This is a genomic window from Shimia abyssi (assembly GCF_003014475.1).
In the GTDB taxonomy this organism is placed as follows: domain Bacteria; phylum Pseudomonadota; class Alphaproteobacteria; order Rhodobacterales; family Rhodobacteraceae; genus Shimia; species Shimia abyssi.
Map to the genome: position 1 here is coordinate 168,316 of NZ_PYGJ01000003.1, position 114,283 is coordinate 282,598.

General features: G+C 55.2%; 106 protein-coding genes and 5 pseudogenes (2 of these 111 running past the window's edge). 65 read left to right on the forward strand and 46 right to left on the reverse strand.

The window, feature by feature from the left end; all coding sequences use genetic code 11:
• Positions 1-442, reverse strand: partial view of an NAD-dependent epimerase/dehydratase family protein gene (locus tag CLV88_RS07410; RefSeq protein ID WP_106607752.1) — the beginning only. Its footprint begins 551 nt before the window's first position; 442 of the gene's 993 nt are visible here — the first part of the coding sequence; it begins with the start codon at positions 440-442; its stop codon lies beyond the left edge, outside the window.
• 78 nt (positions 443-520) lie between these two features.
• Here CLV88_RS07410 and CLV88_RS07415 point away from each other — a divergent pair, with 78 nt between their 5' ends.
• From CLV88_RS07415 to CLV88_RS07425, 3 genes are read left to right on the forward strand one after another with little or no spacing between them, the layout of a single operon-like run.
• Complete coding sequence (locus tag CLV88_RS07415; protein WP_106607947.1) at positions 521-1,807, forward strand: aminotransferase class I/II-fold pyridoxal phosphate-dependent enzyme; 1,287 nt, start codon at positions 521-523, stop codon at positions 1,805-1,807.
• Positions 1,807-2,949, forward strand: a complete 1,143-nt coding sequence (locus tag CLV88_RS07420) for a GNAT family N-acetyltransferase (protein WP_106607753.1) — start codon at positions 1,807-1,809, stop codon at positions 2,947-2,949. Before CLV88_RS07415 ends, CLV88_RS07420 begins: the two co-directional genes overlap by 1 nt.
• A 23-nt stretch (positions 2,950-2,972) precedes the next feature.
• Positions 2,973-3,986, forward strand: a complete 1,014-nt coding sequence (locus tag CLV88_RS07425; RefSeq protein WP_133169924.1) for an HlyD family efflux transporter periplasmic adaptor subunit — start codon at positions 2,973-2,975, stop codon at positions 3,984-3,986.
• Here the strand turns inward: CLV88_RS07425 and CLV88_RS07430 are convergent.
• Genes CLV88_RS07430 through CLV88_RS23750 form a run of 3 tightly spaced genes read right to left on the reverse strand, consistent with a single transcriptional unit; the run spans position 3,973 to position 7,458 of the window.
• Positions 3,973-5,112, reverse strand: a complete 1,140-nt coding sequence (locus CLV88_RS07430; protein ID WP_106607755.1) for an ATP-binding cassette domain-containing protein — start codon at positions 5,110-5,112, stop codon at positions 3,973-3,975. The two genes, CLV88_RS07425 and CLV88_RS07430, sit on opposite strands and share 14 nt — an antisense overlap.
• An 8-nt stretch (positions 5,113-5,120) precedes the next feature.
• Positions 5,121-6,293, reverse strand: coding sequence for an FtsX-like permease family protein (locus CLV88_RS07435; protein WP_106607756.1), 1,173 nt, complete (start codon positions 6,291-6,293; stop codon positions 5,121-5,123).
• Positions 6,294-6,339: 46 nt separating this feature from the next.
• Complete coding sequence (locus CLV88_RS23750) at positions 6,340-7,458, reverse strand: sulfotransferase family protein (RefSeq protein ID WP_106607948.1); 1,119 nt, start codon at positions 7,456-7,458, stop codon at positions 6,340-6,342.
• Between CLV88_RS23750 and CLV88_RS07445 the strand changes: the two genes are divergently transcribed.
• The 4 genes and pseudogenes from CLV88_RS07445 to CLV88_RS23305 all read left to right on the forward strand — a co-directional run.
• Positions 7,385-8,179 carry an aspartyl/asparaginyl beta-hydroxylase domain-containing protein gene (locus tag CLV88_RS07445; protein WP_106607757.1) on the forward strand — a complete coding sequence of 265 codons (795 nt, stop codon included), beginning with the start codon at positions 7,385-7,387 and terminating at the stop codon, positions 8,177-8,179. The two genes, CLV88_RS23750 and CLV88_RS07445, sit on opposite strands and share 74 nt — an antisense overlap.
• 25 nt (positions 8,180-8,204) lie before the next feature.
• A complete protein-coding gene (locus tag CLV88_RS07450) occupies positions 8,205-9,275 on the forward strand; it encodes an AbrB family transcriptional regulator (RefSeq protein ID WP_133169925.1) in 1,071 nt (356 codons plus the stop codon).
• A gap of 70 nt (positions 9,276-9,345) precedes the next feature.
• Positions 9,346-11,037: a GH3 auxin-responsive promoter family protein gene (locus CLV88_RS07455; RefSeq protein ID WP_106607759.1), complete on the forward strand. Its 1,692-nt coding sequence runs from the start codon at positions 9,346-9,348 to the stop codon at positions 11,035-11,037.
• 96 nt (positions 11,038-11,133) lie between these two features.
• A pseudogene (locus CLV88_RS23305) lies at positions 11,134-11,479 on the forward strand (integrase core domain-containing protein); the annotation flags it as partial.
• A gap of 96 nt (positions 11,480-11,575) precedes the next feature.
• Here CLV88_RS23305 and CLV88_RS07465 read toward each other — a convergent pair.
• Together CLV88_RS07465 and CLV88_RS07470 are read right to left on the reverse strand one after the other, a co-directional pair.
• Positions 11,576-14,005 (reverse strand): GcvT family protein, encoded by a 2,430-nt coding sequence (locus CLV88_RS07465; protein ID WP_106607761.1) that lies wholly within the window; start codon positions 14,003-14,005, stop codon positions 11,576-11,578.
• A gap of 120 nt (positions 14,006-14,125) precedes the next feature.
• On the reverse strand, positions 14,126-15,100 hold the full coding sequence (locus CLV88_RS07470; protein ID WP_106607762.1) for a LysR family transcriptional regulator: 975 nt from the start codon (positions 15,098-15,100) through the stop codon (positions 14,126-14,128).
• Positions 15,101-15,295: 195 nt separating this feature from the next.
• On the opposite strand from CLV88_RS07470, the gene CLV88_RS07475 reads away from it, so the two are divergent.
• The 11 genes from CLV88_RS07475 (at position 15,296) to CLV88_RS07525 (ending at position 28,105) form a co-directional block, all read left to right on the forward strand.
• On the forward strand, positions 15,296-16,300 hold the full coding sequence (locus CLV88_RS07475) for a taurine ABC transporter substrate-binding protein (RefSeq protein ID WP_106607763.1): 1,005 nt from the start codon (positions 15,296-15,298) through the stop codon (positions 16,298-16,300).
• Positions 16,301-16,404: 104 nt separating this feature from the next.
• Positions 16,405-17,211, forward strand: coding sequence for an ABC transporter ATP-binding protein (locus CLV88_RS07480; protein WP_106607764.1), 807 nt, complete (start codon positions 16,405-16,407; stop codon positions 17,209-17,211).
• A 5-nt stretch (positions 17,212-17,216) separates the two neighbouring features.
• The gene (locus CLV88_RS07485; RefSeq protein ID WP_106607949.1) at positions 17,217-18,482 is read left to right on the forward strand and encodes an ABC transporter permease; all 1,266 of its coding nucleotides are present in this window, start codon (positions 17,217-17,219) and stop codon (positions 18,480-18,482) included.
• Between the two features lie 157 nt (positions 18,483-18,639).
• The gene (locus CLV88_RS07490; protein WP_106607950.1) at positions 18,640-20,205 is read left to right on the forward strand and encodes an ABC transporter substrate-binding protein; all 1,566 of its coding nucleotides are present in this window, start codon (positions 18,640-18,642) and stop codon (positions 20,203-20,205) included.
• 50 nt (positions 20,206-20,255) lie between these two features.
• Positions 20,256-21,218, forward strand: coding sequence for an ABC transporter permease (locus tag CLV88_RS07495; RefSeq protein WP_106607765.1), 963 nt, complete (start codon positions 20,256-20,258; stop codon positions 21,216-21,218).
• On the forward strand, positions 21,215-22,153 hold the full coding sequence (locus CLV88_RS07500) for an ABC transporter permease (RefSeq protein ID WP_106607766.1): 939 nt from the start codon (positions 21,215-21,217) through the stop codon (positions 22,151-22,153). Before CLV88_RS07495 ends, CLV88_RS07500 begins: the two co-directional genes overlap by 4 nt.
• A 9-nt stretch (positions 22,154-22,162) precedes the next feature.
• Positions 22,163-23,869 carry a dipeptide ABC transporter ATP-binding protein gene (locus tag CLV88_RS07505; RefSeq protein ID WP_106607767.1) on the forward strand — a complete coding sequence of 569 codons (1,707 nt, stop codon included), beginning with the start codon at positions 22,163-22,165 and terminating at the stop codon, positions 23,867-23,869.
• 258 nt (positions 23,870-24,127) lie between these two features.
• A complete protein-coding gene (locus CLV88_RS07510; protein ID WP_106607768.1) occupies positions 24,128-25,225 on the forward strand; it encodes a porin family protein in 1,098 nt (365 codons plus the stop codon).
• A 139-nt stretch (positions 25,226-25,364) separates the two neighbouring features.
• On the forward strand, positions 25,365-26,699 hold the full coding sequence (gene tig, locus CLV88_RS07515; protein WP_106607769.1) for a trigger factor: 1,335 nt from the start codon (positions 25,365-25,367) through the stop codon (positions 26,697-26,699).
• 213 nt (positions 26,700-26,912) lie between these two features.
• Positions 26,913-27,599, forward strand: coding sequence for an aquaporin Z (gene aqpZ, locus CLV88_RS07520; RefSeq protein WP_106607770.1), 687 nt, complete (start codon positions 26,913-26,915; stop codon positions 27,597-27,599).
• Positions 27,600-27,691: 92 nt separating this feature from the next.
• Positions 27,692-28,105, forward strand: coding sequence for a DUF1330 domain-containing protein (locus CLV88_RS07525; protein ID WP_106607771.1), 414 nt, complete (start codon positions 27,692-27,694; stop codon positions 28,103-28,105).
• 3 nt (positions 28,106-28,108) lie between these two features.
• Here the strand turns inward: CLV88_RS07525 and CLV88_RS07530 are convergent, their stop codons facing one another.
• From CLV88_RS07530 to rpsF, 4 genes are all read right to left on the reverse strand, one after another.
• Complete coding sequence (locus CLV88_RS07530) at positions 28,109-28,624, reverse strand: lytic transglycosylase domain-containing protein (protein WP_106607772.1); 516 nt, start codon at positions 28,622-28,624, stop codon at positions 28,109-28,111.
• 111 nt (positions 28,625-28,735) lie between these two features.
• Entirely contained in the window at positions 28,736-29,359 is a 624-nt protein-coding gene (gene rplI, locus CLV88_RS07535; RefSeq protein ID WP_106607773.1) for a 50S ribosomal protein L9, read from the reverse strand.
• An 11-nt stretch (positions 29,360-29,370) separates the two neighbouring features.
• Entirely contained in the window at positions 29,371-29,598 is a 228-nt protein-coding gene (gene rpsR, locus CLV88_RS07540; RefSeq protein ID WP_005982441.1) for a 30S ribosomal protein S18, read from the reverse strand.
• Between the two features lie 25 nt (positions 29,599-29,623).
• Positions 29,624-29,980 (reverse strand): 30S ribosomal protein S6, encoded by a 357-nt coding sequence (rpsF, locus tag CLV88_RS07545; protein ID WP_106607774.1) that lies wholly within the window; start codon positions 29,978-29,980, stop codon positions 29,624-29,626.
• 288 nt (positions 29,981-30,268) lie between these two features.
• On the opposite strand from rpsF, the gene CLV88_RS07550 reads away from it, so the two are divergent.
• From CLV88_RS07550 to cysE, 25 genes and pseudogenes are all read left to right on the forward strand, one after another.
• A complete protein-coding gene (locus tag CLV88_RS07550; protein ID WP_106607775.1) occupies positions 30,269-30,763 on the forward strand; it encodes a hypothetical protein in 495 nt (164 codons plus the stop codon).
• Between the two features lie 141 nt (positions 30,764-30,904).
• Entirely contained in the window at positions 30,905-31,846 is a 942-nt protein-coding gene (gene fabD / locus CLV88_RS07555) for an ACP S-malonyltransferase (protein ID WP_106607776.1), read from the forward strand.
• Between the two features lie 85 nt (positions 31,847-31,931).
• Entirely contained in the window at positions 31,932-32,669 is a 738-nt protein-coding gene (gene fabG / locus CLV88_RS07560) for a 3-oxoacyl-[acyl-carrier-protein] reductase (protein ID WP_106607777.1), read from the forward strand.
• 234 nt (positions 32,670-32,903) lie between these two features.
• Positions 32,904-33,137, forward strand: coding sequence for an acyl carrier protein (locus CLV88_RS07565; protein WP_093094441.1), 234 nt, complete (start codon positions 32,904-32,906; stop codon positions 33,135-33,137).
• A 238-nt stretch (positions 33,138-33,375) separates the two neighbouring features.
• Positions 33,376-34,122, forward strand: coding sequence for a 1-(5-phosphoribosyl)-5-[(5-phosphoribosylamino)methylideneamino]imidazole-4-carboxamide isomerase (locus CLV88_RS07570; protein ID WP_106607778.1), 747 nt, complete (start codon positions 33,376-33,378; stop codon positions 34,120-34,122).
• Positions 34,123-34,290: 168 nt separating this feature from the next.
• On the forward strand, positions 34,291-35,550 hold the full coding sequence (gene fabF, locus CLV88_RS07575) for a beta-ketoacyl-ACP synthase II (protein WP_106607779.1): 1,260 nt from the start codon (positions 34,291-34,293) through the stop codon (positions 35,548-35,550).
• Positions 35,550-36,701: an endolytic transglycosylase MltG gene (gene mltG / locus CLV88_RS07580; protein WP_106607780.1), complete on the forward strand. Its 1,152-nt coding sequence runs from the start codon at positions 35,550-35,552 to the stop codon at positions 36,699-36,701. Before fabF ends, mltG begins: the two co-directional genes overlap by 1 nt.
• Positions 36,702-37,427: 726 nt before the next feature.
• The gene (locus CLV88_RS07590) at positions 37,428-38,783 is read left to right on the forward strand and encodes a DNA-packaging protein (RefSeq protein WP_106607782.1); all 1,356 of its coding nucleotides are present in this window, start codon (positions 37,428-37,430) and stop codon (positions 38,781-38,783) included.
• Positions 38,784-38,924: 141 nt separating this feature from the next.
• Positions 38,925-40,106 (forward strand): annotated as a pseudogene (locus tag CLV88_RS07595) (phage portal protein).
• Entirely contained in the window at positions 40,099-40,326 is a 228-nt protein-coding gene (locus tag CLV88_RS07600) for a GTA head formation protein, RCAP_rcc01685 family (RefSeq protein WP_106607783.1), read from the forward strand. The pseudogene CLV88_RS07595 and the gene CLV88_RS07600 overlap by 8 nt, the downstream one beginning before the upstream one ends.
• Positions 40,327-40,348: 22 nt before the next feature.
• Positions 40,349-40,906, forward strand: coding sequence for an HK97 family phage prohead protease (locus tag CLV88_RS07605; protein WP_106607951.1), 558 nt, complete (start codon positions 40,349-40,351; stop codon positions 40,904-40,906).
• A 31-nt stretch (positions 40,907-40,937) separates the two neighbouring features.
• Entirely contained in the window at positions 40,938-42,119 is a 1,182-nt protein-coding gene (locus tag CLV88_RS07610) for a phage major capsid protein (protein WP_106607784.1), read from the forward strand.
• A gap of 142 nt (positions 42,120-42,261) precedes the next feature.
• Positions 42,262-42,861 carry a head-tail connector protein gene (locus CLV88_RS07615; RefSeq protein ID WP_106607952.1) on the forward strand — a complete coding sequence of 200 codons (600 nt, stop codon included), beginning with the start codon at positions 42,262-42,264 and terminating at the stop codon, positions 42,859-42,861.
• On the forward strand, positions 42,861-43,196 hold the full coding sequence (locus tag CLV88_RS07620) for a head-tail adaptor protein (RefSeq protein WP_106607785.1): 336 nt from the start codon (positions 42,861-42,863) through the stop codon (positions 43,194-43,196). Before CLV88_RS07615 ends, CLV88_RS07620 begins: the two co-directional genes overlap by 1 nt.
• Positions 43,193-43,609: a DUF3168 domain-containing protein gene (locus CLV88_RS07625; RefSeq protein WP_106607786.1), complete on the forward strand. Its 417-nt coding sequence runs from the start codon at positions 43,193-43,195 to the stop codon at positions 43,607-43,609. Before CLV88_RS07620 ends, CLV88_RS07625 begins: the two co-directional genes overlap by 4 nt.
• Before the next feature lie 16 nt (positions 43,610-43,625).
• The gene (locus CLV88_RS07630) at positions 43,626-44,039 is read left to right on the forward strand and encodes a phage major tail protein, TP901-1 family (protein ID WP_106607787.1); all 414 of its coding nucleotides are present in this window, start codon (positions 43,626-43,628) and stop codon (positions 44,037-44,039) included.
• A 1-nt stretch (position 44,040) separates the two neighbouring features.
• Positions 44,041-44,367: a gene transfer agent family protein gene (locus CLV88_RS07635; protein ID WP_106607788.1), complete on the forward strand. Its 327-nt coding sequence runs from the start codon at positions 44,041-44,043 to the stop codon at positions 44,365-44,367.
• Complete coding sequence (locus CLV88_RS07640) at positions 44,364-44,573, forward strand: rcc01693 family protein (protein WP_106607789.1); 210 nt, start codon at positions 44,364-44,366, stop codon at positions 44,571-44,573. The genes CLV88_RS07635 and CLV88_RS07640 overlap by 4 nt, the downstream gene beginning before the upstream one ends.
• Positions 44,560-45,219: a phage tail tape measure protein gene (locus tag CLV88_RS07645; RefSeq protein WP_106607790.1), complete on the forward strand. Its 660-nt coding sequence runs from the start codon at positions 44,560-44,562 to the stop codon at positions 45,217-45,219. Before CLV88_RS07640 ends, CLV88_RS07645 begins: the two co-directional genes overlap by 14 nt.
• 15 nt (positions 45,220-45,234) lie before the next feature.
• Entirely contained in the window at positions 45,235-45,867 is a 633-nt protein-coding gene (locus tag CLV88_RS07650) for a DUF2460 domain-containing protein (RefSeq protein ID WP_106607791.1), read from the forward strand.
• Complete coding sequence (locus tag CLV88_RS07655) at positions 45,867-46,754, forward strand: DUF2163 domain-containing protein (RefSeq protein WP_106607792.1); 888 nt, start codon at positions 45,867-45,869, stop codon at positions 46,752-46,754. The genes CLV88_RS07650 and CLV88_RS07655 overlap by 1 nt, the downstream gene beginning before the upstream one ends.
• Positions 46,754-47,194: pseudogene (locus CLV88_RS07660) on the forward strand (NlpC/P60 family protein). Before CLV88_RS07655 ends, CLV88_RS07660 begins: the two are co-directional and overlap by 1 nt.
• Positions 47,195-47,196: 2 nt before the next feature.
• Positions 47,197-51,114: pseudogene (locus CLV88_RS23755) on the forward strand (baseplate multidomain protein megatron); the annotation flags it as partial.
• Between the two features lie 3 nt (positions 51,115-51,117).
• Complete coding sequence (locus tag CLV88_RS23830; RefSeq protein WP_480935824.1) at positions 51,118-51,414, forward strand: DUF7742 family protein; 297 nt, start codon at positions 51,118-51,120, stop codon at positions 51,412-51,414.
• Positions 51,415-51,583: 169 nt separating this feature from the next.
• Positions 51,584-52,387 carry a serine O-acetyltransferase gene (cysE, locus tag CLV88_RS07670; RefSeq protein ID WP_106607793.1) on the forward strand — a complete coding sequence of 268 codons (804 nt, stop codon included), beginning with the start codon at positions 51,584-51,586 and terminating at the stop codon, positions 52,385-52,387.
• Between the two features lie 52 nt (positions 52,388-52,439).
• Here cysE and CLV88_RS07675 read toward each other — a convergent pair whose 3' ends face one another.
• The 6 genes from CLV88_RS07675 to CLV88_RS07700 all read right to left on the reverse strand — a co-directional run bounded on the left by CLV88_RS07675 (position 52,440) and on the right by CLV88_RS07700 (position 59,210).
• Positions 52,440-53,744, reverse strand: coding sequence for a pyruvate dehydrogenase complex dihydrolipoamide acetyltransferase (locus CLV88_RS07675; RefSeq protein ID WP_106607794.1), 1,305 nt, complete (start codon positions 53,742-53,744; stop codon positions 52,440-52,442).
• 14 nt (positions 53,745-53,758) lie between these two features.
• The gene (locus CLV88_RS07680; protein ID WP_106607795.1) at positions 53,759-55,138 is read right to left on the reverse strand and encodes a pyruvate dehydrogenase complex E1 component subunit beta; all 1,380 of its coding nucleotides are present in this window, start codon (positions 55,136-55,138) and stop codon (positions 53,759-53,761) included.
• A 21-nt stretch (positions 55,139-55,159) separates the two neighbouring features.
• Positions 55,160-56,149, reverse strand: coding sequence for a pyruvate dehydrogenase (acetyl-transferring) E1 component subunit alpha (gene pdhA / locus CLV88_RS07685; RefSeq protein WP_106607796.1), 990 nt, complete (start codon positions 56,147-56,149; stop codon positions 55,160-55,162).
• Positions 56,150-56,268: 119 nt separating this feature from the next.
• Positions 56,269-56,571 carry an FtsB family cell division protein gene (locus CLV88_RS07690; protein WP_106607797.1) on the reverse strand — a complete coding sequence of 101 codons (303 nt, stop codon included), beginning with the start codon at positions 56,569-56,571 and terminating at the stop codon, positions 56,269-56,271.
• Positions 56,572-56,924: 353 nt separating this feature from the next.
• Positions 56,925-57,818, reverse strand: a complete 894-nt coding sequence (locus CLV88_RS07695; RefSeq protein ID WP_106607798.1) for a fructose bisphosphate aldolase — start codon at positions 57,816-57,818, stop codon at positions 56,925-56,927.
• Positions 57,819-58,019: 201 nt separating this feature from the next.
• Positions 58,020-59,210: a phosphoglycerate kinase gene (locus CLV88_RS07700; RefSeq protein ID WP_106607799.1), complete on the reverse strand. Its 1,191-nt coding sequence runs from the start codon at positions 59,208-59,210 to the stop codon at positions 58,020-58,022.
• Positions 59,211-59,360: 150 nt separating this feature from the next.
• Here CLV88_RS07700 and CLV88_RS07705 point away from each other — a divergent pair, with 150 nt between their 5' ends.
• From CLV88_RS07705 to CLV88_RS07720, 4 genes are all read left to right on the forward strand, one after another.
• Positions 59,361-59,873 carry a peptidylprolyl isomerase gene (locus CLV88_RS07705; RefSeq protein WP_106607800.1) on the forward strand — a complete coding sequence of 171 codons (513 nt, stop codon included), beginning with the start codon at positions 59,361-59,363 and terminating at the stop codon, positions 59,871-59,873.
• On the forward strand, positions 59,866-60,414 hold the full coding sequence (locus CLV88_RS07710; RefSeq protein ID WP_106607953.1) for a peptidylprolyl isomerase: 549 nt from the start codon (positions 59,866-59,868) through the stop codon (positions 60,412-60,414). Before CLV88_RS07705 ends, CLV88_RS07710 begins: the two co-directional genes overlap by 8 nt.
• Positions 60,415-60,527: 113 nt before the next feature.
• The gene (locus CLV88_RS07715) at positions 60,528-60,893 is read left to right on the forward strand and encodes a hypothetical protein (RefSeq protein WP_106607801.1); all 366 of its coding nucleotides are present in this window, start codon (positions 60,528-60,530) and stop codon (positions 60,891-60,893) included.
• The gene (locus tag CLV88_RS07720) at positions 60,886-62,112 is read left to right on the forward strand and encodes an HlyD family secretion protein (RefSeq protein WP_106607802.1); all 1,227 of its coding nucleotides are present in this window, start codon (positions 60,886-60,888) and stop codon (positions 62,110-62,112) included. The genes CLV88_RS07715 and CLV88_RS07720 overlap by 8 nt, the downstream gene beginning before the upstream one ends.
• Before the next feature lie 57 nt (positions 62,113-62,169).
• On the opposite strand, the gene CLV88_RS07725 is transcribed toward CLV88_RS07720, so the two are convergent.
• Together CLV88_RS07725 and CLV88_RS07730 are read right to left on the reverse strand one after the other, a co-directional pair.
• The gene (locus tag CLV88_RS07725) at positions 62,170-64,098 is read right to left on the reverse strand and encodes a DUF3604 domain-containing protein (RefSeq protein WP_243403596.1); all 1,929 of its coding nucleotides are present in this window, start codon (positions 64,096-64,098) and stop codon (positions 62,170-62,172) included.
• Positions 64,099-64,292: 194 nt separating this feature from the next.
• A pseudogene (locus tag CLV88_RS07730) lies at positions 64,293-65,379 on the reverse strand (IS3 family transposase).
• Positions 65,380-65,795: 416 nt separating this feature from the next.
• On the opposite strand from CLV88_RS07730, the gene CLV88_RS07735 reads away from it, so the two are divergent.
• A complete protein-coding gene (locus tag CLV88_RS07735; protein ID WP_165798834.1) occupies positions 65,796-66,776 on the forward strand; it encodes a Hint domain-containing protein in 981 nt (326 codons plus the stop codon).
• A 144-nt stretch (positions 66,777-66,920) separates the two neighbouring features.
• Here CLV88_RS07735 and CLV88_RS07740 read toward each other — a convergent pair whose 3' ends face one another.
• From CLV88_RS07740 to CLV88_RS07765, 7 genes are all read right to left on the reverse strand, one after another.
• Positions 66,921-67,127, reverse strand: a complete 207-nt coding sequence (locus CLV88_RS07740) for a cold-shock protein (protein WP_054002685.1) — start codon at positions 67,125-67,127, stop codon at positions 66,921-66,923.
• A 304-nt stretch (positions 67,128-67,431) separates the two neighbouring features.
• Positions 67,432-67,599, reverse strand: coding sequence for a hypothetical protein (locus CLV88_RS23310; RefSeq protein ID WP_243403597.1), 168 nt, complete (start codon positions 67,597-67,599; stop codon positions 67,432-67,434).
• Between the two features lie 6 nt (positions 67,600-67,605).
• The gene (locus CLV88_RS23315) at positions 67,606-67,755 is read right to left on the reverse strand and encodes a hypothetical protein (protein ID WP_243403598.1); all 150 of its coding nucleotides are present in this window, start codon (positions 67,753-67,755) and stop codon (positions 67,606-67,608) included.
• 150 nt (positions 67,756-67,905) lie between these two features.
• Complete coding sequence (locus CLV88_RS07750) at positions 67,906-68,403, reverse strand: bactofilin family protein (protein WP_106607805.1); 498 nt, start codon at positions 68,401-68,403, stop codon at positions 67,906-67,908.
• Positions 68,393-69,706: a M23 family metallopeptidase gene (locus tag CLV88_RS07755; protein ID WP_106607806.1), complete on the reverse strand. Its 1,314-nt coding sequence runs from the start codon at positions 69,704-69,706 to the stop codon at positions 68,393-68,395. Before CLV88_RS07755 ends, CLV88_RS07750 begins: the two co-directional genes overlap by 11 nt.
• A 182-nt stretch (positions 69,707-69,888) precedes the next feature.
• The gene (locus CLV88_RS07760; RefSeq protein ID WP_106607807.1) at positions 69,889-70,731 is read right to left on the reverse strand and encodes a ferritin-like domain-containing protein; all 843 of its coding nucleotides are present in this window, start codon (positions 70,729-70,731) and stop codon (positions 69,889-69,891) included.
• Positions 70,732-70,874: 143 nt separating this feature from the next.
• Complete coding sequence (locus CLV88_RS07765; RefSeq protein WP_106607954.1) at positions 70,875-71,336, reverse strand: peroxiredoxin; 462 nt, start codon at positions 71,334-71,336, stop codon at positions 70,875-70,877.
• Positions 71,337-71,346: 10 nt separating this feature from the next.
• On the opposite strand from CLV88_RS07765, the gene CLV88_RS07770 reads away from it, so the two are divergent.
• Positions 71,347-74,712 (forward strand): DUF3971 domain-containing protein, encoded by a 3,366-nt coding sequence (locus CLV88_RS07770; RefSeq protein WP_165798835.1) that lies wholly within the window; start codon positions 71,347-71,349, stop codon positions 74,710-74,712.
• Between the two features lie 9 nt (positions 74,713-74,721).
• On the forward strand, positions 74,722-75,768 hold the full coding sequence (gene queA / locus CLV88_RS07775; protein WP_106607809.1) for a tRNA preQ1(34) S-adenosylmethionine ribosyltransferase-isomerase QueA: 1,047 nt from the start codon (positions 74,722-74,724) through the stop codon (positions 75,766-75,768).
• 7 nt (positions 75,769-75,775) lie between these two features.
• Here the strand turns inward: queA and CLV88_RS07780 are convergent, their stop codons facing one another.
• Positions 75,776-76,489, reverse strand: a complete 714-nt coding sequence (locus CLV88_RS07780; protein ID WP_243403599.1) for a hypothetical protein — start codon at positions 76,487-76,489, stop codon at positions 75,776-75,778.
• A gap of 223 nt (positions 76,490-76,712) precedes the next feature.
• On the opposite strand from CLV88_RS07780, the gene CLV88_RS07785 reads away from it, so the two are divergent.
• Together CLV88_RS07785 and CLV88_RS07790 are read left to right on the forward strand one after the other, a co-directional pair.
• Complete coding sequence (locus tag CLV88_RS07785; RefSeq protein WP_106607810.1) at positions 76,713-77,969, forward strand: MFS transporter; 1,257 nt, start codon at positions 76,713-76,715, stop codon at positions 77,967-77,969.
• 134 nt (positions 77,970-78,103) lie between these two features.
• Positions 78,104-78,682 (forward strand): DUF924 family protein, encoded by a 579-nt coding sequence (locus CLV88_RS07790; RefSeq protein ID WP_106607811.1) that lies wholly within the window; start codon positions 78,104-78,106, stop codon positions 78,680-78,682.
• Positions 78,683-78,686: 4 nt separating this feature from the next.
• Here CLV88_RS07790 and CLV88_RS07795 read toward each other — a convergent pair whose 3' ends face one another.
• Positions 78,687-79,145 (reverse strand): hypothetical protein, encoded by a 459-nt coding sequence (locus CLV88_RS07795; protein ID WP_106607812.1) that lies wholly within the window; start codon positions 79,143-79,145, stop codon positions 78,687-78,689.
• A gap of 142 nt (positions 79,146-79,287) precedes the next feature.
• On the opposite strand from CLV88_RS07795, the gene lpdA reads away from it, so the two are divergent.
• Positions 79,288-80,682, forward strand: coding sequence for a dihydrolipoyl dehydrogenase (gene lpdA / locus CLV88_RS07800; protein ID WP_106607813.1), 1,395 nt, complete (start codon positions 79,288-79,290; stop codon positions 80,680-80,682).
• Positions 80,683-80,715: 33 nt separating this feature from the next.
• Positions 80,716-81,252: a methyltransferase domain-containing protein gene (locus CLV88_RS07805; RefSeq protein WP_243403600.1), complete on the forward strand. Its 537-nt coding sequence runs from the start codon at positions 80,716-80,718 to the stop codon at positions 81,250-81,252.
• A 60-nt stretch (positions 81,253-81,312) separates the two neighbouring features.
• Here CLV88_RS07805 and CLV88_RS07810 read toward each other — a convergent pair whose 3' ends face one another.
• Genes CLV88_RS07810 through CLV88_RS07820 form a run of 3 tightly spaced genes read right to left on the reverse strand, consistent with a single transcriptional unit; the run spans position 81,313 to position 82,452 of the window.
• The gene (locus CLV88_RS07810; protein ID WP_106607815.1) at positions 81,313-81,690 is read right to left on the reverse strand and encodes a DUF1761 family protein; all 378 of its coding nucleotides are present in this window, start codon (positions 81,688-81,690) and stop codon (positions 81,313-81,315) included.
• The gene (locus CLV88_RS07815) at positions 81,687-82,115 is read right to left on the reverse strand and encodes an SRPBCC family protein (RefSeq protein ID WP_106607816.1); all 429 of its coding nucleotides are present in this window, start codon (positions 82,113-82,115) and stop codon (positions 81,687-81,689) included. Before CLV88_RS07815 ends, CLV88_RS07810 begins: the two co-directional genes overlap by 4 nt.
• A complete protein-coding gene (locus CLV88_RS07820; protein ID WP_106607817.1) occupies positions 82,105-82,452 on the reverse strand; it encodes an ArsR/SmtB family transcription factor in 348 nt (115 codons plus the stop codon). Before CLV88_RS07820 ends, CLV88_RS07815 begins: the two co-directional genes overlap by 11 nt.
• Positions 82,453-82,899: 447 nt before the next feature.
• On the opposite strand from CLV88_RS07820, the gene uvrA reads away from it, so the two are divergent.
• Positions 82,900-85,758: an excinuclease ABC subunit UvrA gene (gene uvrA, locus CLV88_RS07825; RefSeq protein ID WP_106607818.1), complete on the forward strand. Its 2,859-nt coding sequence runs from the start codon at positions 82,900-82,902 to the stop codon at positions 85,756-85,758.
• Between the two features lie 34 nt (positions 85,759-85,792).
• Here uvrA and CLV88_RS07830 read toward each other — a convergent pair whose 3' ends face one another.
• Positions 85,793-86,230 (reverse strand): excinuclease ABC subunit A, encoded by a 438-nt coding sequence (locus CLV88_RS07830; protein WP_106607819.1) that lies wholly within the window; start codon positions 86,228-86,230, stop codon positions 85,793-85,795.
• 127 nt (positions 86,231-86,357) lie between these two features.
• Here CLV88_RS07830 and CLV88_RS07835 point away from each other — a divergent pair, with 127 nt between their 5' ends.
• The gene (locus tag CLV88_RS07835) at positions 86,358-87,122 is read left to right on the forward strand and encodes a helix-turn-helix domain-containing protein (RefSeq protein ID WP_106607820.1); all 765 of its coding nucleotides are present in this window, start codon (positions 86,358-86,360) and stop codon (positions 87,120-87,122) included.
• 153 nt (positions 87,123-87,275) lie between these two features.
• Here CLV88_RS07835 and CLV88_RS07840 read toward each other — a convergent pair whose 3' ends face one another.
• The 7 genes from CLV88_RS07840 to CLV88_RS07870 all read right to left on the reverse strand — a co-directional run bounded on the left by CLV88_RS07840 (position 87,276) and on the right by CLV88_RS07870 (position 95,469).
• Complete coding sequence (locus CLV88_RS07840) at positions 87,276-88,748, reverse strand: peptidoglycan-binding protein (RefSeq protein WP_106607821.1); 1,473 nt, start codon at positions 88,746-88,748, stop codon at positions 87,276-87,278.
• A gap of 70 nt (positions 88,749-88,818) precedes the next feature.
• The gene (gene mmsB / locus CLV88_RS07845; RefSeq protein WP_106607822.1) at positions 88,819-89,691 is read right to left on the reverse strand and encodes a 3-hydroxyisobutyrate dehydrogenase; all 873 of its coding nucleotides are present in this window, start codon (positions 89,689-89,691) and stop codon (positions 88,819-88,821) included.
• Between the two features lie 4 nt (positions 89,692-89,695).
• The gene (locus CLV88_RS07850; RefSeq protein ID WP_106607823.1) at positions 89,696-90,736 is read right to left on the reverse strand and encodes an enoyl-CoA hydratase/isomerase family protein; all 1,041 of its coding nucleotides are present in this window, start codon (positions 90,734-90,736) and stop codon (positions 89,696-89,698) included.
• 49 nt (positions 90,737-90,785) lie between these two features.
• A complete protein-coding gene (locus CLV88_RS07855; RefSeq protein WP_106607824.1) occupies positions 90,786-91,931 on the reverse strand; it encodes an acyl-CoA dehydrogenase family protein in 1,146 nt (381 codons plus the stop codon).
• Between the two features lie 188 nt (positions 91,932-92,119).
• Positions 92,120-93,253, reverse strand: a complete 1,134-nt coding sequence (locus CLV88_RS07860; protein ID WP_106607825.1) for a carboxylate-amine ligase — start codon at positions 93,251-93,253, stop codon at positions 92,120-92,122.
• 75 nt (positions 93,254-93,328) lie between these two features.
• Positions 93,329-93,646 carry a hypothetical protein gene (locus tag CLV88_RS07865; protein WP_133169926.1) on the reverse strand — a complete coding sequence of 106 codons (318 nt, stop codon included), beginning with the start codon at positions 93,644-93,646 and terminating at the stop codon, positions 93,329-93,331.
• Positions 93,647-93,969: 323 nt separating this feature from the next.
• Positions 93,970-95,469, reverse strand: coding sequence for a CoA-acylating methylmalonate-semialdehyde dehydrogenase (locus CLV88_RS07870; protein ID WP_106607827.1), 1,500 nt, complete (start codon positions 95,467-95,469; stop codon positions 93,970-93,972).
• A gap of 103 nt (positions 95,470-95,572) precedes the next feature.
• Here CLV88_RS07870 and CLV88_RS07875 point away from each other — a divergent pair, with 103 nt between their 5' ends.
• From CLV88_RS07875 to CLV88_RS07895, 5 genes are all read left to right on the forward strand, one after another.
• Complete coding sequence (locus tag CLV88_RS07875) at positions 95,573-96,469, forward strand: LysR family transcriptional regulator (RefSeq protein ID WP_106607956.1); 897 nt, start codon at positions 95,573-95,575, stop codon at positions 96,467-96,469.
• A gap of 60 nt (positions 96,470-96,529) precedes the next feature.
• Positions 96,530-96,964: a CBS domain-containing protein gene (locus CLV88_RS07880; protein ID WP_106607828.1), complete on the forward strand. Its 435-nt coding sequence runs from the start codon at positions 96,530-96,532 to the stop codon at positions 96,962-96,964.
• Between the two features lie 108 nt (positions 96,965-97,072).
• Entirely contained in the window at positions 97,073-97,570 is a 498-nt protein-coding gene (gene coaD, locus CLV88_RS07885; RefSeq protein WP_106607829.1) for a pantetheine-phosphate adenylyltransferase, read from the forward strand.
• 153 nt (positions 97,571-97,723) lie between these two features.
• Positions 97,724-98,695, forward strand: a complete 972-nt coding sequence (locus CLV88_RS07890; RefSeq protein WP_106607830.1) for a DUF808 domain-containing protein — start codon at positions 97,724-97,726, stop codon at positions 98,693-98,695.
• 96 nt (positions 98,696-98,791) lie between these two features.
• On the forward strand, positions 98,792-99,166 hold the full coding sequence (locus CLV88_RS07895) for a DUF1428 domain-containing protein (RefSeq protein WP_106607831.1): 375 nt from the start codon (positions 98,792-98,794) through the stop codon (positions 99,164-99,166).
• 60 nt (positions 99,167-99,226) lie between these two features.
• Here CLV88_RS07895 and tkt read toward each other — a convergent pair whose 3' ends face one another.
• Positions 99,227-101,245, reverse strand: coding sequence for a transketolase (gene tkt / locus CLV88_RS07900; RefSeq protein WP_106607957.1), 2,019 nt, complete (start codon positions 101,243-101,245; stop codon positions 99,227-99,229).
• 231 nt (positions 101,246-101,476) lie between these two features.
• Here tkt and CLV88_RS07905 point away from each other — a divergent pair, with 231 nt between their 5' ends.
• Entirely contained in the window at positions 101,477-102,184 is a 708-nt protein-coding gene (locus CLV88_RS07905; protein ID WP_133169927.1) for a hypothetical protein, read from the forward strand.
• Positions 102,184-102,579, forward strand: coding sequence for a cell division protein ZapA (locus CLV88_RS07910; RefSeq protein WP_106607833.1), 396 nt, complete (start codon positions 102,184-102,186; stop codon positions 102,577-102,579). The genes CLV88_RS07905 and CLV88_RS07910 overlap by 1 nt, the downstream gene beginning before the upstream one ends.
• A gap of 74 nt (positions 102,580-102,653) precedes the next feature.
• On the opposite strand, the gene CLV88_RS07915 is transcribed toward CLV88_RS07910, so the two are convergent.
• The 7 genes from CLV88_RS07915 to CLV88_RS07950 all read right to left on the reverse strand — a co-directional run bounded on the left by CLV88_RS07915 (position 102,654) and on the right by CLV88_RS07950 (position 110,362).
• Positions 102,654-103,076 (reverse strand): GNAT family N-acetyltransferase, encoded by a 423-nt coding sequence (locus CLV88_RS07915; protein ID WP_243403601.1) that lies wholly within the window; start codon positions 103,074-103,076, stop codon positions 102,654-102,656.
• Positions 103,077-103,467: 391 nt separating this feature from the next.
• Positions 103,468-103,842, reverse strand: coding sequence for a Grx4 family monothiol glutaredoxin (grxD, locus tag CLV88_RS07925; RefSeq protein ID WP_106607836.1), 375 nt, complete (start codon positions 103,840-103,842; stop codon positions 103,468-103,470).
• Between the two features lie 4 nt (positions 103,843-103,846).
• The gene (locus CLV88_RS07930) at positions 103,847-104,062 is read right to left on the reverse strand and encodes a hypothetical protein (RefSeq protein ID WP_243403602.1); all 216 of its coding nucleotides are present in this window, start codon (positions 104,060-104,062) and stop codon (positions 103,847-103,849) included.
• A 127-nt stretch (positions 104,063-104,189) separates the two neighbouring features.
• Complete coding sequence (locus tag CLV88_RS07935; RefSeq protein ID WP_106607838.1) at positions 104,190-104,426, reverse strand: BolA/IbaG family iron-sulfur metabolism protein; 237 nt, start codon at positions 104,424-104,426, stop codon at positions 104,190-104,192.
• A 153-nt stretch (positions 104,427-104,579) separates the two neighbouring features.
• Entirely contained in the window at positions 104,580-106,739 is a 2,160-nt protein-coding gene (gene purL / locus CLV88_RS07940; protein WP_106607839.1) for a phosphoribosylformylglycinamidine synthase subunit PurL, read from the reverse strand.
• 137 nt (positions 106,740-106,876) lie between these two features.
• Entirely contained in the window at positions 106,877-109,162 is a 2,286-nt protein-coding gene (locus CLV88_RS07945) for a mechanosensitive ion channel family protein (protein WP_165798836.1), read from the reverse strand.
• Between the two features lie 294 nt (positions 109,163-109,456).
• Positions 109,457-110,362 carry a LysR family transcriptional regulator gene (locus CLV88_RS07950; RefSeq protein WP_106607840.1) on the reverse strand — a complete coding sequence of 302 codons (906 nt, stop codon included), beginning with the start codon at positions 110,360-110,362 and terminating at the stop codon, positions 109,457-109,459.
• A gap of 174 nt (positions 110,363-110,536) precedes the next feature.
• Here CLV88_RS07950 and CLV88_RS07955 point away from each other — a divergent pair, with 174 nt between their 5' ends.
• Positions 110,537-113,956, forward strand: coding sequence for an indolepyruvate ferredoxin oxidoreductase family protein (locus CLV88_RS07955; protein ID WP_106607841.1), 3,420 nt, complete (start codon positions 110,537-110,539; stop codon positions 113,954-113,956).
• A 109-nt stretch (positions 113,957-114,065) separates the two neighbouring features.
• Positions 114,066-114,283 carry the beginning of a lysophospholipid acyltransferase family protein gene (locus CLV88_RS07960; protein WP_106607842.1) on the forward strand. The gene runs 661 nt beyond the window's last position, so the window shows 218 of its 879 coding nt (coding positions 1-218); the start codon lies at positions 114,066-114,068; its stop codon lies beyond the right edge, outside the window.

The following is a 114,283-nucleotide window of genomic DNA, read 5'->3' on the forward strand; positions in this document are numbered from 1 at the left end:
CGTAGCACGAGGCGAAGTCGGGATCTGTGCGCACATAGTCACCCTGAGCATAGGTTCCTTGGGTATCGCCGAGCGTGCGAACTGTTGAGCAATGTACAAAACTGGCCACGTTTGCAGATTGGGCCGCATTTAGCAGAAGTTTAGTCCCGTCGAGATTGACCTTGCGCATTAAAGGACGATCGACAGTACCAAGGTCAACATAGGCTGCTGTATGCACCACCAGATCGATACCGGTCATGGCATGGATCAGGACGTCAATTGAACGCGGGGCGGCAAGATCATATTCAACCTTCTGAAAGTCCAACCCATCAAGCCGCGCAAGAGACGAGCTGGCGCGGACCATGGCGCGCACGTTGTAGCCGCGCTCGTTCAAAAGTCTGACAGTATGAGAGCCGACAAACCCGTTAGCGCCGGTCACAAATGCGGTTTTGCCCGACGACATTCTTTGATCCTTGTTCTAAATTAGGTTCAACTGTAGGCTCGCGAAAACGCGTTGTCTCTGATTATTCTGAGTTTTTTCATGCAAGTTGTTGATGACTACTACAATAGTGTTATGTCCGCGGATGTGGACCCTGATGAATTTGTGGTTCGGGCCAAGTCTGGTAATCGCGCGACAATTGAGTGCGCAAGAACTGGGAATACGCATGACGTTTTGAACTTTTGCCACAACGATATTTTCGGATTTTCGCAGAATCGCGCGGTCAAGGACGCCGCGATCCAGGCCATTGAGGATTTTGGAACTTCGAACAGCGGATGCATGGCGCTGTGTGGGCGCAGCTCTCCGCATGAGGCGTTAGAGCAGGAGATTGCCCGTTTCAAAGGGGTGGAGCATACCCATCTGTTTTTGAATGCATGGATGGCCCTACAGGCGTTTATGGACGGCTTTTGTCATTTGGCCAAACCTGTGCCGGGGTTTCGCAATGATCGTCCTGTTTTGGTGATGACGGATGTGCTCAATCACGGCTGTATAACATCGGCGGCGGTCAATGCCAGTTCGCGATCAGGTAAAGTGTTTACCAAGAGCCCGCCAGTGCACGTGCATAGCTATAAGCATTGTGACATGTCGCACCTGCGAAAAAAGCTGAAGGCACTTGCGCAGCCAGATGATCGCATTCTGTTGTTAACGGATTCAGTTTTTTCTATGGATGGCACCATTGTGCCGCTTCCTGAGATGGTGGACATCCTGTCAAACTATCCAGGGTCGACTTTGGTATTGGATGAGGCGCACGCGTCTGGGGCAATTGGTGCTCATGGAGGAGGTATTTGCGAGTATCATGGGATGAGCCCAGCCGATATTTTGGCCAGGGGTGTGAATCCTGTGATCCTGACGACGTTTTCCAAGTTTGCGGGTTCGGCAGGGGCAGCAATCAGCGGCTTTTCCAAGGGTTTGGAGCGGTTGATGAATGCGTGCCCCACTTCGATCGGTACAATTTCTTTGCCACCGTCGGCTGCGGCATCGGCCGCTGAGGCGATCCGTCAGTTGCATGCCAACCCGGAGTTGGTGACCCAGTTGCAGAGCAACGCAAGGTTCGCCAGACACCGGCTAGGAGAGGTGGGTTTTGAGGTTTTGGGTGAAACGAATGTTTTGCCAATTGTCTTGCCTGGTCATGTTCCGCCGAAACACGCCGCACGTCATCTTATCGAAGATTTTGGGATTTGGGTGTCACCAATATGGTATATCGCCCGTCCCAGAATGCGGGCGGTGATCAATGCTCAGCATTCAGAGCAGGACATCCTGCAGTTGACCCGGGCGATGACTGAAATGCGCAGTAATTTTGAACCGCGCCAGATGACAGCAGGAGCGTAATGGCGTTTCAGATCAGAACCGTCACGCGTGACCAGGAACTCAAAGTTTTTGAGCGGGTTGCTTTTGAGGTCTACCGGAACGATCCCAATTGGGTGCCGCCTCTACCTGGCACGGTGAGGGGACAGTTGGGCCCCGAGTCCAAATTTATCAAATACGGACGATTTCAGGCATTTTGGGCAGAAGATGTTAAAGGGCGGTTGCTAGGGCGAATTGTGGCTTCGGTGAATGACAGGCTTAATGAAAAAGAGGGGCAAGTCATTGGGAGTTTTGGGTATTTCGAATGCATCAACGATTCTGGCGTGTCGGATAGTCTGTTTGATGCAGCGACAGCATGGTTGATTGAGCAAGGGTGCGAGGTGGCAAGGGGGCCGATTGATCTGGTGACGCATGTCGGCGGGCTAACATTGGTCGAGGGATTTGACACGCCGCCAATGTTTCGCATGCCTTACAATCCGGACTATTACCCAGCTCTGATCGAACGGGCGGGATGGCGCCGTGCGCGCGACGCATTTGCGTTTGACTATCCTATGGAGCCGTTGCGGCGGGTTTTTGAGCGGTCCTACGAAGCAGCAAAGAAGGCGGGAATTACTTTTCGGAGCGTCCACACCAAGGGTGAAGCGATGCGCAGAGACTTGCGTTCGATTCATAGAATTTTTTCAGAGAGCTTTGAAGAGAACTGGAGTGCAACCGAACGCGATGCCGCAGAGTTTGTCGATGAGGCTGCACAGATGCGGCACATTATTGATCGCCGGATTTTCCCGGTCGCGGAATTGAATGGTGAAATGGTGGGATTCTGGATGGGCCTGCCGAACATTAATGCGGCGTTGATCAGATCCAAGGGGTGGCCGGCGCCGCTGGTGTATGCGCATTTGTTGTGGCAACGCAGAAAACTGGATACGGCGCGGGTTCTGGTCGTCGCTGTATTGCCAGAATTCCAAAAGCAACACTACGGTGTGGCCTTGTCCCTGATCTATCTGGGCATGACTGGGGGCGCTTCGGGACGTCTTCCTTATCGACGGGCTGAGCTGTCTTGGGTTTGGGAGAATAATAAATCCTCACTGGGCTTGATTCGTGCGTCCGGGGGACAGCAGTATAAGACCTATCGAATGTACGAGCGTGCCCTGACGCCGAAGAAACCCTAACAATAATGAATGGAGCGTGACCTGTGCATCACTTTGTAAGATCCTCGGTGCTGGTTTTTGCGTTGTCTGGCGCTGTTTTTGCGCAAGAGTCTGACACAGTGGTTGCCCCGCAACCAATGGCGCCAGATCGGGTCGCTGGCCTTGGATATGTCGAACCGGATGGCGGTGTTACAACCGTGGCTGGAGGCCCAACCATAGGAAGTGGTGTGGTCTTTGAATTGCGCGTTGGAGAAGGTGATACGGTATCACGGGGCGACACGTTAGCGGTTCTTGGAGACAATCCTTTGCTCCAGGCGGCATTACTACAAGCGGAGTCGCGGGTTGCTGTTCAACAGGCCCAGCTGGCACGGGTCATGGCTGGTGTCTCTCAGAATGAGCTTGCTGCGCAGAACGCGGTTGTTGATCGGTTGGAAAAACAGCTGAACAATGTGATCAAGGATTGTTTGCGGCAGCAATCGCTGTTCGAGCGCAAGATTATCTCTGAGGCAGTGTATCTTAAGGAATGCAATCGTGTTGACGCGATTGAAGGTCAGCTAAACGAAGCCATCGCGACCCGGGCGGCAGTTTCGACCATTCGTCCCGAAGACGTTCTGATTGCAGAAGCGGAACTTGCTGCGGCTAAGGCAAACGTGGCGCATGCAAAGGTTGCTTTGGAAGGTACCCTTGTTCGGGCGCCTACCGATGGCACTGTTCTGGAGATATATGCCAAGCCTGGTGAGTTGATTGGACCGCGTGGGCTTCTGGACATGGGAGATGTGCGGCGCATGTGGGTCGCAGCGGAAGTCTATGAAAGCGACATTCTCAAAGTAAAGCCAGGCCAGAGGGCATCGGTAATTGCAGATGGCATCGATCGGCAAATCGAAGGTGAAGTTGCAAGAATTGGTCTGACAGTGGCGCGCAACGAATTGCAGTCAAACAATCCGACGGCTGATGTGGATGCACGCGTGGTGGAAGTCATGGTTCTTCTGGACGAAGGGGCGGGGCAGCAGGTGGCGGCGCTGATCAACCTGCAAGTCTCTGTTATCATTCATCCCTAACAGGATGATGTGACGGCCTTTTAAGTGGGGTTGTGCCGTCGGTATTGAAGCGCGACCACATTTCATCGGTGATCACAGCACGTGTTGCACGGGATCTGCCGATCATTTCCGCGAAATCGGATCCTTTGATTGCCAGAAGGCGTGTTGGTTGAGAACCGTGCACTTCTACGCATGCGGTTCGGGTGCCATGCTCGGTCAAAAGGCCCATTTCGCCAAAATAGGTGCCCCGTTTGGAGAACGTCGCGAGTTCGGTACGATTGCCGTTGTCGTCTAGCCGGAACACATGCGCCTCACCTCCGGTGAGGATGTAAAACTCATCCGCGGGGTCACCTTGTTTGATGATAAGGTCGCCCGGTTTGTATTCACGTGCGATTGCCTTGGACGCGATTTCTGCCAGATGGCGGTCGTCCAAGTTCGGCAGTACGAGTGATATCTGTTCGGTGATCGCAGTACCGATCCGTCCGTCGATCATGTGCAAGATTTCGTCAGCGCTGTCGAGGATCCGCATGTTGTGGGTCACAATAATGGCCGCACTGTTTTGAGCGCGGGAAAGACGCTGAACGAGGTCGATGATATCGCGCCCTGTCGACGTATCCAATGCTGCCGTCGGTTCGTCTGCGATGAGCAGTTTTGGCCGATGCACCAGCGCACGGGCGATGGCAACGCGCTGTTTTTGTCCTCCCGAAAGATCTGACGGATGATCATTCACCCGATCGCCCAGACCGACTGCATCAAGCATTTCTTCGGAGAGTTTGCGCGCCTCTCGCGGGTTGTAATCCGGCTGAATTTCGAGGCTTTGCTGTACGTTTTGTCGAATGGATAAAAAATCGAGCAAATTGAAGTGTTGGAATACATATCCAACCCGTTTACGCATCGCCAGTAGTTTGCGCGCGCTGGCCTTGTTCAATTCCTCATCAAATAATTTCAGGCTACCATCCTGAACTGACCGCAGACATCCGACCAGTGAGATCAGGGTTGTCTTTCCTGATCCGGAATAACCGGTGAGAAACACGTTTTGCCCAGGATGAACGTCGACGTCGATGCCATGAAGCACCTGCTTCATTGTAGAGGCTTCTTTGTAGCTGTGCTTGAGTCCGCGAATTTTGACGATGTGATCATTGGCCATGTTGATGTCTACCCGAACAGATCTGCCGGGTCGGCGTCATTGAGTTTTCGGATAGCCAAAAGCGCAGAAACCACACAAATGAAGGCGATCGCCCCGAAAACGATCAAGGAAACTTCCCAGGTCATTTCGAATTTGAGTGCCGTTGCATTGGCGATAACATCATACATCACAAAACTGAGGCCCAAACCGGGCAAGAAACCCAAGACTGCAAGCATCAGCGCAGAGCCAAGCACGATGCGCCGGAGTTGACCGTTGGAAAACCCGATGGCTTTGAGAGTGGCGAAGTCACGTATGTATTTTGAAATCAATTGAAACAGGATCTGATAAAGGATCACGATGCCGACAGCTACTGCCCCACCAAGACCAAAACGGAAGATAATGCCTATCGGTGTTTGAAACTCGTAAAATGCCCGTTCCTGTTTCAGAAGGTCGGGCAAGGCAACAACTTTGACATCGCTGGGAAGGTAGGTGTTCATGCGTTCGGCCATTGTGGCAGGATCGGCGCCGTCCCGTAGCTGGATCAATCCGACGTTGATCTGATTGCGGCTTCGGTTGAAAGCTTCGATGAAGGTTGCGTCACTGGTGATGATATGTGAGTTGGCCGACTGGCTGACGCCAACTTCAAACAGACCGGTAACGCGAATACTGGATTGGTCACGTCCGCTACGCACTTCGATACTGTAGTCTTCGCCAGCTTGCACTGTATTGATTATTTGCGAAAATGAGTCTTTGGACTTGGCGTCAATCAGCACATTCCGGCGGATTTTGAGTTTGTCGTACTGGTCATGCACGGCATCAAGAAGCATGACATCCCACGTGAGCGGCAATCCGATCGCCTGAACCTTGCGCAAGTACTTTTCACCTCCTTCAGGATCACGCATCAGAATGCTGGACCAATATACAGGGGCAACACGTTCTACCTCCTCAAATGCGAGTGTTTGGTTCAGTCGCAGTTGTGAGAAAGTGGGGGTACGTAGCACAGTCACTGCGGACGAATTTACCATGACAACATCAGCGTTAAAGCTGGCGGGCAAGTCGAGCAGCGTGTTCAGAAAAGAGGATCTAAAACCGATTTGCATAAATAGCAGCACGGTAATGAAGGTGATCCCAAGAGCAGCAGAAAGCGTTTGCGCTTTTTGATGCTTGAGCTGCAGCCATGAAATCCAAGTCTTTCTGAACATTAAGTGCGACTATTCTCATATGCTGATGTTGCTGCGTCCAGTTGGATCACAAATGGGCCTGCGGTCCAATGTCTGTAGCGTAGCCCAACTTTTTCGCCAGTGCGAGCGTTGAGGGGCGCAATTGTATTCTCTGTTGCAATTGGTTCGCTGATTGCGGACGAAACGCAGGGTTTTTTAGGAACTTCGCGTCATTTCCGTACGGGGCAGACGCGGGGCCAACAAATGCAAACGGTCCGTTTTCTGGCCGCATCATGTCATTGAGGATGGCGGGATTCAATTTCAGGTCGAATTTCTTGGTTACTGAGGCAAAAGCCTCTTGGGAATGGTTTAAGAGAAATTCGCCGTGCACTGTTGTCTTTCGATCTTCTGGTATGGTCGCCAGAAAGTTCAGGATGTTACGGTTGCACCTGTTCCAGACACTCTCGCCGGTCACGAACCACCGGGCACGTATTCCGAACCTGTTTTTGATCATGCCAAATTCGGCCTCGATCGAGGCACTTACTGAACGAGGGTCGCGGACGAGATGGATGTACCGAGCATCGGGGCACGTGCGGTTAAGACGCGCAAGGAAACTCGAATGTGCTGCGTAAATTGGCTCTTTGGCCAGTGGAGTACGAGGCGCTACTTTTTCGCAAAGATGAGTCCAAAGGCGTTCTGTGGACCATGATTGCCTTTTGGTCAGCCAATTTTTGGCCAATTCGATATGAGCTTCGGTTTGGCCATCGAATTCGAGCTGAGCGACCGCGCGATAGAGGCCATCGAGTGTAAAAACACGAAACAGTCTGGCGCGTCGTTCAAGCTGTCCCACAGTTGCTGCTGCAAAAAGGCGCATTTCGGGGAACCCAAAAACGTCCGGATGTTCCCCTAGCATTATGCCGAAGAGAGAGGAGCAAGAGCGGGGGGCAGACAGAGTAAAGATTGGCGGCAATGGACTGAGATCCTCGGGTTTTGGACAGTCTAGCATATGCTCGGGCAAGTGTACCAGAATGTGTCCGGTGTGAATTGCGCAGCCTAAAAACTTGTCGCGAACCGGTACGCGTGCTAGCACGAAAGCATTGATAATGCGTATTCTTTGAAGAGGTCGGTATCCTATGATGAAAGCTACGGAGCCAGACAGACACGCGCCCGAAACCAAAGCCGATACTCGGATAGGCTCCAGCATCATGCAGGGGCTTATTCCAATTCAGGGACGCATGTCATTGATACCTAATGATCCATTTCTTGAGCGCGAGTTGTTTCCGTTTCTGGATCCGCTTGAAGAAAACTACAAAGTAATTCTGGAAGAATTGCAGGAGTTGCTCAAGTACCGAGACGAGATACCCGGCTTTGAAGAGGTGTCGCCTGATCAGGGGCGCATTGCCAAGAACAAGCAATGGAAAACGTTGTTTCTTTATGGGTTTGGTCAGCGGGTCGAGCGGAACTGCGAACTCGCGCCAAAAACGGCAGCTTTGCTGGAGCAAGTGCCTAAACTCAGATTGGCCATGTTCTCGATCATCGAGCCGCGTTACCACATTCCTGCGCATGTTGGGATTGGTAAAGGCTTTCTGCGGTGCCAGCTTGGGCTTGTGGTCCCCAAGGATACCAACGGATGCCGTATGCGGGTCGCGGACCAAATACAGACATGGAAACCGGGAGAGCTGTTTGTTTTCGACGACACTTACGATCACGAGGTCTGGAATGATACGGACGAAGAACGGATTGTTCTGTTGTTCGATTTTGATCGCCCGATGCGATGGCCAGGGCGCTTTATCAATTGGCTGATGTTAACGCTGGTTAGACTGACATCTTTCTACAAAGTCCCCAAGAAGAACATGGACACGTTTGGAAGTCGGTTTGAGGAGCGTATCAAGGCGGCCGAAAAAGCTCTGGAAGGCGGACGCTCATGAGGTGGCAGAGCGATTTGCCCGTTTGATGACAGGTTACAGCAGCGCCGCAGCTTGTTTTGTTGCGGGAGTTGTGGGGGCTTTGGGTTTTTGGTCGATTGGTGGCCCGCTGCCTTTTTTGATAGGCAGCTTACTAGGTGTTGCCATTTTTTCAATTTGGCTTTCAAGCAGTTGGGGTGTGACGCCTGAGTTTCCTGCGTTACTGCGGAAAGGAGGCGTTGCGCTTGTTGGGGCGATGATTGGCAGCAGTCTTTCAGATGCAGGGCTCTCTGATGTCTCGGGTTTGACGGTATCCTTTCTTGCCGTGCTGCCGTTGATGCTTGTTATGCATGGCGTTGGTTACGGTCTGTTGCGAAAACTAAATCGCTTTGACCGTACGACCGCGTTCTTTGCCAGTTTGCCAGGAGGTATCGTGGACGCAGCGGTCTTGGGTGAACAGGCTGGCGGCGATGTGGCTCGGATCAGCTTGCAGCACTTGGTACGCATTCTTCTGGTCGTCTTGACGATCCCACTGTTGCTGTCTGTTTGGTCCGGCGTGCCGGTCGTAGCAATTCCTGAAGCAAGCACAACAGCGCCTCCTTCTGCCGGTTTGATTGATGGTGCGATTTTGGCAGTTTTGGCTGCCGCGGGAGTGTTCTTAGGACAGCTTTTGCGATTGCCTGCGGCGCATCTGATTGGGCCTGTATTAATCGCTGTGCTGGTAAGCCTGTCAGGCATTATGCCCCTAACGCAACCGTCCGGTTTGATGGCGGCTGCGCAGCTGGTCGTGGGTGCGAGTTTGGGGGTGCGCTATGCGGGGATTAGGGTTGCCGAGTTTCTTCGAAGCGCGATGATCGGCGCGTTGATTTTGGTTCTGACGCTTACGATAGCGGCACTCGCGGCGTGGTTTTTGCACTCTTATAGTCCGATGGGCTTTGAAACACTCCTGCTCAGCTTTGCACCGGGTGGGTTGGCGGAACTCAGCCTTGTTGCTTGGAGTTTTGGTTTCAGTCCTATCTTGGTTTCGGCCCATCATATTTTACGGATTGGAGGGGCGTTGGCTTGGGCGACCCTTGTTGGTTGGTCTGGCGTCCTGTCACAAAAAGAGGTTAAGCATTAGCGCGGCGTTGCTGAAAACAGAGTAACTAGCGCATCAGTTGCATGGCATGTTCTGTGCATGAGGTAAGAAAATGGTTCCAAATCTATCCGCTTTGTTGGCGCGCGCCGCGGTGTTTCATTCCACTCGGTTCGACAAAGTCACGCACCACGTCAGGCAGACGCAAACTGCTTGTTTGCAAGATATTCTGCGCTACAGCGGCAATGGCGCTATCGCACGCGATCTGCGTGTGAGCGAGAGAACGCCTGAGGATGTATTTCGTCGTGAGGTGCCTGTGCAGTCTTACGCTGCGTTTGCCCCATATGCAGAACGGATCGCCAATGGTGAAAAAAACGTCGTGTCAAAGGAGGATGTTTTGTTCATGGCAACCAGCAGCGGAACCACAGGTACGCGCAAGTTGTTGCCAATTACCAAGACTGTGCACCGCGTTCGACAACGGGCCCGCATGGCGTCGGCAGGATATCTGGTGCGAGGCTTGACCAAGCGGCATTTGCCTCATGGTCGGATCATGATCACCAGTAGTGCGGCCATGATGGGAGAGACGTCTGGGGGTATCCCTTTTGGGTTTACGTCGGCATGCGTGCATAACATGAATCGTAGCAAGTATTCCGCCCGGATTGTGACACCGTATCCATTTGATGTGATGGCGATTCCGGGGGTTCGGGAGCGTCACATAATGAGTTTCCTGTTTGCCCTGCGCGATCCAAAGTTGCGGTTCATCGCTGGAAATTTCCCTCCATTTCTCCTGCACATCGCCGCGCAACTTAATGAAGAAGCGCCTATGTTAATCGAGGCACTGCGTACAGGTGGTGTTCCAGACGGTGTTGTTCTGAATGAGCGGACACATCGGAAGCTGGCGAAGTCACTGCGGGCTGATCCTCAACGAGCGGAGGTTCTGGCGCGGATTTTCGAAAGGGACGGGCGGTTGGACCCGGGCAGCGTCTGGCCAGGATTGACGGCGTTGTTTACTTCTCTAGGTGATGCCTCAACGCCATATCTGCCCTCAATCAAGAAGGTATTCGGCGACAAGCCACTGTTTGGCGGCCTGTATTCAGCGACGGAATCCGTTTTTGGAGTGAACACTGAGATTGACGATGGGTCGTCGACCCTTGCGATTGGTAGCGCATATTTCGAATTCGTACCACGCGACCAATGGGACCAGGAGTGTCCTGAGTCTGTGTTGCCACATGAAGTTGAAGTCGGGCAGGAGTACAGAATTATCGTAACCAATTACCATGGTTTGATGAGATACGATATTGGCGACATCGTGCGAATTACCGGTTGGCATAATACGACGCCAAAATTAACGTTCTTGCGTCGCCGAGGTGGTGCATTGAATGCAACACATGAAATGACAACCGAAGCAGACATTGATCTTGCGTTGCGAGATGTTGAAGTGCGACTGGGATGTGCATTTCATCAAGTTGGGGTGACACTCCGCACAAACCTTAACGGAATGTCACGATATTTTTGGTTGGTTGAGTTTGCTGGATCAGCACCGGATTTGAACATTTTGGCAGCCAGTCTGGATGCTGCTTTGAGCCGTTCCAATCTCGCGTATGCCGAACGTCGTAAGGATTATATTCCTGAACCCGTTGTAGCATTACTCCCTACGGGGACGCTTCGCAGTCTTAAGCGTGGCGATCCGGGAAAACTCACAGATGCGGCCCTTAAGGGGCACCGCATTCTATACGGAAACCCCGCGGTCGAGGGGCTTAGTAGTAAGGCAATCGCCACCTCCACAGGGTATTTCCCTGCGCAATAACGCAGCTGTTGGGGTGTGCTTCCGTACTATCGGGTCACGAATGCCGATTGCGTGGCATGCATCAAAAGTTGAGTTTTACCTGCGACATTTTGGGGATCAGACAACGGCCCAAAGTTCATTTTTTAGGCTGTCAGGGATTGCATTGCGGCTGTCGGCGCCAAAAAACGTTCCATATCGAAACGGGATCACCTAGGGAGAAAGGAAACTGCGAAAGCTTCGATGCCCGGATCGGAGACGGGCTGCTGAACGGGGAAGTCTTCTACAAGCTACGCGAAGACCAAATCATCATCGAAGAATGGGGGGCCTCTGCGTAATGCAATATCTTCGCCTGCCGAGCAGCGAGAAACGCCACAACACTAAATGTCCTCAAAGCGCTTTCGGCTTTTGCCCATCGGTTCCGGTAAAAATTGTTCCGACAGAACCCAAACCAATCATGTACTAGTAATCAAGACGGGCAACTTAGGTGGGGCAGATCCTTGGATCGCACGATATCGCGTGAGGCCCAAAATGCGCTGTTGATTGTTCAGGAAATCGACGGTTAGCCGCGTATGTGGTTATGTTGTGGGTCGTATGGGCAGGGTTCGATCACCGTGGCCGCCGTCAGCTTTCCACACAGGTCAATTTCGCACTTTGTTGTAGGGGGCGAAATTTTCGGATCGACAAAGGCGTAGGCAAGGTTGAGCTGTGTTCGGTGGCCCCATTCGCCGGACGTGACAGTTCCGACGACTTGGTCGTCCAGCATCACGGACGCGCCCGGTTGTGCTGGAGCATGTGTGCCTTTTACGTGAAGGCTGACCAATTTGCGGCGGGGCAGCGACCTTTCAAGAAGCGCCGATTGGCCAATGAACTCTGGTTTGGTCGGTTTGACAAACCGGGTCAGGCCGGTTTCGAACGGGTCAAACTCTGTGATCAGGTCTGACTTCCAATGCAGAAAGCCTTTTTCAAGGCGCATTGAGTCGACCGCGCGGGCGCCAAAGGGTTTGAGACCGTAGGGTTCCCCGGCTTCGGTAAGGGCAATATACGCGGCGTAGAGCGAGGCGTTGGGGATGTGAATTTCATAGGCGAGTTCGCCGGAGAAGCTTACCCCCATGACCGTGGCCGGAGCAAAGCCGATGGTGCACTCTCGGACGGACAACCAAGGGAAGGCTGATTTGGACCAGTTTCCGCGGGCGCAATGTGCAAGGACAGTGCGTGCATTTGGGCCTGCGAGCACGAGAATGGTTTGGTCATTGGTTAAGGAATGCAGTTGCACGTCTTCTTCCGGGCGAAGATTCGCGCGGAGCCAGTCCATGTCGTGAAATTCACTGGCAGCAGCTGAACCGTACCAGACTCGTTCGGGTCCACGATCACTGGCGGGCAAGTTGGCGATGGTGGCCTCTGCCTTGATGCACCCATGATGATTTAGCAGGTAGGTCAGGCCGACACGGCCTAATCGGCGGGGCAGAGTGCCGCACACCATACGATCGAGGAATGTGTGACGGTCGCGACCGGTGATTTCAATCCGGTTGAAGCCATTTACCTCGCAAAGGCCGACATTGGTTTGGACGTTTTGGACTTCGGCGGCGACGAGATCAAAAGTTTCGTCAAATGAGTAACCGAGTGTTGGGTGAAAGTCTCGCGCAGGCTTGATGTAGTCGACGCGCTCCCAGCCGTTCACCACGGTGAATTCGGCGTTTTGCGCGGCCCAGATTGGCGTGAGAGGGGTGGTTTTGGCCGGCCGTCCGGCGGGGCGATGTTCGTGGGGGAAGTGAAAACGGAATTCGTTTTGGTAATCCTCTATGGCTTTCAGCGCGGTCAATTCGACATTAGCGTGGCCGGTAAAACGGCGGGGGTCGACACACCATGTGTCATAAACCGCTTCGCCATGCACGATCTGCTGGGCGAGTAACCAGCCGTGCCCGCCGCCTTCGCCAAGCCCAGCTCGCAGGCCGATGATACAGAATGCGTTGCGTTTGCCCGGGATTGGACCGACCAGCGGCGCGCCGTCAATTGTGTAGGTGATTGGACCGTTGACGATAGAGCGTATGCCGGTTTCGCGTAACGCGGGCATTCGCTCCATAGCACCTTCTAATACGTCCATAACACGGTCCAGATCGTCCGGGCAAAGGGCGTTTACAAAGTTAGGGTCAATCCCGTCCATCCCCCAAGTTTTGCAGTCTTGTTCGTAAAACCCAACCAGAAGTCCGTTTTTTTCCTGACGGCAATAATAGTCGCTGATCGGGCAGCGCAGGAGTGGCATGCGGTGGTCAGAGGAAGCGATGGCGGGGATATCTTCGGTCAGGAAGTATTGGTGTTCCATCGAGGCAATGGGGTGTTGAACACCCATCATCGCACCCACCTCGTTCACGCGATAACCGCCGGCATTGACCACAATGTCACAATCGATATCACCCTTGTTGGTATGAACGATCCAAGTGTCATCAGCGCGCTGGGTCAATCCGGTGACCGGCGTGTGACGATAGATTTGTGCACCGGCGTTGCGGGCGCGGCGCGCCAACGCCTGACAAAGCTGAGCCGGGTCAATATCGCCGTCCAATGGATCCCAAAGCCCACCAAGAAGGTTGTCGGTCGACACAAGGGGGTGGCGTCGCGCGCATTCTTCGGCGTCGATGACCTCGAAATGCACGTCCATACCGCGCGCCATCGAGGTGAAATGCCGATAGCCCTGCATTTGAGCTTCGTTATTTGCGAGGCGAATGCCGCCGTCGCCGTGGTGGTAGTTGATCGGGTAGTCAGGGTCTTCTGACAACTCCTTGTAAAGCTGGATCGAATGCGTTTTTAGGCCCACCATGGTTTGGTTCATGCCGAAATTGGTCACCTGGGCCGCAGAATGCCATGTCGTGCCGCTGGTGAGTTCGTCCCGCTCGAGCAGAACAACATCGCTCCAACCCTCTTGGGTGAGGTGATACAAGGTTGAACACCCGGCGATGCCACCGCCGATCACGACCACTTTGGTTCTGGTTTTCATATGCTTCCCCGTCTTTCTTGAAATGTGCGCGGGGTCAGTGATTGGCGTCTATGACGACATGTTGTTTTGGAAAAACTCGCAAACAATCTTCGCAAAAATGCGATGTAGCTGGATGTGAACTTAGGTTGAACTCGGGTCCAACACATAGAAATCCGGCGAGAGCCAAGGCAGTGAGTCCAGAATAGGAATGACAAAATGGCTGGACAGGAGGCTTCGCACGATATCAGCGATCAACTCCGCGGTGGCGCGTGGATAAAGGTCGCTGCAATAGACCGCAAGAACCCGAGAAAACGCTTTGTTTTGAAAGGCGTGCAGAGCGATCCTATTCTGATACCTCTTCGCGCGATTATAACTGGCGGGTGTGGTGATCGCCCAACCTCGACCCTCAGCAACCATGCCCAAAAGAGAGTGGTTGCTCTCAAACTCGAACCGGTTGGGCAAGGACACGCGAGTGCGGCGAAGGTGTAATTCGATCAGATTGCCAATGATCAAGTTCTGAGAATAGCGCAGGAAGGGCATTTTGGAACGCCCTGCGAGGCAATCTTCTGGAGTTTCCGTGGCGTTTATCGGCAAGGCGATAACAAATGGGTCGCGTAGCAGCGGGAACTCAATCAGGTCAGAGACATCTGCAATTGGGCGGGTTGCGACGCCGACGTCGAGTTTCTTTTCATGCAACATGTGAAGGATGGCGTGGCTGGGCCTGTTGAGGTGTTTGAAAGTACAGTTTGGCATGGCCAGAGACAATTGCTGGGCAAGCTCGGGGGCGACCTCGCTGTCCAACTCGTCGACGATACCTAGCCTGAGGTCGCGCACTTGAGAGAGGTTGCCAGACATCAATTCGGTTTCGCCGCGCCGGATTACACGAAGTCCTTCTTCGACGTGACGGGCAAAAATCACCCCCGCCGGTGTCAGGATCATCGGGCGTTTGGAATGGTCGACGAGGTCCATGCCGAGACTTTCCTCTACGCCACGCAAATGATGTGATATGGTGCTAATGGACAAGCCGGTTTCTTTGGAGACTTTGCTGGCAGAGCCCGATTTCGCGATCAGCTGAAAGATTTCTAGCCCGCGAAGGCTTAGATTTGAGCGCTGCATATGAATGCTTTTCCTGCTTGGTGAAACATGTACTGCAAATAGTTTCGAATATTTCGAAACTAAAATCCATCTTTTTTGTAGTTGCCAAAATTGATGCGCACGGCGTCGTAAAACGGTGTGAGATACGCGTGGCTCAAATAAGGAAGCCGGTCAGCGGGACTCCGTTGGCATGCGAACGACAACTGGGAGAAAAAGATGAAATCCAACAAGTTTAAGCAGGGTGTTGCGGCACTGGCGCTGGGGACTGCTGCATTTGGGGCTGCGCCTGCAATGGCTGAGAGCATTACAGTGGCGTATTTCCTGGAATGGCCAATGCCGTTTGAATACGCCAAGCAGATGGGCACCTACGAAGAAGCGTTGGGCATGGATATCAACTGGGTCAGCTTTGAGAGCGGCGTGAAAATGTCGGCTGCGATGGCTTCGGGTGATGTGCAGCTGTCAGTCAGCCAGGGTGTGCCACCGTTTGTAGTTGCGACCAGCGCGGGGCAGGACCTGCAAATTCTGGACGTTGCGGTCAGCTATGCGGACAACGACAACTGCGTTGCGCGGGCTGATCTGGAAATCGACAAAAGCAATGCGGCAGAGCTTGCTGGTAAAAAGGTCGCTGTTCCGCTGGGAACCGCCGCGCATTATGGCTTTTTGAAGCAGATGTCGCATTTCGGTGTTGATGTCGCGTCGATGGATGTTGTCGACATGGATCCGCCTGATGGTGCCGCAGCAATTGCGCAGGGCGCGATCGACATGTTTTGCGGCTGGGGCGGTTCGCTGCGCCGCGCGCTTGAGCACGGCAACGTACTGCTTTCAGGAGCGGAAAAAACCGAGCTGGGTATTCTGGTGTTTGACGTGACGTCTGGACCGGCGGATTGGGTTGCTGAGAATGGTGACACTGTTGCGAAATTCCTGAAAGTGACAGCAGATGCAAACGCGATGTGGGCGGATGAGGCAAACCATGCCAAAATGCTTCCGCTGATCGCAAAGGATGCGGGCATGGACGAAGCCGCAACAGCCCAAACCATGGCGACGTTCTCTTTCCCGACGGTTGAAGATCAGCTGTCTGATAAGTGGCTGGGTGGCAATGCTCAGACATTCATGAAGGGTGTCGCGGATGTGTTCGTAGAAGCCGGTAGCATCGATGGTGCGCTGGACACATACGAAAACAACGTCAACACAGGTCCGCTGGAAGCCGCAGGCGACATGTAAGACTGGATGAGGAACGGCGGCCATCCCCCGCCGTTCCCGCGACACGTGGTTTGACAAAGGGCCACGTGTTTTTTGTGAATTGAGCCCAACGGAAAGCGCAAGCAATGTCCGGACTATCCATAGAAAATATCTCAATGCGGTTCGATCTGCCCAATGGCAGTTCGGTACAGGCATTGAAGAATGTATCGCTCCACTTAAAACCGGGGGAGTTGATGAGTGTGCTGGGCCCGTCGGGCTGTGGCAAAACCACGTTATTGAATATCGTGGCAGGTTTTTTGGCGCCGACAGAAGGCGAAATCAGAATGAACGGTCACACAGTGACCGGCCCGGATGCCGAGCGCGGCATGGTATTTCAGCAAGGCGCGCTGTTTGAGTGGATGGATGTGCGCGGCAATGTGAGTTTTGGACCTCGCATGAAAGGCGAAAATGAAGCTCATTGGGGTGCAAATGTAGATCATTTGCTAGATGTCACCGGGCTGGGAGACTTCAAGGACAAGGCGATTTACGAATTGTCCGGTGGGATGCAGCAGCGCGTCGCTCTGGCGCGCTGTCTGGCGAATGACCCAGATGTGATCCTGATGGACGAACCTTTGGGCGCGTTGGACGCGTTGACGCGGGAAAAGATGCAAGGGTTGGTCCTGAAGCTTTGGAAGGAAACTGGCAAGACCATCATTTTGATCACGCACTCAGTTGAAGAAGCATTGTTGCTGGGTGAACGGTTGCTGGTGATGGCACCGCGCCCCGGACGTATCCACAAGGAGTATCAGCTGCCATTTGCGGATATGGGCGTAAATGCCGATTTACGTGAAGTGAAACAGGCGCAGGGGTATAATGATACACGCGAAGAGATCCTTGAGATGATCTGGGACATGGAAGAAGAAATCATGGGCCGTACGGAGGATCAGAAATGATTGGTTTGATTATCCTGCTGGTTTACGTGGCGATTTTTATCGTCTCATTCCTGATTGTGCGGTTCTTAGTGCAAAAGACGACCACAGATTATACCGCTCTGAAAACCGTTACTTTTGGTGACGAAAGTGCGGTGACGTCGAACAGGGTGGCGTCGGTGGTGTCCGTATTGACGATTTTTCTAATCTGGGGATCGTTCACCGGTTCGGTTCTCATACCGCGTTTTCTGCACGCGCCAGGGCCGTTTGTTGGAGAAACGTCGTTCACCTATACAATTGAAACACCCGAGGGCGCACGCGATGACGCGACGATCTTTGTCCGGGTTATGGGTTTTGGTGAAGAAACGGTAAAGTTCGAAGTGCCTCCGGGTGACGGCATTGCCAAGGACGACGCGGTGGCGATGCCTGCATCACGTTCAACAACGATCATTTATGACAAGAACGACGAGGTGACACGCAAGGATGGCGCGCGTCTGGTCGCGATTGATGGCGAAACGATTGGGCCAGATATCGCGTTGAACACGGATGTGGGGCGTTTTGCGTTAACGGAGAAGGGGGCAATTACCTTTGCGCCACCCAAGGGTTTGCAAATGGAACCCATCTGGCTTCCTCCGCCTGAGGCAGTTGTTGGACGTGTGATTGAAATTGCCAATGATGGGTATCGCGACAGCACGCTGTGGAAACACTTGGGGTATTCATTGTTCCGAGTGATTGCCGGGTTCTTCTTTGGTGCACTGCTGGGTATTCCGCTGGGATATGCAATGGGTCTAAGCAACTGGTTCCGTGGTTGGTTTGAACCGATTGTTGAATTCATGAGGCCTGTTCCGCCGCTGGCGCTAATTCCGCTGGTCATTATCTGGTTTGGGATTGGCGAGACGGGCAAGATTATCCTGTTGTTCCTCGCCTCGCTCTGGATCATGGCGATTTCGGCAAGGGCAGGTGTGTCTGGTGTGAATATCACCAAGGTGCACGCAGCCTATTCGCTGGGTGCGAGCAAGATCCAGATCCTGCGTAACGTTATCATTCCAAACTCTCTGCCTGAGATCTTCACCGGCGCGCGGGTTGCCATGGGAGTATGTTGGGGAACGGTTGTGGCCGCCGAATTGGTTGCAGCGTCCGAAGGAGCGGGCATGATGATCATGGTCGCGTCCAAGTTCCAGCTGACTGATATCGTGCTCATGGGGATCATCCTGATTGGTGTGATCGGGTTTGGCATCGACATTTTGATGCGCCGACTTGAGAACCTGTTGGTGCCGTGGAAAGGGCGCAGCTAAAGAGTAATTTTTGCTGAAAAGCCAAGGAAAAAATAGTTGGTGCGCGTGTCCGATGACACGCGCACTTTTGTTTTTTGCAGAATGGGTCATACTCTTGGGTGGAAACAGTGTTCCGCGCTTGGAATAAGACGTGGAACAAAGGAACAGGGAGATGCTTATGTTCAGATATGCTGCCATTTCAGCGTTGGCTTTGGCCTGCGCTTCGGCTGCCACTGCCGAGACGATTCGTTGGGCGGGGACCACAGATCCACAGACGATGGACCCTCATGCGGTAAATTCGGCACCGGTGCTGGGGTTTCTGAATAACGTATTTGAAGGGCTTGTCCGGCGCGGCAAGGATATGTCTGTCGAGCCAGCACTAGCAACATCATGGGAGCCAATTGGTGACGGCGAAGGCTGGCGGTTTACGCTGCGCGAGGGTGTGAAATTCCACGATGGTGCGGAATTCACGGCTGAGGACGTTCTGTTCAGCTATCAGCGGGCCTCAGACGAGGCATCTGACACACGCAGCTGGTTTGCGCCTGTGTCGGGGGTGAATGTGATAGACGATTTCACGGTCGACATCATGACATCCGCCCCGAACCCGATTTTCCCGGACTCGATCGCTAACTGGATGATCATGGACAGTGGCTGGGCCGAGACGAACAGCGCGACGTTGCCGGATAAAGAGAATGGTAACTATGCGACGTTGAATGCGAATGGCACCGGTGCATTCATGGTGACGGATCGCCAGCCCGGATTGTCGACAACGTTGACCCCGTTTGGCGGCTGGTGGGATGAGGCTGAGCACAACATTACCGAGGCCACCTTTACGCCAATCGATAACCCTGCGACAGCTGTGGCGGCGTTGCTGTCTGGCGATGTGGACATGATAAACCCGGTTCCTATTCAGGACGCCGCGCGGGTCGATCAACGAGACGGCACCAAGGTGATCCGTGGCATTGAGGCACGAGTAATAATGCTGGGATTTGGCCATGAGGCTGACCAGCTCAAATACACCGCGATGGCAGGGGAGAAAAACCCGTTCCAGGACGTGCGTGTCCGCGAGGCGGTGGCGAAGGCAATCAATGTGGATGCAATCCGGCAGACCATCATGCGGGGCAGCGCCGAGGAGGCGAGCCAGCTGGTGAGCCCGGCAATGCGCGGTTATTCCGATGCAAATGCGGCGCGGACAGCATATGATCCTGAAGGGGCTAAGGCTTTGCTGGCAGAAGCTGGGTATGCGGATGGGTTCAGCTTTGGTCTGAAGTGCCCCAACAACCGCTATCTGAACGATGAGGCCGTTTGTCAGGCTGTTACGGGGATGCTGGCGCAAGTAGGAATCAGTGCCGAGTTGGATGCGATGCCGGTTCAGAATTATTGGCCCGAGTTGCGGGCGGATAATTTTGACATGTATTTGCTGGGCTGGTCGCCGGGCACGTTTGATCACGAGCATCCGGTTCGCTTTCTAGTGACAACACCAAACGCTGAGAAAAAGCTGGGTTCGTGGAACTTTGGCGGGTTCTCGAATGCGCGTGTTGATGAGCTGTTGCCGATGGTTCAGTCCGAGATTGATGACACAAAGCGGCAGGCGATGATTGATGAGACTGTTGCGATATATCAGTCTGAACATGCCTATGTGCCGCTTTACGTTCAGCCGCTAGTTTGGGGTGTGCGTGACAATGTTGAACTGACACAGCGTCCGGATAACTTCTTTATCCTGCGTTGGGTTACAATGAACTAAAAGCATGGCCGGCGCATCCAACGGGCTGCGCTGGCCAAAGTGAATTTCCCATGTTTTCCTTTGTGATACGCCGCATTCTTCAGGCGCTGCTTGTTCTGCTTGTTGTGGGGTTGGTGGCGTTTGCCATGTTTAATTTCATCGGTGATCCCATCGATAATATGCTGGGCCAGGAGCGCACGCAGGAGGATGTGGACCGCCTGAAAGAGCGCTTGGGATTGGATCAGCCGTTTGTGGTGCAATACGCCAAGTTCCTGCTGGCCGCTGCGCAAGGAAATTTTGGCGTGTCCTATGAACAGGGTCGGCCTGTGGCGGATATTCTGGCCGAACGCGCGCCCGCGACGCTGGAGTTGGCCGCAGTGTCAGGGGTGTTTGCCTTGACCCTTGGGATTGTGCTGGGCGTATTCACGGCCATTCGGCGCGATGGATTCTGGGCCAATGTGATCATGACGCTGAGTTTGGTCGGGGTGTCGTTGCCGACATTTCTGATTGGTATTTTGCTGATCTACCTGTTTTCGGTCGAGCTTGACTGGTTGCCGAGTTTCGGGCGCGGCGACACGGTGCAGATTGGCGGCTGGAGTACTGGGTTGTTGACAACTAGCGGGCTGACAGCGCTGATTTTGCCGTCCATTACGCTGGGGCTCTATCAGATGACGCTGATCATGCGGTTGGTGCGGTCCGAGATGCTGGAAGTGATGCGACAGGATTACATCCGGTTCGCACGCGCACGCGGTCTGAGTGAGCGAACTGTGACGTTTCGCCATGCGCTTAAGAACACCATGGTGCCGGTGATTACAGTGACCGGTTTGCAGCTGGGGTCATTGATCGCATTCGCGATTATCACTGAGTCAGTGTTTCAGTGGCCCGGAATGGGGCTGTTGTTTATCAACGCGATCCAGTTTGTCGATATCCCGGTTATGGCGGCGTATCTGATGATGATCTCAGTGATGTTTGTCGCGATCAATTTGATCGTGGATATCCTTTATGTGGCGGTAGATCCGAGGTTGCGAACATGATTGAAGCAATAAAACACGCGCCGGGGCGGATTAAGCGGGCGTTGGATAGCGACTTTTTCTGGAAATTTCGCCGCTCGCCCGTCGCGGTGATATCTTTTGCGGCAACGTTTCTATTGGTGATGTCAGCATTGTTCGCGCCACTTTTGGCGACGATGAACCCGTTTGATCCGGCCAGTTTGAACTTGATGAATGGGTTCACACCGCCCGTGACGCCAAGTGCATTTACCGGCGAAACCTTTTTGATGGGGGCTGACGATCAGGGGCGGGATGTGTTTTCGACGATCCTTTATGGGATGCGCATATCGCTGTTTGTCGGTTTTGCGGCCGTAACGCTGGGGCTGTTGATTGGTGTGACATTGGGGCTGATCTCGGGGTATTTTGGTGGCTGGACGGACACGATCATCATGCGGATTGCCGATGTGCAATTGACCTTTCCGTCGATCTTGGTCGCGATGTTGATTTTTGGTGTGGCCAAAGGGTTTACGCCGCCTGAATACCGCGACCAGCTGGCAATATGGGTTCTGATCCTGTCGATTGGATTGTCGGATTGGGTGCAGTTTGCGCGCGTGGTGCGTGGCGCGACGATGGTGGAGAAGAACAAGGAATACGTTCAGGCGGCGAGATTGATCGGGCGCGGCGCGATGCCGATTATCTTCCGCCATATCCTGCCGAATGTGTTGTCGCCGGTCTTAGTGATTGCGACAATTTCGCTGGCGCTTGCAATCATCGCTGAAGCGACGCTGTCGTTTCTAGGCGTGGGTGCACCGCCGACGCAGCCGTCGCTGGGGACATTAATTCGAATTGGGCAGGGGTATCTTTTCTCGGGTGAGTGGTGGATTTTGTTTTTCCCGTCAGTGACATTGCTGGCGCTGGCCCTGTCGGTGAACCTTTTGGGGGATTGGCTGCGTGATGCGCTGAATCCCAAGTTGCGGTGAGGGGCGATTATGGCGTTGCTGAATATTCGTGATCTGACCGTGGAATTCCCAACCCGTCGCAAGGTTTTCAAAGCTGTAAACGCGGCCTGTCTGACGGTTGAGCCGGGCGAGATACACGGTCTGGTCGGGGAAAGCGGCGCGGGTAAGTCGACGATTGGCGCTGCGGTCATGGGTCTTTTGGAACGGCCCGGACATATCACCGGTGGTACAATAGCCTACCGCGAAGACGAAATAAGCGGACTGGATGACGAGGCGATGCGCAAGTTGCGTGGGCGCAAGATTTCGATGATCTTTCAAGATCCTCTGACGTCTTTGAACCCTTTGTTTACGATCCGCCAGCAGTTGACCGAAACGATTATTGCCAATCTGAAAGTTGGTAAGGTGGATGCGGATGCGCGCGCATTAGCGTTGTTGCAGCGCGTGGATATTCCTGATCCTGAAACGCGGCTGGATCAGTATCCGCATCAGTTTTCCGGTGGTATGCGACAGCGTGTGGTTATTGCGCTGGCGCTGTGCTCAGAACCCGAAGTCATTATTGCGGACGAGCCGACAACCGCGCTGGATGTGGCGGTGCAGGCGCAGATTTTGGAGTTGATCCGGGATCTGGCCGTCGAACGGCAAGTCGGTGTCATTCTGATTACACACGACATGGGCGTCATAGCTGACACGACGGACCGCGTTACCGTGATGTATGACGGTTCAGTTGTCGAAAGCGGACCAACGGCGCAAGTGCTGGGGCAGCCTGAACACGACTATACTAAGTCGTTGATTGCCGCCGTGCCACGCCCGAACCGCAAGGTGCACCGGTTTCCACAGGTAAGCTATGGCGGGCGGATGACGAGCTTCGCCATTGAAGAGATTGCAAAGGGTTGGCCAGTGCGGGAGGCGCCTGAGGGGGCTTTGGTTTCGGTCGCTGGCGTCACCAAGCGTTTTGCTGAGAAGGGCGGGCTACTGCCATGGCAACGTCGCCATTTTAAGGCTGTAGATGACGTCAGTTTTGACATTGTTCCGGGCGAAGTTTTTGGAGTTGTGGGTGAAAGCGGGTCTGGTAAATCGACGATTGCACGGGTGATCTCAGGCCTTTACCGCGCGGATGGTGGGAATATTTATTTCGACGGTCGACTGGTGAGCGAACCGTCGGACAAAGAAGCCATTCGGGCGTTCCGCCAAGACATTCAGATGATTTTTCAGGATCCTTACAGCTCTTTGAACCCAAGAATGCGGGTTGATGATATCGTGGCTGAACCGATAAAACATCATGGTCTATTATCAGGGCACGCGGCAAAGCTGCGCGTGGGTGAATTGCTGGAGCAAGTTGGTCTGGGCGCGGATGCGGCGGCCAAGTATCCGCACGAGTTTTCAGGTGGTCAGCGGCAGAGAATTTCGATTGCTCGTGCGTTGGCGACGCAGCCGAAGTTTCTGATTTGTGACGAGCCGACAAGCGCATTGGATGTGTCGATCCAAGCGCAGATATTGAATATTCTCAAGGACCTGCAGGAGCATCTTGGGTTGACTATGCTGTTCATCAGTCATGATTTGCCGGTGGTTCGGCAAATGTGTGACCGCGTTGCGGTGATGAAACAGGGCAGGATCGTGGAGTTACAGGAAACAGAGGCGCTGTTTTCCGATGCGAAGGAGAATTATACGCGCGAGTTGCTAAGCCTGATGCCGCGTATGTCTGACGTGTCGGACGAGGTACAACTACCTGATTATTGACGGTTTAGTAGAAATTCCATGTTCAAAGAAGCCCACGCCATTTTAATTGGATGATAGCATCCGACAAAGCTGCCTAAGATCTCGTCGCAGTGCCGTGCGTCGCCACCATTTTTTGCCTTTGTTTATCCGATTGTGTCCTCTTACGGGGGTAGGACGAAAAGGTTTGTTTGTTTGATACGACGTTCTAAGGCATAATGAGGAGAGTCGGAGTACTAATTTTACAATAAGTTCCGGTATTTATCGCTTTGGAGAGGCACCATGGCTTTTGAAAGAATTGATACACATTTGCTGACGGGTGCCGTTCTGGCCATTGGATGGGTTGGGACGGTGAGTGCACAGGAGAGCACGCCTGTTGAGTTTTATGGGCAGTTGAACCCGACATTCTTGTCCTTTGACGATGGTGTTTCGAGCACAGATATTCTGACCGACAACGATCACTCTAATACTCGTTTTGGATTTTGGTCGCGCGATATGTTCAACGTCGAAGGGCTTGAATTTAACTTTGAGACGGCCATCGGGCTTCCCTCATCTAGCGCCACGTCGCAAACCAATACGCCGGATTGGGATTGGGATGCCACCAAGCTGCGTAAAGTCGATGTTTCATACGCAGGCGATTGGGGTAAAGTGTATTTTGGTCAAGGCAGTATGGCTACCGATGGAACCGGGCAAGTGGATTTCTCTGGTACGGACCTTGTTGCATATGCCGGGTTGGCTGATTCTGCTGGTTCATTCCTGTTCCGAAACAGCGCGGGTGCGTTGACGACGCGCAGCGTAGGGCAGGTATTCCGTGATTTGGACGGCGGACGCAGAGCGCGACTGCGCTATGACACGCCGAGCTTTTCTGGTTTTCAGGTGTCTGGCGCCGTGGGGCGAGAGATACTGGCTGCTGGCAATGATGATACGTTTTACGATCTTTCGGCGTCTTATACCGGAGGCAATGACAACGTTCAGTTTAAAGCGGCGATCGGGTCCGCCTGGACGGACTTGGACGGCGGTGGCACATCGCAGCAAACCGTGGGGTCGATGGCTGTAATGCACAAGCCAACGGGCCTGAACGGAACACTGGCTGCGGGCTCGGTCGACGGGGGAGGAGATTATCTCTACCTTAAGGCGGGCGTATTGAGGGATTGGTTTGATGTGGGCTCGACAGCGGTAGCTTTGGATTTCTATCAAAGCGATGGACTTGTTGCGGGTGAAGATGGAGAGGCCATTGGTTTTGGTTTGGTTCAACGTTTCGACAACCAGCGTATCGAAGCCTATTTCGGTTATCGAAATTACGAACTGACCGACACGACAGGCGCAACAAACTATCGCGATGCAAGCCATTATATGCTAGGCGCGCGGTTTAAATTCTGATCCTACACAATGCGGGCTGAGAGTGGCAGTTAATAGTGCCTTGCCCCTTGCACCGGGGCAGATTGACAACTAGAAGAACTCAGATTTTTCTTATTGCGCGCGGGGGTGTCCTCGCGCGCCGCCACTTATGGGGACTCTGATGCAGGTTACCGAAACACTGAATGAAGGTTTGAAGCGCGGATACAACATCGTTGTGACCGCTTCTGAGCTGGACGACAAAGTGAACGAGAAGCTGGCCGAAGCGCAGCCAGAAATCGAGATGAAAGGTTTCCGCAAGGGCAAGGTGCCTATGCCGCTGTTGCGCAAGCAGTTTGGCGAGCGTCTGATGGGCGAAGCCATGCAGGAAGCCATTGACGGCGCGATGAACAACCACTTTGAAGAAAGCGGTGATCGTCCGGCATTGCAGCCAAAAGTCGAAATGAAAAACGGCGAAGAGTGGACACCGGGCAACGACGTCGAAGTTGAGATGTCTTATGAGGCACTTCCAGAAATCCCCGAAGTTGAGCTGAAAGGCATCACTTTGGAGAAGATGGTTGTCAAAGCCGACGACGCGGCGGTTGAAGAGGCTCTGGGTAACCTGGCCGAAACCGCACAAGATTTTAAGGCGCGCCGCAAAGGCTCGAAAGCGAAAGACGGCGATCAGGTTGTCATGGACTTCTTGGGCAAAGTTGATGGTGAAGCATTTGATGGCGGCGCCGCAGAAGATTTTCCGCTGGTTTTGGGATCGGGTCAGTTTATCCCCGGTTTTGAAGAGCAACTGGTTGGCGTGAAAGCCGAGGAAGAAAAGGACGTTACTGTTTCTTTCCCAGACGATTATCAGGCCGAGAACCTTGCCGGTAAGGAAGCAGTCTTCTCTTGCACCATCAAGGAAGTCAAAGAGCCGGTTGCCGCTGAGTTGAATGATGAGTTGGCACAGAAGTTTGGTGCTGAAGACCTGGACGGCCTGAAGGGCCAGATTAGCGAACGTCTGGAATCTGAATACTCGGGTGCGGCGCGCTCCGTAATGAAGCGCGCCCTGTTGGACCAACTGGACGGTTTGGTGTCTTTCGATCTGCCTCCTTCGCTGGTTGAGGCCGAAGCGGGCCAGATTGCGCATCAGCTGTGGCACGAGGAAAATCCCGAGGTCGAAGGGCATGATCACCCTGAAATCGAGGCAACCGATGAGCACAACAAGCTGGCCGAGCGCCGCGTGCGTCTGGGGCTGTTGCTGGCAGAGTTGGGGCAGAAGGCAGAAGTCGAAGTGACGGACGCTGAGATGACACAAGCGATCATGAACCAAGCGCGTCAGTACCCAGGTCAAGAGCGTCAGTTCTTTGAGTTTGTGCAGCAGAATGCTCAGATGCAGCAACAGCTGCGCGCGCCGCTGTTCGAAGACAAAGTTGTTGATTATGTTTTTGAACTGGCAACGGTGTCTGACAAGGAAGTGTCTAAGGACGAGCTTCAGAAAGCGATCGAAGAGCTGGACGAAGAATAAATCCTACGCGATCAGAATGAGATTTGATTGCCCGAAGCCAAGGCTGGCTTCGGGCTTTTTGTTTTTTGAGGTGGAATAGTTACTTTTTGGTTTTGCGAGCCGATCGCGTGTTTTGTCCGTGTCTGAAAGTGGCGCATCAGGCGTTGAAATATTGTATCTGCAACATCTTACTGTGTGCTACGCTAGCCTTGTGCAAGTTCAAGGGAGACGCGCATGAGTAAGAAATTGATTGCAGAATTTTTTGGTACATTCTGGTTGGTATTCGGCGGTTGCGGCAGTGCGATTTATGCGGCTGGGGTCGCAGATGTCGGGATCGGATGGCTCGGGGTCAGCCTTGCTTTTGGTTTGACTGTCATGACGATGGCCTATGCTGTGGGGCACATCTCGGGCGGGCATTTCAACCCGGCTGTGTCGCTGGGATTAATGATCGCCGGACGGTTTGAAAGCAAAGAGCTGATACCTTATTGGGTGGCGCAAGTGATTGGCGCGATTGCCGCTGGGGTCGTGCTGTATGTGATTGCGTCTAACGCGGCAGGATTTTCCGGAGCAGGTGGGTTCGCGTCGAACGGTTATGGCGCGGCGTCACCACAGGGGTATTCGCTTGTGGCTGGATTGATCGCCGAGATCGTTCTGACGGCGTTTTTCCTGGTCATCATTCTGGGTGCGACATCAAGCGGTGCACCGGCGGGATTTGGACCAATTGCCATCGGTCTGGGGCTGACGCTGATCCACCTGATCTCTATCCCGATTACTAACACTTCAGTTAATCCTGCGCGTTCAACTGGCGTGGCGCTTTTTGCGGATGCGCCAGCGCTTGGGCAGCTTTGGTTGTTCTGGGTTGCGCCGTTGATCGGCGCGGCGCTAGGTGCGGTTATTTGGAAAGCCATGTCTGACGAATAGACACATAGCTGAAAGTTGAGGCGGACCGCATTTTAAGGCGGTCCGTTTTCGTTTTAAACTGCGCGTCAGATTCTGGAAGAAAGGGCGTTGTGATGGATTACACCAGCTTTGATCGCGCGGCGTACGACGCGTTTCGCCAAAATGATCGCGATGGTCCGATCCATATGCTAAATCTTATCAAGTTACGTATTCGGGCTAATTATAGCGATGGACGGACGGCAACAGGGCGCGAGGCCTTCGCCGCTTATGGGCGCGAAAGTGAGCCGGTTTTCAAGCGCTTGGGAGGGCGGATCGTTTGGCGCGGACGTATGGAACAGATGCTGATTGGCCCCGAAAAAGAGTGGGATATCTGCTTTATCGCTGAGTATCCAAGCGTGGCAGCCTTTGCAAATATGCACAAAGAACCAGATTATCGTGCGGCTGTACAACATCGCCAAGCAGGCGTTGAAGACAGCCGCTTGATCCGGATGAACCCTTTGGATTCCGGCGGGAATTTTGGTGAGTGACTGCTAGGGCCTTAGGCCGGTTTCCTGAAGGAGACCTTTGCGTTTTGCCTCGTAGTAGTAGCCGCGCGCGTACCATTTGACTGAGTCGTCGTAGTCGCCATCGGCAACAATATAGGCCCCTCGTAAGTATTTTACCGCGTATTTTAGATTGGTTTCGGCATCTAGCAACCCGGCGCGATCACCGCGATATCCCATGCCGCGAGCCGTCGGCAGCTGAATCTGCATGAGGCCAATGTTTGGGCCATTGGTGGCCCATGGGCGATGTGTGCTTTCACGTACGATGACACGTTGCACCAATGGGCGGGGGACATCGTAAAAGTCTGCATATTTGTTGATGAGCTTTCGCAACTCAGGCGTCTCGTTGGGATAAAGTGGAGGCTCGCCAGACTTGGTGAGTTTTCGGATTTGCTTGGCTTCTTTGCGGTCTTGCCGTCGATCGCGACGCCCACCGCAGGCAGCCAGAAGCGGCGCAGCCGCGAGCAGCATCACGAAATGACGGCGAGTTGGGGGCGTTTTCATATTGGTATTCTTTGCTCTGCCATTTTCGGACATTATGGCGGAGCGACCGCAAACAAAAAAGGCCGCGTCCGGTTTTTTGGACGCGGCCAGATATTTTGGGCGAAAAGGAGCTTACGCTTCTTTGTTAGCCTCTTCTTCTGCTTCCTCAGAAGCAGGGGCCAGTTCGTCATCATCAGATGCCGCTGCACCGATGTCTTCGAACAGTTCCGCGATCTCGAATTCAGCTTCCGCTTCTGCTTCTGCGGCGAGTTCCTGAATGGACTTGCCAGAGGCTTGCAGCTCAGCTTCTTCCTGAGAACGGGCAACGTTCATTTCGATGTCGACCTGAACTTCGGGGTGCAGGATGACGTGAACGATGTGCAGGCCAAGATCCTTGATCGGCTTGGACAGAGCAATCTGTTTCTTGTCGAGCGAGAAACCGTTTTCAGTTGCTGCATCTGCGGCGTCACGAGGTGTGACAGAACCGTAGAGCGCGCCAGCGTCCGAAGCCGAGCGAATCACGATGAACTGCTGTCCATCGAGTTTTTCGGCCAGTGCTTCTGCTTCTTGCTTGGTTTCCAGGTTGCGCGCTTCGAGCTGCGCTTTCTGGGCCTCAAAAGAAGCAACATTGGACTCTGATGCGGTCAGAGCTTTGCCCTGTGGCAGTAGGAAGTTGCGCGCGTAGCCAGGTTTAACGTCAACGACGTCGCCCATTTGGCCAAGCTTGGCAACACGTTCAAGAAGGATAACTTGCATTTGGGTTCTCCTTACTTAACGGCGTAGGGCAGCAGGGCGAGGAAGCGGGCGCGTTTGATGGCACGGGCCAGTTCACGCTGCTTCTTTGCCGAGACGGCGGTGATGCGCGATGGGACGATCTTGCCACGCTCAGAGATATAGCGTTGCAGCAGACGAGTGTCTTTGTAATCGATCTTTGGCGCGTTGTCGCCCGAGAAGGGGCAGACTTTCCGGCGGCGGAAAAATGGTTTTGCAGCCATGGTTTAGTGTCCTTTCTTCAAGCGATCAGTTGCGGCGTTCGCGGCGGTCGCCACGTTCGTCACGTTTCTGCATCTGGACCGAGGGACCTTCGGCGTGATCGTCGACCTTGATGGTCAGAACGCGCATCACGTCATCATGCAGGCGCATCAGGCGTTCCATTTCCTGTACCGCTGCGGCAGGCGCGTTGGTTTTCAGAAAGGCGTAGTGGCCCTTGCGGTTTTTGTTGATCTTGTAGGCCATCGTTTTGACGCCCCAATACTCGCTCTCAACAACGTTGCCGCCGTTGTCCGCGAGGACGGTGCCAAAATGTTCGATGAGGCTTTCTGCTTGCGCGTTGGACAGGTCCTGGCGCGAGATGAAAACATGCTCATAAAGCGGCATGTGCACTCCATTCAATTATCAGGCGCATTTCAAAGTGCGGGGCTGTTCCCTTTCGCGCCCCACCCACGAGAGACTGCGCGGTTCATATCTTTGCGAAAGGATGGCGCTGTATAGCCGAATTCAGGCGCGGTGCAAGGGGATTCATTTGGCCGCTTGGCTGGCACGAATTACCACGAAATGGGGCAGAGGCGATCGCGTAATTCCCTATCAGTGCCCCATTCTCGCCGGATTCTGACGGGATCATGAACTCAAGCTTAAATTGCAGATGCCATCAAGGAGAACCGGGGCATGGTTGCGCTGACACATTTCATGGAAGAAACCCGCTCTAAGGTAGCGACCGTTGAGGGCAAAGGGCATTCGATGCCCATACGCGCCGCATCGGTCGTGTTCGGATTTGCGTTCATCTGGGCAGGGACGGGAATTTGGTTGGTTCCAGGGTTGGACCTGACACCCAATATCCTGCTCGCAAAGATGGGGCTGTCGATCTTGTTGGTGACGGCTGGCGTAGGCATGACGCAAATTGCGACAGAGAAGCCTGTGATGGAGCTGCATTTTGATGCGCGCAATCGTCAGCTGTTGGTTTATGAATCGCTTCCAAGAGGACGCCAGCATGTAACGGCCTCGATTAACTACGAAGACATTGCACGTGTAAATGTGACAGACACACAACTAAATGTGCTGGATGATAATGAGGTTGAACTCGTCTCATTGCCTTTGGATGGCCCGCATGCCCGTTTGGACGCCATTGCGCAGCTGCGCAGCCAATCGATATTTGCGGACTAAAGAAGCTTCTGAACTGACCGCTTTTCTAAACGTCGCTGAAAACATCAGCGGCGTTTTTGTTTTCCTATGGTCGAGTAAGGGCGTTGCGCCATGGTTGATGTCGCGGTATCCCCTGCACACCATGACGAAGGAGTATCATCCATGAGCCGCGCATTTGTATTTCCGGGGCAGGGCGCCCAGACAATTGGAATGGGAAAGGCGCTGGCGGATGCGTATCCTGCCGCGAAGGTCGTGTTTGACGAGGTTGATGAGGCGCTTGGAGAAAGCCTGAGCGGGTTAATCTGGGACGGGGCGCAGGACGAACTGACGCTGACCCACAATGCACAGCCTGCGTTGATGGCTACGTCGCTGGCGGCGATGAAAGCGCTTGAAGCTGAGGGTGTCACGATTGAGGTTGCGTCTTATGTCGCGGGTCACTCGTTAGGTGAATATTCTTCACTGGCTGCCGCTGGTGCTTTGAGCATTTCGGACGCTGCGCGCCTTTTGCGTAAGCGGGGCGAAGCGATGCAGGCGGCTGTGCCGGTTGGACAGGGCGCAATGGCAGCGCTGCTTGGTCTCAACTTTGAGACCGCGCGCGAAGTGGCAGAAGCAGCGGCGGACGGCGAAGTTTGCCAAGCGGCAAACGACAATGACCCAGGACAGGTTGTTGTGTCCGGGCATCGGGGAGCTGTAGAACGCGCTGTGGGCTTGGCCAAGGAAAAGGGCGCCAAACGCGCGGTAATGTTGCCGGTGAGCGCTCCGTTTCATTGCGCATTGATGCAACCAGCCGCAGAGGCGATGGCGGTTGCGCTGGGAGAGGTGGATATTAGACGACCTGCGGTGCCGCTGGTGGCAAATGTGCTGGCGGAGCCGGTTTCTGATCCCGCAACTATTCGGTCGTTGCTGGTAGATCAGGTGACTGGATCGGTTCGCTGGCGCGAATCGGTGTTGTGGATGGCGGAAAACGGCGTTGATGAAGTTTGGGAAATTGGCGCGGGCAAAGCTCTGGCAGGAATGATCCGCCGTATCGACCGATCTGTGGGATGTAAGCCTGTGGGGTCACCCGATGACATAAAGGCCGCTGTAAGCAGCCTGAATGGGTGATATCGAGCGGGTTTGATGCCTGGACATAGAAAACTCTTGGCTGGTCCTATTGGGACATTGGTCGAGATGGTAGAAGGATAGCAAAATGTTTGATTTGACTGGGAAGTGCGCACTAGTGACGGGTGCATCCGGTGGTATTGGCGGCGAGATCGCCAAAGTATTGCACGCGGCTGGCGCGACAGTTGGTTTGTCAGGCACGCGGGTTGAACCGCTGGAAGCCTTGGCGGAAGAGCTTGGCGAGCGTGCGCATGTGCTGCCTTGCAATCTAAGCGATGGCGAGGCGGTGGATGCCCTGCCAAAGCAGGCCATCGCGGCAATGGGTTCGGTTGATATTCTGGTCAACAACGCCGGAATTACCCGTGATCAGATATTTATGCGGATGTCGGACGACGATTGGCAAAGTGTGATTGACGTTAACTTGACGTCGACAATGCGATTGTGCCGTGGCGTAATGCGTCCAATGATGAAATCACGCTGGGGGCGGATCATCAATATTAGTTCCATTGTAGGTGCGACGGGCAACCCCGGGCAGGCGAATTATGCTGCATCAAAAGCGGGTATGGTCGGGATGACAAAATCTATCGCGTATGAAACCGCGAGCCGTGGCATTACCGCAAACGCTGTGGCCCCAGGATTTATTGCGACTGCAATGACGGAAAAGCTGAACGACGATCAGAAAGCAAAGATCAATGCTCAGATTCCAGCATCGCGCATGGGGTCACCAGAAGAGATCGCGGCGGCCGTTTTGTATTTGGCTAGCCCAGAAGCAGGATATGTGACAGGTACGACCTTGCATGTGAATGGTGGTATGGCCATGTTGTAGGCCTTGGAGCCGCTCTGGACGAGATTTGGAGCGGAGCCGTGTGCAGTTCGAAAGCGTTTGCCTTGTTAGGTGGATGTGCTATAGGCGGCACAGATTTTCCCGGGGTGTCCTTTGTGGCAGGCTTGGGGCAAACCGGGCAGCCGGAAAAAGAACCGCCCTCATGGGGCAAAACCAGAGCCTGTCAAACGTACAGGCGTTGAACGGCCCCAAGGCCATGAAGAATGAGGAATAGCTATGAGCGACGTCGCAGACCGCGTGAAAAAGATCGTTGTGGAACACCTGGGTGTAGAAGAAGACAAAGTTGTAGAAAACGCGTCTTTCATTGACGATCTGGGCGCAGACAGCCTGGACACCGTGGAGCTGGTAATGGCTTTCGAAGAAGAGTTCGGTATTGAAATCCCGGATGACGCTGCAGAAACCATTCAGACATTTGGTGACGCGGTCAAGTTCATCTCGGAAGCAGCATAAGCCTGCTTCTGGTTCGTTTTGCGGGCCGATCTAGTTAATAAAACGCCTGCTTGGAGTGATCCGGGCAGGCGTTTCTGATTCTGTTGACCGAATTCGGGCCCGCATATGTTACACTCGGAAGGTTGGAATTTGCCGGAAACCGGACAGAACGTGCCGAATTGAGACCATACATAGGTCGCCTTTGAGGTGAGTATTACGGTATGTCGCAACCTTTTCGCGGCCGTTTGGAGGAAGTGTAATGATCATCTATCCCACGATTGAATTGATGGGTGGCAAATGTGTGTCTCTGACACGAGGCCGCTTGGACGAGCCGTCTGTGTGGCATGTAGATCCCGTGGATATGGCGCGGGGATTTGCGCAGGCAGGTGCGAGCTGGATGCATGTGACAGATCTTGACCGAATTTCTGGCTCAGAGAGCGATAATACAGAGCTCGTGGAGGAAATTATCCGGGCGGCGGGTATTCCGGTACAACTTGGTGGAGGCATTCGAACACGTGAGCATGCCGAACAATGGATCGACAAGGGCGCGGGGCGGGTTGTGATCGGGACAGCCGCAATTCACGATCCGGCTTTGGTGCGCGAGCTGGCAAAGTATCACCCTGACCAGATTGTTCTGGCGATAGATGTCTATCAGGGGCAGTTGATGTCGCATGGCTGGCAAGAGGCCAGCGCGCTTGTGCCGGCAGATGTTTTGCGGGCGTTTGATGATGCGCCATTGGCGGGCGTGATTGTAACAGACATCGACAGCGACATTGAAGACGGTGACGGATCGTTGGGCGTTATCACTGGTTTGGCAAGTGTGACACGCCATCCGGTTATCGCACGCGGCACAGTCCGCGCTGGTGATGACATATCGCGTCTGAAATTTGTGCCGAACATTGCTGGTACTTTGGTCGGACGCGCGCTTTTCTCTAAGGATGTCGACCTTGCCGAAGCGCTTGATTTGGCGCAGCCTGAAGTTACGGAGAAGGCGGAATTTATCTGAGCCTGAACACCAAACCGTCCAATTGGCTAGAAAGGCGCGTCGAAAAAATTCGGCGCGCCTGACTGTTTTTTGCGCCATAGATACGCGGTTTCCCGCGTCCCGCTCTTGCCCCTGAGGGGTGTTGCGGGGTAAGAGCGGAAAAAGACTTCTGGGGAAGGGCATACCATCATGCGTCGTGTAGTTGTCACTGGGCTTGGGCTTGTTACTCCGCTTGCGTGCGGTGTTGAGGAAAGTTGGACCCGTATTCTGGATGGACAGTCCGGTGCCGGGCCTATTACGCGTTTCAATACGGAACGGGTGACGACAAAATATGCTTGTGAAGTTCCGTACGGCGATGGCGCTGACGGTACATTTAATCCTGATGATTGGATGCTGCCGAAGGAACGTCGCAAGGTCGACGACTTTATCCTCTATGGCATTGCCGCTGCGACGCAGGCGGTTGAAGATTCCGGATGGAAACCAGAGGATAATGAAAGCCGTGAGCGTACTGGTGTCATGATCGGATCTGGTATCGGCGGACTGCAGTCGATTGAACAGACCACGCTGTTGATGGCGGAACGTGGCCCGCGGCGTGTTTCGCCGTTCTTTATTCCCGGTGCGCTGATCAACCTGATTTCAGGCCAGGTAGGCATTCAATATGGCTTTAAGGGCCCTAACCATGCGGTTGTCACGGCGTGTTCGACTGGTGCCCATGCGATAGGTGATGCGGCGCGGCTGATCATGTTTGGCGATGCCGATGTGATGGTGGCCGGTGGCGCTGAAGCGGCGATTTGTGAAATTGGCATCGCAGGCTTTAATGCGTGCAAAGCATTGTCGACCAGCCGCAGTGAAGATCCCAAATCTGCGAGCCGCCCATATGATGCAGATCGCGATGGATTTGTGATGGGTGAGGGCGCAGGCGTTGTTGTGCTGGAAGAATACGAGCACGCAAAGGCGCGTGGCGCGAAAATCTACGCTGAAGTACTCGGGTATGGGCTGTCTGGTGATGCCTATCACATTACCGCACCGTCCGAGGACGGCGAGGGCGGCGAACGCTCTATGCGTGCGGCGTTAAAGAATGCGGGCCTTGAGCCAAAAGATGTTGATTATATCAACGCTCATGGAACGTCTACCATGGCGGATGTGATCGAGCTGGGCGCGGTCGAGCGCATGATGGGTGACGCCGCAGGTAATGTTACGATGTCGTCAACTAAGTCCATGACTGGGCACCTGTTGGGCGCTGCTGGCGCGATTGAGGCGATCTTCTCGATCCTTGCGATACGAGATCAAGTTGCACCGCCAACGATCAATTTGGATAACCAAGCGGTTGAGACCGCTGTGGACCTTGTCCCGAATGTAAAGCGTGAACGCGCGATCAATGTCGCGCTGTCCAACTCGTTTGGCTTTGGCGGAACCAATGCTTCGGTGCTCTTTGGAAAGGTCGACTAATGTGGCGCCATATCGCCTCGAACGCGATCACGATGATGATCGTGGTGGTGTTTCTTTTAGGCGGCGTAATTTTGTTTGGCCAGTCGCAATACACTGCTGAGGGGCCGCTGGGCGCGCCAATTTGCCTTAGGGTGGAACCCGGCTCAAATATGAGCCGTGTTTCGAAAGACCTTGAGTCACAAGGGGCGATTTCAAGCGGGACACTGTTTCGTTTAGGTGCAGAGTATTCGGATAAGTCGTCTTCGTTGAAGGCCGGAAGTTTTCTGGTGCCTGCGGGTGCGTCAATGGAAGACATCACCGAGATTGTAACACGTGGTGGCGCCAATACGTGTGGTACTGAAATTGTCTATCGCGTTGGTGTGACACGCCAAAGCGTTCAGGTGAGAGAGCTGGATCCGGCGACGGGTCGTTTTGTGGAAGTTGCTGTGTTTGATCCATCCAAAGGTGAAACACCGGACGTCTATGCACAAACGAAAGCACAATCGGATACGCGGTATCGCATTGCCATGGCAGAAGGTGTGACCAGCTGGCAGGTTATGGATGCGCTGAACAATGTTGACGTTCTAAGTGGCGAGATTGAACGGCCCGAAGAAGGTGCGTTGGCACCGGACAGTTACGAAGTGCGCGCAGGAGATACACGTGCCAGTGTGATCGCGCGTATGGAAGAGGCACAGCGTGTTTTGCTTGCCGCGGCGTGGGAAAGTCGCGCCGACGATGTCCCACTTTTGTCGCCGCAGGATATGCTTATTCTGGCGTCGATCATTGAAAAGGAAACCGGGGTACCGGAAGAACGCGGGCAGGTGGCCAGCGTGTTTGCAAATCGCTTGAAGCGCGGGATGCGCCTGCAAACTGACCCGACAGTCATTTACGGCATAACACAGGGCGAAGGTGTGCTCGGACGTGGCTTGCGGCAGAGTGAGCTTCGTCGAGAAACGCCATGGAATACATACGTTATTTCAGGCTTGCCTCCCACTCCGATTGCGAATCCGGGGCGAGCAAGCTTGGAAGCGGCTGCAAGTCCAGACACGACCGAATATGTGTTTTTTGTTGCGGATGGAACCGGCGGGCATGCTTTCGCCACGACATTGGCAGAGCACAATCAAAACGTTGCGCAGTGGCGGAAAATTGAGGCTGAGCGCGCCAATCAATAACGGCGGTATGCGCTATGAGCACGTCACTCGTGGTCTGAAAGTACACCTGCATCAAAGTCGTGTGGTACCGAAAATGTCACTGATGCATCAACCGTTGCCGGAGCGATTTGCGCAGTCATCACAAGACACATAGTGGCTGCACTGAGGATCAGCGTGCTTGTGCGGGTGAGAGATTTTTGCGTTTTCATCTTCTCTTTCTCGTCCAACGTGTGGACAAATTGCGCGAGAAATCTGACAAAATTATGGCGATGCATTCTAAACCACATTTTTGGGCATTTCTGAATGTCCGATCTATGCATTAATCGTTTGATAATATTAAAAAAATTGACATTTGGGGCGTTGCTGTGTATAATCCATGGCACGCTGGTAGACGTGTGAAACGGTCCCCGGGATTTGTCCCGTGGGCCGGTTTTTATGTTGCTCGTGCGGAGGGGTGAACCGCGCATGAGAGGCAATGAGCATATATGACCTTACAATCCCCGCCAGAGGGCGCTTCGGATTTATATCGGCATGTTGGCGAGCTTCGCCAATCTTTGAAAGATATGACGCGAACGTTGGGACGGCTGAAAGGCGGCTGTCCGGCGCGCACATCATTTGAGATTGGAGATATTCGCCGTTTGCTGGAGGAAACCCGGACGTGCATTCGATTGGCGATAGAGATGGAGAAGCGCTTTGAAATTCGTAAGCAAGAGGAAGGTGGTGGAATTGGCCCTGCCATCAACCTTAATGAGGCACGGGCTTCGATCGGGTGCCGATTGGATCGCCTCAGAGCCTGCCGAGGTACAAACGGAATTTCTTGAGGCATTGTCGGAGGGAGAGCTTGTTGCTCTCCCTTTTTTATTCGACTTCTGGGCGTTGCCACATCAGGTGCCGCCCGAAGGGAACTGGAAGACGTGGGTGATCCTGGGTGGACGCGGCGCGGGCAAAACGCGCGCTGGGTCGGAATGGGTGCGCACGAAAGTGGAAGGGTCTGGACCCTTGGATGTGGGGAGCGCCAGCCGTGTCGCGCTGGTTGGGGAAACCATCGACCAAGTGCGCGAAGTAATGGTGTTTGGTGACAGCGGGATTATTGCGTGTTCGCCGCCTGACCGAGTGCCGGTTTGGGAGGCCGGGCGCAAGCGGCTGGTTTGGCCAAATGGGGCCATCGCGCAAGCGTTTTCGGCGCACGACCCTGAGGGGCTGCGTGGCCCACAGTTTGATGCGGCCTGGGTGGACGAGCTGGCAAAGTGGCGAAATGCGCAAGAGACGTGGGACATGTTGCAGTTTGGTTTACGGCTTGGTGAGCATCCGCAGCAATGCGTGACAACAACACCGCGAAATGTTGCGGTGCTGAAGGATCTATTGAAACGAGAGAGCACGGTGCAGACAAGTGCGCCAACAGAAGCAAACCGGGCTTATCTGGCGGACAGCTTTCTGGAGGAAGTACGTGTCCGATATGAAGGGACTCAGCTGGGGCGACAAGAACTGGATGGTGTTCTTTTGGACGAACCCGAAGGCGCGCTGTGGTCGCGCAAGGCGATTGATGCGGGGCGGTTGAAGAAAGCACCTGAATTGGATCGGATCGTCGTGGCGGTTGATCCGCCTGTCACAGGGCATTCAGGCTCCGATGAATGCGGCATCGTGGTGGTTGGCGCGAATACGTCGGGTGCGGTCAAGGACTGGCGGGCGGTGGTGCTTGACGATGCCTCGGTTCGGGCAGTGAGCCCTGACGGATGGGCCCGCGTGGCCATTGCCGCTATGGAAAGCTGGGGCGCAGATAAATTGGTTGCTGAAGTCAACCAAGGTGGCGATTTGGTTCAGTCTGTAATCAGGCAAGTCGACCCTTTGGTTCCCTACAAGGCTGTGCGCGCATCGCGAGGTAAAATCGCGCGGGCGGAACCTGTGGCTGCATTGTACGAGCAGGGGCGTGTGCAGCATTTGACGGGTCTTGATACCTTAGAAGATCAGATGTGCGCCATGTCACAGCAGGGGTTTCAGGGATCGGGCAGCCCGGACCGGGTGGATGCGCTGGTTTGGGCGCTGACTGAACTGATCGAGGAACCGTCTGCTAAATGGCGCCGACCTCAGTTTCGTTCACTCTGATTGCTGCGCAACGGGCACAGAGCGGTGCCGTCGGCGCGTTTTAAGACCTATCTGCGATAACTTTTCTTGTCCAAAGCGGACAGAGGATTTGGGTGCGGTACCAAAAGGCGGCGCATCGAAAAAGCTTAGGAGCGTCAGACGATGGTATTTGATTTCTTTCGGCGGGGGGCCGCAGACGTGCCCGAGTAAAAAGCAAGCGCAACCGGGCCGGTTGTCGCATGGCAGGGCGCAGGGCGTGTGGCATGGAGCCCACGCGATACTGTGTCTCTTACGCGGACAGGTTTTTCGGGCAATCCCGTAGGCTATCGTTCGGTGAAACTTATTGCAGAAGCTGCGGCGGCGCTGCCGCTGGTGCTTCAAGATAAAATGCAGCGCTTTGAGAGCCATCCGATTTTGGGCCTGGTGAATGCACCTAACGCAGCGCAAGGGCGGGCCGAGCTGTATGAAGCGCTTTTTGGTCAGTTGTTGTTATCAGGAGATGCATACGTCGAGGCGGTCGGGGCGGAAAACGGTGTGCCACTGGAATTGCATGTGCTGCGGTCAGACCGGATGAGTGTTGTTCCGGGTGCGGATGGGTGGCCGGTTGCCTATGAATATGCAGTAGGCGGGCGAAAACACCGGTTTGACGCGAGCGGGTTGTCACCGGTTTGCCATATCAAGAATTTCCACCCCCAAGATGATCATTATGGGTTTTCGCCAATGCAAGCGGCGGCGATGGCATTGGATGTGCATAACAGTGCATCGCGCTGGTCCAAGGCGCTGTTGGACAACGCGGCGCGTCCATCAGGAGCAATTGTTTACAAGGGGGCTGAAGGGCAGGGCAGTCTGAGCAGCGACCAGTATGATCGGTTGGTCAATGAGATGGAGAGCCATCATCAAGGCGCGCGCAATGCAGGGAGACCTATGCTGCTTGAAGGCGGATTGGATTGGAAGCCAATGGGGTTTAGCCCCAGCGACATGGAATTTCAGAAAACCAAAGAGTCCGCAGCACGTGAAATTGCGTTGGCGTTTGGAGTGCCTCCGATGCTTTTGGGCATCCAGGGTGATGCGACCTATGCCAATTACCAAGAGGCGAACCGCGCATTCTACCGATTGACGGTCTTGCCGCTGGCGACGCGGGTTTCAGCCACTGTTGGGCACTGGCTTTCGACACTGACAGGTGAAGAAGTGTCGCTGAAACCCGATCTGGATCAGGTGCCTGCCTTGTCGGCTGAACGTGACGCGCAATGGGCGCGTGTCGCGCGGGCGGATTTTCTGACTGTCGAAGAGAAGCGTGCGCTATTGGGACTTCCGGCGCAAGCAGATGGGGACCTTGATGAGTGAGCAACGCTATGGGTTTGAACAATTCGACTGCGCGCCTGCGCTGAGGTTGGAGGCACATGAGCGCGTGGCGAAATTGCAGTTTGATGGCCTTAACCGAAGGCTCGACAAGATAGAAGAGCTGATTGAGCGACTGGAGAAGCGATTGTGGCTGACGGTGTATGGAGTGGTTGGAGTGATCCTTGCGCAAGCGTTTCAATCGTTGCTGAGTGCTGCGCCGTAAGTGAGATGTGAAAGGGATGCTGATGGAAAGTGAATATGAGCTTGAGCGCAAGTTCGCGCGGTTTGGCGACGGGTTGAGTGTTGCGGATGGTGCGGTGATCGAGGGCTATGCCTCTTTGTTTGGGCAAGTTGATCAGGGCGGTGACGTGGTGCAAAAAGGCGCATACGCGGCGTCGCTCAAGGCGCTGGCGGCGGCGGGGCGGCAGGTGAAGATGCTGTGGCAGCACGATCCGGCCCAACCGATTGGCATCTGGGACGAGGCCCACGAAGATGAAACTGGCCTTTGGGTCAAGGGGCGTTTGCTTGACGATGTGGCCAAAGGCCGTGAGGCGGCAAGCCTGATTGAGGCGGGCGCAATTGACGGGTTGTCGATCGGCTATCGCACGGTCAAGGCGACAAAGACTGACAGGGGCCAGCGGCTCTTAACCGAACTGGAGCTGTGGGAAGTGTCATTGGTGACGTTTCCGATGTTGCCCAGTGCGCGGGTGGCGGCAAAGGGGGAAACCTCGGAAAACGACGTTGCCCTGCGTGAATTGGCGGCGGCCTTTGAGGGCGCCCGTCGCGAGCTGACGCGAGAGTAGCGTCAGCAACACCTCTAACAAGGATTTTTAGATGAGTACGACCGAGATGAAGGCTCGGGCCGGAGAAGGTTTGTCTCCGGTGGCCGAGGTGAAGTCCGCCGTGGCGGGTTTCATGAATGACTTCAAAGACTTCTCACACGACATTGATGACCGCTTGAAGAAACAGGACGAACGAATGACCATGATTGAACGCAAATCTCTGACCGCAGCACGACCCGTTTTGGCAGCTGCGACCGATTTTGACGCCCCTCACCAGAAGGCTTTCAATGCCTATCTGCGATCGGGTGAAGACGATGGCCTGCGTGGGCTTGAGTTGGATGGCAAGTCGATGTCGACTGCTGTGAACAGTGACGGCGGCTATCTGGTGGACCCGCAAACCGCTGACAGTGTTAAGAACGTTTTGAATACCACCGCTTCGATCCGGGCGATTGCCAATGTGGTCAATGTCGAGGCTGGCTCGTTTGACGTGCTGATCGACTCGAGCGAGGCCGGCGCCGGTTGGGCTGACGAGACTTCGGGCACAACCGAAACAGGTACGCCCAATATTGAGCGCATCACCATTCCGCTGCATGAGCTGTCAGCGCTGCCCAAAGCGTCGCAACGCCTGTTGGATGACCGTGCGTTTGATATCGAGGCATGGTTGGCTGGTCGTATCGCGGACAAGTTTGCGCGAGCAGAAGCAGCGGCCTTTATCAATGGCGATGGTGCTGACAAGCCAACCGGTTTTTTGAATCATGCGACCGTCGATAACGACGTTTGGGCTTGGGGTAATATTGGCTATGTGCCAACCGGTGTGGATGGTGACTTCAATGGCGGTGATGCCATAATTGATCTGGTTTATGTGCTGGGTGCCCAGTACCGCGCGAACGGCACATTTGTGATGAACTCCAAAACAGCCGGCGCGGTGCGCAAGCTTAAGGACGCTGATGGCCGTTTCCTGTGGTCCGACGGTCTGGCAGCTGGTGAACCTGCACGACTGCTGGGCTATCCGGTGCTGATCGCCGAAGATATGCCCGACATCGCGTCTGGTGCGGATGCAATTGCCTTTGGTTATTTTAACGCCGGGTACACCGTGGCCGAACGCCCAGATCTGCGCGTGTTGCGCGACCCGTTCAGCGCGAAACCGCATGTTCTTTTCTATGCCACTAAACGCATTGGCGGTGACGTGAGCGACTTCGCTGCGATCAAGCTGCTGCGCTTCTCGGCTTCCTAAAGCCGAGTTGGCGAGGGCGGAGAATCCGCCTTCGTTCGGGCGCGCGCCGGAAACCTTACGTTGTCCAGCCGTTCCCCTCCGTTCGAGCGACGTGAGGGCGCGCGCCCAGTTTTTGTTGGAGGGTGAAATGCGGAGTTTTTCCATGATGTTAGTCGAAGAGACCTCGGTGTCGCCGTCGGCTCTGCCGGTTGATGAATTCAAAGCCCACCTTAGAATGGGCAGCGGATTTGCCGATGAAAGCCTTCAGGACAGCGTTCTGGAAAGCTTTTTGCTGGCAGCGATGAGTGCAACTGAAGCCCGCACCGGGAAGGTGCTGATTGAGCGCTGTTTTGCGTGTTCGCTCGCGGGTTGGCGCGGCGGCGCTGCGCAGGGATTGCCAGTTGCACCGGTCAACGCAGTCACAAGTGTAACTCTGAGCGATAGCGAGGGCGGAACCGTTACTGTCTCGCCTAGTGCTTACTATTTGGTAGCTGATGCACAGCGTCCAGTGCTGAAGAGCAAAGGATCTTGTTTGCCGGCGGTGCCGACAGACGGTTCTGTCACGGTGCGGTTCGTCGGAGGGTATGGCGCGTCGTGGTCTGATGTGCCCTCAGATCTGCAACAGGCCGTCTTGCTGCTTGCCGCGCATTATTACGAGTGCCGGCACGAGACATCGCTCAAGAGCGGGTGCATGCCGTTTGGCGTCACAAGTTTGCTGGAACGGTATCGGCCCGTGCGTCTTCACATGGGGGGCGGTGTCTAATGGGCGTGCATCTATCACGGCAATTGGTTCTGGAACAGCGCGAGACAGTGCCGGACGGCATGGGCGGAAGTTCAGAAAGCTGGAGCGCACTTGGCACGCTTTGGGCCGGGGTCGAAGGGCGCAGCGGGCGCGTGCGCCGAGTGGGTGACACGGAAATGGCCTCGGTCGGATTTAGGATCACGGTTCGCGGCGCCCCTTATGGCGCTCCGTCGCGACCGGTAGCTGGTCAGCGATTTCGCGAAGGGCAACGGGTCTTTCGAATTGACGCTGTGAGCGAGGCTGACCCGCAAGGGCGCTATTTGATCTGTTTTGCGAAGGAGGAATTGGCCGCATGAGTTATGGAATGGCGGATGTCTTGCAGGCGGCGGTTTATCAAACGTTGATTGCAGACCTGACATTGGACGGGATCGTGTCCGGTGCGATTTACGATGAAGTCCCAAGCGGGACTGTGCCGACGACATATGTCACGTTGGGAACTGAAATGGCATTGGACCGTTCCGATGCAACCGGCGATGGGGCTGAACACCGGTTCACGGTGTCAGTTGTCTCCGGTGCCAGTGGGTTTTCACTAGCCAAGCAGGCGGCAGCCGCAGTGAGCGATGCGCTGCATCGTGCTGACCTGTCCCTATCACGTGGGCAACTGATTTTTCTGAATTTCGATCGGGCAAAAGCCAAGCGCGACACCGCGAACAGCTTGCGGCGTATCGATCTGAGTTTCCGCGCGCGCGTGGAAGACGACCAACTGTAACCATTGGAGACACACTATGAGTGCTCAAAACGGAAAAGACTTGTTGATCAAAGTGGATCTGACCGGCGACGGGCAGTTCGAAACAATTGCGGGACTGCGCGCAACACGGGTCAGCTTTAACGCCGAAAGTGTCGATGTAACGTCGCTGGAGAGCCAGGGAGGATGGCGTGAGTTGTTGAGTGGTGCCGGTGTGAAATCAGCTGGCATTTCGGGGTCTGGGGTTTTTAAGGATGCCAGTACCGACGAGCGCACCCGTCAGATTTTCTTTGACGGTGAAACGCCAGACTTCCAAGTCATTATTCCCGACTTCGGCGTCGTAGAAGGGCCGTTTCAAGTGTCATCCATCGAGTATTCAGGCACGCATAATGGCGAAGCAACCTATGAGCTTGCCATGGCGTCGGCGGGTGCACTGACGTTTTCGGTGCTCTGATATGGCTAATCCATTCGCAGGTGAGGTGGAACTGGTGATCGACGGCGAGGTGCGCGTGCTCAAGCTGACGCTCGGAGCGCTTGCTGAACTGGAGGCCGGGCTGTCGAGTGGCACGTTGGTTGAGCTGGTCGAGCGATTTGAAGGTGGCGCGTTTTCTTCGCGAGACGTGCTTGCCCTGATCGTTGCCGGGTTGCGCGGTGGTGGCTGGAATGGTCGCTCGCGGGATCTGATGACGGCTGAGATTGAAGGCGGCGCCATGCAGGCAGCGCGCGTCGCCGCGCAATTGTTGGCCAAGGCATTTATTACACCGGAGAGTGAGGCGGTTTGAGTGCGTTTGATTGGCCGGCGTTGATGAAAGTCGCGTTTCAGGGTTTGCGCATGGAACCAACCCGGTTCTGGGCACTGACACCAGCAGAGTTTGCAATGATGTTAGGGCGTTCTGGCGCCCTGACACCCCTGACCCGATCCGGGTTGGACAAATTGTTGGATGCCTATCCCGACACAGATTTGGGGAACGAACATGACAGAGATTGATGGCCTGGACGGCCTTGATACGCAGATCGAAGCGCTGGAGGTCAGCCTTGGGCAAACCACAGCCGTGGCGGCCGGATTTGATGGCGAATTGCGGCGCATGCGCGATGCTTTGGGCGCTACGGGGCAAGACGTCGCTGCGTTGGAAAAGGGCATTGGGCGCGGGTTGAGAAAAGCATTCGATGGGTTGGTTTTTGATGGTCAAAAGCTGTCAGACGCGCTCGAAGACGTGGCAAACTCAATGGTCGAAGCTGCGTATCGAGCGGCGTTGACGCCTGTCACGGATCAAGTCGGCGGGGCGATTGTGACAGGTATTGGCGGGTTGATGGAGGGCTTGTTGCCTTTCGCCAATGGCGGCAGCTTTGCGCAGGGACGTGTGATGCCATTTGCCAATGGCGGCGTTGTTTCCGGCCCTGTCACATTTCCGATGCGGGGTGGCTTGGGGTTGATGGGCGAGGCCGGACCCGAGGCGATCATGCCCTTGGCCCGGGGTGCGGACGGCAAATTGGGCGTGCGCTCGGAAACTGGGCGCCCCGTAAATGTCGTGATGAAAATTAGCACACCAGATGTGGACGGTTTTCGACGTTCGCAAGGCCAGATTGCAGCCCAGATGGGGCGTGCTCTGGCGCGTGGTCAGAGAAACCGGTGACAGAGAGGAAATACGATGAATTTTCATGAAGAGCGTTTTCCCGCGAACCTGAGTTTTGGTTCGATTGGTGGCCCGGAACGTCGGACCGATGTGGTTACGCTGGCCAATGGTTTTGAGGAACGTAATACGCCCTGGGCGCATTCCAGACGACGTTATGATGCGGGTGTGGGGATGCGGTCGCTCGATGATATTGAAATTTTGATTTCATTTTTTGAAGCGAGACGTGGCCAGTTGCATTCCTTCCGCTGGAAGGATTGGTCAGACTATAAGTCATGTATTGCATCGGTTGACGTAGACTTTCGTGATCAGGTTATCGCACAGGGTGATGATGTCACAACGTCCTACCAATTGGTAAAGACGTATCGGTCCGGCACGTATTCATATCAGCGTCCGATTGCTAAACCGGTAGCAGGAACCGTGCGTGTTGGCGTGTCCGGTGACGAGCTGCGCGAGGGGGTTCATTTCTCGTTAGACGAAACGACTGGTCACATTGTTCTGAACGAAGCGCCGGGGCCAGAAGCAGAGATCACAGCGGGGTTCGAGTTCGACGTTCCCGTTCGCTTTGATACAGATCGTATTCTGACCAGTGTCGCGAGTTTTCGCGCAGGTGACGTTCCAAACGTGCCTGTTGTGGAGGTGCGTATCTGATGAGTACTCAACAGGAATTATATGATCATCTGGAGACTGGCCTTACGACCATTGCGCGCGCATGGGGCATTGTCCGGTCTGACGGCGCGCGATTTGGGTTCACGGACCATGATTGCGATCTAAGTTTTGAAGACTTTCAGTTCAAAGCATCAAGTGGTGTTACGGCGTCGTTATTGGAGCAGAGTTCCGGGCTTTCGGTTGACAACTCTGAGGCCCTTGGAGTGCTCAGCGACTTTGGGGTCAAGGAAGCTGACATCCTTGCCGGACGGTTTGATGATGCTCAAGTTACCGCATGGATGGTCAATTGGGCAAACCCAGATGCGCGCACAGTTATTTTTCGCGGAAGCATTGGCGAGATCGGCCGATCCAACGGCGCTTTTCGCGCGGAATTGCGCGGGCTCTCAGAAGCCATGAATAGGCCCTTAGGGCGTGTTTTCCAGAAACCGTGCACAGCCGTTTTAGGTGATACCACGTGCCGTTTTGACACTGCCACGGGCGGTTATTCTCATCTTGCTGCGATTGAAGAGACAGATCAGAAACGGGTTTTTTCGTGGAATAATTTGTCAGATTTTGAGCCCGGCTGGTTTATTGGTGGCGTCCTTCAAGTTAAGAGCGGCGCTGCCAATGGGCTGTCTGGGAACGTCAAGCGAGACTATGTCGGTGCGAATGGGCTCCGGGTGGTTGAGCTGTGGGAACCAATTCGGGTGCCTATATCTGTTGGTGATCAGGTTCGCTTGGTGGCGGGGTGCGACAAGCGGTTTCAAACCTGTCGTCTGAAGTTCAATAACGCGCTTAATTTCCAAGGGTTTCCAGATATTCCTGGTGAAGATTGGATGACGTCCTTTCCGTCGCAAGGGGGAGAAAACTCAGGTGGGAGTCTGCGCTGATGGTAGAGTTTTCCAACCGGATCATCTCGGAAGCCCGAAGTTGGATCGGGACGCCGTATGTGCATCAGGCGTCTTGCAAAGGTGGCGGTACCGATTGTTTGGGGCTGGTACGTGGTGTTTGGCGTAGTCTCTATAGAAACGAGCCCGAATTGGTGCCGGCCTATAGTCGTGACTGGTCAGAACCGCAGGGCGACGAGCGATTGTGGCGCGCGGCGGCAAGCCATATGATGTCAAAATCGATCAGTGATGCAAGCCCTGGCGACTTGTGATTGTTTCGAATGAAAGACGCAGGTGTTGCAAAACATTTGGGTATTCAAAGTCGGGGCGGCAGCACGCCTTATTTCATTCACGCATATTCCGGTCATGCGGTCATAGAAAGCCCGCTGAGCGTCCCATGGGGACGCCGGATCGTGGCATGTTTTGAATTTCCAAGGAGATAATTATGGCGACAGTCGTATTGGCCGCTGCGGGAGCAGCGATTGGAGGGACCCTTGGTGGCGGTGTCGCAGGTGTTTCAGCTCTAGCAGTTGGGCGACTGGCTGGCGCAACCGTTGGACGCGTTATTGACCAAAAAATTCTGGGGTCAGGGTCGGAAGCTGTTGAAAGTGGAAAGGTCGATCGGTTTGGAATTAGCGGATCTGCCGAAGGCTCGACAACTGCGCGGGTTTTTGGGCGTATGCGTGTTGCTGGGCATTTGATCTGGTCCTCCCAGTTCACGGAGGCCGTTTCAACAACGGGCGGCGGCAAGGGTGCGCCCTCACAACCAACGGTCAGGGAATATAGCTATGCGGTTTCGCTGGCTATTGCGGTTTGCGAAGGTGAAATTCGATCCATTGGTCGAATTTGGGCCGATGGCACAGAAATCGCGCTAAATGATCTAAATTTGCGAGTCTATACTGGAAGCCCAGAGCAAATGCCTGATCCAAAGATCGAAGCCGTGGAAGGTGCAGGAACGGTTCCTGCATATCGTGGCACGGCATATGTCGTGATCGAAGACCTGGCGTTGGAAAGGTTCGGCAACCGCATCCCTCAGTTCAGCTTTGAGGTTGTGAAGGGAACGCCGGATGATATACGCGACGCGTCCTCGGATATGGCAAACAGTGTCCGTGCCGTTGCGTTGATGCCCGGCAGTGGCGAATACGCGCTTGCCACATCAACAGTGCGTCTACCTGTCGGGCCAGCAGAATACAAAAGCGTGAACGAAAACTCTCCGTCTGGGCAAAGTGATTTTCTGACGTCGATGGAACAGTTGCAGACCGAGCTGCCGAATGTGGGGTCCGCGTCATTGATTGTCAGCTGGTTTGGCGATGACCTTCGTGCGGCGGAATTTGACCTACGACCCAAAGTTGAGCAAAAGCTGAGCGATGGCGACTCCATGAAATGGGAGGTCGCCGGTTTGTCGCGCAATGAAGCCGAAGAGCTGGCGCAAGTCCAAGGGCGGGCTGTTTACGGTGGCACGCCATGTGATGCATCAGTCGTCGAGGCAATCACGCATCTCAAGGAAACTGGCAAGGACGTGGTTTTTTATCCATTTATCCTGATGGAACAGATGGAAGGAAACGGATTGCCAGATCCGTGGAGCGAGGCAGCGAACCAACCTAAACTACCTTGGCGGGGGCGCATAACGCAGTCAGTTGCACATGGGCGGGTCGGATCGCCGTCTGGAACGGCCTTGGCGGATCAAGAAGTTGCAGCCTTTTTTGGCACGGCATCGGCAAGCGATTTTGCCGTGCAAAATGGGCTTGTCGCGTATGCCGGCCCGGACGAGTGGCGATACAGACGGTTTATCCTGCATAATGCGGCGCTTTGTGCGTCGGCTGGTGGTGTGGATGCGTTTTGCATCGGTTCCGAGATGAGAGGTTTGACGCAGATTTTGGGTGTGAACGGCTTCCCTGCGGTGCAAGAGTTGCGTGCCGTCGCGGCCGACGTGCGCCAGATTTTGGGGCCGGACACAAAAATCGGGTATGCGGCGGACTGGAGCGAGTATTTTGGTTTTCATCCTCAGGATGGCACGGGTGATATCTATTTCCATCTCGATCCACTTTGGGCTGACGAAAACATCGATTTCATTGGCATTGACAACTACATGCCGCTGTCGGATTGGCGAGACGGTAAGGGGCACCTGGATGCACAACAATGGCCGTCAATTTACGATTTGGGATATCTGAGTGGAAATATTGAAGGCGGCGAGGGGTATGAGTGGTATTACCATTCAGACGAAGCTCAAGACGCTCAAATCAGAACAGCCATTTCAGATGGCGACCATAATGAGCCCTGGGTGTTCCGCTATAAAGATATTCGCAATTGGTGGAGCAATGAACATCACCAACGCATTGGTGGCGTTCGTCAGAAGGTCGCGACTGACTGGTTGCCGGGTAGCAAACCGATTTGGTTTACCGAAATCGGTTGTGCGGCTGTCGATAAGGGTACGAACCAGCCTAACAAATTTCTGGATCCCAAATCCTCGGAATCTTCGCTACCGCATTTTTCAAATGGCGGGCGGGATGCATTCATTCAGCAACGCTATTTGCAGGCCATGCAAAACTATTGGAGTTTGGACGAAAACAATCCAAAGTCAGAAGAGTAAGAGGGCCGGATGATTGATGTGACCCGAAGCCATGTGTGGGCTTGGGATGCACGTCCGTTTCCGCATTTCCCACACAATCTAACGGTCTGGTCGGACGGTGAGAACTACCGTGCCGGGCATTGGATAAATGGGCGAAGCGGTAATCGCACATTAGAGAGCGTGGTGTCTGAAATCTGTAAGCGTGCAGGCGTTGACACCTTCGATGCGAGCCAGCTCATCGGTGTCGTAAACGGTTATGTTCATGACGAAGTTTCCGACGCCCGGTCGGCCCTGCAACCCCTCATGGTAGCATATGGGTTTGATGCGATTGAACGGAATGGGTGCATTTTGTTCCGGATGCGCGGCACTAGCGACCCAGTTGATTTGGAAGTCGACTCCGTCGCCGTTTCGTCATCAAATTCCGAAATCATTGCAAAAGATCGCGAAGCAAATGTCGAGATTGCCGGGCGCTTGCGGCTGAATTTCGTGCAAGCGGGTGGCGCGTTCGAGGCAATTTCGGAAGAGGCGATCGACTCGGCTGAACTAACGAATTCGGTTGCTGCTAGTGAAATGCCCCTGGTGCTTTCGCGTGGTGAAGGGCGTCAGATTCTGGAAAGATGGTTGGCCGAAGCCAAGGTTGGGCGCGAGCGTGTAAAGTTTTCACTTCCTCCGTCCAAATTTGGCTTGGGTGCAGGGGACGTAGTCGCCCTGAAAGGGGATGGTCAGATTGATCAACTCTATAGAATTGATCGCGTCGAGCAGGGTGATTCCCAGTTGGTTGAAGGGCTTGCTATCGAACCATCGGTCTACGAAAAAACCGACCTTACGGAAGAGTTGCCGCGCGCATCGGCGTATGTCCCACCTGTTCCTGTGACCTCGCTGTTCATGGATTTGCCGCTGTTGACAGGGGACGAAGTACCCCATGCGCCTCATATTGCGGTGACAGCAAAACCTTGGCCTGGTTCGGTTGCGGTGTACGATTCCGCAACGGACAGCGACTATGCTCTGAACAAAATCATCAACAGTCGGGCGATCATGGGGGTGACCGAGACACCACTTTTGGCTGCGCGACCGGGTCTGTTTGACAATGGAACAGAACTCCAAGTCAAAATGATCTCTGGAAACCTGCAGGGTGTTTCGCAAGAACAGCTGTTTTCCGGGCGCAATCTTATGGCGATTGGTGATGGGGCGAACGGCAGTTGGGAGTTATTCCAGTTTGAGGAAGCCCAGCTTGTCGGCCCCGGGCAATACTTGTTGAGCAAACGATTGCGCGGCCAGCTTGGCTCTGATGCTGGAATGCCTGATGTTTGGCCAACCGGTAGTTGGGTTGTACTGGTCGATGGCAATATTGAGCAAATCGACCTATCCGCCGCATCACGCAACATCGCGCGTAATTTTCGCATTGGATCTGCACGCCAAAGTCTTGATCATAGTTCCTATCGGAATAGCTCCGAGGCGTTTGCTGGAATTGGCTTGAGACCATACTCTCCGGTACATTTGCAGGCCTCGCGTGCAACAAATGGGGATGTCGCATTGAACTGGATCCGGCGGTCGAGAATTGATGGGGACAGCTGGGAGTTCCCTGAAATTCCCTTGTCTGAAGAGACCGAGCAGTACTTGGTTCGCATTTCCAAATATGGTTCGGTTTTGCGAGAGACGACGGTTTCTAGCCCATCGTGGCTCTATTTGCACAGTGAACAACTTTCAGATGGCGCGAGTGATGCATTTGACGTGGAAGTTGCGCAAGTATCTGCCCGCTTTGGTCCGGGTGCCTTCGGAAAATTGGAGGTCAGCTGGATGTGGCGTGTCCTTGCGGGGGACATCGTTGCTGTGGCGCGTTGGTTGCAAACATTACCGCAAGGTCAGCGCGCTCAAGCTGTTGAGGACGTCATTGAACGCGCCTCAGCGGCACACAAGTTTTTTCGTCGATTTGGACGATCCCATCCAGATTGGGGAAACGGGTCTCTATATGGAGCCATTACTATGCCGGGAGCCGGGCCGGAGCCGAGCTTCTCTAACGTAGAATATTGCAGATCGACTGCGCTGGTCTTGATGAAACTAACGCAATTTCGAGAGTTTTCGGCAGGTCGGTAAAGTCCTAAAAAGCTAAAAGTCGAAGCCAGTCAGCTGTACCAATCAGTTGGCTGGCCTGATCATTTAAAGGTGAACTTGCCATTCCAATGTTGAATTATGCTGTTCACGGGTTTGAATTTGCTGATGTTGGGCTAAATACTGTAGTCTGGTGCAAACAGGAAGGAACACCATGGCTGAGAGACGCGCTAAGGTTACCGAACTCGATCCAGTCTGGAGCCGCATTACGTCGGAAGCGGAAGAGGCGGTGAAAGAAGAACCCTTAATGGGGGGGCTCGTGCATGCTTGTGTTCTTCATCACAAGTCAATTGAACGCGCCTTGAGCTACAGGTTTGCAGCCAAGCTATCTTCGAATGAAATGTCGATGGTCGTCCTCCGGGAAGTTGCGGACGAAGCATTTGTATCTGACCCTTATCTTGCTGAAGCGGCCCGGGCAGATTTGATGGCAGTCTATGATCGTGATCCTGCCTGTCATCGGTTGTTGCAGCCGATTTTGTATTTCAAAGGATATCAGGCCATGCAGGCCTATCGCATAGGGCACTGGCTGTGGCACCAAGGCAGGCACGACCTGTCTTACTTTATTCAAATGCGTACATCTGAAATATTCGGCATCGACATTCATCCGGCTGCCAAAATCGGAAAAGGCATCATGATCGACCACGCCCACTCAATTGTCATTGGTGAAACTGCGATCGTTGGCGACAATGTGTCGATGTTACACTCAGTTACACTTGGTGGAACTGGCAAAGAGGAAGAAGCACGGCACCCCAATATCGGTGATGGGGTCTTGATCGGCGCAGGTGCAAAAGTGCTAGGCAACATTTCGGTTGGGCATTGCAGCCGTATCGCAGCCGGTTCCGTTGTTCTTCAGGAAGTGCCGCCGTGTTCCACTGTTGCTGGCGTTCCAGCAAAAATCGTAGGCGAAGCAGGTTGTCCGCAGCCTGCTGTCGAAATGGACCAAATACTGCAGCGCTGAGTTGCAGTTGGGTAAGTGACGGCCCCGGTGGTTGACGGGGTCCGCATATTTATCACACCAGCATCGTCATTGGATTTTCTAGGTTGCTAACGATATGTTCAAGCAACTCGGCGCCCAAAGCGCCATCAATTACTCTGTGATCGACGGACAGCGTAACGGACATCACCGTCGCGACATCGATATCACCGTTTTCCGTAACCACCGGCTTTTTGATACCTGCTCCAACGGCAAGAATTGCCCCATGCGGTGGATTAATAACCGCGTCAAAGTTGGTGATGCCAAACATTCCCAAATTTGATATTGCGAAACTTCCGCCCTGATATTCGTGTGGCGCGAGTTTCCGTTCACGAGCACGCGCGGCTAAGTCTTTCATTTCGGCGCTCAAGCTCGACAGCGACTTCTGATCAGCGTCTTGCAAAACGGGTGTAAATAAGCCGCCTTCAATCGCAACAGCTACTGCAACATCTGAGGGTTTAAGTTTAAGTATTCGGTCTTCGGCCCAGACGGCATTTGCGTTGGGGACCGATTGCAAAGCGAGCGCACACGCCTTGATAATAAAGTCGTTGACGGAGAGTTTAACTCCGCGAGATTGCAATTGCGCGTTCAATTCAGATCTGAATGACAACAACGCGTCCAGCTGAATGTCGCGTCGCAAGTAAAAATGCGGGATGGTTTGTTTGGCTTCCGTCAGACGTGCTGCAATCGTTTTGCGCATACCATCCAGTGGCATTTCCTCAAACTCACGGCCTTCATACATCCGCGCGATAATATCTGCACTTGCGCCCTTTGGTTTTGTTTCTGCCAGTTTCTGTACTTTTTTCGCACCGGAATAGGGCCCTGCGATTGTTGCAGTTGCGCCGGTCGCTACGGCATGCTCAACATCCGCCTTAACCACACGGCCCCTTGGACCAGACCCTGAAATGATCGAAATATCAAGACCATTGTCCGCTGCAATGCGCTTGGCAAGCGGAGAAGCAAATACGCGCGCTCCCTTCGGGATCGGGGTTGCAATCTTAGTGCTTGGGTTGGCTTTTTCGGGCGCCTTTACCTCAATTTCTTCAGCGATCGCAGCCGTTGAAGACGTCGACGCGAGCGCAATATCCGCTTCTGTTTCGCCGTCTTCCAGCAAAACGGCAATTGGTGTATTCACCTTTACGCCTTCGCGACCCTCAGGAATGAGAATTTTTCCTATCACACCCTCGTCGACGGCCTCAAACTCCATCGTCGCTTTGTCGGTTTCGATTTCCGCGATGATATCGCCGGACTGAACCTCGTCACCTTCTTGGACGACCCACTTTGCCAGAGTGCCTTCCTCCATCGTAGGCGACAACGCTGGCATGAGTATTTCAGTTGCCATGATCTAGATCCTCCTCAGCGATACGTGACTTGTTTGACGGCATCGATCACCTCTTGGGTGGTCACCAGCGCCAATTTTTCCAAGTTCGCCGCATAGGGCATTGGCACATCTTTGCCAGTGCAATTCAAAACCGGAGCGTCGAGGTAATCAAAAGCCCTTGTCATGATTGTCGCTGAAAGGTGGTTACCAATAGCACCTACTGGCCAACCTTCTTCAACTGTCACGCAACGGTTCGTTTTCATAACGGAATTCAATACAGTATCGTAGTCGATTGGACGCAAAGTGCGAAGGTCGATCACCTCGGCCTCTATGCCGTCCTCGGCCAGTTTTTCGGCCGCTTCAAGGGCATATTGCATCCCGATCCCAAAGCTGACGATGGTAACATCACTGCCTTCACGCCAAATACGTGCCTTTCCAAAGGGAACAGTGAAATCATCAAGCAAAGGCACTTCAAAAGAGCGCCCGTACAGGATTTCATTTTCAAGAAAAATCACTGGATTTGGATCTCTGATCGACGATTTCAGCAATCCCTTCGCATCCGAAGCCGAGTAGGGCATCGCGACCTTCAATCCGGGAATTTGGGCATACCACGCGGCATAATCCTGACTGTGTTGCGCGCCGACCCGTGCGGCTGCACCGTTCGGGCCGCGAAATACCATCGGGGCACCCATCTGGCCGCCGGACATGTACAATGTCTTGGCGGCTGAGTTGATTATCTGATCAATGGCTTGCATTGCAAAATTGAACGTCATGAACTCGACAATGGGTTTCAGGCCGCCAAATGCAGCACCCACAGCGATCCCGGCAAAGCCATGCTCGGTTATCGGGGTGTCGATCACCCGGCGGGCACCAAATTCTTCGAGCAATCCCTGACTTATCTTGTATGCGCCTTGATACTCGGCAACTTCTTCCCCCATCAAATAGACGTCTTCGTCGCCGCGCATTTCTTCGGCCATTGCGTCGCGCAGCGCTTCTCTGACAGTCTGTTGCTTAGTCTCAGTGCCCACCGGCCAGTCCGCGCTGAGATCGGGCGCTGGCGCATCTGAGGGCGCACCAGCAGTCGCGGGCGCCGGTGAGGCAATAGCTGCCGCCAGGGCCGGCGCAGGCGCTGTGGGGGCGTCTGAGGGAGTGGGGGGCGCGCCGGCTTCCTCGCCTTCCTCAAGAAGTGTCGCGATGGCGGTGTTGACCGGGACATTCTCTGTCCCTTCAGCCACCAATATCTGACCCATCACACCTTCATCTACAGCTTCAAACTCCATCGTGGCCTTGTCAGTTTCAATTTCCGCGATGATATCGCCTGAGGACACGGCATCGCCCTCTTTGACAAGCCATTTCGCCAGTGTGCCCTCTTCCATAGTGGGCGACAGGGCGGGCATCAGGATTTCAATTGCCATCTCTCAACTCTCCTCTGACGATTATGCGTAAATGTCCGTCCACAGCTCTTCGACTGCGGGCAGGGGGCTTTCTTTGGCGAAGTCGGCGCTGGCGTTCACAATAGCCTTGATGTCCTTGTCGAGCGCCTTCAGCTCGTCCTCGGAGGCGTGTTTGCCATCCAAAAGCATTTGGCGCACATGATCGATCGCGTCGCGCTCTTCTCGCATCTTCTGGACCTCTTCGCGGGTGCGATATTTGGCAGGATCCGACATTGAATGCCCGCGATAGCGATAGGTTTTGACTTCCAGAATGTAAGGCCCTTTTCCCTTGCGGCAATGTGCCACCGCGCGTTCGCCAGCATCTTTGACGGCCAGAACATCCATGCCGTCCACTGCTTCGCCGGGAATGCCAAAGGCCGTGCCACGCGTGTAGATATCAGGCGTCGAAGTGGAGCGCTTTTGTGCAGTTCCCATGGCGTACTGATTGTTTTCAATGACAAAAATAACCGGCAAATCCCAAAGCGCGGCCATGTTGAAGGTCTCGTAAACTTGGCCCTGATTGGCCGCGCCGTCGCCAAAATAGGTGAAGGTCACACGTCCATTGTCTTTGTACTTGTCGGCAAATGCGAGGCCAGCGCCGATGGGAACCTGAGCTGCGACGATGCCATGACCGCCATAAAAATGCTTCTCCTTGGAGAACATATGCATAGAGCCGCCTTTGCCCTTGGAATAGCCGCCTTCGCGGCCTGTCAGCTCGGCCATGACACCGTTTGGATCCATGCCACAGGCCAGCATATGGCCGTGGTCGCGATAAGAGGTGACACGTTTGTCGCCTTCTTCGGCTGCGGCCTCCAGTCCGACAACAACGGCTTCTTGGCCGATATAGAGGTGACAAAAGCCGCCGATCAGACCCATGCCATATAGCTGGCCAGCCTTTTCTTCAAATCGACGGATCATGAGCATGTCATAGTAGTACTGTTTGAGCTCGTCACCTGACACATTGGTCTTCTTGGTGGTGCGCTTGGCTGCCATTCCGGACCCTCCCGAATGCTGAATGGTTTAGCGTTAAACTAACGTCTCAAAAAGCCTAGCCCAGACGCGCGCCGGAGGCGAGCGGAAAAAGCTTATTGTTTATAGGAGGTTGGTGTATATCAGCGGATGACGATTTCGTCGGACCGGATCATGCCAAGCACATCGCGCGCCTGTTGGTCGAGCAGATCGAGGTCAAGAAAGTCATCAGACAGCCGCTGTGTCAGGTTTTCCATGCGTGCCACTTCGGCCTGAACTATGGCGAGTTCAGCGGCAAGTTTTGCCTTTTCCGCCTGAATTTCGACACGACGGAACAGACCAAAATCACCCTGCACAGCAGCAAATGTGAAGTACGTGGCCAGAGAGAACGTCAGCCCGAAAAATACGAGCGCGCCGATGGCGGGTCTGGATTTTTGTGTCGTCATATCTGCCTGCTGCGCCTTCTTTGAGAGGCGATCTTGGGGGCATAATGGCACATAAGATTCGCTCTGGGAATGCTTAATTTCATTGCAGAATTCCTGAGCGTGCGTGCGTGAGGATTAATGCACATTACGGCGCAAAGCAGCACGTCGGTATAACGTCGGTATTTTGTCGGTATTGCGTCGGTGTTGTTTTTCGCGTGCAGCGCGCGTGGGTTGGTGAAGCCTGCGTTCGGTGAAAGGCACATAGGCTTAAAACGATTGTTGCAGGTTGAAGGGTTTTGGATTGCGAGTTGCGTGCTGAGACTAAAAAAGGCGCCCCTGACAGGAGCGCCCTTAAACAATAAATGACGATCCGATTAGTCAGCTACGGAGGCTTGGTAAATGCTGTCGATTGAGCCACCAATCGCGGCATTGAAATCGTCCTCGCTTTGCTGCGCGCTCAGACCTTCGGTCAGGGCGCGGCTAAAGCTGGCGATCATGCCTGTGTTTTGCGACAGGCGATTGTTGGCCTCGTCGCGGCTGTAGCCACCCGACAGCGCCACAACCTTCATGATACGTGGATCATTAACCAGCGACAGGTATTGGTTTTTGGTCTCGGGCAGAGTCAGTTTCAACATGACCTGCTGACCTTCGGCGAGAGTGTCGAGTTCGGTTGTGATCGCGGCCAGAAGCATGTCTTCCGCTTCAGCTTTGTCAGGTGCGTTGATGTTCACTTCGGGTTCGATAATGGGCATTAGGCCGTGGCCGAGGATCTGTTTGCCGATCTCGAACTGCTGCGCCACGTTGGCCTTGATGCCTTCTTCGTTTGCGGAATTGATGACCGAACGCATCTTGGTGCCAAAGACATCTTTTGCCACAGCACGTTCCAGTAGGGCGTCAAGGTCAGGCATGGGTTTCATCAGCTGAACGCCGTTGGCCTCGTCGGCGAGCCCCTTGTCAACTTTGAGGAAGGGCACAACGCCGCGGTCTTCCCACATAAATGTTGGCGTGGGTTTGCCGGCGATGTCACGGTCCATTGTCATCTCAAACAGGATGGCGCCGACAACCTTGTCGCCTGTAAAAGAAGGGGCTTGGGCAATGCGGGAGCGCATGTCGTGAATCAAGTCGAACATTTCGGCGTCTGAGCTATAGGCGCTTTGGTCGATGCCATAAAGGCCGAGGGCCTTGGGTGTGGAGCCACCCGATTGATCAAGGGCGGCAACGAAGCCTTGTCCGGCGGAAATCTTTTGAGCTTGAGCAGATTTGGTCATAACGCTTTCCATTTGAAAAGGGGTCCAATGCCCGGCGGGGCAATTGCCTTGCTTCTAGTGAAGCGGTGTGACCCATGCAAATGTGATGGCGCTAACGCTTTGAAAAACCTTGCGAACATGCGCGGTTTATGTGCGTAGAGTGTGCGGTTGTGTTCGGGTGATGGGTAGGTCGGACAAGTTTGTCCGACCTACCGGGGTGGTTCAGGACGACAGGGCAGCGACTCCGGGGAGTTCTTTGCCTTCCATCCATTCTAGAAAGGCCCCGCCGGCGGTAGAGATGTAGCTGAAATCCGCAGCGGCGCCAGAGGCGTTCAGGGCGGCAACCGTGTCACCGCCACCGGCGACGGAAATCAGTCCACCCGCTTTGGTCAGGACGGCTGCCTGAAGGGCGGCGGCGTCTGTGGCAGCATTGAACGGCTCGATTTCAAACGCACCTAGCGGGCCGTTCCAGATCAGGGTTTTACTGTTCTCAAACACAGCGGCCACGGCCGCAACGCTTGCCGGGCCCGCATCAAGGATCATGGCGTCTGTCGGGCAGGCATCCGCCGCGACCGTTTCATTGGCGGCGTTGGCGGCAAATTCGCGGGCGACGACAACGTCGCTGGGCAGGACAATCGTACACCCTGCTGACGCAGCCTTGGTCATGATTTCAGAGGCGGTGTCGGTCATGTCGTGCTCGGCCAGTGATTTGCCGACATCGATGCCTTGAGCGGCGAGGAAGGTGTTGGCCATGCCGCCGCCGATAACAAGGTTGTCTACTTTGGCCACCAAGTTGCCCAGCAGTTCCAGCTTGGTCGAGACCTTGGCCCCCCCCACAACCGCCGTGACTGGGCGTTGTGGATTGCCAAGAGCGCCTTCGAGGGCCGAAAGTTCGGCCTGCATCAACCGACCGGCGCAAGACGGGAGCGCGTGTGCAAGACCGCAGGTCGACGAGTGGGCGCGGTGGGCGGCAGAAAAGGCATCATTACAGTAAATATCGCCAAGTGCCGCCATTTGCGCGGTGAGGTCGGTGTCGTTCTTGGTTTCACCTTTGTGAAAGCGTGTGTTTTCCAAGAGTAACACCTGACCGGGGTTCAGCGCGTCAACAGCAGCCTGTGCGGCAGCGCCGACGCAATCAGCGGCAAAAACAACGGGCGCGTCAAACGCCGCTTCGAGCGCTGGGGCCAGCTGTTGCAAGGACAGGTCCGCGACGCGTTCGCCGCCGGGGCGTCCAAAATGGGCGAGCAGGACGGGTTTGCCGCCCGCGGCCAAGATATCGCGCACGGTGGGCACGATGCGCTGAATACGGGTGTCGTCGGTCACGACACCATCCGCGACGGGCACGTTGATATCGACGCGGGTCAAAACGGTCTTGTTTGCGAGGTCCATCTGGTCGAGGGTTTTCCAGGCCATGGGTCGGGGCTCCTGCTGAAATGACTTTGTGCCTTTCCTAGCGGAATGGGGGCAAGGGTCAATGCTCAAGCGGGTTTGAGCCGGTGCTCTCTTGGCTTTCGGCGCTGGCGTGATTAATTAGCGCACAACGCTTTTTCACAGGAGGGCCCCATGGCCGAGATCAAAGACCCCGAAAACACTATCCTGATGGAGCTTAAAGACGGCACCGTCGTTATTGAGCTGATGCCGGACATCGCGCCGGGCCATGCCGAGCGCATGAAAGAGCTGGCTCGTTCGGGTCAGTATGACAACGTCTGTTTCCACCGCGTGATTGACGGGTTCATGGCCCAGACGGGTGATGTGGCCAATGGCAACATGGAAAAAGACTTTAACCTGCGCTCTGCTGGCACCGGCGGTAGCGAATTACCAAACCTGAAGGCAGAGTTCAGCCGTATTCCGCATGATCGCGGCACATTGGGTGCGGCGCGCAGTCAAGCGCCTGACAGCGCAAACAGCCAGTTTTTTATCAACTTCAAAGATAACCATTTCCTGAATGGCCAGTACACGGTCTATGGCCGTGTGATAGAAGGAATGGAGCATGTGGATGCGATCGTCAAAGGCGAACCACCCGCAAGCCCTGACCGGATGGTGAGCGTGAAAGTGGCGGCTGATGTCGATGCTTAAGCTGGCAGCGGCGTTTTCGCTTGTGGCCTCGTCCGCGTTGGCGACGGGGTTGCAGATCGAGATCGAAGGTGAAGGCGCCAATGGTGTTGTCACTATTGATCTGTTCGAAGATGTGGCCCCGCAGCATGCAGAACGCATCGCGACGCTTGCCGGGAACGGCGCGTATGATGGTGTGGTGTTTCACCGCGTGATCGATGGGTTCATGGCCCAGACGGGCGATGTGCAATACGGCAAGATTGGCGAAAACATGCGTAATGCTGGCCGTGGTGGATCCGACCTTCCGGACCTTCCGGCAGAGTTTTCTGATAAACGGTTTGAGCGTGGCGTTGTTGGCATGGCCCGGTCACAGAACCCGAATTCGGCTAATTCGCAGTTCTTTATTATGTTCCAGGACGGGGATTTTCTGAATGGGCAATATACCGTTGTGGGGCAGGTCACCGGCGGTATGGATGTGGTGGACGCCATCAAGCTGGGCACTGGCCAGAATGGTGCTGTGGTCGGCCAACCGGATATGATGAAGTCGGTTACAGTTACCGACTGATCTTGGTTAGCGATGATGTAGGGCGGGCTCGGCAAATGCCGGGCCCGCTTTTTTGATTTGTAACGGCGCATGTGTTCTAAAGATTGCAAAGGCAATAATGAGAGGGGCGCGTGATGGAGACTGCTTTGACCGCGGAGGCGTTAGAGTTGTTGCCTTTCTGGGTGACTGCGCCAGGCGGGACGGACGGCCTCAAGATTGCTGTTGGAATTTTGCTGGTTCTGGTTTTGTTGGGGTTTGGGGCGCTTTATTTCACCATACAGGCCATACCTGACCGCATGGCCAGCGGTATGCATAAGATCCAGATGCAGCTGGTTGGGGTGCTGGGACTCATTTCGCTGTTTACAATGAACAATGCATTTTGGATCGCTGCGATCTTGATTGCGGCTGTGCCATTGCATGAGGTGTTTCCGTCTTTGAAGTCGAGCATGGCGGCGGACATTCCACAGGATGCGGTAGCAGAGGAGCAGATTGATGCTTGAGCTGATCTTTTCCGCGCTTGTCACCCTTTTACCGGATTACCTGTTCCGGCGTTATCGACAGGGCAAACGTTTGGGCATCGAGATAACGTTATTTAACGTGTGGTACGAGCTGCGTTGGGGGCTGACGGCCTGTGCCATTTTGGCCATCTCGTTGCTAACGGTGATTTTCTATTACCACCCGACAACCAACACAGTTTCCGCAGCTTATCGCACGGTGACGGTTTTGTCGGAGCGGGCGGGACGCGTAGAAGAAGTGTACGTTGACAACAATGCATATGTGTCATCGGGGGACCCGATCTTCCGACTGGAAACTTCGCAGCAGGAGGCAGCGGCGGAAACCGCACGTCGGCGGTTGGATGAGATCGCAGCAGCCGCGGGTTTGATCGGTACGGAAATCGCAGGCGCAGAGGCGCGTTTAAAGGCCGCGGAGGTGGAACTGGCCCAGTTTCGCGATGATTTACAGCGGCGCGAAGATGTTGCGGTGCGCAATGGCACGGTTGTCAGCGAACAGGAGCTTGCGCGGTTGCGCTCTGGCGTGGAGGCGGCTGCGCTTATGCGTGACGGGGCAGAGGCGGCGCTGGAAGGTGCAAAACAGCGTCGCGACATGGTTTTACCTGCGCAGGCAGCAAGCGCGCGGGCCATGCTGGCGGAAGCGGAGAACGTGATCGCGACATCGACTGTCTATGCCAGCGTTGACGGAACCGTGACACAGTTCCTGCTCAAACCCGGAGATATCGTGAACCCGATTTTGCGGCCAGCTGGTATCCTGGTGCCGGACCGGACCGGGGAGGGACGGTTTGTTGCGTCATTTGGACAGATCTCGAGCAGTGTTCTCAAAGTGGGTATGTTGATGGAGATCACCTGTGCAACTAAGCCGATGACTGTGATCCCAATGGTGATCGCGGCCCGTCAGGAGGCGATTGCAGGTGGGCAGTTCCGTCCGGGGGATGCGCTGTTGGACTTGCAAGATCGGCGAAGGCCCGGGACGGTGACGGTGTTTTTGGAACCATTGTTCACGGGGCAAACAGACGATATTCAGCCGGGCAGTGCCTGTGTAGGGGTAGCTTATACCAGCCGCGCAGCACAGATCCGGGATGGCGAGATCGCAGGATTCTCCGCGTTTGTTGCACAGATTGTCGATGGCATGGGGATTGCCAATGCGCTGGTTATGCGTGCCCAGTCGATCTTGTTGCCAGTGCGGGCGCTGGTTTTCTCTTAGGATATAAACGAAAAACGCCGCCCGTTGGGGCGGCGTTTAGCTTTGATTTTGTTAGATTTATTCCTCGGCTGGTGTGTACCAGATTGGAGAGGAATAAGCCCGTTCCTGGTGTGTGAGCACCGCGTCAGCGGGCAATTCGATGCCATAGCGCAGCTTGTCATACACGATCCAACGGGGTGTTGGTATTTCGAGGACACGTACGTAGTAAAAGGCACGTTCCGCTGGATTGAATTCTGGATCGGTCCAGACCGTGGCCAGTTCGGATGCACCGATTGTGTTGGACCAACTGGCGGTTTCGATGTCGACTGTGCTTCCAACGGCGGGCACATTGCCGCTGGCGTCGGCGGTGCGATCATCGGACCACGCCACATCAAAGACTTTCTCCATCAAGTCGCCATCTTCGGTCAGCCAGCCTTTGACCACTTGAACGCGGTCGAGGTTTGCGCCGATTGGGTCACGCAGAGCGGCGATCATAAAAGAAGGCGCCGCGTCTGTTTCGCGGGGGCGCAGGTCAGAGCCCATGGGCACGCCTTTGGTATAGCCGACATCCGCGATCATACGGGTGCGCATATCGTCGTCTGAAAACTCCCAGCCGCCAAAGAAGCGCAGGCCGATACGTGGGCCTGTGGTGGCATAGGTTTCACGGCGTTTGAACGCATCAAAGATCGCCGAGCGTGTGTTTTCGGTGGCCCATACGGCGGTGTAACCGGAGGCCACAATCATGTCGCCCGGTATTTCGCCCAGATCGCTCTTGATGAACGGGTGTTCGATGCGCGTGGGCGAAGGTTCGACACTAACCGATTTGGAAAAGAAGTTATCTTCGTCTGCGGTGGCCAGTGAAGTGTGGCTGTCGGTTGCGCCACCCATGCCAAATTTGTATGGGTTCACGCCGAATTTCTCTTCGAGCATGAGACCAAGTTTGAGTGCCTCGCGGGCATATTCACCAGCAAGCATTTCATCGGTCTTGAGCTCGGTCAGATCGAGGTTGCCGACATCCCAGTTTTCATAATCGGCAAAGCTGTCATCCGGTGACAGAAAGGGGTGTGCCTCGCCGTCGCCCTTGATCTGGGTGACTTCGTAGTGCGGCTCCCACTTGGCGCGGGCTTCGACATAGTCCTGATTAACCTTGCCACCGTGGTAGGTGTCTTTGGTGGGGAACATCCAGCCGTTTGAGAGGTTGCCGTTATGAGCAAAGGCGACGGCGCGACCGCCGGTTTTGGCCTGATATTCCTCGAGCCATTCATAAAGGACTTTGGGATCTGTGCTGCCATAGGGCGGCTGAGTGACCGGCGGTACAACTTGCAGCGCACGCACAGGGCCGTCGCGCAGCATGACGTTACGGTGCAGGTTGAAGCCCTTGGGCACGCTCGTCCATTCAAAGCCGATAAAGGCGGTGAAGTTGCCGGGATCATTATGTGTCTCGGCGGCCTCTACAATATGTTCCCATGTAAAGGAGAACGCGTCTGCACCGGGGCTGTATGATTCCAACAGTAATTCGGGCAGGGTGCCTTGGGAAAAGTTGGTGATCAGGTCAAAGGCGGATTTGCCGGCCTCTTCACCGCCTGCCTTGTAACCTTCGTACCACTCAAGGCCCTTGGGATCTGCCAGTACACCAGGCTTTCCGGCCTGAAGATCAGGGGCAAAGCCCATGAGATCGGTGTGGTCAGTCAGAACCATCCAGTCAAGCGGACGCGCAAGGCGCACCGGCTGGCCGGTCGAAGAGGTGACCTGTTCGCCTTTGGCAAAACGCCATGCGGTGTCAGGCAGCAAAGTGTTCCCAAAAGCCCCGGCATCCAGCGACAGACCGGTGTGCAAGTGGGTGTCGCCCCATAAAGGGCGCTCCGGGAAAGTACGGTTTGCGTAGGGCGAAAACGGTTTTTCTGCAAAGGTGCCTTCGGCGGCTTCCTCTGACGGTTTAACCTGCGCGATTGCGGTTGTGCTGAGTAGCAGTGTTGATGCGGTTAAAGCCGCGCTCATCCATCTCATGGCACTCTCCCTTTTGCCTTGATTGAAGCTGTTGAAATTCACTCGTAAAACGCCGCCACGGCGATAATGAATGGGGTATGGTAACGCGTCTGCGGCAAAAGTCAAAATTGCAGATGCAATACTTTAGTTCTAGCTGAACGGTAGTGAAGTGCACCGGTAATCCCCCCATTTTTGATGGGGTCCAACCGTAGAATTCAGGCGGCTGTTTTAAGTTTCATAGCGGGTGTGATGCCGCCAATGCCCATGTTGGGTCGCTCGTTGTTGTAAGTCCAGAGCCATTCGGTTGCCTGGTCTTGTGCCTCCTCAATCGTTTCAAAGATGTATTGGCCCAACCATTCGCCGCGAACGGTGCGGTTGTAACGTTCGATGTAGGCGTTTTGCTGCGGCTTGCCCGGCTGGATGAATTCAAGCCGGATATTGCGTTTCTCGGCCCATGTCATGAGCGTTCCACTGATATATTCCGGGCCGTTGTCGAGGCGAATTGCCTGCGGCTGGCCGCGCCACTCAATGATTTGATTTAAACTGCGCACGACACGTGCAGCAGGCATCGAGAAGTCCACCTCTATACAAAGGCCTTCACGATTGAAATCATCCAGCACGTTCAAGGTCCGGATCGACCGTCCATCCGCCAACTGATCCGCCATGAAATCCATCGACCACGTCTCATTAGGCCTGTCAGGAACCGCCAGTGGCTCAGGTTTGTCCCGTTTCAGCCGCTTCTTGGGCTTGATCCGCAAATTCAATTCCAGTTCGCAGTAGATCCGATAGACGCGTTTGTGGTTCCAGCCGTATCCTTGGACGTTGCGCAGGTACAAAAAGCACAGTCCGAAGCCCCAACTGCGCGTGTTAGCTGTCAAGCGTTCCAACCAATCCGCAATCTCTTCGTTCTCATCACTCAATACAGGGCTGTAGCGATAGCAGGTCTCGCTGATTTGAAACGTCCTGCACGCCAGCGCGATGCTGACCCCATGCTGTGTGACCGCCTTCATGGCCATCTCTCGCCTCTGAGACGGCCTTAACGCTTTTTTCCAAGCGCTTCCTTTAGGAGATCGTTCTGCATGCTCATCTCGGCGTACATCTTCTTCAGACGCCGGTTCTGCTCAGCCAGATCCTTCATCTCAGCAATCAAAGACGCATCCATGCCGCCAAACTTCGCGCGCCATTTATAGAAACTGGCGCTACTCATCCCATGTTCGCGGCACAGCGCAGAAACGGGCGTACCCCCTCTGCCTGCTTCAAGATGCCCATGATCTGTGCGTCGCTATATCGTGCTGTCTTCATCAATAATCTCCTCAGATATCCTGCCGAGAAAATTCTACTTTTGAACACCACTAATTTTAGGGGGGATTACCCACCGATCATGGCGACGACGTGAGCGCGATCGGTAGAACTCTGTTGGTTTTCTCGGTGCAGGAGAGGTTAGCAGTCATTGTGATTGCAGGTGATCAGGGTCTGAGAGTCATTCTGGTAACGCTTTTGGGGAGTTCCCTGTTTAATCTATTTTTCTCGAAAGTGTTTTTAAAATCAGCATCTTAATCTACGAAACAGATGCGCGGATGTGGGGCGAGCTATTCTAAGGCCACATTTTGGCCTCTATCCATCTTTGAATTGGCTTGGCCATTTCCAAGTAATGCCTGATTCTAATGAAAAATTGAAACAAAGGCTGGTTGAGCCTTGTTTTGTTTCGAGTTTTGGAAATGGCTATTGAGCAGCTGCAAATCTATCGCATTACCAGCGGGGACAGTACGTATCCCCATTTTGGCACGTTTGGAATTGCGGACGCAGGGCAGATTGAAATCGACGATTCAAACGGGTTTCGAGATGCGGAATTTGGAGATTTTACACACACAGGTGGGTCGGACGTTGGCGACCAGAATGTCATCAGCTCGAACGTCTCTGGGATCAACGTCGGAGACCTAGCAGATCTGCGTTACAAATATACGATCACTGGGTCGGACGGATCGAGTGGGACAGTGTATTTCATCGCCACAAACGGGCAGGCCAACTATGGCCCGTTGATACTGTCAGACTTTCCACTCAACTCGTCGGTGACGTATACGTTTGTGTCGTTCAACACAGACGGGGCGGTGGCCTATGACGATTTGGTGGTGTGTTTTACAGCCGGGACGATGATTGTTACCGACAAGGGGCAGGTGCCAATTGAGCACCTGCGCGAGGGTGACTTTGTGTTGACGCGAGATAACGGATTTCAACCACTGCGCTGGATCGGAAGACGGACTGTTAAACCCCGACGTAATACAGCGCCAATTTTGTTGTGCGGCGGAGTTTTGGGCAATCATGGTGACATTGTCGTGTCCCCCAATCATCGGATGTTGGTGAAGCCGGAGCAGTCAGAGCTGTTCTTCTATGAGCCCGAGGTTTTGGTCGCGGCAAAGGGATTGATTGGGTTGGATGGTGTGCAGCGTCTAAATGTGGAGACGGTTACATATGTGCACATCCTGTTTGATCGCCACGAGATCGTTTTTGCCAACGGAGCGTCAAGCGAGAGCTTTTTGCCTGGACCTCAGGCGATGGACGCATTGGAGGCGGCAACACGGGCCGAGGTGCTGGAGCTGTTCCCGGAGCTGGATCTGGAAGTTGGCGCGGTGCCGGAGGCGGCGCGTGCCTGTCTCAAGCAACATGAGGCAGCGATTTTGCGTGGTTTGTTGGTGGCGTGATCTGAATTGCAGCGCAGTTCGCGGGCACTCACCTGATTGCCAAGGCCTGTCGCGGTTCCAAGTGATAACTCAGTGAGCATGGCTAAAACGCAAAACGCGGCCCCATTCAGGGACCGCGTTTCGAGATAGTGTCCGTCCGCTGGCTTATGCCAGGGCCAGGTTCGTCGCCGACTCGCGACCGTCACGGCCTGCTTCGATGTCGAAAGTCACTTTCTGGTTGTCGGCCAGGCCGGTCAGGCCGGAACGCTCAACGGCAGAGATGTGTACAAACACGTCTTTGCTGCCGCCGTCTGGTGCGATGAAGCCGAAGCCTTTAGTAGTGTTGAACCATTTTACGGTGCCAGTAGCCATATCCGTAGTCTCCATTTTTTTAGTTCTGTCCGCATTATGCGACAGCGCGGCGTGGTAGGTCTGTATCGAAAGACTGAATGCCGTTTAATAGGAGACAGTGGTCGAAAAGAAAAACGTCTGCACAGCGCACATACGAGGGATGGGAAAGTTTTTCAAGGCCTGCGTTCGCAAAGTGGTGTTTGATTTGAAAAAATTTGCCCGCCATCGACCGTATTGTATGCGCGGCAAGGGCGATAGGGCGTGAGGCGTACCCCAAATGGGAAACGCCGCCCGGACTGATGGGCAGCGTTTAGAGAATGTGGGCTTAGTCCGAGAATGTGTAGGATCCCATTTCACAAAGATCGAGACCGTAATCCTCGAGCCGGGTATCGTCTGAGAATTCGCCTAGAATGTCGTAGACACATGTCGTTAGCCCGTCGGCGATCACGACGGTAATCTCATAGCCCGGCGCCAGATAACCGCCGGAAATCAAGTTTTCTTACCAGCTGTCGGAACTGCCTGAGCTAACGTGAAAGGCCGTTAGGTCAGCGCTGGAATTATTTACCAGAGTAAATTCAAGATCCTCAGCCAGCCCCACCGTGGCGGTCATCAGTGTGGCTGCGAGTACTGTTGTGAGTGGTTTGAGCATAGTCGTGTCCTTGTGCATCGGATGGACCCAAGTCTCGTGGACTTGGGTCCATCCGAAGATGGCACGCGGCGCATGTCCCGGCAACGGTTTCCCAACAAAAAACGCCGCCCTTGAGAAGGACGGCGTCATAAAACATTTGATTTGAGGGCGTTACGCCTCGGGTGCAGGTTTCTTGACCGGTGCTGCCTTAGTGGTCAGAGGGTCGTCCTGACGTTGAACGGAACCTTCGAAATGGGCGCCGCTCTCAATTGCGATGGTCTTGTGGATGATGTCGCCTTCGACACGGGCGGTCGAGGTCAGGCGCACTTTCAAGCCACGTACACGGCCAATGATACGGCCGTTGATCACAACGTCATCAGCGGTCACTTCGCCTTTGATGGTGGCGCTTTCACCGATGGTCAGCAGGTGCGCGCGAATGTCGCCTTCTACTGTGCCTTCGACTTGAATGTCGCCAGTTGTCTTCATGTTGCCGGTCACGTGCAGGTCAGCGGACAGCACCGATGCTGGTGGCTTGGCCTTGGGCGCGGAGGCCTTGAAGTCAGCGCCTTTTGTGGGCGCGGCGGGAATGGGTGCAGATTCGGATGCGGCGGGCTTGGCCGGATCAGCGGATTTCGGTGCAGGTTCGTTGATTTTGCTCTTAGAAAACATCTCTTCCAGCCTTGATAAAGGTCATCGGGTTCACGGCCCGTCCATTCACGCGTACTTCGTAGTGGAGATGCGTTCCGGTCGAGCGTCCAGAGTTGCCCATATCACCAATACGTTCGCCACGCGAGACCCTTTGACCCTTCTTTACGCGGATTTTTGCCAGATGGGCGTATCGGGTCTCGATTCCGAACTCGTGCTGGATTTTTATGAGGCGTCCGTAACCCGACAACCAGTCGGCATGGATCACGACGCCATCGGCTGTCGCGTGAATGGGGGTGCCGTAGCGGGCTGCGAAATCTGTGCCCTTGTGCATACGGCCCCAGCGCAGGCCAAAGCCGGACGTGTAACGGAACGCTGATTTAAGCGGGTTGGCGAAGGGGGCGGTTTCGGCGGCGATACGGTACATGTTGAGCTGGTCCATCTGGTCCAGCAGACGATTGGCGCGCACGGTTTCGGCTGTCAGCTCGCCACCTTTGGTGGAAAAGGTCAGCGGCAGCAGGGGACCGCCCTGGCCGTTATATCCGCGACGGACCTCTTCGAGCAGTGTGTCGGTGTCGAGCCCGGCGGCACGGAACATTTTGGTCAGCGGATCGACCGAAACGGTCATGGCGTCTTCGAGCTGGCGGAAGATCTTGTCGTTACGCTCTTGCATCAGGGCAAGGTCGAGGCGGATGTCTTCTTCGGCCTGAATGGCGGTTTGCGCAGTGGCGATCACCTGATCGCGCTCGCGGGCAGTGTCGGTCAGGGCATTTGACAGGATCGACACCATGTCATTGGCCAGCGGGCTGTTGGCTGCAAGGGCGGTGCCCTGTTCGGATTGCGCAGCGTCCATCTCTTCGAGCTGTGCGTGCGCGGTTTCGCGTTGGCGCACTGTGCGGCGCAGCGTGTCCTGAACCACCTCGATACCGGTTTCCAGTTCGCGACGGCGCGTTTCAGACGTGAGCAATTGCGATTGCATCACGGAAACCTGTTGCAAAGCTTTGTTGAAGCGTTGCTGAGCGGCGAGGGCTTCTTCGGTGCGGGCGTCGCGTTCGGCGGACAGTTCGTTTAGGCGCAGTTCGTAGGTGAGCTGATCCCGCTTGGCTTGTTCACGGAAATTGCCCGAACCGATCGAGTCCATAAGCAGGATGGCGGTGGCGATAATAGTCCAGGCGACGATGGTGGTTGATCCAAGGAACGCGATGATTTGCGTGCTGGGTTTGAGGCGAATGAACCGGGTGTCGGACTCTGACCGCAAAAACAGACGGCGTTCCGGAAAATAGCGTTCGGCGAGTGCGTGCAATCGTATTGCGAGTGTTGTTCTCACGTGGTCTTCCCTTGATCCCATCCCCATGGTGAGCGCTCTTGCGTGGTGGCGCCTCGGGGCAAGGTCTTAACGTCCGCTAAAGGAACGGGCAAGGATTTTGACCAATTTCCATACGCAACAGTGTGTTGTTGTGGCGTTTTTGGGCGGGGAGTTGCCGATGTCGCAGGGGCAGGCAGGCCGGGTCAGCGCGCGTATGAGGGGGGCGTTTGGTCGGAAAGGGGCCAGTAAAAATCAGGCGGTAACCCGGCGTCGGCGCGCTTTTCTTCGTTAAAGGGTGGCTTCAACGCACCGTGGAAATAGTGACGCACGAGGGCGTGAAACTGTTCCTTGGGATCGAGCGCGTGGCGGCCGCAGAGGTAATTGAACCATTTGGAGCCATAGGCGACGTGACCGACTTCTTCGGCATAGATCGTGTTGAGCGCCTCGATGGTCTGGGTGTCCTTGGCCTGTTGAAAAATGCGGATCATGCCGGGGGTGACATCAAGGCCGCGGGCTTCGAGTACCATGGGGACAACCGCGAGACGCCCCAAAAGATCGTCAGCAGTGTCTTCGGCGGCACGCCACATACCAGCGTGGGCGGGAAGGGCGCCATAGAAGCTTTCTTTGGCTTCAAGGTTGTCGCACATCAAATTGAAATGATTGGATTCTTCGTCCGCAGATTTGACCCAGTCGTCATAAAAACCAAGTGGCATTTCCGTGTCGGTAAAGCGCGCGATGATGTCCCAGTGCAGGTCGACCGCGTTAAGCTCAATGTGGGCGACGGCGTGCAGCAGTGCGATACGGCCCTGTGGGCTGCCCGGCTTGCGACGCGGCACATCGCGGGGATCAAGCAGTTCGGGTTGCTCTGGCCGGGCCGGGCGCAAGGGTGGGTTGGCTGTGCCGATGGGCAGCGATGTACCGGCGGCGCGCGCGGCAAACCAAGTGGCGGCATGTTGACGTGAAAGTGCAGTCTTGGCGCGCCCGTCAGCGGTGGTGAGCACCTCAACCGCCATTTGTGCGAGGGATTTGGGGAGATCTGTGGCCATGGGTGCGCTCCGGATTTGGGGTTGAGAGGTGTTGAACGCGTTTGAGAGGGGAGATCAAGGGGAAAGGTCGAAAGGGGCAGTGTGCTGAGTGTGCGCCAACTACGCGAAGCGGGCGCGCACCCAGTCAGTATGCGGAGGTTTGATCAGAGCGCCTTGACCGCCTCAAGGACTTCGGCGGCGTGACCGTCGACCTTGACCTTGGGCCATGCCCGCGCGATCTGGCCGGAGGCGTCAATCAGGAAAGTGGCGCGCACGATCCCCATGAAAGTCTTGCCATACATCTTCTTTTCGGCCCAGACGCCAAACCGCTCGCAGACATCGCCGAGTTCATCCGACAAGAGCGGGACGGTCAACTCTTGCTTGGTGATGAATTTGTCGTGGCTGGAGAGGCTGTCCTTGGAAATGCCAAAGACGTGTGCACCGATGGCTTCGAACTCGGGCAGAAGCTGCGAAAACTGTTGGCTTTCCTTTGTGCAGCCTGACGTGTTGTCGCGCGGGTAAAAGAACAGCACAACGGGCGCGCCTTGAAGGGCAGAGAGGGTGATGTCGGCACCAGAGGATGACGGCAAAGTGAATTCGGGGGCAGGGCTGTTTGCCTCAAGCATGGGAGACTCCTTGGGTCGGTTTGCGTTAGGGTATATAGTTGATACGGCTGGGCAACCGATAACAGATCAATCCGAGGCGAAACTCCTGAACGAACAGCCTGATAATGCGCCGCAAAAGGGGCGCAGGCCCAGACGGGCAAGGCGCATAGGACTGTTTGCGCTAATCAGCCTGTTGCTGCCGGTTGGATTAATTGCGCTTGCCGCGTTTATCGCCATTGGCCGCCCGCTGACCGCGCCCGAATGGGTGCGCGCGCAGATCGAGGAGGGGCTGACCAAGCGACTGCCGGGATTTGATGTGTATTTGGGCGAAGTTTCGCTGGTGATTCAAGACAATCTGGACCCAAGGTTGCGGGTGCGAAATCTGGAGCTGCGCGCGGCCGATAACGCGGGCGCTATGGAGCTGGCACAGGTTGAGGCGCGGCTGGATTTTGGCGCGATGATGGATGGTCAGATCGCGCCGAGTGATATTCGGGTATCTGGTGTCTTTCTGACGGCGATCCGCCAGCAAGACGGCACGTTTAATATCTCGGTTGGTAATGGCGGCGGCAACGGGCCGTTTGGCGAGAACACCCAGTTGGCGACGTTTGGTGATCAGATAGAGAGCTATCTGGAATTGCCGGTTTTAGCTGCACTGGACAGTTTTGTGCTGGAGGACATGACTTTGCGCTATGAAGATCTGCGGGCGCGTCAGGCGTGGACCGTGGATAGTGCGCAGCTGCGGCTGGAGAGAAATTCTGAAGAAGTGGCGATCTCGACGCAGATGTCGTTGTTGGGGGCCAGAGATTACGCCACCAGTATCGAAGCCTTTTTGACAACGCGATTGGATTCAAGTGCGATTCAGTTTGGAATAAACTTTGAGGATATGCCGACGGAGGGCATTGCATCGCAGTCTGCCGCCTTGGCGTGGTTGGAGATAATGCGCGCGCCATTGTCGGGATCGATGCGGGGCGAGACGGATGAGGCAGGTACCCTTGGACCGGTGAACGTAGCGCTGAGGATTGCAGACGGCGTGTTGCAGCCCGAAGAAGGTGTTCAGCCGGTGCCGTTTGAGAGCGTGACCAGTTATCTGACCTATGACCCTGTCCTGCAATCCATCAGGTTCGACGAGTTGTCGCTGGACAGTAAGTGGATCAATACCACGGCCTCGGGGCGGGCGTTTTTGCGGGACATGCAGTTAGGGTTGCCCAAGGAACTGTTGGTGCAGCTAGAGCTGAGCCGGTTTCAGGCAAATCCAAAGGAGTTGGACGATGTGCCTCTTTCGCTGGCGCGCTCTTTTGCCGATTTCCGGCTAAAGCTGGATCCGTTTGAGCTGACGCTTGGGCAGATGGTGATATACCACGGCGAGCACCGGATGGAACTGAGCGGAGGTTTAAAGACAGAAGCGGGCAAATGGGCCTATTCCCTAGATGGCGTGTCAGACGGGCTAGATGCGGAACAGGTGCTGTTGATCTGGCCGGATCGGTTTAAAGCAAAGCTGCGCAAGTGGATCGACAAGAATATTCATCAGATATCGTTGAGCGACATCAATCTGGCCGTGCGCAGCAAACCCGATGATGTGCCGGATGTGTATGTGGATTTCCAGTTTACCGACGCAGTGGTGAAGGTGCTGAAGACGATGCCCGTTGTGCGCGGAGGAAGTGGCTATGCCAGTCTGGTGCGCAATCAATTCCGATTGGCCGTGGAAGCCGGTGTGGTTGAGGCCGACGAAGGGGGGCTGATTGATGTGGCGGGAACGGGGTTTATCGTGCTCGATACACGGCTGAAACAATCGCCCGGTCTGGTGAAGGCGCGCGCGCGCGGTCCGGTTACAGCCGCGATGTCGCTTTTGGATCGGGAGCCGCTACGTGTGTTTAGTAAAGCCAATCTGCCGGTTGATCTGGCGGAAGGGCAGGCTGACATGCAGGGTGAGGTGCGCTTTGTCATTAAAGAAAAGCTGCCTGCTAACGAGGTGCAGTTTGATGCGCGCGGTGTGCTGAGTGATGTCCGCACTTCTCATTTCATTCCGGGCAAGGAGATCAGAGGCAACCTGAATGTGCACGCGACTAACGAACGGGTCGAGCTGTCAGGTGGCGGAACAGTGGGGGCGGTGCCGTTTGATGGACGGTGGCATACGCGGCTGGGCAAGGAGAACGGCGGTAAAAGCTGGATTGAGGGCACGGGCGAGCTGAGCGCGCAGACGGTGGAAGAGTTTAACATCGGCCTGCCGCCGGGCACAGTGTCTGGCGCCGGAGACGCGGCGTTTGAGATTGCCTTTGAGAAAGGGCAGACGCCGCAATTGACGCTGCGCTCTGATCTGGATGGCGTTGTTTTGTCGGCACCGCCATTGGGGTGGAAGCTGAGTGAGAACGGGACAGGGACGCTGGAGGCGGATGTGACGCTTAGCAGTCCGCCGCGCGTGGACCGTCTGATGATCGATGCCGGTGGGTTGAAGGCAGAAGGTGACATCGTGCTGCGCGAGGCTGGCGGGCTGGATGTGATGCAATTGGAGAACGTAGAGGTCGGGAGTTGGCTGCGCGCCAGTGGTGCGCTGAGGGGGCGTGGTACTGGTGCGGCCCCTGCGATTGTGCTGAACTCGGGAACGTTTGATATGCGGACCATGCCGCGATCGAGCGGTGGTACAGGCCGGGGATCAGCCGCCGGGCCGGTGACGGCAAACCTGAACCGGGTTCAGGTGACGGATGGGATATTTATAAGCGATGTGCGCGCTTCGTTGGATCTTAATAATGGGGTGTCGGGTGACTTTACGGGGGCGTTCCTTGGCGTTGCGCCGTTGAGCGGGACATTGTCGCCGCATCAGTATGGCACAGCGCTTCAGGTATCATCTCCCAATGGGGGGCGCATGGCGGCGGCAATGGGCGTGCTGAGGGCGGCGACGCGTGGCGCGCTGGAACTTACGCTGATCCCGCGGGCCGCAGTGGGGCAGTACGACGGTGAGCTGAAGATGGCCAACGTTAAGGTTCAGAACGTGCCACTAATTGCAGAGCTGTTGAACGCGATATCGGTGATCGGGTTGATTGAACAACTCGATGGGCCGGGGTTGTTGTTTACTGATGTCTATTCTCGGTTCCGGTTGACGCCAGAAAAGTTGATTATCGGTGAAGGCAGCGCGATTGGGCCGAGCCTAGGGGTTTCAGCGGATGGCACTTATACATTTGCTGGTAAGCTGTTTGACTTTCAGGGCGCTGTGTCACCGATCTATGCTGTGAACATCATTGGGCGGGCAGTGTCCAAGCGAGGAGAGGGCCTCATTGGGTTCAACTATACAATGAAGGGCACGTCGGATGATCCTTATATCTCGGTCAATCCGCTATCGGCCTTGACGCCGGGCTTTTTTAGAGAGATTTTCCGCCGCCGTCCTCCTGACCTCAACAACTGAGCGAATTCCATGCAATTGTCTGATTTTGATTTTGACCTGCCTGACGGGTTGATTGCCACGCGTCCCGCCGAGCCGCGCAGTTCGGCGCGCTTATTGGTGGCTGAACCGGATCGGATTACAGACGGGGTGGTTACTGATCTGGTCGACTGGTTGCGCCCCGGTGATCGGTTGGTGCTAAACGATACCAAGGTGATCCCGGCGCGTTTGTCAGGCTATCGTGTGCGCAGAGGGCCCGAAGGCGAGACGCAGGCGCGGATTGAGATCACATTGCTGGAGCCACGGACCGGGGGGCGCTGGGCGGCGCTGGTCAAACCGCTTAAGAAAATTCGCGAGGGTGAGGAGATTATCTTTGCGGCTGGGCTGAAGGGGGTGCTGGAGGCCAAGGAAGACGGACAAGGTGTGTTGAGCTTTGATCTGGAGGGAGAGGATTTTGACGCGGCACTGGATGCAGCTGGGTCGATGCCTCTGCCGCCGTATATTGCGGCCAAGCGAGCGGCGGATGAGCGGGACAAGACCGACTACCAGACCGTTTGGGCGCGCCATTCCGGTGCCGTGGCTGCCCCCACCGCGTCGTTGCATTTTGACGCGTCATTGTTGGCGGCGTTAGAGACCAAAGGTGTGACGTTCACCCATGTGACGCTGCATGTTGGTGCGGGCACGTTCTTGCCTGTGAAGGTTGAAAACGTTGCTGAACACAAGATGCATTCGGAATGGGGACGTGTGACCCCCGAGGCGGCAAAGAAAATCGCGGCGACCAAGGCCGCTGGAGGACGGGTGATCCCGGTAGGTACAACCGCGTTGCGCCTGATCGAGAGCGCTGGGCGGGGTGGGCAGATTATGCCGTGGGAAGGTCCGACGGATATCTTTATCTATCCGGGGTTCACGTTCCATGTTGCGGACGCGCTGATGACAAATTTTCATTTGCCAAAATCGACATTGATGATGTTGGTGTCGGCGCTGATGGGCCAAGAGCGCATACGAGAGATTTACAACCATGCGGTGGCTGAGGAATATCGGTTCTTTTCCTATGGGGACGGGTCGCTGCTGTTGCCTTGATCATCGGTCACTGCTGGATGTGAATGTGATCATCATAGCGCGCGGCGCGGCATCCCTGAATGCGGATCTTGGGGTGGGAGACATTCAGGGTTCTGACCAGATGAGGCTCAATGAAAATTTTCCCAATCCTGTCGTCTTTGGCCAAATGGGTCAGCAAGGCGCGTTTGCGCTGCTGTTCGAGGGAAAAGGTGCGCCAGAGGGGCTGAAGCAAAGTTAAGTTCCAGCGCAGGGTTGGCCAGACAGGCGGGCAGTGCGTAGGGCCGGGTTCAAAGGCAAAATAGCCGATGGGGGATCGCGTGGCGTTGGGTTGATACACCGTCGCATTGCGGTAGTAGAAGGCGAGGTCGGCCCTTCTCCCGTCATTATGCGAGAGGTGCGGCAAGAGCGGAAACCCGTTCATAAACGGGAAGTTCGCGTCGAGCACCAAGGTGACCGTGCCGGGATAGCGCCGGGACATGTGGTTCGCAGTGTCCGTTAGAACGGTCGCGAGCTCGGGGGTAACGTAGTGACGGTTGAGCACGCAGTAGACGCGGGATTGCATCTGGAGTGGGCCAGACTGCTGGCAAGTGAGCGCGACGCGCCCAAAATACGGCGTGGCGACCGGTAAGGTCAGGGTGACGGCGGAATAGAGCAGCAAAAAGGCGAGCAATTTGTGTTTGAAGCACGTGGCGAGCAGCCAGACCAAGCCGCCGACCTGAGTGAGAATTGTCAGCAGGATCACGAGGGCGGCGTGGAAGGAGAAGCGTAGCACTCGTTGGATTCTGTTGGGAGGGATGTGGACATGCGATCGGAATCGGTGCCGCGCGCCACTGGTACCGCTGTGAAGCGATATCATTGCCACATTATTTCGGACCCGGCGCAAAACCGACACGGCGGTGTCGCCCATAGAAGCGCGCTGGGCAGGGAAAACTTGCACCGTAAGTGAAACGTGCGAAGGTATTCTCATGCTTCAGTTTCTTAAATCGGCTTGGCCGCTGCTCTTGGGTATGATGCTCCTTATGGTGGGCAATGGGATGCAGGGCACATTGCTGGGCATCCGGGGTGAGATCGAAGGGTTTTCGACCTACGAGATGTCCTTTGTCATGTCCGCCTATTTTGTCGGCTTTCTGGGGGGATCGCGCCTTGCGCCCGAGATGATACGCAGGGTGGGGCATGTGCGGGTGTTTGCGGCGCTGGCGTCGTTTATTTCGGCTGTTCTGATCCTCTATCCGACGTTGGCATCACCCTGGGCGTGGGTCGCCGGGCGGGTGTTGATCGGGTTCTGTTTTTCGGGCGTGTATGTCACGGCTGAGAGTTGGTTGAACAACGCGGCGACAAACGAGACGCGCGGGCAGTCGTTGTCGCTTTATATGATTGTGCAAATGCTGGGGGTTGTTTCGGCGCAAGGGCTATTGCTGGTTGCTGATCCGTCTGGTTACGTTCTGTTCGTGATCCCGTCGGTGTTGGTTTCGATCTCATTTGCGCCAATTTTGTTGTCGATCTCGCCCACGCCAGCGTTTGACACCACCAAGCCGATGAGCCTTTTGGAGCTTTATCACAATTCGCCACTTGGCTTTGTCGGGATGATCTTGCTGGGGGGCATTTTTTCGGCGCAGTTCGGGATGTCGGCGGTGTTTGCGACGCAGCTGGGGCTGAGTATCCGAGATCTGTCGATCTTTGTGGCGACGTTTTATATTGGGGCGACGTTGTTTCAGTACCCGTTGGGGTGGATGTCGGACCGGATGGACCGACGTGTGTTGATTATGTTCGTCGCCCTTGCCGGGGGCGCGGCGGCGGTATTTGGCTGGCTGTTCACCGATAGCTATTCGATGCTGTTGCTAGCTGCGCTGATCGTTGGCGGCACGTCTAATCCGCTATATTCGCTATTGATCGCGCACACGAATGACTTTTTGGACACTGAAGACATGGCAGCCGCATCGGGCGGCTTGGTGTTTGTTAACGGGCTGGGCGCGATTGCGGGGCCAGTGGCGACCGGTTGGATCATGGAAACATCGGGGCCATCCGGGTTTTTCCTGTTCCTTGCTGTGTTGCTGATCGCGACCGGTGTTTATGCGGGATATCGGACCACGCGGCGTGCGGCACCATCGGTTGAGGACACGGCGGCCTATTCGCCGGTCATGCCAACTGCATCACCTGTGGCTGTTGAAGTTGCCCAAGAAATCGCCATTGAGACCATGCAGGAAGAAGAAGTGTCACAATAAGGGGTTAGTCAGCCATTTTGCGCTGGCGATTATGTCTTTCTGTCGTAATTTGTTACTGTTCGAGAGTGATTTTTTGTGTGTAACATTTTCATGACGCCCCTTGGGGGGAGCCAACAATTTTGAGGAGATGGGGCATGGTGGGTCCCGACGAGGTTTTGGAATTCTGGTTGGACGAGGTGGGTCCGTCAGGCTGGTATGCGGTGTCCGAAGAGTTGGATCAGAAAATCCGCGATAGGTTTGGAGACACCTGGCAGAAGGCGCAGGAAGGCGCATTTGCGCAATGGCTGACATATTCTAGTGGCACATTGGCCTATATCATCCTGAATGATCAGTTTTCCCGCAATATGTTTCGAGGCACGCCCAAGGCATTTTGCTCGGACCGTCAGGCGCTGGCAGCGGCCAAGGTGGCAATCGACAAGAAATGGGATCTGCGCATTGATGAACCGGCGCGCCAGTTCTTTTACATGCCGTTGATGCATTCTGAAAACTTGTGTGATCAGGAGCGGTGTATCCGCATGTTCCTGTCGCGTATGCCCGAGCAAGGGGAAAGCAACTTGTTGCATGCCCGTGCGCATCGCGAAGTTATTCGTAAATTTGGGCGTTTTCCTTATCGGAATGCGGCGTTGTCCCGCCCGTCCTCGCCGCCCGAGCAGGACTATGTGGCCGGTGGCGGGTATGGCGAGACCGTGCGCGCGTTGCAGGCCTCTGCCTGAACCATCATTTTTCGGCAGGCGTTTCGGGGATGACCGCGGCGCCTGTTGATGTACAGCCACGCAAGTCATAGGCCGTCTGAGCCAGACGTGCAGTTGACCGGTCGATGGCCGTGGTCATCAAACGATCAGGCGTCTGGGCAAGGTCGCTCATCGCCACCTGTATCCCATCCAGTTTAGTTCCAAGTGCCGCGAGGCGGATATCAATGGCCTGCGCCGTGCTTTCCGGAAATCGATCCGGATTTTGTGCAAAGGCCGCTGCGTCGGCCTTGAGCTGGGCCAGATCAGTGCGCAAACCGCGAACTTCATCGGTAAGCGGCTGCATCACATTCAGGTTTTCAGCGAAATCGGCCACGATCCCTTTGGCCGTGCCAGAGAGTTGCCAAAGCAAGAATAGGCAAAGCGCAATCAAGATCAGGGTGGCGTTGATCAGGGCAAGGCAGAGGTCTTTGAGAGTTTTTTTCATGAAAGAGGCTCCGAAGGTAAAATGGCTTTGGCCAAAGAGCACCTGCAAGTCACTGGAATGTCAACGATACAGATGCACGCGCGTTGCGGGATGGATGGAGTTGTTCTAGGTTCAAGCGAACGACGGGAAGAGGAGAGCGGGCATGGCGGCGCAAAGCTTTGACATGATTGTAATTGGTGCGGGGCCCGGTGGATATGTTGCAGCCATTCGCGGCGCGCAGCTTGGCCTGAAGGTGGCGATTGTCGAGCGTGAGCATATGGGAGGGATATGCCTGAATTGGGGGTGCATCCCGACCAAAGCGATGCTGCGTAGTTCTGAAGTGTTTCATCTGATGCATCGGGCTGGCGAGTTTGGTCTGAAGGCCGAAGGGATCAGTTATGATCTTGACGCAGTTGTGAAACGCTCGCGCGGGGTGGCACAGCAGTTGAATTCAGGGATCGGCCACCTGATGAAAAAGAACAAGGTGGCAGTGTTCATGGGCGAAGCGACGATGCCCGCCAAGGGCAGAGTGAGCGTCACCGCCGAGAAGGGCACGCAAGAGTTGACGGCGAAGCATATCGTGTTGGCCGCCGGCGCGCGGGCACGCGAACTACCTGGGCTGGAGGCGGACGGAGATCTGGTCTGGACCTATAAACACGCGCTGACACCGTCGCGGATGCCAAAGAAACTGTTGGTGATTGGGTCGGGGGCGATAGGGATCGAATTTGCGAGTTTCTACAACACGCTGGGTGCCGAGACCACGGTTGTCGAAGTGATGGATCGCATTCTGCCAGTTGAAGATGCCGAGATAAGTGCCTTTGCCAAAAAGCAATTTGTCAAACAGGGTATGACGATCATGGAGAAAGCCATGGTCAAGCAGTTGGACCGTGGCAAGGGCAAAGTCACTGCCCATATTGAGCTCAAAGGCAAGGTCGAGACGCAGGAGTTTGACACGGTGATCTCCGCTGTCGGCATTGTTGGCAATGTCGAGGGGCTGGGGCTTGAGGCGTTGGGCGCGACGGTGGATCGCACTCATGTCGTGACAGATGAATACTGCCGAACCGGCGTTGACGGGTTGTTTGCCATTGGTGATGTCGCGGGGGCGCCGTGGCTGGCGCATAAAGCGAGCCATGAGGGTGTTATGGTAGCCGAGCTGATCGCAGGGGGCAAACCGCACCCGGTGAAGCCCGAGAGCATTGCGGGGTGCACCTATTGCAATCCGCAGGTGGCCAGTGTCGGATATTCCGAAGCCAGGGCCAAAGAACTAGGATATGACATCAAAGTGGGGCGGTTCCCGTTTATCGGCAATGGCAAAGCAATTGCCTTGGGCGAGGCCGAGGGCATGGTTAAGACTGTCTTTGACGCCAAAACCGGAGAGCTGCTCGGTGCGCATATGGTGGGCGCTGAGGTGACAGAGATGATCCAGGGCTATGTCATTGGACGCACGCTGGAAACGACCGAGGCCGAGCTGATGGACACCGTGTTCCCACATCCGACACTCAGCGAAATGATGCATGAAAGTGTGTTGGATGCTTATGGCCGTGTGATCCACATGTAGTGTGAGGAAATGGCCAGTCTCAATCGCATTGTAATGAATAAGTCCAGTCGCACTTGGTTGCGTGAGTTGGATCTTGAAAACATGGATGCGGCAGAGATTTCAGGCAAGTGGGGCAGGGAGCTGCCGGTGCGCAGTTACAAGCAATACCGCTATCCAAAGCATGACATTTGTGAGGGGCCCTATCTAAATGCGCGAGGCACACCAAGACAGTTTGATCTGATCATGGCGAACCAGGTGTGGGAGCATTTGGACCGGCCTTATCGGGCATTGTGCAATGTGCATGACATGCTGCGGGATGGTGGGTATTTCTGGCTAGCGGTGCCTTTTGTCGTCCCACAGCACGCAGCGCCATATGATTGTTCGCGCTGGTCAGCGCGTGGGTTAACAAACCTATTGATAGAAGCCGGGTATCACCCGGACGAAATTCGCGCGGATCAATGGGGTAATCGGGCCGCCGCGCTGCGCAATCTGGAGCCAAGCTGGCCGCCGGAATATCATCCAGAGACCGATGATTTGACCAATGATCCGGACTTTCCGATTTGCGCCTGGGCGTTGGCGCGCAAGACATAAATAGAATTTTTGGGAGCGACCGGCCACGTGCACAGGGCCGATCACAATTTCCCGGTGTGTTTAAAGAATGGCGTGCGCAAGGATCATGAGCACACCTGACCCGAGCACATAAGCCGCGTCCACGGCAATAGCGAACCCTGATTTCTGTGCCCACGCGCCGGTGTTGGCGACATAAGCGGCTGCGCACAGGATCGCGAGCAGGGCGACGCCGAGGCTTTGAGTGGTTTTTGTCAGACCGATGATCAGCGCCAGCAAAAGGATTCCGGTCCAGTTGGTAACCATTGGAAACATTGGCATTTTTGCGGGTGGTTCCGGGCTGATGCGGGTCCCTTCGGCCCAGCGTTTTTGCAGGCCAAGAACTGGCCCATAGATAAGAAAGCCAAATGCCATCGCGGCCACGGCACCTGCGATAAAGGCAATCCAATTCATATCAGTCATAGAGCAGTCTCCAATGCTGCGAGGATCATGGTCCAACCCCCTTCGTGATTGTCGCGGCTTTCCTGATTAGGAAAGCGAATATGGGTCAAGGTGATGTCGGTGCCTGTTCCCTTTGGCTTTAGATCAAGTGTGACTTCGCTGTTGTCCTGAGTGTAGCCTGAAACCCATGTAAACCGAAGCCTGTTGGCACGGTCGATCAAGAGGTATTCGCCTTCGTGTGGCCAGCATTCGTCCATGTCGGGGGCCTGCATGACCACACGAAACCGCCCCCCAACACGCGGATCGCTGGTGGCTTCGGGTACTGTCATGCCGGGGCCGGGCACAAGGAATTTTCGCATAGTTTCCGGGTCGAGCCATGCGTCAAACACGCGTTCGGGTGCAAATGGCAGGTGGCGGGAGACGGTGAGTGAGAGCTCAGTTGTCATTGTCGGTTTCCTCCGTAAGGGCAGCTTCGAGGGTATCAAAACGCAACGCCCAGATAGAGCGCAGCTGGGTGAACCAAAGGTCGATCGCAGAGAGAGGTTCCATCTGCACCTCGATCAGGTGTTCGCGCCATTCGGTGCGGCGACTGACCAGTCCTGCGGTCTCCAACACTTTGATATGTTTGGAAATCGCATTGAGACTTTGATCATACTGGCGCGCAATGTGGGTGACTTTCATCGGTCCGTGCTGCGCCAATAACGTCAGGATCGCCCGCCGCGTGGGATCAGAAGCAGCCTTGAGAATGGCGCTGAGGTTTTCGTCTTTCTGTCGTTCAACCATGTGGATGAATAACAGTTGTTGTTCTATCAGTCAACCATATGGATGAATGAATGCCCGGCTCATCCGCATGGCACCAACTTGTCGGTGACGGCGTTTCGAGGGATTCCAAAGCGTGAGGTGAGAAGAGTGACGCGCGATGCGGAAAAGGGGACGCACCCACGATCAGCGGGTCGTGGACAGCCGGTTCCAGCGAGGCCCGGATTTCAAATTACCGTGAATGGGCGAGAGCTCGGCAAGCCGGATAGAACTTGCCGGTGGAACTGGGCAATAGATCATCCGAATAATCCCGTGTCTCGTAATGAGATGCAGTAGGACAGTTACGTGGACCTGCACCGCTCTGTGTGACTGGACAGCGTTTGGGAATGATGTTCTTATTATGTTCTTAACTTTTGATTGGAAGTTCGGCCCAGCTGTCTTATGTGTGGGGTCTGTGGTTTGAGGATGACAATGGCCGAGTTGAAAAACATCGAAGTGCGCGGCGCGCGCGAGCATAACTTGAAGAGCATAGACGTGGATATTCCGCGCGATCAGCTGGTGGTGATCACCGGGTTGAGTGGCTCGGGCAAGTCATCTTTGGCGTTTGATACGATCTACGCTGAAGGGCAGAGGCGTTATGTCGAAAGCCTGTCAGCGTACGCGCGCCAGTTTCTGGACATGATGGAAAAGCCGGATGTTGACCACATCAGCGGTCTGAGCCCGGCGATTTCCATTGAGCAGAAGACCACCAGCAAAAACCCACGTTCGACCGTAGGCACGGTGACGGAGATCTATGATTATCTGCGCCTGTTGTTTGCGCGGGTGGGGACGCCATATTCGCCCGCGACTGGGTTGCCGATCGAAGCGCAGCAGGTTCAGGATATGGTCGACCGGATCATGGCCATCGAAGAGGGCACGCGCGGTTATCTGCTGGCACCGATTGTACGGGATCGCAAAGGTGAATATCGCAAAGAATTCCTGGAGTTACGCAAGCAGGGATTTCAGCGCGTCAAGGTGGACGGCGCGTTTTACGAGCTGGACGAGCCGCCGACATTGGACAAAAAATTCCGCCATGACATTGACGTGGTCGTGGACCGCATCGTGGTACGAGAGGGGCTTGAGACGCGGCTGGCGGACAGTTTGCGCACTGCGCTGGATCTGGCGGATGGGATCGCCATTCTGGAAACAGCACCCAAGGACGCGGAGCCGGAACGGTTTACCTTTTCGGAAAACTTTGCCTGCCCTGTCAGTGGATTCACCATTCCAGAGATTGAACCGCGGTTGTTTTCGTTCAACGCCCCATTTGGAGCCTGTCAGCAGTGTGACGGTTTGGGCGTTGAGCTGTTTTTTGACGAACGGTTGGTTGTGCCGGATCAGACACTGAAGGTGTATGACGGGGCGTTGGCACCGTGGCGCAAGGGCAAGTCGCCGTATTTCCTGCAAACCATTGAAGCAATTGCCAAACATTACGAGTTTGACAAGAACACGCCGTGGAAAAACCTGCCCAAAAAGGTGCAGGAGGTGTTCCTGTACGGCTCGGGGGAGGAAGAGATTGCGTTTCGCTATGACGAAGGCGGGCGCGTCTATCAGGTAACACGCGTCTTTGAAGGTGTGATCCCCAATATGGAGCGCCGCTATCGCGAGACGGATAGCAACTGGATCCGGGAAGAGTTTGAGCGCTATCAGAATAACCGGCCCTGCGGTGCATGTCGTGGGCATCGACTGCGCGAAGAAGCGCTGGCGGTGAAGATTGCAGATCAGCATGTCGGGCATGTGGTACAGTTTTCGATCCGCGAAGCGTTGGCCTGGATCGAGGATGTTCCAAACCATTTGACGGCGCAGCGTCAGGAGATCGCCAAGGCGATTGTGAAGGAGATTCGCGAGCGGCTTGGCTTCTTGAATAATGTTGGATTAGAATATCTTACACTGTCACGTTCAAGTGGAACATTGAGCGGAGGGGAGAGCCAGCGAATCCGTTTGGCGAGCCAAATCGGGTCTGGATTGACCGGTGTCCTTTATGTGCTGGATGAACCGTCGATTGGGTTGCATCAGCGAGACAATGACCGGCTTTTGACCACGCTTAAAAACCTCCGCGATCAGGGGAATACGGTGATCGTGGTGGAACATGACGAAGAGGCGATCCGCGAGGCGGATTACGTCTTTGACATTGGTCCGGGCGCAGGTGTGCATGGTGGACAGGTGGTTTCGCAGGGACGGCCAGAAGAGATTTCGGCTGATCCGGCGTCGATGACGGGGCAGTACCTGTCCGGCCAGCGCGAGATCGCTGTGCCGACGGAGCGGCGCGAAGGCAATGGCAAGAAAGTCAGCGTGGTCAAGGCTACGGGCAACAACCTTCAGAAAGTGACGGCGCATTTCCCATTGGGCAAGTTTGTGTGTGTGACTGGTGTGTCGGGCGGGGGCAAGTCCACGTTGACCATTGAGACACTGTTCAAGACCGCCTCAATGCGGCTAAACGGTGCGCGCCAGACGCCGGCACCTTGTGAGACGATCAAGGGGCTGGAGCATCTGGATAAAGTGATCGATATCGACCAGCGTCCGATTGGACGCACACCACGGTCAAACCCCGCGACTTACACGGGCGCATTCACACCGATCCGCGATTGGTTTGCGGGACTGCCCGAATCTAAGGCGCGTGGCTACAAGCCGGGGCGGTTCTCGTTCAACGTCAAGGGCGGGCGCTGTGAGGCTTGTCAGGGCGATGGGGTGATCAAGATCGAGATGCATTTCCTGCCGGATGTGTATGTGGAATGCGAAACCTGCAAGGGCGCGCGATATAACCGCGAAACTTTAGAAATCCGCTTTAAGGGCAAGAGCATAGCGGATGTTCTTGATATGACCGTTGAGGAGGCGCAAGGCTTTTTCAAAGCGGTTCCGAGCATTCGTGACAAGATGGATGCGCTGGCGCGGGTCGGGTTGGGGTACATCAAAGTGGGCCAACAGGCGACGACTTTGTCTGGTGGTGAAGCGCAGCGGGTGAAGTTGTCAAAGGAGCTGTCTAAACGATCAACCGGTCGGACACTCTATATTCTGGACGAACCGACAACGGGGCTGCATTTTGAAGATGTGCGCAAGTTGTTGGAAGTGCTGCATGAACTGGTGGATCAGGGCAACACGGTTGTGGTGATTGAGCACAACCTTGATGTTGTGAAAACGGCGGACCACATTATCGATATCGGCCCCGAGGGCGGTGATGGCGGCGGAGAGATTGTTGCCGTGGGTACACCGGAGGACGTGGCTGCCGTGGAACGTAGTCACACCGGGCATTACCTGAAAGAGATGTTGGAGTCGCGAAAAGTGGCTGCCGAGTAATTTAACACCCCGGCTTTTGTCCGGGGCGTTAGTTTTAGGCTGGACGAGCGGACGTGGCCATGTTGCTGAGGAAGAGCGGCAGCATGAAAAGTGCGAGAAACCCGCTGTTGAGAACAACGTTGAACCAAGCGCCCGCCAGCACTGATCCGGTGCTGTCGATTAGAAACCAAGTCACAATACCGGCTTTAATAATGCGCGCGCCGAGTGCTGGGTGTTTGGCATAAACGTCGATTGTGATCCGCCACATCACCACCCCAAACCCCGCTAATAAGCCACCGCAAATCGCGCCGAGCAGAAGCTCGGAATCGCTGGCGAACCCTTGGGTGCCATCAAGCGGCAAGTGTGCGAGGTCAAGGAACCACGCAAAGGCAGGTTCAAGACCGAGAAGAATGGACAGAAACATCAGAAGGCCAAAGCCAATGCTGATGGCGGAGGCCCGTTTGAGATAAGTGACTGAACGATCATGTGTCATGAGATGCGCCTTTAAATATTCAACTGTGCTTAAGGTGGCAGAGGCTTGGGGCGAAAAACAATTACCTGAGAGGTAAGTGTGTTGTGGCGCGGATCAGGTATGATCTGTTTTGGGCAAAGGAGGCATTATGACCAATGCATTCGGAACAGCGTTAAAGGATTGGCGACGGACACGACGTATGAGCCAACTGGATCTGGCGGTTACGGCGGGTGTCTCGTCGCGACACATTTCATTTCTGGAAACCGGGCGGTCGCGCCCCAGCCGTGGCATGATATTGCGTTTGTGTGATGAGTTGACGGTGCCGTTTTCGGCTCGCAATCACCTTCTGACTTCGGCTGGGCTGAGCCCAGCCTATGAGGAGCGAGACATGTCGCAGGACGACATGCAACCGGTTCGCGACGCGGTGGATTGGATGTTGCGCAGTCACGCGCCTTATCCGGGTATGGCGCTGGATCGTCATTGGCGGCTGGTTTCGATGAATGCGCCCGCGGAGCAGCTGTTTGGTGCGGTTGGTGTCGGACAGGGCGACAGTTTGCTTGAAATGCTGATATCAAACACAGCCGCACGCGCGGCATTAGAAAACCTGGATGAAATCTTGCGGCATATGGTGGAGCGATTGCGAGTTGAGAGCGTGCATTACGGTGGTGATGCGGTTCTGGATGATGCGGCGCACCGGATGACCGTTATGGTAAAAAGCCTGCAGGAGTCGGCGAATAATGCAAAACCGGCATTTATTCCGGCAGTGTACTGCTTGGGAGATACACGGTTGTCGTTTTTTTCGACGATCAGTCAATTTGGATCGACCGGAGACATCGCTTTGTCTGAACTTCGGATCGAATTGATGTTTCCGGCGGATGAAGCGACCAAAGCACTGCTGAAGGCGATGAGTTAAGAGATTGAAACGAAGTTAACATTTCCTTTTCCCGCCGAGGGTGGGGGGATCTTTAACCAATCTTACTAAGTGCTGTCGCGCATTTGCCTTGGGAGGCAAGCGCGTGTCGCTTGACCTGCAATTGACGTCCAGGCGGATTGCATCGGCACTGGCTTAGAAGTCGACGTTGAAGCCGCGTGTATCGACATGAACAAAGGTCGGATAGGTGCCAATCCCGCCAAGGAATAATCCTTCGGACCGCATACTGCGCAGTGCCGCGGCCCAGTCGAGCGGTGTGGAGTTTCCCTGAGCGATGAAATCTATGGCGCGAAATTGCGTGTGAAGGCTTTGCGAAGCGCCACCAATTGCCACGTTGTATGCGGGGCTGCGATAGACGCTGAGGGTTCGGATGGGGGCGTCAACGCGACCGCGCAAGATATCGAGCACGCGCGCTGTTGGTGCGATGTTTGGCCAGAGTTCCCGCGGTGGGTTTGTGTTTTTTTGAAAGGCCGGACTATGCGGGTTGTTGTTTTTCTCGCCCTTGATCAGAAACTCGTAAGGTTTGAAGTTTTTTAGCCCCAGTGATTTGATGAAGGCATTAAAATCGGCCTCGTCATCACCGGTTGTAGCGATGACCGGGGTCGATAGGGCCATGGTGTCGGCGGAAGTATTCCAACCAGGGGAAGGTGCCGCAACCGCATTGACAGATTCAGCGGCAACGATGCGATCCGCGACCCCCCAATCCTCAAGTTTGTAATTCGCGCCATGCACTTTGCCTGAACCGATAGCGATGGTCATTTTGCGTGATCGAACGTCTGCCTGATATTGTGACTTAGACCCCAGCGCCATTGCCTCGGCCAACACCTTGCGGAACGCCTCGCCAGTGATCGGGCCGGTTTTGTCGAGAAGCTTTTTCAACTCCTTTCTGTCTTTGGCATCCACACTGCCATTCTGGACAGCAATATCAAAGGCCAGGCAGGCGCCAAGTTCGCCGTTAAGATTAAACTCGTGGACGATAGATTGAGCTTTCGTCCAGTAAAATTCGCGCGCGAGGTTATTTTGCGCCTTTTGAGCGAGCGGGTTTTTACCCAGACGATCAAAGGCTTCCGCCCATTCTGGTTTGACCTTGCGTTTGTCAGCGCCAATGGAAATCGAATTGGCCCATGTGCGTTGTTTTGCCTTGGAGCTGGTCAGAATGTCCTTGAACGCAGGAGCGAGCGAGCCAAATGCGTCGTCTATGGCGGAAATGTCGTGTTGCTGAATACGCGCCAACAGTGTTTGAAGACGCCCCCCCCCCATGGTGAAGCCAATGATCCCCCATGTGATCAGTGCGCCGTCGTAATTCCCGGCGACCAAGCTGTAGCCGTGTCCTTCGAAGTTGGCAGTGACGGCAAGGGCGCGTTCGAACATCGTTGGCGGTGCTGGATTACCTGTGAGGCGCGACCATGTGGACAGGTCGACCGCCCCAGTCACTGGTAAGTTGACAGCGGTTTGATAGCTTCGCACGGCGGTTTCCGTGCCTTTGCCAAAGTCGCCATCGATGAGACCGGGGCTGTGGCCTACGTCTCGTAAGTTGCGTTGTACTTGCAGGACAATGCTGCCTTTTGGGTCTAAAAATCCTGCGCTGGAGTTGCGTAAAATGATCATGAAAAATGTCTCCTGATACAATATCGTGTCAAGAGTGTATCACATTTCACGCTTTCACGTTAGCCGGGTGTCAGTTACGCCCCCGTTTCTCAAACCTTGGCAACATGGCGGAGAAGTCAGATCCATGGCCATTTTCAGTTTCCACGAACTGTTCATAAAGTGCGGTCGCCTGTTGGCCCATCGGGGTGTCTGCATCTGCGCTTTCGGCGGCTTGTTGTGACAGGCGCAGGTCTTTGAGCATGAGTTCGGAAGCAAAACCGGGTTGATAATCGTTGTCGGCGGGGGATTGCGGGCCGACACCGGGGGCGGGGCAGTAGGCGTTCATGGTCCAGCTGTAGCCCGAAGACGTGGAGACAACGTCAAACATTTTCTGGCGGTCGAGGCCCAGTTTGTCGGCCAGGGCAAAGGCCTCGCAGGTGGCGATCATTGTGACACCGAGGATCATGTTGTTGCAGATTTTTGCGGCCTGGCCCGCGCCTGCATCGCCGCAATGCACGGCCTTTTGGCCCATGATGTCAAAAAGTGGTGCGGCCTTGGCAAAGGCGTCGGGACTGCCACCTGCCATGAATGTCAGTGTTCCGGCGGCGGCGCCTCCGATACCGCCAGACACTGGCGCGTCTACAGCGTGGAGGCCGGCCTCGGCCGATAGAGCAGCCACCGCACGGGCGCTGTCGACATCGACAGTGGAACAATCGACAAGGGCGGCGCCTGCGGACATGGCGGGGATGATTTCTTCGGCCACTGCGCGCAGGATGGCGCCATTGGGGAGCATGGTAATGACCACATCGGCGTTCGTCGCGGCGGCACCGCCGCTTTGGGCCATGGTGACGCCGTCGATTGACACATCGGCCATGTCGAAACCTGTGACGTCGTGACCTGCCTTGGCCAGGTTGGCGGCCATCGGGCCACCCATATTGCCCAATCCGATAAATCCGATTTTCATGGCGTTACTCTCCCTTTTCGAATGTCAGTTTGGACGCGCCCAGAGGCATGAGCATGTTGGTCACGTCCATTTGCGAGAGGGCGTGCATGTCGTGTTTCCATTGAGGGTTGCGGTCTTTGTCGATGATCTGGGCACGGACGCCTTCGAGGAAGTCGCCATGTTCCATGGCGCGGTAGGTGAAGCGATATTCCTGATCCAGAGCAAAGTGCATGTCGGCGCGGGCGCGGACGCGGTGGATGATTTCCAGTGCGCAGCCCATGGCGAGTGGGGAGTTGCGCGACATTTTCTTGATCGTGTCGCTGGCAAAGCTGGTCTCGGCGGCCGCGAGGGCGTTCAGGATGTCGCGCAGGGTTTCGCCACCGAAATGGGCGTCTATCTCCGCGCTCTGTCTGGCGATAGGTCCGGGGTCGATATGACGAGCCGCTGCGTCGATCAGTGACCAGTCGGCGGTCTCTTCTAGCTTGGTGATCAGAGCGGGCCAATCGGCCTCTGGGATGTAGTAATCGGCAAACCCGGCGTGGATCGCATCACCTGCCGAAAGCCGTGCAGCGGTGAGCCCGAGATATTCGCCCAATCGACCGGGGGCCCGTGAGAGGATCAGCGAGCCGCCAACGTCAGGCACAAGGCCGATACCGCACTCGGGCATAGCGATTTGGGATGTGTCGCCGACGATGCGGTGTGAGCCGTGACACCCAACACCAACCCCGCCGCCCATGGTGAAACCCTGCATAAAGCTGGCCACAGGTTTGGGAAAGGCGAACATCTTGGCATTCATGCGGTATTCGTCGGCCCAGAAGGTCTGGCCATAAGCGTAGTTGCTTGACGTGCCTGTCTCATAGAGTTCAGCGATGTCGCCACCTGCGCAGAACGCTTTGTCGCCTTCGGCGTCGATAATCAGCAGTTTGATCGTGTCGTCCTCGGCCCACCCATCCAGCGCGTCTTCGATGGCGGTGCACATGTCGTAAGACATGGCATTGAGTGCCTTGGGGCGCGTGAAAGTGATGCGGCCTGTTTGGCCTTGGGTGCGGATGTGGATATCGGTCATGTTGCTACATTCGTTGGAGTGTCCGCCCGGAAATTCACCGGGCAGAGCCTCAAGCCACGTCTGAGATCATCTGGCGCGAGATGATCAGCCGCATAATTTCGTTGGTGCCTTCAAGGATCTGGTGCACGCGCAGGTCGCGGACGATTTTTTCGATGCCATAATCGGCAAGGTAGCCGTAGCCGCCGTGCAGCTGCAAACAGCCATTGGCGACCTCAAAGGAGGCATCGGTGACCATGAGCTTGGCCATGGCGCAGAACTTGGACGCGTCATGCGTGCCGTTGTCGAGTTTCCACGCAGCTTGACGTAAGAAGGTGCGGGAGGATTCCAGCTTGGTTTCGAACTCCGCGAGTTTGAATTGCAGGGCCTGGAACTGGTTGATGGGTTTGCCAAAGGCCTTGCGTTCGGACATGTATTGCATCGTCAGGTCGAGTGCCTTTTGCGCACCGCCCAAGGCAGACGCGGCGATGTTGAGGCGACCGCCGTCAAGGCCTGCCATGGCGTAGGAAAAGCCGCGCCCCTCTTCGCCGATCAGGTTGTCGGCGGAGATTTTGCAATCGTCGAATTGGACCTGAGCAGTGGGTTGGGCGAGCCAGCCCATTTTCTTTTCCAGCGCGCCAAAGGAAAGCCCGTCTGTGCCGTCTTCGACCACAACGGTAGAGATGCCCTTGGGGCCGTCTTCGCCGGTGCGCACCATGGTGACATAGGCGTCGGAGTAGGATCCACCGGAGATGAATGCCTTGGTGCCGTTCAGTGTATAGCCTTCGTTGGTGCGGGCGGCGCGGGTTTTAAGGGCGGCGGCGTCGGAGCCGGAGCCCGGTTCGGTGAGGCAGTAGGAGAAGACCTTTGACATGGTGCAGAGGTCAGGCAGCCACTTTGCCTTGGTCTCGTCTGAGCCGAACTTGTCGATCATACCACCGCACATATTGTGGATCGAAAGGAACGAACCGACGGCGGGGCAGGACATGGCGAGGGCCTCGAACACAAGTGTTGCGTCGAGGCGCGACAGGCCGGAGCCGCCGTAATCCTCGGACACATAAATGCCGCCAAGGCCGAGTTCTGCGATCTGGGGCCACAGGGCCTTGGGGATGGTACCCGCAGTTTCCCAATCCTGGGCAAAGGGGGCGATGTGCTCCTCTCCGAACGCGCGTGCCATGTCAAAGATCAGGGTTTGTTCTTCGCTGAGTGCAAAGTCCATCGGCTCCTCCAACGGGCATAAATGAACGCTTGTTTAATAATACAATCCTTGCAGGAGTATGTCAGTGGGTAATTTTGCAAAACGGTTTGCAGAAATGCCGGTGGGTCAGGGGGCGTTGCCCCGATCGCAAGTGTGCTTGCGATTTCCCCCAAATATTTTTTGGCGAAAGGAAAGCAGGAGCGTTGCCGTTACAAATCTGCGTGGAATTCTTCGGTAAGGTGTTGGACCACAGCGCGCAGAGCGTTGTTTGGGGATTGGCCGGACGTGATTGCGTTATTGTAGACGGCGCGCTGGCGGTCGGCGCTGTTGCCGGTATTGAGGATCGAGCGCACGTTTTCGATTTCGGTCATGCTTTCGAGTGCGGCGCCGTCTTCTTGCAGCAGGTCGACCAATTCATGCATCAATTCGTCAAAGGGTACGATTTCGCGTCGGCCCCAATCGATGAGGCCTTTGGAGATGCCATATCGCTGGGCGCGCCAGCGGTTTTCTTCGATCAGGAAGCGGTCATAGATGCGCCAGCGTTGGTTCCGGGTGGCGAGGCGCCAGAACATCCGGCACAGAGCCTGGGTGAGAGCGGCGATGGTCAGGGTGGTTTCAAGGCGGGGAGAGACGTCGCAGATACGTGATTCGATGGTGGGAAAGCGCGAAGAGGGGCGCAGGTCCCACCAGATCTTGGAGGAGTCTTCGATCACGCCGACGCGAGTCATTGCTTCAACCGAGCGTTCATATGTGGACCAACTGTCCATGCGCGGTGGTAGGCCCGTGCGGGGCAGATTGTCAAAGACGGTGAGGCGATAACAGCTAAGGCCGGTATCATCACCCACCCAGAAGGGGGAAGAGCAGCTGAGCGCAAGCAGATGAGGCAGGAAATAGGCGAGCTGGTTCATCAAATCGATGCGCATGTCAGGGTCTGGAATGCCGACATGCACATGCTGGCCACAGATCACCATACGCCGCACAACGCCGCCCAGATCATCGCGCAGGGTGTTGTAGCGTTCCTTTTTAGTGTGGTGCTGTTTGCGCCAGTCTGAGAACGGATGACAAGAGGCAGCGATGGGGGCGAGGTTATGGCGTGCGGCCTCTTCTGCCACAACGGATCGCAGGTTGCGCAGGTCATCGCGGGCCTGGCCCACGGTGGTGCAAACTTGTGAGCCGATTTCAACCTGGCATTCGAGGTATTCGGGGGCGAATTGTCCTTGAAGTCGTTCAGAACAGGCCTGCATGAGCGCCGTGGGGGCCGGCGCGAGATCAAAGCTGTCACGATCTACGAGAAGGTATTCTTCTTCGATACCGATGGTGAAATCGGGTTGCTCTAGCGGCATGTTTTCCCCCTTGTGATTGGGTTTAGGGGAATTTGAGCAGTAAATCCGCGCCTTTACAAGAGGATCTGTGACACCCTAGGCCGCGTCGGCGTCTGAGGCTACAAGGACGGTTGCATCTATGGCGAGCACATCGCAGGCCTCTTCGATCGATCCCAGAATAAGCGCAATAATGCCGTCGATATCTTTCCAAGAGCGAAGCGCTGTCATGGCCATGGCATGGGTCGCTTCGTTTGGGGCGATGTAAATCAGGTGGATTGGAGCGCTCGCGCCCATGAAGGCTTCTGTGCGCAGCGCCTGAAACTCCATGATGCGGGTGAAATCGCGTTCGTAGCTGACAACATCGCGCAGGTCGACGATTTGTGATTGGCCGTGGCGAAAATCGGTATGTTGCATGTATTGATGAAACGCCGCCAGAGACTGGTCAAGATCAACAGCTCCGCGGCATCTCACAAGCACTAGGCTGTGACTGGGAAATACACGAAAACTGACTGCCATATGTTTCGTTCATCCTCACATGCGATTATGGAGCGGTTGATCCGCTCATGTCATTTCAAACATATTCAGATTTGTTGAACAATCCATAACCTAAAAGTATGAGGTGCCGATCTCTTGGCTGCTCATTGAAAATTTCTTTAGTTGGGGCAATGGGCAAAAAATTATCCCCCCAAGAATTGGTTTCTCGGAGGGATTGCACGGTCAAATTGGTCTGACCTCAATCAGTCCATTGCCTTGAAGTTGAATTCGCCACCCTCTTTGATGCCAGAAGGCCAACGCGATGTGACAGTTTTGGTGCGGGTGTAGAATTTGAACGAGTCTGGTCCGTGCTGGTTCAGGTCGCCAAACATGGATTTTTTCCAACCGCCAAATGTGTGGTACGCCAAAGGCACCGGGATTGGCACGTTGATGCCGACCATGCCGATGTTGATGCGGTTGGCAAAGTCGCGTGCGGTGTCACCGTCACGTGTGAAGATCGCGGTTCCGTTGCCATATTCGTGGTCCATGGCGAGGCCGATGGCTTCTTCGTAAGAGCCAGCGCGCACTGTGGAGAGGACAGGGCCAAAGATCTCTTGTTTGTAGATATCCATGTCCGGCGTCACCTTATCAAACAGGTGAGGGCCGACAAAGAAGCCGTCTTCGTAGCCTTGCAGCGAGAAGTTGCGGTTGTCGACAACCAGTTCCGCGCCTTGTTCGACGCCTGAGTTGATCAGGCCAAGGATGCGCTGTTTGGCGGCGCCGGTTACAACGGGGCCCATGTCGACATCGTCACCAGCAGTGTAAGGGCCGACTTTGAGCTTTTCCATGCGGGGCACGAGAGCTTCGATCAGGCGGTCTGCGGTATCTTCACCGACGGGCACAGCGACAGAAATAGCCATGCAACGTTCGCCAGCGGCACCAAAGCTGGCTCCGACGAGTGCGTCGGCGGCCTGATCCATATCAGCATCCGGCATGACGATCATGTGGTTCTTCGCGCCGCCAAAACACTGTGCGCGTTTGCCGTTGGCAGTGGCGCGCGCGTAAATGTACTGCGCGATTGGGGTGGAGCCAACAAAGCTGACGCCCTGAATTATGTCGCTGTCAAGGATAGTGTCGACGGCTTCCTTGTCGCCATTAACGACCTGGAACACGCCAGCAGGCAGGCCCGCCTCGACAAAGAGTTCAGCCAGCATCAGGGGCACGGAGGGGTCACGTTCGGATGGTTTCAGGACAACTGCGTTGCCGCAGGCCAGTGCCGGGCCAACATGCCAGAGTGGCATCATGGCAGGGAAGTTGAAGGGCATGATCGAGCCGACGACGCCCAGCGGCTGACGCATGGAATACATGTCGATACCGGGGCCTGCGCTGTCGGTGAATTCACCTTTGAGCATCTGTGGCGCGCCGATGCAGTATTCGATCACTTCGAGACCACGTTGCAGATCGCCCTTGGCATCGGGGATGGTTTTACCGTGCTCGCGGCTGAGCGCCTCGGCCAGTTTGTCCATGTCACGGTTCATCAAGCCAACCATTGCCATCATGACGCGGGCGCGTTTTTGCGGGTTGGTTGCGCCCCAAGCGACCTGTGCTGCAGCGGCCTGTTCGATGGCGGCGTTTGTTTCCGCAACGCTGGCCATTGGGCATTTATACTGAACTTCGCCCGTAGCCGGGTTGAAGACATCGTCAAAGCGGCCCGACGTGCCGGCAACCATTTGGCCGCCGAGAAAATGGGTGAGATCGGTCATGGAATCCTCCTGGAAAATCTGATGACAGAATAGGCTTGCAAAAAACGCCTGAAAACAGCCATGTTTTCAAAATGGTCTTGCAAAAATGCAAAAGGGGTACGGCATGAGTTTGCAATGGGATGATCTGAGGGTGTTTGTTGCCGTCGCGCGAGAGGAAAGTCTTTCTGCTGCAGGGCGGCGATTGAATGTTGATCCTGCAACGGTTGGGCGGCGTGTCGCGCGGCTGGAGGCGGCCTATGAAACACCGCTGTTTGTGAAATCGCCTACGGGATATGCGCTGACGGATGCGGGACAAAGGCTGATGAGCCATGCGGTGCGCGTTGAGCAATCATTGCAAGAAGCGGCTGAGGAGATGGTCGGGCAGACGACCGGTTTGTCAGGGCAAATCCGCATTGGCGCACCGGATGGCGTGGCGAATTATCTATTGCCACAGGTGTGTTGGCGAATTGCGCAGGATAACCCCGATCTGGATATCCAGATTGTGGCGCTGCCGCGAGTTGTAAACCTGTCAAGGCGCGAAGCGGATCTGGTGGTTGCAGTCAGTGCGCCGACAGCAGGGCGGCTTACCGTGCAAAAGATCTGTGATTACAAACTGCACTTGGCGGCTGTGCGATGGTATCTGAAGAAGAATCCACCGATCGAAAAGCTGTCTGACCTCAAGGATCATATGGTTGTCGGTTATATTCCGGACATGATTTTCGACAAGGAACTGGATTATCTGAACGAGGTTGGTGTGGAGCGGGTGCGATTGGCGTCAAATTCAGCTTCGGTTCAATTCAATTGGGTGCGTCGGGGCGCAGGGATTGGGATCGTGCATGATTTTGCGATTCCCTCGGCGCGTGCGATCCACAAGGTTTTGCCGGAGGACGTGTCGCTGACGCGGAGTTTTTATCTTATCCGTCATGCGGATGACCGCCGATTAGAACGCATGAACCGATTTGCCGAGGCCCTGTGCGAGGGAATGCGTCAGGAGGTCGCGTTGCTGGAGGAGCAAGCTTGACAAGAACGATTCGTGCGGCAACGCTTGATTTTACGGAATAAATTTACGGGAGGCCCCCAAATGCTTGTTCACCAAATTCTGAAATCCAAGGGATCAGACGGCGTATTGACGGTGAAACCAGGGACTTTGGTCTCGGAAGCGGCCAAGATTTTGGCCGACAAGGGTATTGGGACCGTGATTGTATCTGAGACCGGCGAGTATCCGGACGGCATACTTTCGGAGCGCGATATTGTGCGTGAACTGGCGCATAAGGGTGTTGGCTGCATGTCTGACAGTGTGGACGCCTATATGACATCGAATGTGGTGACATGTGCGCCAAATGATGACGCGGTGACCGTATTGGAAAAAATGACTCAAGGTCGGTTCCGTCACATGCCGGTGCTGGATGATGGCAAACTGGTCGGGCTGGTATCGCTAGGAGACACAGTCAAGGCGCGCCTGAGTGAGCTGGCGATGGAGAAAAACGCGTTGGAAGGCATGATAATGGGGCACTGACACTATAGGTGTCAGAGTAGGGGGCGAGCTACTTTAGGTGAATATGCCCTCTTGCAATCCGGCGCGCAATAATGTTGCGTGTGCCAGACTTAAATACGGAGCTGCGCCATGAAGACTGGGCTTTATCCGGGCACATTCGACCCGATCACTTTGGGCCATATCGACATTATTCGCAGGGCGTCTGTTCTGGTGGATCGGTTGGTAATAGGCGTTGCCATCAATCGCGACAAGGGGCCGTTGTTTTCGCTGGAAGAGCGGGTTGCGATGATCGAGGCCGAGTGTGCAACTCTGTCCGAAGAAACTGGAACCGAGATTGTTCCGCATCCATTTGAAAATCTGTTGATCGATTGTGCCCATGATGTAGGCGCACGGATCATTGTGCGCGGATTGCGCGCGGTTACAGATTTTGAGTATGAATATCAGATGGTTGGCATGAATCGCGCGCTGGATGACAGCGTTGAAACTGTGTTTTTGATGGCTGACTTGCAGCATCAGGCGATTGCGTCAAAACTGGTTAAAGAGATTGCACGTTTAGACGGGGATGTGGCCAAGTTCGTGCCGCCTGCGGTGAATGAAGCGCTGTTGGAGCGGTTGGGCAAACGCTGAGACCTGTGGATTTGGCGCTGTTGCGCAGTGGGTATTTCAGAACATTGAGAAGATGATATCGGTTTGGAGCCTTTGGGTGAGGGCTTCAGTGTGACTTGTGCTAAGCGGTGCAACGCGGCAGGGTGGCGATAAGTGATTTAAGGGCGGAATGATATGAGTGGTTTGCTTGCGCTGCTAGATGATGTGGCGGGTATTGCCAAGGTAGCTGCGGCTTCGATTGACGATGTAGCGGCAGGTGCAGCCAAGGCGAGCGCCAAGGCGGCGGGTGCCGTGATTGACGACGCGGCCGTGACGCCGAAGTATGTGCAAGGGTTTGAAGCCAAACGCGAATTGCCGATCATCTGGAAGATTGCCAAAGGGTCGATCAAGAATAAGCTATTGATCCTGTTGCCTGCGGCGTTGTTACTGGCAAATTTTGCGCCCTGGTTGATTTCGCCATTGTTGATGCTAGGCGGGGCGTACCTGTGTTTTGAGGGTGCGGAAAAGATTTACCACGTTCTGATGCCACATGGTGATGGCCATACGTCTGAAGAAGATGTGGCGGGCGATCCGGCGCATTTGGAAGAGAAAAAGGCGGCCGGGGCGATTAAGACTGATTTTATTCTGTCAGCTGAAATCATGACGATCATCCTGTCTGGCATTCCAGAGAGCAATTTCTGGATGGAGGCGTCAACGCTGGCGGTGGCCGGGATCGGGATCACCGTGGCGGTCTATGGTTCGGTGGCGTTAATTGTGAAGATGGATGATGTCGGTCTTACGATGTATGCGGGGGGTGATTTTGCGCTGACGCGCGCCATAGGGCGTGGGCTGGTTCGTGGGATGCCGTATTTCATGAAGTTTTTGACCATTGTTGGCACCGCAGCGATGCTGTGGGTGGGGGGCTCGATTGTTATTCATGGCATGGAAGAGCTGGGCTTCGGCTGGCTGGGCCATCACATCCACGATTGGGCCTATGCGGTAGGGCATATGGTGCCTGAGGCATGGGCCGGATTTGTCGAGTGGACCGCCAAGGCGGCCATGGATGGCGTGTTTGGTGTGGCGTTGGGGCTGGCGCTGATCCCGGTGGCGACCAAGGTGATCGCGCCTATCCTGGGAGTTTTCGGCAAGGGTGAAAAAGCCCATTAATACCGGTACAGTGGGTCCGGCATGTGCTTTCGAGCGGGCTGGGTGGTATGATCAGGTACGAATGTGCCTTGTTTCATGTCATCCGGGAGTTTGAAAATGCCATATATTGATGGATTTATCGCAGCCGTCGCCAATGATAAACGCGACGCATTTGAGGAACATTGCCGCACGACCTGGCCTGTATTTCAAGAGCTGGGCGCAATTGCGCAATGGGAATGTTGGGGCGAGGATTTGCCAGAGGGGGAGGTCACGTCATTTCCGATGGCCGTAAAAGCCAAGGAGGACGAAACAGTCGTGTTTTCTTGGGTGGTTTGGCCGGACAAGGCGGTGCGCGACAAAGCGTGGGGTCAGATGATGACGGACCCGAGTATTGGCGAGGCGATGGGGGAAATGCCCTACGACGGCAAACGGATGATCTATGGTGGGTTTCAGCCGATTTTTGGCCAAGGTGATATCAACGCGATGTCTTAGGCATTGGAAATGAAAAGGCGCCCCGAAAGGAGCGCCTAAATGAAGATTCATTGTGGCGAGTCAGAGCAGTGCTTTGACCTTGTCCGCGACGTTGGCTGCGGTGATGCCAAATTTTTCGAACAGTTCGCCGGCTGGGGCTGAGGCACCGAAACGGTCCATGCCGACAAAGTCTGATTTGCCGGGCTTGGCGCGTTCACCCAGCAACCACTGATCCCAGCCCTGACGCACGGCAGCTTCGATACCGACGCGGACGGCGGCACCGGCTGGCAGAACCTTGCGACGGTAGGCCTCGTCCTGTTCGGCAAACAACTCCATACAAGGCATAGAAACCACGCGGGTGCCAATACCTTCGGCCTCAAGCAGGGCTTTGGCGTCAAGTGCTGTGGACACTTCGGAGCCGGTGGCAATCAGGATGACCTGTCGCTTGCCCTCGGCCTCGGCCAGTACATATGCGCCTTTGGAAGTGAGGTTGGCCAGTTTATGCTCAGTCCGCACGGTGGGCAGGTTTTGACGGGTCAGCGCGAGCACCGAAGGTGTCTCTTTGCTGGACAGCGCCAGTTCCCAGCTTTCGGCGGTTTCTACAGTGTCGGCGGGGCGGAACACATAGGTGTTTGGCGTAGCGCGACAAATGGCGAGATGCTCGACCGGCTGGTGGGTCGGGCCGTCTTCGCCTACACCGATGCTATCGTGGGTCATCACGAAGACGGTGGGGATTTTTGACAGAGCCGCCAGACGCATCGCAGGGCGCGCGTAGTCGGTGAAGCAGAAGAAAGTGCCGCCATAAGGACGGATGCCTCCGTGCAGTGCCATGCCGTTCATCGCAGAGGCCATTCCGTGTTCGCGGATGCCCCAATAGATATAGCGGCCTTTGCGGTTGTCGGTGTCAAACACACCCAGATCGCTGGTTTTGGTGTTGTTGGACCCGGTCAGGTCCGCAGAACCGCCAACGGTTTCGGGCATGATCGGGTTGATTGCCGCAAGCGCCATTTCCGAGGATTTCCGGGTTGCAACCTTGGGTTGCTGCTCGGAGATCTGCTTTTTCAGCGCCTTAATGGTGGCCGAAAGTTTGTTTGGCGCATCCAGCGCATAGGCGCGGTTGAAACGGTCCTGTTTCTGCTTGGAGGCTTCTGCAAAGCGGGCCTCCCATGCTTCACGCTCGGCAGCGCCACGTGTGCCGATGGCTTCCCATTGGGCTTTGATGTCGGCAGGAACTTCAAACGCAGCGCCGGGCCAGCCATAGGCTGCTTTGGCGGCGGCCAGTTGATCCGCGTCGGTCAGTGCGCCGTGGCCCTTTGACGTGTCCTGAGCAGCATGGCCGATGGCGATGTGGGTTTTGCACGCGATCATCGACGGTTTCTTGGTTTTCTTCGCGGCCACAATGGCGGCGTCGATCGCCTCAGGGTCGTGCCCGTCGATTTCCTGAACGTGCCAGCCGGATGCCTTGAAGCGCTGCACCTGATTGGTGCGGTCCGAAAGCTCAACCGTACCGTCAATGGTGATATTGTTGTTGTCCCAGAATACGATCAAATTACCGAGGGAATGGCGACCAGCAAGGCCGATGGCCTCTTGGGAGATGCCTTCCATCAGGCAGCCGTCACCGGCGATGACATAGGTGTTGTGATCGACCAGCTTGCGGCCATATTGTGCGCGCTGGATTTCTTCGGCCATGGCGAAACCAACCGAATTGGCGATACCCTGACCGAGCGGGCCAGTGGTGGTTTCGACGGCGTCGATCAGGAAGTTTTCCGGGTGGCCCGCAGTGAGCGCGCCCATCTGGCGGAAGTTCTTGACCTGGTCCAACGTAACCTGTTTGTCGCCCATCAGATAGAGCAGCGAATAGATCAGCATGGAGCCGTGGCCGGCCGACAGAATAAAACGGTCTCGGTCGGGCCATTGTGGGTTGGACACATCAAATTTCAGGTGCTTTTCAAACAGCACCGTTGCCACATCGGCCATGCCCATGGGCATGCCGGAGTGTCCGGAATTGGCTGCGGCGACCGCATCAAGGGTCAGGGCGCGAATGGCGGTGGCTTTCATCCAGTGTTCTGGGTTGTTTTCACGGAGCGCGGCGATGTCCACTGGGGCAATCCTCTGGTTGGAAAATCGGGTCGCGTGCTCAATAACAGCATGGGTATAAAGTGCAAGCGGTAGCGCTGTCATTGAGGCAAGTGATTGATGTATATGGGGGCGCAATTTGCGCTTTCATTAGTTAATATCGGACAAAGCCTGGCTGAGGCCGATTCGTTTCGACGCACAAAGGCGTGTAGCGAAACCGTGTTGGTCTCGGGAAAAGAACGAGGAACGAGGCAAATGAGTGACATAAGCGATCTTGAGAACAGGATCAGCGCCGCCATGGACCGGATCGGTCGCGGAGTCGAAGCATTGTCGAGCGCACCGTCAGGCGACGGCGGCGGCGATGCAGAGCGCCTTGAGCGCGCTCTGGAAGATGAGAAAATGGCAGGTGCGCAGCTCGAAGAGCGTGTGAAGGCGTTGGTCCAAAACCAGGATGCTTTGGAAAAGGAACTGGCCGCGACCAATGAGGCGGCTGATGCCGTTCGTGCCGAAAAAGAAGAGATCGAAGCGCAGCTGGATGCGGTGAAAGCGGCGAAAGCAGCGGCGGAGACCGCCAAGGCCGAGGCCGAAAAGAAGCTGACAGACGTTGAGACAAAGCTGGCTGAGGCGGGCGAAGTTGCAGCGGCGTTGGCACCTGCCGCGTCTGACGAGGATATTGCAGCGAGCCGTGAAGCGGTGAACGAAATGGCGATGCGGTTGCGTCGGATGCGCCGCATGGTGCGCAATATTCGGGAAAACAACCAGCGTTTGCGGGAAGCCGCCCAAAAAGGTGTGACCGATCCAAACCTGATCAATGCGTCGTTGCAATCAGAGCTGGAAGCACTTGAGGCCCTACGTGCCACGGATCTGGCGGAAACAGACGCCATACTGGCCGAGCTGCGCCCAATGTTGGTTGGTGCTAGTGCGGAACCCGCCAAAGAGACTGCTGAAATGGGAGACGCGTGATGCCAGAAGTGGAAATCGAAATCGGCGGACGTGTTTTTGAAGTTGCTTGTCAGGAAGGCGAGCAGCATTTTCTACAGTCTGCGGCGCGGATGCTGGACGATGAGGCGCGCGTGTTAGCGGCGCAGACGGGGCGCATTCCAGAGACACGCATGTTGTTGATGGCTGGCTTGATGCTGGCCGATAAGACGGCAGGCGTGGAAGATAAGTTGCAAGAGCTGGAAGGCAAGTTGGCAGCGCAAGAAGCAGAGCTGGAAAGCCTGCGCAATGCGCCCGCGCCGGAGCCGCAGAAGATCGAAGTGCCAACCATTCCGTCCGAAGTGAGTGAGACACTGGCCGAGCTGGCAGCCCGCGCCGAGGCATTGGCAGCAGAGGTTGAAGAAAAGGCGGCTGGCTGAAGCAGGTGCCAACGTCAGTAGTTGCATTGCGTTTTGGACCGCTGATCTCGACATAGAGGTCAGCGGTTTTTATTTTATTTTAGGGATTTCCAGAAGATGATTTTGTCATCACCCGGCCCCCAGAAATCGCGGATGCGGGCCTCTTCGATATAGTGGTTTTGAGCGTAGAACGCGCGGGTTTTGGCAAAGTCATTGGAGCCAGAGGTATCGACGATCAAAACGCGGTGACCGCGGTCTTTAAGAGACACCTCTAAAGCGCGGGTGAGCGCGCGACCGAAACCTTTTCCTTGCTGGTCCGGAGACACAGCAATGGCCAGCATGTTCCACGTGCCTTCGGTAAAGGTTTCAGGCGCGGCATAACAAAAACCAACAACCTTTTCGCCATTGAGGCAAGTCAGCCATAGGTCAGCGGGCGTGTTTTCTGTCAGGAATGCGTGCACCATGTCGGGCAGCATGTCCGACGGAAACAGCTGCGTGGCGTCAAGAACGCGTTGCAAGGGGGCTATATCTTGAGCTCGAGTGGTTCGTATGTTCATTGGTCTTTTGACTTTCACAACGTGCCCACTGCCGCGAGACGTCAGTACAGCCGGTTTTGGCGTCTGTTCGACGTAAATCAAAGGTTGTTTGCGGCAGTTATGTGTGGGCATGAAAACAGGCGCCTTGCGCGATGGCGCAGGCGATTGGGTGTGTGGTTGATCCAAAGGATCAGGACCTAGCGGTTGCCCGCAATCGTAAACATAAAATCTCCACTGTTGGCGCACGTGCCAAGACAAGAAAAGTGCTAGCAGAAGACAGTTCTTGCGGCAACATAAGCGATGTGGACCTTCTGGTAGAAACCAAAAAGCCCCGACAGATGTCAGGGCTTTGAGTTATTGCCGCGGAAACGGATTATCCGTTGGCTTCGCGAATGCGATCTGCGGCTTCTTTGTCAAAGCCAACGCCGTTGTCGTTGAACATTGTGTCCAACTCGCCAGAGAGGGTCATTTCGGTGATGATGTCGCAGCCGCCCACAAATTCACCCTTGATGTAGAGCTGTGGGATCGTTGGCCAGTCGGAATAATCCTTGATACCCTGACGAACACCGTCATCAGCCAAAACATTCACATCGGTGAATTCGACGCCCATATAGTTCAGAACGCCCGCGACACGGCTGGAAAAGCCACATTGGGGCATGTCCTTGGTGCCTTTCATGAAAAGCACGACATCGTTGGCTTTTACGGTTTCGTCGATCTGGGCGTGGGCGGGGTTGGTTGTCTCGGTCATTGGGTCAATCCTTTTTGCCGTAAGCGCGGTGGTATTCCGCGGCATAGGTTTCGTCGTCTTTGAACTGTTGTATTGTGCGGCTGGCGGCCTCGGTAAAGCTGCCCCGGTTTCGGCTGAAAATATTGCTTGAGCGTTCCAACGATTGGTTTTGGCGGATTGTCGATTCCACCGCGTCCAGATCTGTCGCTTCCATCCCCAAGGGCACTTGTCGCTGTTCCATTTTTGGCTGTCGCGTGGACAGTGGCCGGTAGGGGCCCGGTCGAAATGGATATGTGAGGCGTTTCCAGAGGGACATTTCGATTTTGCTCCGAGGTGCGGTGGAGGTTTTCAAACGCACCGGTTCAGGGTTATTCCGGGGCCTTGGTCGTTAAGCCGAGGGCGTGGATTTCACCATTGGGGCCATCCATTTTGCCTTTCAGAGCAGCCATCACCGCACGTTGTTGTTGAACGCGGTTCTTGCCACGAAAGCTCTCATCGATGACTTCGGCCGAAAAATGTACGCCGTCGTCCCCGACAACTGTGATTTGCGCATCCGGAAAGGTTTCGCGGATCAGGGCTTCGATATCTGAAGCGAGCATTGGCATAGAGGTAATCCCTTGTTGGTTCTTGGGATGAATTTAGGCCCGCGCACGGGCGGGCGCAAGGTAGCGCGGCGTCTTCGCACCACTTTACAGAAACGAAAAATGGCCCCGCCTTAGGAAGCGGAGCCATTTGTGACAAACAGATGGTCGCGCGAATTAGGCGACAGCCTCGGCGAAGCTGCTGCGGAACGTATCCGCAAGGTCCGCCAGAGGCGCGCCGGAATTGCCGAACCAAACGTGGTCGCCGGTGAACTTGCCAACTGTGGTAATTGAAACCCCAGTTTGGCCGGCGGCGATCATCAGCGCCTCTGCCTGATCGAAATTGCAGGCTACGAGGTAGCGCGCCTGATCTTCGCCAAAGAGGGTGGGGGTGTCGTCTGCGTCGAGTTGTACGCCAACGCCCGCTTCTTCGGCCATTTCAAAGGCGGCCAAGGCAAGGCCGCCATCGGCGAGGTCGGTGCAGGCTTTGATCATGTCGCGGTTGTTGCGGATGAATTCGCCGTTGCGGCGCTCGGCGTCCAGATCAACGGTTGGCGCATCGCCATCTTCGCGGTTGAAGACCTCGGCAAGCAGTGCCGATTGGCCGAGATGGCCAGCGGTGTCACCAACCAGCAGCGCAACATGGCCGTCACGGGCGATACCGTTGATTGGTTCTTCGTCTGCGGCAATCAGGCCAACGGCGCCGATGGTGGGGGTTGGCAGGATGCCGGTACCGTCAGTTTCATTATAAAGCGACACGTTGCCCGAAACGATGGGCATATCGAGAGCGGCGACGGCTTCGCCAATGCCTTTGATCGCACCGACGAACTGGCCCATGATCTCGGGCTTTTCAGGGTTGCCGAAGTTCAGGTTGTCGGTGGTGGCGAGCGGCTTAGCACCTACGGCTGACAGATTACGGAACGCTTCGGCCACGGCCTGTTTGCCGCCTTCGGTTGGGTTGGCTTTGACATAACGCGGAGTAACGTCCGAGGTGAAGGCCAGCTTTTTGTCTGTGCCGTGCACGCGCAGGATGCCAGCGCCAGAGCCGGGCAGGCGGGCGCTGTCCGCCATGACCATGGTGTCATATTGTTCATAGACCCATTGTTTGCCCGCATAATTAGGTGAGGAGAGCAGGGCGCGCAAGCCGTCGATCCCGTCGATCTGTGGAACGTCAGCCAGTTCGTCCGCCGGGGGCGTTTCGATCCAGGGACGGTCGTACTCCGGCGCGGTGGAAGCCAGTTTGGACAGTGGCAGGTCGGCCATGATCTTGTCGTCGTGGACAATCAGGAAGCGATCTTCGGGGATGGTTTCGCCCACGATGGCAAAGTCCAGATCCCATTTTTCGAACACCGCGCGCGCCTCGGTCTCTTTTTCCGGCTTGAGGACCATCAGCATACGTTCCTGGGACTCTGAGAGCATCATTTCGTAGGCGGTCATGTGCTCTTCGCGTTGGGGCACATCGTTGAGGTTAAGCTTGATGCCCAAACCACCCTTGTCACCCATTTCAACGGCGGAACAGGTCAGACCTGCCGCGCCCATATCCTGGATCGAGATCACGGCGCCGGTTTGCATCAACTCAAGTGTGGCTTCCATCAGTCGTTTTTCGGTGAAGGGGTCGCCAACCTGAACCGTAGGGCGTTTTTCTTCGATCGTGTCGTCGAACTCTGCGCTGGCCATGGTGGCGCCGCCGACGCCATCGCGGCCGGTTTTGGCACCAAGGTAAACAACCGGCATACCGACGCCTGAAGCGGCGGAGTAGAAAATACTATCGGTCTTTGCCAGACCCGCGGCAAAGGCATTCACGAGGCAGTTGCCATTATAGGCAGGGTGAAAGCGCACTTCTCCACCTACGGTTGGGACGCCGAAGCAATTGCCGTATCCGCCGATACCTTCGACCACGCCGTTCACGAGCTGGCGGGTTTTGGGGTGAGAGGTTTCACCAAAGGAGAGTGAGTTCATCGCGGCGATGGGGCGGGCACCCATGGTAAAGACATCGCGCAGGATGCCGCCAACACCGGTGGCCGCGCCCTGGTAGGGTTCAATATAAGACGGGTGGTTGTGGCTTTCCATCTTGAAAACCACGGCGTCGCCATCACCGATGTCGACAATTCCAGCATTTTCACCGGGTCCACAGATCACCTGCGGGCCATCGGTGGGCAGGGTGCGGAGCCACTTTTTGGAAGATTTGTAAGAGCAATGCTCGTTCCACATCGCCGAGAAAATACCAAGCTCGGTAAAGGTGGGTTCGCGGCCGATGATCTCGAGGATCATGTTGTACTCATCCGGGTTTAGGCCGTGGGCCGCGATGAGATCTGTAGTGATGGCCGGTTCCTGCATGACAGTCGATTCCCCAAATTCTGGTTTGGAGGTCTCTTAAGCCATGTAACGTTGATGCGAAAGGGGGAGGTGCCCCGAGACAAAAAAGGGCGCGGCAAATTTAGTGCCGCGCCCTTTTTCTTGATCAAATGGTCGAGTTAATCGGGGCCTTTGGGGGCACTGGCTGGACCTTGCTCATCCTGCTGTTGGGCGGCGGCAGCTGCGGCGGCTGACAGAGCCGTCTTTTCAGCTTCGGTCATCTCTTCGTGATGCTCCATGTCCGGCAAAGCCACGCGAACTTCGCGGCGAGCAAAGTCGATACCGTTTTCTTTAAACGCGGATTTGACCTTGTTGTAGATTTCTTTGCGGATCATAAACTGTTTGCCAGGTTTGGCCATGAATTTACCACGGATCACCATGCCGACATCATCTATGTCAAAGACACCCTGAGACTTAAACGGTTGCAGGAAATCGTCTTTGAATAGCTCGTCCTGAAGCATTTCCTGGCCGATCTTTTTGAAGATCTTTTTGACCTTGTTTGGATCGGTATCAAACGGCACGGTGAATTTAAGCTTCATAATGACCCAGTCACGGGAATAGTTCGTGAGTTTGGGAATTTCGCCGTAGGGGATGGTGTGCACCGGCCCCCGATGGTGGCGCAACTGCATGGACCGGATCGAGATTTTCTCGACCGCGCCCATAGTACCGTCGATCTCGACATATTCACCGGTGCGGAATGCGTCATCCACAAGGAAGAAGATGCCCGAAACCACGTCGGTGACAAGTTTCTGAGCACCAAAACCGATGGCCAGACCGGCGATACCAGCACCAGCCAGAAGCGGTGTGATGTCGATGCCAAGATTGCCGACGGCAAGCAGACCGAAGATCACGATTATCGTGGTCTGGGCCGAGACAAGAGCCAGAGGCAGTACGGTTGACAGGCGTGAGCCGCCACCTCCGCCCATTTCATTGTCGGCGTCTTCCTGGCTCATCCCGAGTGCGGTCATTTCTGCCGCGAGGCGACGGTTGATCCAGAGCGAGACACCTTCGTAAGCGATATAGCCTACAATAACCGTCATCAGGAAACTGAACAGATTGTCAGCGACGCCGGCGCGATCTTGCAGCAGGTCAAACGAGTTAAAGTCCCAAGCGCGTGCGATCAGCGCCAGAACGATGCCAACAGCGATCACACGACCAATGCGGACATAGCTGCGTTTGGTGGCAACATAGGCTTGTTCAGCAACTTCACCTTCGCCCAGCATGGGCGGGACAAGGTGACGAACAAGACCGCGAATGGCGGTGTCGATTGCAGGGGTAAAGAGCAGCAGAAACATCGTGGTGTAATGCGCGCCCTGCAGGATCTGTTTGAATATCCCCATGCCTGCCAAGATTGATACGACTACCCATGTGGCAACCACTACGGCGATGCCAAAATACGGGTAGCTGCGCGCAACCATTTCGTCAAAGCGAGTGTTGTCAGGGTCAGTGCCTCGCATCATGTCAGACAGCCCGTCGCGAGCGTACCAACACATATAGGCGATGTTCAGGTAGACAAGCATATTGATCCAGTACCCGATCAGCGATTTGCCGGGGGGCACACCGTTGGCGCCATTAAACTGGACAACAAAGATCATCAGGCCGCCAAGAAATACAACGCAGACGATGCAGCGGTGTATGAATTTGGCCCAGTGATCGTCGACGTTAACCAAGCGCAAGTCTGACCTGTTCGGCGCCATCATAAACCGCGAAAAGGCAGCAGCAAGGCGCGGCATCCAAATCAGGTAACCAACAAACGGCGAGGCAAAGATGATCTGCTCGGGCGACAGAATCGCGCGCCCGACCAAGCGAAGGACGATATAAAAGACAACTAGTCCAAATATCTCGCGCAGGAAACGACGTAACAAGAAGCGTACAGCGTCGAGCAATGACTTGCCAGAATCGCTGGCATCCGGGTTGCGCACTTTGATGAACCATGTCCGCACGCCAAATTCGGCGCCAAAGGCAATCGCCAGTGCCAGCGCCATTAGGCCAAACAACGTCAGAACACCTGACGCACCGCCATAGAAACTAGCAAAATTACTGAACGCGTCCATTTGCGACGGGATAAGGTTTGGCAACACCTTGATCGCGGTAACCGTTGGCGCGACGAATGCAGCCCAAAGACCAGCCATCTTTTCGACAAATGTTGCAGGGTCTTCGACGACTTCGCCCTTCTGCGCGACAGCGTCGAGCCGGTCGAGAAGCAGATTGCGCACCTCATCGTCGGACATGCGCGCCACCATGGCGTTTATCGCCTCGGGGGTCATTTCTTCGGGTACAATATCAACCTCTTCAACAGTTTCGGAAGAGGTGGTGGTCATCGGCATCGTCTGCGCCTGAGCGTGTTCTGCTACCAGGAAAGAGGAGCAGGCGAGCAATGCCAGCGTCCAAATGAACTTTTTCATCTAAAGCCTCGGAATAATGGGTCTGCCTTTGAGAATAGCAGTCAAAGTCGCAATTGCATTCAAAAAGTGAACTAAAGCGTTTGAAGGTGTGAGTTGGAAAGGTCGTTTCACGTATTGAAATGGTGAAAAAAAAGGCCGAGCATAAGCTCGGCCGAAGTCCAACAGGGAGGTATGAAGGTGATGCGCATATGTGCAATCATCGCCTTCGAGAGATGAAATAGTAGTCAGTTTGTAAATTTTCAAGGTTTTTTATGCCGCACGTGCAGCATGGCCGCTATGCGTTTTTGGCATAGCTTAGGGATTTCCCTTTTTGGCCAACTGTTTGCGATGTGAAATAATCTCTTCCTGCACAAAGTCGCGGAAGGCGGAGATGCGCTTGGATTGTCTTAATTCCTCTGGATAGGCGAGGAAAACAGGGACTTCGGCGCTTTCGATCTCGGGCAGAACGCGGATGAGTTCCGGAAAATCCTGAATCACATAGTCTGGCAAAACTCCAACCCCAAGATCGTGCAGCACAGCCTGAAGGACGCCAAAGTAATTGTTGACGTACAAAAGCGACTGCCCGCCCTCTCCGAGCAAACTTTGGACAAAGCTGGCACCCGCGCCAACCTGTTCAGAATTGATATTCTGGCAGATCAGGCGGTGGTTCTTAAGGTCGCGCAGTTCATTGACCGGCCCATGGCGATTGAGGTGATCCTGCGTTGTGTAAAGACGCATTCGTACACTCATCAGGCGCTTGCGAATGAGGTCGGCCTGGCTTGGTTCCTTCATGCGGATGGCGACGTCGGCCTCGCGCATAGGTAGGTCGAGCACTTTTTCCTCAAGCATAAGGTCAATGTTGAGGTCTGGGTATTTCTCGTAGAGTTTCTTGAGGCGCGGAGCGAGCCACAATGTGCCAAAACCAATAGTTGTCGTGACTTTGAGTTCTCCGAACACCTCTTCTTCGCTGTCGCGAATACGTGCCGAGGCGGCATCTAGACGTTTGGTCATGGATTTGGTGGCGTCAAACAATAGCTCGCCTTGTTCGGTCAGAATCAGTCCACGGGCATGGCGGTGAAAAAGTGTGGCATTCAACGAATCCTCTAACGCACGAATCTGGCGCGAAACCGCAGATTGCGACAAATGCAGGACATCACCAGCATGTGTAAGGCTGCCGGCATCGGCAACAGCGTGGAAGATTCTGAGCTTATCCCAGTCCATTTTGGTAACTTTCGCGACGTTTTCATTTGTGTAGGCGAAATAGCCGAAAAACGGAACCGGGCAGGTGACGTAATGTTTGGAAATGACGAAAAAATGTTTGCTTAGGTCAGAATTTATGACCTAATATTGCACCTATATTGATCACATGGTCCATCCAGCGAAGGGGAGCGCAAGATGAGCATCCAGAAGATTTCCTTGAACGATAGACTAGACCTTAGCAAGCGCTCAGTTCTGTTAAATGGCACACAAGCGCTAGTGCGTTTGATGCTGATGCAGAAAGTGCGTGACACGGCTGCTGGTTTGAACACAGCTGGGTATGTCACGGGCTATCGTGGCTCTCCGCTAGGCGCGGTGGATAGCCAAATGATGCGGGCAGAGAAGGTGCTGGTTGAGCATGACGTTCTGTTCAAGTCTGGTTTGAACGAAGACCTTGCTGCAACGGCGCTGTGGGGCAGCCAGCAGGCGGAACTGCGTGGCGAGGGAAAATTCGACGGCGTTTTTGGTCTTTGGTACGGCAAGGGGCCCGGTGTGGATCGGACCGGTGACGTGATGCGTCATGCCAATATGGCAGGCACATCGCGCATGGGTGGCGTTCTGATGGCGATGGGCGATGACCACACCGGTGAAAGCTCAACCGTTTTGCACCAGAGCGAATGGGCGCTCGTTGATGCATATATGCCGATTGTGTCGCCCGCCGGGGTGCAGGAGATCATGGACTATGGTCTTTATGGCATTGCTCTGTCTCGGTTTTCCGGGCTGTGGGTTGGTTTGAAGACGATGAAGGACACGATCGAAGCGACGGCCGTGGTGGACGGTGATCCCGAACGTATGTCTTTTGTCGAACCTGATTTTGATATGCCTGAAGGCGGGTTGAACATTTGGTTGGTCGACACGCCTCACGATCAAGAAGCGCGCATGATCGATCACAAACGGTTTGCCGCCGAAGCGTTTTCACATGCCAACAAGATGGACAAGCGTGTCTGGGGCAAACCGGGGGCCAAGATTGGCTTTGTCGCGGCGGGCAAAAACTGGCTTGACCTGGTTCATGCGCTTGATCTGCTCGGAGTGAACGAGGAAGAGGCGGAACGACTGGGCATCACCACCTATAAGGTTGGACAGGTATTTCCGCTGGATATGAAGGGTTTCAGCGACTGGGCCGAGGGCTTGGATCTGATTGTCATTGTTGAAGAGAAACGCAAACTGATCGAAGTGCAGGTCAAGGAGGCGATTTTTGATGATCGGCGCGGGCGGCGCGTTTATGGATGGCACAAGGGCGGTGGTGCAGGTTCGATGCATGGCGAGGAGCTGTTCCCGACACGCGGTGCGCTTGACCCGATCATGATTGCTGAAAAATTGGGCGCTGTCCTGATCGAAGAGGGCCGCGGCACTGAAAGTGTCAAGGCGGGTCTGACCACATTGGCCGAAGCCAAACGCGCGGATAATGCCGAAGACATTGCCGTGCGCACGCCGTGGTTTTGTTCTGGCTGCCCGCATAACAGTTCGACCAAGGTGCCAGAGGGCAGCCGGGCCTATGCGGGGATCGGGTGTCATTACATGGTGCAGTGGATGGACCGCGACACGGTTGGGTATACGCATATGGGCGGTGAAGGGGCCAACTGGATCGGTGAAGCACCGTTTTCAAATACATCGCATGTTTTTCAAAACCTTGGCGATGGCACGTATAACCATTCGGGCGTTCAGGCGATCCGCGCTGCATTGGCGGCGGGCACGACGATTACCTACAAGATTTTGTTCAACGATGCCGTCGCCATGACTGGTGGGCAGGCCAACGATGGCGGGCTGTCCCCGCAGAAAATTGCGTCCGAAGTGCAGGCCATGGGTGTCGCGCATGTCGCGGTGGTGTATGATGAGAAAGAGGATGTGGATCAGTCAGATTTCCCCAGTGGTGTGCGTTTTCATGAACGTGCGGAACTGGTTCTGATTGAAAAAGAATTTAGGGAAATCAAAGGTGTATCTGTTATTGTTTATGTGCAAACATGCGCCGCAGAGAAACGCCGCCGCCGCAAGCGCGGACTATTTCCTGATCCGGATCGTCGTGTGTTTATCAACACGGATGTATGCGAAGGCTGTGGCGATTGTGGTGTACAATCCAATTGTATCTCGATCGAGCCGGTTGAGACCGAGCTGGGGCGCAAGCGCAAGATCAACCAATCAAGTTGTAACAAAGATTTCAGCTGTTTGAACGGGTTCTGCCCCAGTTTTCTGACCATTGAAGGTGGCACGATCAAGAAGGCCGCGACGGCAACGCTTGATTTGCCAGATTTGCCGCTGCCCGCAATGAAAACAATTGAGGGCACGCACAACGTGGTCATCACGGGTGTTGGTGGTACCGGGGTTGTGACGATTGGTGCCATTCTTGCGCAGGCCGCGCAGATTGACGGCAAAGCAGCGGCGATGATGGAGATGGCGGGGTTGGCCCAAAAGGGCGGCGCGGTGCATATCCATTGCCGTTTGGCCGAAAGCCGCGAGGCGATCAGTGCGGTGCGCGTTGCGACCGGCGAGGCGGATGCGCTGATTGGCGGTGATCTGGTGGTCAGTGCCGGCGCCAAGACGTTGGGGCTCACACGGACCGGGCGGACAGGTGCCGTGGTGAACAGCCATGAAATTATCACGGGTGATTTTACGCAGGATACAGAATTTAGGTTGCCTTCCGGTCGGTTAGAGGTCGCACTTCAAGCACGCTTGCAGGACAGGTTGGCGATGTTTGACGCCTCTGAACTGTCGCGCGTGGTCATGGGGGATTCGATTTATTCCAACATGATGGTGTTTGGAGCTGCGTGGCAGCAAGGGCTGGTGCCGCTGAGCCATGAGGCCATCGTGGCCGCGATTGAGTTGAATGGGACGGCGGTGGAGCGCAATAAGCGGGCGTTTGAAATTGGTCGTTGGGCAGCGCTCTTTCCCGCGGAGGCATCTGGGCTGGCTGCGCCAAAGGTTGTTGAACTACCCAAATCGTTGGACGACAAAATCGCGTTCCGTGCGGAACATCTGGTGAAATACCAGGGCAAGCGATTGGCCAAGCGCTATCGCAAGCTGGTGGACAGTATCGCGGATGTCCGTTTGAAAGAGGCTGTTGCCAAGGGATACCATAAGCTGTTGGCGTATAAGGATGAATACGAGGTTGCCCGCCTGCATATTGAGAGCCGTGAAAAGGCGGCTGAGGTTTTTGAAGGCGACTTTGAAGTGAAATACCAGCTAGCTCCGCCGCTACTCTCAAAAGAGGGGCCGAATGGACGGCCCATGAAAAAAGAGTATGGCGCAGGTATGGAGAGATGGTTCCGTGTGTTGGCCCGGATGAAGGGGCTGCGCGGAACACCTTTGGATGTGTTTGGACGTAGCGACGAACGCCAGATGGAACGGGCTCTGATAAGGCAATATGAGGCGGATATGATTTCGGTGGTTCGCGAACACGGAGAACGCGCGTCGGAAGCTGCTGTGGCATTGGCCGCATTGCCATTGGACATCCGCGGGTTTGGCCCGGTTAAACAAGCCAACGAAGCAAAAGCGGCAAAGCGGCGAGAGGTGCTCTTGGCGGCATTGAACGCAGAGGATCAGGTGAACGTTGCGGCAGAATAGAATGAGTGTTGCCGTTAGGTAATACCGTTGTCATGTCGATGTTGTAGAGGCTGGTTCAAATGCGGCGTCCGCCGTATGTGGAGCCAAACTGTCAGCTAAGACTTGTACCATGCCAAGCCAAAACCACGTCGCCAGAGAGATCAGCTATGCCTTTTCCGCCAGCACCAAGGGCGGGCGGGCGATGATCCGTGTCATGGAAAATGCCACTGGGCGGATCAGTTTGATCAAGCGCGCGCAGGGTTATGAAGACGAGGTTGCCGCGGGACGGGATTTCTGGGAGGTCATGCGCGAGCGTTATGGCCTGCGACTGGAGGTGATTGGCGGATC

What these genes read in the sequence shown, in the direction of transcription:
- CLV88_RS07415 (WP_106607947.1), top strand. Translation starts at nt 521, where the DNA reads ATGCAAGTTGTTGATGACTACTACAATAGTGTTATGTCCGCGGATGTG.
- CLV88_RS07420 (WP_106607753.1), top strand. Translation starts at nt 1,807, where the DNA reads ATGGCGTTTCAGATCAGAACCGTCACGCGTGACCAGGAACTCAAAGTT.
- CLV88_RS07430 (WP_106607755.1), bottom strand. Translation starts at nt 5,112, where the DNA reads ATGGCCAATGATCACATCGTCAAAATTCGCGGACTCAAGCACAGCTAC.
- CLV88_RS07435 (WP_106607756.1), bottom strand. Translation starts at nt 6,293, where the DNA reads ATGTTCAGAAAGACTTGGATTTCATGGCTGCAGCTCAAGCATCAAAAA.
- CLV88_RS07445 (WP_106607757.1), top strand. Translation starts at nt 7,385, where the DNA reads ATGATGAAAGCTACGGAGCCAGACAGACACGCGCCCGAAACCAAAGCC.
- CLV88_RS23750 (WP_106607948.1), bottom strand. Translation starts at nt 7,458, where the DNA reads ATGATGCTGGAGCCTATCCGAGTATCGGCTTTGGTTTCGGGCGCGTGT.
- CLV88_RS07450 (WP_133169925.1), top strand. Translation starts at nt 8,205, where the DNA reads ATGACAGGTTACAGCAGCGCCGCAGCTTGTTTTGTTGCGGGAGTTGTG.
- CLV88_RS07455 (WP_106607759.1), top strand. Translation starts at nt 9,346, where the DNA reads ATGGTTCCAAATCTATCCGCTTTGTTGGCGCGCGCCGCGGTGTTTCAT.
- CLV88_RS07465 (WP_106607761.1), bottom strand. Translation starts at nt 14,005, where the DNA reads ATGAAAACCAGAACCAAAGTGGTCGTGATCGGCGGTGGCATCGCCGGG.
- CLV88_RS07470 (WP_106607762.1), bottom strand. Translation starts at nt 15,100, where the DNA reads ATGCAGCGCTCAAATCTAAGCCTTCGCGGGCTAGAAATCTTTCAGCTG.
- CLV88_RS07475 (WP_106607763.1), top strand. Translation starts at nt 15,296, where the DNA reads ATGAAATCCAACAAGTTTAAGCAGGGTGTTGCGGCACTGGCGCTGGGG.
- CLV88_RS07480 (WP_106607764.1), top strand. Translation starts at nt 16,405, where the DNA reads ATGTCCGGACTATCCATAGAAAATATCTCAATGCGGTTCGATCTGCCC.
- CLV88_RS07490 (WP_106607950.1), top strand. Translation starts at nt 18,640, where the DNA reads ATGTTCAGATATGCTGCCATTTCAGCGTTGGCTTTGGCCTGCGCTTCG.
- CLV88_RS07495 (WP_106607765.1), top strand. Translation starts at nt 20,256, where the DNA reads ATGTTTTCCTTTGTGATACGCCGCATTCTTCAGGCGCTGCTTGTTCTG.
- CLV88_RS07500 (WP_106607766.1), top strand. Translation starts at nt 21,215, where the DNA reads ATGATTGAAGCAATAAAACACGCGCCGGGGCGGATTAAGCGGGCGTTG.
- CLV88_RS07505 (WP_106607767.1), top strand. Translation starts at nt 22,163, where the DNA reads ATGGCGTTGCTGAATATTCGTGATCTGACCGTGGAATTCCCAACCCGT.
- CLV88_RS07510 (WP_106607768.1), top strand. Translation starts at nt 24,128, where the DNA reads ATGGCTTTTGAAAGAATTGATACACATTTGCTGACGGGTGCCGTTCTG.
- tig (WP_106607769.1), top strand. Translation starts at nt 25,365, where the DNA reads ATGCAGGTTACCGAAACACTGAATGAAGGTTTGAAGCGCGGATACAAC.
- aqpZ (WP_106607770.1), top strand. Translation starts at nt 26,913, where the DNA reads ATGAGTAAGAAATTGATTGCAGAATTTTTTGGTACATTCTGGTTGGTA.
- CLV88_RS07525 (WP_106607771.1), top strand. Translation starts at nt 27,692, where the DNA reads ATGGATTACACCAGCTTTGATCGCGCGGCGTACGACGCGTTTCGCCAA.
- CLV88_RS07530 (WP_106607772.1), bottom strand. Translation starts at nt 28,624, where the DNA reads ATGAAAACGCCCCCAACTCGCCGTCATTTCGTGATGCTGCTCGCGGCT.
- rplI (WP_106607773.1), bottom strand. Translation starts at nt 29,359, where the DNA reads ATGCAAGTTATCCTTCTTGAACGTGTTGCCAAGCTTGGCCAAATGGGC.
- rpsR (WP_005982441.1), bottom strand. Translation starts at nt 29,598, where the DNA reads ATGGCTGCAAAACCATTTTTCCGCCGCCGGAAAGTCTGCCCCTTCTCG.
- rpsF (WP_106607774.1), bottom strand. Translation starts at nt 29,980, where the DNA reads ATGCCGCTTTATGAGCATGTTTTCATCTCGCGCCAGGACCTGTCCAAC.
- CLV88_RS07550 (WP_106607775.1), top strand. Translation starts at nt 30,269, where the DNA reads ATGGTTGCGCTGACACATTTCATGGAAGAAACCCGCTCTAAGGTAGCG.
- fabD (WP_106607776.1), top strand. Translation starts at nt 30,905, where the DNA reads ATGAGCCGCGCATTTGTATTTCCGGGGCAGGGCGCCCAGACAATTGGA.
- fabG (WP_106607777.1), top strand. Translation starts at nt 31,932, where the DNA reads ATGTTTGATTTGACTGGGAAGTGCGCACTAGTGACGGGTGCATCCGGT.
- CLV88_RS07565 (WP_093094441.1), top strand. Translation starts at nt 32,904, where the DNA reads ATGAGCGACGTCGCAGACCGCGTGAAAAAGATCGTTGTGGAACACCTG.
- CLV88_RS07570 (WP_106607778.1), top strand. Translation starts at nt 33,376, where the DNA reads ATGATCATCTATCCCACGATTGAATTGATGGGTGGCAAATGTGTGTCT.
- fabF (WP_106607779.1), top strand. Translation starts at nt 34,291, where the DNA reads ATGCGTCGTGTAGTTGTCACTGGGCTTGGGCTTGTTACTCCGCTTGCG.
- mltG (WP_106607780.1), top strand. Translation starts at nt 35,550, where the DNA reads ATGTGGCGCCATATCGCCTCGAACGCGATCACGATGATGATCGTGGTG.
- CLV88_RS07590 (WP_106607782.1), top strand. Translation starts at nt 37,428, where the DNA reads ATGAGGCACGGGCTTCGATCGGGTGCCGATTGGATCGCCTCAGAGCCT.
- CLV88_RS07600 (WP_106607783.1), top strand. Translation starts at nt 40,099, where the DNA reads ATGAGTGAGCAACGCTATGGGTTTGAACAATTCGACTGCGCGCCTGCG.
- CLV88_RS07605 (WP_106607951.1), top strand. Translation starts at nt 40,349, where the DNA reads ATGGAAAGTGAATATGAGCTTGAGCGCAAGTTCGCGCGGTTTGGCGAC.
- CLV88_RS07610 (WP_106607784.1), top strand. Translation starts at nt 40,938, where the DNA reads ATGAGTACGACCGAGATGAAGGCTCGGGCCGGAGAAGGTTTGTCTCCG.
- CLV88_RS07615 (WP_106607952.1), top strand. Translation starts at nt 42,262, where the DNA reads ATGATGTTAGTCGAAGAGACCTCGGTGTCGCCGTCGGCTCTGCCGGTT.
- CLV88_RS07620 (WP_106607785.1), top strand. Translation starts at nt 42,861, where the DNA reads ATGGGCGTGCATCTATCACGGCAATTGGTTCTGGAACAGCGCGAGACA.
- CLV88_RS07625 (WP_106607786.1), top strand. Translation starts at nt 43,193, where the DNA reads ATGAGTTATGGAATGGCGGATGTCTTGCAGGCGGCGGTTTATCAAACG.
- CLV88_RS07630 (WP_106607787.1), top strand. Translation starts at nt 43,626, where the DNA reads ATGAGTGCTCAAAACGGAAAAGACTTGTTGATCAAAGTGGATCTGACC.
- CLV88_RS07635 (WP_106607788.1), top strand. Translation starts at nt 44,041, where the DNA reads ATGGCTAATCCATTCGCAGGTGAGGTGGAACTGGTGATCGACGGCGAG.
- CLV88_RS07645 (WP_106607790.1), top strand. Translation starts at nt 44,560, where the DNA reads ATGACAGAGATTGATGGCCTGGACGGCCTTGATACGCAGATCGAAGCG.
- CLV88_RS07650 (WP_106607791.1), top strand. Translation starts at nt 45,235, where the DNA reads ATGAATTTTCATGAAGAGCGTTTTCCCGCGAACCTGAGTTTTGGTTCG.
- CLV88_RS07655 (WP_106607792.1), top strand. Translation starts at nt 45,867, where the DNA reads ATGAGTACTCAACAGGAATTATATGATCATCTGGAGACTGGCCTTACG.
- CLV88_RS23830 (WP_480935824.1), top strand. Translation starts at nt 51,118, where the DNA reads ATGTGGCGTGTCCTTGCGGGGGACATCGTTGCTGTGGCGCGTTGGTTG.
- cysE (WP_106607793.1), top strand. Translation starts at nt 51,584, where the DNA reads ATGGCTGAGAGACGCGCTAAGGTTACCGAACTCGATCCAGTCTGGAGC.
- CLV88_RS07675 (WP_106607794.1), bottom strand. Translation starts at nt 53,744, where the DNA reads ATGGCAACTGAAATACTCATGCCAGCGTTGTCGCCTACGATGGAGGAA.
- CLV88_RS07680 (WP_106607795.1), bottom strand. Translation starts at nt 55,138, where the DNA reads ATGGCAATTGAAATCCTGATGCCCGCCCTGTCGCCCACTATGGAAGAG.
- pdhA (WP_106607796.1), bottom strand. Translation starts at nt 56,149, where the DNA reads ATGGCAGCCAAGCGCACCACCAAGAAGACCAATGTGTCAGGTGACGAG.
- CLV88_RS07690 (WP_106607797.1), bottom strand. Translation starts at nt 56,571, where the DNA reads ATGACGACACAAAAATCCAGACCCGCCATCGGCGCGCTCGTATTTTTC.
- CLV88_RS07695 (WP_106607798.1), bottom strand. Translation starts at nt 57,818, where the DNA reads ATGACCAAATCTGCTCAAGCTCAAAAGATTTCCGCCGGACAAGGCTTC.
- CLV88_RS07700 (WP_106607799.1), bottom strand. Translation starts at nt 59,210, where the DNA reads ATGGCCTGGAAAACCCTCGACCAGATGGACCTCGCAAACAAGACCGTT.
- CLV88_RS07705 (WP_106607800.1), top strand. Translation starts at nt 59,361, where the DNA reads ATGGCCGAGATCAAAGACCCCGAAAACACTATCCTGATGGAGCTTAAA.
- CLV88_RS07710 (WP_106607953.1), top strand. Translation starts at nt 59,866, where the DNA reads ATGCTTAAGCTGGCAGCGGCGTTTTCGCTTGTGGCCTCGTCCGCGTTG.
- CLV88_RS07715 (WP_106607801.1), top strand. Translation starts at nt 60,528, where the DNA reads ATGGAGACTGCTTTGACCGCGGAGGCGTTAGAGTTGTTGCCTTTCTGG.
- CLV88_RS07720 (WP_106607802.1), top strand. Translation starts at nt 60,886, where the DNA reads ATGCTTGAGCTGATCTTTTCCGCGCTTGTCACCCTTTTACCGGATTAC.
- CLV88_RS07725 (WP_243403596.1), bottom strand. Translation starts at nt 64,098, where the DNA reads ATGAGATGGATGAGCGCGGCTTTAACCGCATCAACACTGCTACTCAGC.
- CLV88_RS07735 (WP_165798834.1), top strand. Translation starts at nt 65,796, where the DNA reads ATGGCTATTGAGCAGCTGCAAATCTATCGCATTACCAGCGGGGACAGT.
- CLV88_RS07740 (WP_054002685.1), bottom strand. Translation starts at nt 67,127, where the DNA reads ATGGCTACTGGCACCGTAAAATGGTTCAACACTACTAAAGGCTTCGGC.
- CLV88_RS23315 (WP_243403598.1), bottom strand. Translation starts at nt 67,755, where the DNA reads ATGCTCAAACCACTCACAACAGTACTCGCAGCCACACTGATGACCGCC.
- CLV88_RS07750 (WP_106607805.1), bottom strand. Translation starts at nt 68,403, where the DNA reads ATGTTTTCTAAGAGCAAAATCAACGAACCTGCACCGAAATCCGCTGAT.
- CLV88_RS07760 (WP_106607807.1), bottom strand. Translation starts at nt 70,731, where the DNA reads ATGGCCACAGATCTCCCCAAATCCCTCGCACAAATGGCGGTTGAGGTG.
- CLV88_RS07765 (WP_106607954.1), bottom strand. Translation starts at nt 71,336, where the DNA reads ATGCTTGAGGCAAACAGCCCTGCCCCCGAATTCACTTTGCCGTCATCC.
- queA (WP_106607809.1), top strand. Translation starts at nt 74,722, where the DNA reads ATGCAATTGTCTGATTTTGATTTTGACCTGCCTGACGGGTTGATTGCC.
- CLV88_RS07785 (WP_106607810.1), top strand. Translation starts at nt 76,713, where the DNA reads ATGCTTCAGTTTCTTAAATCGGCTTGGCCGCTGCTCTTGGGTATGATG.
- CLV88_RS07790 (WP_106607811.1), top strand. Translation starts at nt 78,104, where the DNA reads ATGGTGGGTCCCGACGAGGTTTTGGAATTCTGGTTGGACGAGGTGGGT.
- CLV88_RS07795 (WP_106607812.1), bottom strand. Translation starts at nt 79,145, where the DNA reads ATGAAAAAAACTCTCAAAGACCTCTGCCTTGCCCTGATCAACGCCACC.
- lpdA (WP_106607813.1), top strand. Translation starts at nt 79,288, where the DNA reads ATGGCGGCGCAAAGCTTTGACATGATTGTAATTGGTGCGGGGCCCGGT.
- CLV88_RS07805 (WP_243403600.1), top strand. Translation starts at nt 80,716, where the DNA reads ATGAATAAGTCCAGTCGCACTTGGTTGCGTGAGTTGGATCTTGAAAAC.
- CLV88_RS07810 (WP_106607815.1), bottom strand. Translation starts at nt 81,690, where the DNA reads ATGACTGATATGAATTGGATTGCCTTTATCGCAGGTGCCGTGGCCGCG.
- CLV88_RS07815 (WP_106607816.1), bottom strand. Translation starts at nt 82,115, where the DNA reads ATGACAACTGAGCTCTCACTCACCGTCTCCCGCCACCTGCCATTTGCA.
- CLV88_RS07820 (WP_106607817.1), bottom strand. Translation starts at nt 82,452, where the DNA reads ATGGTTGAACGACAGAAAGACGAAAACCTCAGCGCCATTCTCAAGGCT.
- uvrA (WP_106607818.1), top strand. Translation starts at nt 82,900, where the DNA reads ATGGCCGAGTTGAAAAACATCGAAGTGCGCGGCGCGCGCGAGCATAAC.
- CLV88_RS07830 (WP_106607819.1), bottom strand. Translation starts at nt 86,230, where the DNA reads ATGACACATGATCGTTCAGTCACTTATCTCAAACGGGCCTCCGCCATC.
- CLV88_RS07835 (WP_106607820.1), top strand. Translation starts at nt 86,358, where the DNA reads ATGACCAATGCATTCGGAACAGCGTTAAAGGATTGGCGACGGACACGA.
- CLV88_RS07840 (WP_106607821.1), bottom strand. Translation starts at nt 88,748, where the DNA reads ATGATCATTTTACGCAACTCCAGCGCAGGATTTTTAGACCCAAAAGGC.
- mmsB (WP_106607822.1), bottom strand. Translation starts at nt 89,691, where the DNA reads ATGAAAATCGGATTTATCGGATTGGGCAATATGGGTGGCCCGATGGCC.
- CLV88_RS07850 (WP_106607823.1), bottom strand. Translation starts at nt 90,736, where the DNA reads ATGACCGATATCCACATCCGCACCCAAGGCCAAACAGGCCGCATCACT.
- CLV88_RS07855 (WP_106607824.1), bottom strand. Translation starts at nt 91,931, where the DNA reads ATGGACTTTGCACTCAGCGAAGAACAAACCCTGATCTTTGACATGGCA.
- CLV88_RS07860 (WP_106607825.1), bottom strand. Translation starts at nt 93,253, where the DNA reads ATGCCGCTAGAGCAACCCGATTTCACCATCGGTATCGAAGAAGAATAC.
- CLV88_RS07865 (WP_133169926.1), bottom strand. Translation starts at nt 93,646, where the DNA reads ATGCAACATACCGATTTTCGCCACGGCCAATCACAAATCGTCGACCTG.
- CLV88_RS07870 (WP_106607827.1), bottom strand. Translation starts at nt 95,469, where the DNA reads ATGACCGATCTCACCCATTTTCTCGGCGGCCAAATGGTTGCCGGCACG.
- CLV88_RS07875 (WP_106607956.1), top strand. Translation starts at nt 95,573, where the DNA reads ATGAGTTTGCAATGGGATGATCTGAGGGTGTTTGTTGCCGTCGCGCGA.
- CLV88_RS07880 (WP_106607828.1), top strand. Translation starts at nt 96,530, where the DNA reads ATGCTTGTTCACCAAATTCTGAAATCCAAGGGATCAGACGGCGTATTG.
- coaD (WP_106607829.1), top strand. Translation starts at nt 97,073, where the DNA reads ATGAAGACTGGGCTTTATCCGGGCACATTCGACCCGATCACTTTGGGC.
- CLV88_RS07890 (WP_106607830.1), top strand. Translation starts at nt 97,724, where the DNA reads ATGAGTGGTTTGCTTGCGCTGCTAGATGATGTGGCGGGTATTGCCAAG.
- CLV88_RS07895 (WP_106607831.1), top strand. Translation starts at nt 98,792, where the DNA reads ATGCCATATATTGATGGATTTATCGCAGCCGTCGCCAATGATAAACGC.
- CLV88_RS07905 (WP_133169927.1), top strand. Translation starts at nt 101,477, where the DNA reads ATGAGTGACATAAGCGATCTTGAGAACAGGATCAGCGCCGCCATGGAC.
- CLV88_RS07910 (WP_106607833.1), top strand. Translation starts at nt 102,184, where the DNA reads ATGCCAGAAGTGGAAATCGAAATCGGCGGACGTGTTTTTGAAGTTGCT.
- grxD (WP_106607836.1), bottom strand. Translation starts at nt 103,842, where the DNA reads ATGACCGAGACAACCAACCCCGCCCACGCCCAGATCGACGAAACCGTA.
- CLV88_RS07930 (WP_243403602.1), bottom strand. Translation starts at nt 104,062, where the DNA reads ATGGAACAGCGACAAGTGCCCTTGGGGATGGAAGCGACAGATCTGGAC.
- CLV88_RS07935 (WP_106607838.1), bottom strand. Translation starts at nt 104,426, where the DNA reads ATGCCAATGCTCGCTTCAGATATCGAAGCCCTGATCCGCGAAACCTTT.
- purL (WP_106607839.1), bottom strand. Translation starts at nt 106,739, where the DNA reads ATGCAGGAACCGGCCATCACTACAGATCTCATCGCGGCCCACGGCCTA.
- CLV88_RS07945 (WP_165798836.1), bottom strand. Translation starts at nt 109,162, where the DNA reads ATGAAAAAGTTCATTTGGACGCTGGCATTGCTCGCCTGCTCCTCTTTC.
- CLV88_RS07950 (WP_106607840.1), bottom strand. Translation starts at nt 110,362, where the DNA reads ATGGACTGGGATAAGCTCAGAATCTTCCACGCTGTTGCCGATGCCGGC.
- CLV88_RS07955 (WP_106607841.1), top strand. Translation starts at nt 110,537, where the DNA reads ATGAGCATCCAGAAGATTTCCTTGAACGATAGACTAGACCTTAGCAAG.